This is a genomic window from Sporosarcina sp. P12(2017) (assembly GCF_002743035.1).
Classification (GTDB): Bacteria; Bacillota; Bacilli; order Bacillales_A; family Planococcaceae; genus Sporosarcina; species Sporosarcina ureae.
Genome location: NZ_PDYL01000002.1, coordinates 1 through 115,343, shown reverse-complemented (window position 1 = coordinate 115,343; position 115,343 = coordinate 1). Strand labels below are relative to the sequence as shown.

The following is a 115,343-nucleotide window of genomic DNA, read 5'->3' as shown; positions in this document are numbered from 1 at the left end:
GCGGAGGTTCAATTGAAGTGCCTCTAGAAGCAACATCACTTTCAATTGGGCAAGATGGTGTAGTTAAATATGTACTTGATGGAATTTTAGAAGGTGAAGATGTCGTGGCGTTAGCCAAGTTTTCAAATCCAGGCGGTTTGACGAAAATTGGTGGAAACTTATATCAAGAAAGTGCTAACTCAGGAGTAGCGGAAGATGGAACGGGAGCACCATTAATAGATGGCCGAGGTGCAATCAAATCCGGCTCCCTAGAAATGTCCAACGTAGACCTTTCGGAAGAATTCACAGAAATGATCGTTGCACAACGTGGTTTCCAAGCCAATACACGGATCATCACTACGTCAGATGAAATCTTACAAGAACTAGTAAACTTGAAACGATAACATAGCATAGTTTGAAAAGGAGGATCGGGCCGGCCTTGGCCTGGCCCCTTACATATGATTAAAGTGACAAGATTGAATCAAACGACTTTCACACTAAACGCATTGTACATAGAGAGAGTCGAGTCGTTTCCAGATACGACGATTACGTTGACGACTGGATCAAAATACGTGGTTCTGGATTCAGCCGAAGAAGTAAACAGCCGAATCATTGAATTTTATCAAGCTGTCCAGCTACTATCCAATCCGCATATCCGGGGTGATGAAGAAGATGAAGAATAAATTATTGACGATTTCATTGATCATTTTAGTGAGTATTACGTTGATCGGTGTCGTGGCGGTCGTATTGATATTGAATTTCAATAAAGACAGTGACGGAGAAGAAAAAGCACCGTCAATTGATGAAATTATTGAGTCATCAGTGGATATGGAAGAAATTACAACGAACTTGTCTGGCCGTAATTTTGTCCGTATATCTCTGAAAATCCAGACAGACAGTAAAAAGGCAGCGGAAGAATTGACGAAACGCGATTTTCAAGTGAAGAACCTAGCTATTCAAGAGCTGTCGGAAATGACTACAAAAGATCTTGAAGGGAAAGCGGGGAAACAGCAATTTGAAGACACTATAAAAGCGAAGTTAAACGAGCTGATGCAAGATGGTGAAATACAAAAGGTGTATATCGTTTCATATATCATCCAGTGACGGCTGGAGTGATCTACGAGAGATGTATGCGCGATGGGAGGTGGACCTATGTCAGCAGATGTACTGTCCCAAAATGAAATAGATGCACTGCTGTCAGCTTTATCGACGGGTGAAATGTCAGCGGAGGAAATGAAAAAGGAAGAAGAAACTAGGAAAGTACGTGTCTATGACTTTAAGCGTGCTCTTCGTTTCTCTAAAGATCAAATTCGAAGTTTGACAAGAATTCATGAGAACTTCGCTAGACTACTGACGACGTACTTCTCGGCCCAGCTGCGTACGTATGTGCAAATCAATGTGATGTCGGTAGACCAGATTCCGTTTGAAGAATTTATTAGCTCGATACCGAATATGACATTAATCAATATATTTGATGTATCACCGCTTGAAGGGAATATTTTGATGGAAGTCAATCCGAATGTCGCGTATTCAATGTTGGAGCGACTAATGGGTGGTTTTGGGTCGAGTTCAGGAAAAGCGGAAAATATGACAGAGATTGAAACGAAGATCTTGACCAATTTGTTTGAACGTTCATTTGACAGCTTACGGGAAGCTTGGTCAGGGCTAATTGACATTGATCCGTATCTGACAGAGATGGAAGTCAATCCTCAATTTCTTCAAATGATTTCACCGAACGAAACGGTGGTCGTTATTTCATTTAATATTATGATTGGTGAATCTAGCGGCATGATCAACATGTGTATTCCACACATTGTGTTGGAACCGATTATTCCGAACCTTTCTGTGCAGTACTGGATGCAGACGAATAAAAAAGAACCTACTGCTGAACAAAGCATAGAATTGGAAAGACGTATTAAAAATGCAACACTCCCTATAGTAGCTGACCTTGGGAAAGGTCAAATATCTATCGAAGATTTCTTGCATCTGCAGCTTGGTGATGTAATTTCATTGGATACTAGCATTGAGGAACCTCTAACGATAAGAATAGGGGAAAAGCCTAAATTCACAGCACAGCCAGGAAAATTACGTAATCGTATGGCTGTTCAAATACTGGAAATTTTGAATACGGGAGAGGATGACGATGATGAGTGATAATATTCTCTCACAGGAAGAGATTGAAGCGTTGTTACGGGGTGAAACATTAGAACCTGCAGATACAACTGAACCTGAACCCGAATTTATCGATATTAGCAACTATTTGACCGAAATGGAGCAAGATGCATTAGGTGAAGTGGGGAATATCTCGTTCGGCAGTTCAGCAACCGCGCTTTCTGCTTTGCTTGGGCAAAAAGTAGAAATCACAACACCACAAATTTCACTAATTCAACGTGATAATTTGGAAGATGATTTCGTTCATCCATATGTAGCTATCAAGGTCGAATATACCGAAGGATTAAGCGGTGTCAACCTGTTGGTGATCAAACAAAATGATGCAGCAATCATTGCAGACCTCATGTTGGGTGGAGACGGGACAGCGCCGAATCAAGAGCTTAGTGAAATTCATTTGAGCGCGGTGCAAGAAGCAATGAATCAAATGATGGGATCTTCTGCGACTTCGATGTCTACAATCTTCAACAAAAAAGTAGATATTTCACCACCTACTATTGATTTGATGAATATTCAAATAGACCAGGGAACCGAAAATATACCTGCGCATAATTTATTGATTCGTGTGTCTTTCAATTTAAAAGTTGGCGAGTTGATTGATTCTGATATTATGCAATTATTCCCGCTAGAATTCGGCAAAAAGTTAGTATCTTCACTAATGGGGGAAGAACAGGCCGCAACTGTGACGGAAGTACCACCTAATCCGCAAGCACCTTCATATTCTGAGCCGGAGCCTGCATATGCGCCAGAACTTGCACCTGTACAGCCACAATCACAATATCAAGCGCCACCTGTTCAGGAACCTTCTGCACCACGACAGACTCAAGCACCTGTGCATGTCCAGCAAGCAGAGTTTGCCAGTTTTCAAGCACCTTCTTTAAACAAGGAAGAATCAAATAATTTAAATTTACTACTTGATATACCTCTTCAAGTAACAGTAGAATTAGGACGTACGAAGCGTTCTGTTAAAGAAATTCTCGAAATGTCTGGAGGTTCAATTATTGAACTAGATAAATTGGCAGGGGAGCCTGTCGATATATTAGTCAATAATCGCTATATTGCGAAAGGGGAAGTAGTCGTAATTGATGAAAACTTTGGAGTCCGCATTACAGATATTTTAAGTCAAATGGATCGATTAAATAATTTACGATAGAAGATACTTGGAGGGATTTGGAATGGGAAGACGAATTTTGGTAGTAGATGACGCGGCATTTATGCGCATGATGATCAAGGATATTTTAACAAAGAATGATTATGAAGTAGTGGGAGAGGCAGCAGACGGTGCTCAAGCCGTCGAAAAGTATAATGAACTGAAGCCGGATTTGGTAACAATGGATATCACGATGCCTGAAATGGACGGCATTGCTGCGCTGAAAGCAATTAAAAGTACGCATCCATCTGCAACTATCATCATGTGTTCCGCAATGGGACAACAAGCAATGGTTATCGATGCAATTCAAGCCGGAGCAAAAGACTTTATCGTTAAGCCATTCCAGGCGGACCGTGTGATTGAAGCGATCGACAAAGCGTTGAGCTAACTGTAAATTATGAATGTAAAACGAGTAATCCAATGTGTACTACTACTCATTCTATGTTTTGCCATCATGCCATTTGCTTATGCAGAAACAGATCCTGACGTCAGCGTATCAGACTGTATTGGAAAAGGTAAAAACTGCGAAGAAAAAGCACCAGTTGCAGAGAATAATAATCAAAATTTAGTGCCAAGTACTGAATTGGACGAGCCTAAAGGTCCTACAGTAAAAGACTATATCAGAACTATTTTTGCGTTTGTATTTGTAATCGGTTTACTCGTGTGGTTACTACGTTTCATGAACAAACGTAATAGAAATTTCGACTCCAATCGACTGATGACGAATATGGGCGGAGTTCCGTTAGGTCAAAATAAATCTATTCAACTAGTGAAAATGGGTAATCATTATTTTGTGGTCGGTGTTGGAGAAAATGTACAGCTACTACGGGAAATAGAAGATCCAGATGAAATTGCTGAGTTACTTGCACGTTATGATCAAGGAAATGATATTCAGAAGGGTATATTTTCACAACTATACTCACGATTTTTCTCAAAGGCAGAGCATTCTGCTTCAGAAGAAGCTACATTCAGTCAATTGTTTTCTTCCAAAATGGATGAAATCAAAGCTGATCGTAAAGAACAGTTAAAACGTTTAAATCGGAAGGAGAGCGACCGCGATGGTTGATTTTCTGGACACGTTTTCTGACAGTGATCCCACCAATGTCTCTACTTCCATTAAGATGTTGCTATTACTTACGGTATTGTCACTTGCACCTGCGATTTTAATCCTGATGACTTCGTTTGCCAGGATTATTATTGTTTTGTCATTTGTACGGACAGCGCTAGCTACGCAACAAATGCCTCCCAACCAAGTGTTGGTTGGATTAGCATTATTTCTAACATTCTTCATCATGTCGCCTGTGTTATCTCAAGTGAACGACGAGGCGTTAACACCATTGTTTGATGAAGAAATCAGTTTGGACGAAGCATACGAGCGGGCCAGCGTACCATTCAAAGAATTTATGAGTCAACATACAAGGCAGAAAGATTTGGAATTATTCATGCGCTATAACCAGATGGAGCGACCAGATACGATTGAAGATATTCCGCTTACGATGATGGTACCTGCGTTTGCCCTCAGTGAAATTAAGACAGCATTTCAAATGGGCTTTATGATTTTTATTCCATTTCTCGTAATCGATATGATTGTTGCCAGTGTGCTCATGTCTATGGGTATGATGATGCTTCCGCCGGTAATGATTTCCTTACCGTTCAAGATTTTATTATTTGTACTAGTTGACGGTTGGTATCTCATTATCCAGTCATTGCTACAAAGCTTTTAGGGAGGAATTTGAATGACGAGTGAATTTGTTATATCCATTGCAGAGCGTTCAGTTTGGGTTATTCTCCTTGCATCAGGACCTCTCCTAATTGTAGCTTTAGTGACAGGGCTTGCCGTAAGTATTTTTCAGGCAACTACACAAATTCAAGAACAAACTTTGGCATTCGTACCGAAAATTGTAGCGGTTATGGTTGCTATCATATTTTTTGGGCCTTGGATGTTATCGTATGTTACCAATTATGCGAGCGAAATTTTTTCTAATCTTTCCAGGTATATCGGGTGATTAAATGAATGAACTGATTCCGTCCTTACCTGCATTTTTACTTATCCTAACTCGTGTTACCTCTTTCTTCGTAACACTGCCATTATTCTCATACAAGACCATTCCAGCTACACAACGGTTACTGTTCGGGGCAATATTGGCCTGGATGATGTCTTATTCTATTACAATGCCTGAACTGGAAATCAATGGTCAATACATATTACTTGTACTTAAAGAAGCGGTAGTCGGCTTATCAATCGGCATTGCCGCTTTTATTATTATGTCGGCTATTCAAGTGGCTGGTGGGTTGATTGACTTTCAGATGGGGTTTGCCATTGCAAACGTCATTGATCCGCAAACAGGCGCACAGTCTCCATTGCTTGGACAATTTCTTAATTCACTGGCGATGTTATTATTACTAGTAGTTAATGGACATCATTTGCTATTAGATGGAATATTTTACAGTTATGAGTTTGTGCCAATTACAGCTATGTGGCCTCCTTTTGGTAGTCCAAACATGGCAGAATTTATTGTCTTGACGTTTGCAAAATCCTTTGCAATTGCATTTCAAATGGCGATTCCAGTCGTGGCCACATTATTCCTAGTCGATTTAGCACTTGGTATAACGGCACGTGCTGTGCCACAACTGAATATTTTTGTAGTTGGGTTCCCAATTAAAATTGGTGTCAGTTTCTTGGTAATTGTGACGATGTCCAGTGTCTTCATCATCGTAATGAAGAAAATTTTTGAAGTCATGATTGTGACGATGAGAAGTCTAATGATTCTGCTCGGAGGTGGCTGACTTGTTACTAAGGCTAGATTTACAATTTTTTGCCGGTGAGAAGACAGAAAAAGCTACTCCGAAAAAACGAGAAGATTCCAGAAAGAAAGGGCAAGTACTAAAGAGTCAAGACGTAACGGCTGCGATTGTACTCCTTTCAATTTTTATATTTATGTTCTTTGCTGCAGGTTTTATCCGGGATAATTTCTTTGTTTTTTTCCGAGAATCTTTTACGCACTTTATTCCAATAAAATCCATAGATCAAGAACAAGTCATGTTAGTATACATAAGCGTTATTAAACAAATGGCTATCATTTTATTGCCAATTATGTTGATCGTAGTTATTGCGAGTATCGCAGCCAACTTGCTACAATTTGGTCTCTTATTCACTGCTGAGACATTAAAGTTCGATTTAAAGAAAATTGATCCAATCAAAGGGTTAAAACGAATTTTCTCTATTCGTGCAATAGTAGAGTTATTGAAATCCATATTAAAAATCTCTTTTATTGGAACCGTTACAACACTTATTATATGGAGCAATCTGGGACAAGTGCTCGACTTGGCTTTTAGAACACCACAAGTAACACTGGTGACTGTAGCAAAATTAGTCGGAATGATGGGGATTATTGCTTCATTGGTATTATTGTTCATATCCATTTTGGATTTTCTTTATCAGAAATTTGATTATGAAAAAAATCTTAAAATGTCTAAACAAGATATTAAAGATGAAAGTAAGAATATGGACGGTGATCCGTTGATCAAATCGCGTATTAGACAGCGTCAGCGTGAAATGGCGATGCGTCGTATGATGCAAGAGATACCGGAAGCGGATGTAGTGATCACCAATCCTACACACTTTGCTATTGCGTTAAAGTACGATGAAGATCAAATGGATTCACCAATCGTTGTTGGAAAAGGTGCAGATTTTGTCGCACAAAAAATTAAAATGATTGCCGCTGAGCACGATATTGTCATGGTAGAAAATCGACCTCTAGCACGTGCTATGTATGACGAAGTAGAGATTGGAGATCGAATACCTGAGCAGTTCTTTAAAGCAATCGCAGAAATTTTAGCCTATGTATATCGAATTCAAAAGAAAATTTAAGTTATATAAGAAAGTAGGGATGGCATGCAGTTTAAAGATATAGGAGTACTCGCGGCGGTTATTATGATCATTGCGATGCTTGTCATCCCGTTACCACCTTGGTTATTAAGTTTCTTAATTATTATCAATATCACACTTGGGTTAATGGTTTTACTAACTGCTATGAATATGCAGGAAGCATTACAATTCTCGATCTTTCCCTCGCTATTATTATTACTCACATTATTCCGTCTAGGACTTAACGTTTCTACAACACGTGCGATTCTGTCGGAAGGTAATGCAGGTGGAGTAGTTGACACATTTGGTACATTCGTTACCGGTGGAAATATTATTGTGGGACTAGTAGTTTTTGTTATTTTGATTATCATTCAGTTTATTGTAATAACGAAAGGTTCGGAGCGTGTTTCCGAAGTTGCAGCACGTTTTACGCTTGATGCAATGCCGGGTAAGCAAATGAGTATTGACGCCGACTTAAACGCCGGAATGATTTCCGATATAGAAGCCCGCACACGTCGTGAAAAAGTAAGTAATGAAGCCGATTTCTATGGTGCGATGGACGGTGCGACAAAATTCGTAAAAGGGGATGCCATTGCCGGGATTATTATCGTTATGATCAACTTATTGGTCGGTATGATTATTGGCGTCGTGCAGATGGGGTTGCCGTTTGCGGAAGCAGCACTTCAATTCTCTACACTTACTGTCGGGGATGGAATTGTTTCTCAAATACCAGCCCTGTTGATTTCGACCGCGACAGGTATCGTAGTTACACGTGCTGCATCAGAGGGAAACTTAGGTACGGACATAACGAATCAGTTACTAGGACAGCCAAAATTACTTTATGTAGCATCGATTACCGTTCTATTATTAGGTCTGGCCACGCCGATTAATGATGTATTAACCATTCCGATTGCAGGTGCACTCGCAATGGGTGCGTTTATGATGTCACGTAAAGAAGATGAAGATCCAGATGAATTATTAGAGATGGAAGAAAATGTAGAGACTGAAGGATTAAAGAGACCTGAAAATGTCGTGGACCTCTTGAATGTTGACCCTATTGAGTTTGAATTCGGTTATGGTCTCATTCCACTTGTAGATGCAACGCAAGGTGGAGATTTGCTGGATCGAGTGGTTATGATTCGTCGTCAGTTGGCGATAGAACTTGGACTCGTCATTCCGGTTGTTCGTATCCGGGACAATATCCAATTACAACCAAATGAGTATCGAATCAAAATTAAGGGGAATGAAATGGCTAGGGGAGAATTATTATTAGATCATTATCTAGCTATGAGTCCTGGGGGCGAAGATTTAATAGAGGGAATAGATACTGTTGAGCCGTCGTTTGGATTGCCAGCGAAATGGATTACTGAAGAAGCGAAAGAAGATGCAGAAATTATGGGCTACACAGTCGTGGATCCACCAAGTGTTGTATCTACACATTTGACTGAAGTCATTCGTGCCAATGCATCCGATTTACTCGGACGTCAGGAAACGAAGCAGCTAGTAGATCACGTACATGAAACATATCCGATTTTGGTCGATGAACTTACGCCGACTCCATTATCTATTGGCGAGATACAAAAAGTGCTTGCTAAATTATTGAACGAACAAGTTTCCGTCCGCAATTTACCGATCATTTTTGAGACGCTCGCAGATTATTCAAAGTACACGTCTGATGTGGATGTACTGACAGAATACGCTAGACAATCACTGGCACGTCAGATTACTGGCCAATTTGTTGTAGGTAATGGGGCGTTAAAAGTACTAACAGTCTCTGGGAAAGTAGAGAAACTCATTGCTGATAGTATCCAACAGACTGAACAGGGGAACTTTCTTTCCATTGACCCATCACAATCGCAACTAATCTTGGAACGAATTGCGCAAGAAGTCGAACGGGTAGCTATGCTGGACCAATCACCTGTAATTTTATGTTCACCTGCTATTCGTATGTACTTACGTCAAATCACGGAGCGGTATTTCCCACAGATACCTATACTCTCTTATAATGAATTGGAAGCATCAGTGGAAGTCCAAAGTGTAGGGGTGGTGGATATTTAATGAAAATGAAAAAGTATACAGCATCTACTATGGTCGAAGCTATGGCGAAAGTCCGTGAAGATTTTGGAGACGACGCCGTCATTCTAAGTTCAAACGTTACGAAAACAAAAGGCTTTTTGGGCCTTTTTCGTAAACGTTCAGTAGAAGTGGTTGCAAGTTATGATAAAACGAATGCTGAGCGTATATATGAATCACAAGTCCGTTCTGTGCAAGCTGTTGCAGAACCGCAGTCTGTTGAACGTATACAACGAGAAATGCGGGAGATTAAGCAAATGCTGAAAGATATACAACAAGTTGATCAGACATTTGAAAAGTATCCTGATGAACTACTACCTATATTGAAGAAGTTACAGATGCAAGGTTTGGCAAGCGAATATATCACTGAAATTGGCAATCTAGTGTTCAATCGAATGAAGCAAGATAAGATCGATTTTACTGATGAACAGCAAATAGAATTAATTAGAACGTGGTTCAGTGATCGTCTTCGCAACATACCTTTCGGCGGAATCTCATATGAGAAAAAGTTTATTAATGTACTAGGCCCGACTGGTGTGGGGAAAACAACGACTATTGCGAAAATCGCCGCACGTGCATTATTGGAAGAAAAAAAGAAGGTCGGTTTTATTACGACCGATACGTACCGAATTGCGGCAATTGAACAATTACGAACATACGCCAATTTACTTCAGGCACCAGTCGAAATTGCTTATAACGAACAAGACTTCTGCACCGCAATCGAAAAGTTAAAAAATCTTGATCTCATATTTATCGATACAGCAGGACGAAATTATAAAGAAGCAAAATATGTCGATGATTTATCGAAACTCATTGATTTTTCATTAGATATGGAAACGTTTCTTGTGTTATCTACTACGTCAAAGGAACAGGATATGAACACTATCATTGGACAATTTGATAAGTTTCCAATCAAAAAATTCATATTTACCAAAACCGATGAAACCAATTCAGTCGGGTCGATTATTAATTTGATGCTGAAATACGATTTAGGGATGGCATACTTCACCGATGGACAAGAAGTACCTGAGGACTTGGCAGAAGCCAGCTTGGAAAAAATATTGGATCTTCTATTAGCAGGTGATTCAAATGCATGATCAGGCGGAAGCACTGCGACTAAAAATGATGAAAAGTCAACGACCAGTGGCTCGCGCAATTGCCATTGTCAGTGGTAAAGGCGGGGTAGGCAAATCGAACTTTACTGCTAATTTCTCATATGCACTCGTTGCGAAAGGCAAAAAAGTATTAATTGTAGACATGGATATCGGAATGGGTAATATTCATATATTATTTGGCGCTACACCAACGTATCATCTAAAAGATTATTTGACTGATCAGCACCAATTACAGAATGTCGTGACACCAATTGAAGAAAATCTTGCATTTATTGCGGGTGGATCTGGACTAGAAAGTGTGGTTGAGTGGTCGGACATGATGTTTGAACGACTAATTGAGGCATTCTCTATTTTGCAGATGGAATATGATGTCATATTATTCGATATGGGAGCAGGAGCAACGAAGAGTTCAATTGATTTGATTTTGGCAATGGATGAGATTATTTTAATTGCAACACCGGAGCCAACTTCTATTACGGATGCATATTCGATGATTAAGTTCATCTGTCTTCAAGATGCGAGCAAAACTATTAATATAGTCAGTAACCGTGTTCTAAAGGAGCAAGATGGACGTGATTCCGTGGCACGTCTTCAGCTAGCTATGCGAAAGTTTCTATCCGTAGATACTAGTGTTTTAGGGTTTTTACCGGACGACATTCATGTACGTAATGCGGTAATCGCTCAAGTCCCTTTCGTCAAATTATATCCCAATGCAAAAGTTAGCAAGCGAATGCTAGCGATTACGGACACATTTATACACGGCCACAAACCGTGCACCTCTATTGAAACCTCAGGATTCTTAGATAAAATTAAAGGTGTTTTTCTGAAGGGGCGTGTGTAATTTGATCATCACAAAGAAAAAACGAGTTCTCGTTGTAGATGACTCGGCTTTTATGCGGAAGTTAATTTCTGACATGTTGAATAAACACCCCATGATGGAAGTGATCGGCATTGCTAGAAATGGCAAAGACGCAGTGGAAAAAGTACGTGATCTTCAGCCAGATGTCATTACGATGGACATTGAAATGCCTGTAATGGATGGATTGGAAGCTTTAAAGTTCATTATGGATCAAATGCCGATCCCTGTAGTGATATTATCAAGTACGACAAAACATAATACAGAAAATGCAGTTCTGGCGATAGAATACGGAGCTGTCGACGTGATAGCAAAACCTGGTGGTGCTATTTCATTAAATCTTCATGAGATCGAAAAAGAAATTGTGGAAAAAGTATTTGCAGCATCAAATGTAGTCATTCAAACATTGACGCGACAAATAACACCAATACTAAAGCGTCATACAGCAACGACAGGCAGACAAAACATAGAGAATGAAAGCAGAAAAGCTCCATTAATTCCTGTGCAAACAGTAAACATACCTAAAAAAAGACACTTATTGCTAAGAAGTTTGTTATAATAGGTACATCGACCGGTGGACCAAGGGCCTTACAAGAAGTTATTACAAGGTTTCCGGCAGAATTTCCATATCCGATTCTGATTGTCCAGCATATGCCACCTGGATTTACTAAATCTTTGGCCGAACGACTAAATGGTCTGAGTGAGATTACAGTTAAAGAAGCTGAACACGGAGAACCGATCGAAAATGGGACAGCTTATATCGCGCCAGGCGGCTTGCATTTGAAGTTTGAGAAATTTGGAATGGGTTATCAAGTTGTTTTGGACGGAGACGAAGCGCCGCGTTCTGGACATCGCCCGGCAGTAAACGTGTTATTAGAATCAGCATCAACACATAAAGAACTAGAATATATTACGGCGATCATGACAGGCATGGGATATGACGGCAAAGAAGGTATGGAATTATTACGTGCTTCATGTAAGACGATTACTATAGCGGAATCCAAAAACACGTCCGTTGTATATGGAATGCCCAAAGCTATAATTGATGCAGGTCTTTGCGATGAAATTAAAGATGTACAACAGATCGCTAAAGCAATAATTGGAAATATGAAGTGACTAGGGGGCTTTACAATGGATGTAAGTCAGTATTTGGACATGTTCATCGAAGAGAGTAAAGAACACTTGCAAGCTTGTAGTGAACAGTTGCTGGCGCTAGAGAATAATCCAGATGATCTGGCAATTGTCAATGAAGTTTTTAGAGCTGCACATACGCTTAAAGGAATGTCAGCGACAATGGGATATGAGGACATTGCAAATTTAACACATAAAATGGAGAATGTCCTAGATGCAATTCGAAACTCGAAGATCAGTGTTACAACAGAAATTTTAGATGTGGTATTTGAAGCAGTCGATGATCTCGAACTAATGGTACAAGACATCGAATCAGGTGGTGACGGAAAAAAAGACGTCAGTAAGTTAGTGGACACTCTTAATCGGATTGAAGCTGGACAACCACTTGATTTAGCAACTGAACCTGCAGCAACAACTGAAGAAGCTTTAATTGAAGTCGTAACTTCGACAGGAATTCATTATGATGAGTTTGAGTTGACGGTTATTTCTCAATCTGCTGAGCAAGGCTTTAATGCATTAGAGATCACAGTTATACTACGTGATGATTGCTTGTTGAAAGTAGCTCGGGTATTCATGACATTTGAAATCTTGGAAAAGTCAGGCGAAGTTATCAAAACGATTCCTACAGTAGAACAATTAGAAAATGAGGATTTCGATCAGAAGTTTACGATTGTGTTATTGACTCAAGAAGACGCCGAAGATTTAAAGGCAAAAGTACTGAAAGTTTCTGAAATAGAAGATGTACATATTACACACATCACAGATGAGTATGTGCAGAAATATAAGCAAGCCCCATTGAATAATAGTGATGCTGAACTGGAAGTTATAGATACAACCAGTATGCCTGTTGTTAAAGCTATAACAACTAAAGAAGCACCTAAGGAAACTATTAAAACTAAAAAGGCGACATCTTCCAATTCCAATAAAACCATCCGGGTAAATATTGATCGACTCGATATTTTGATGAACTTATTTGAAGAGCTTGTCATTGACCGTGGTCGCCTTCAGTCGATTGCCAGTGAATTGCATAACCCTGAATTGAATGAATCCGTAGAAAGAATGACACGGGTATCAGGTGACTTACAAAACATTATTTTAAATATGCGAATGGTACCTGTCGAAACAGTCTTCAATAGATTTCCAAAAATGGTTCGGCAATTAGCACGTGACCTCAATAAAAAAATCGATTTGGAAATTATCGGAGCTGAGACAGAGTTGGATCGTACCGTAATTGATGAAATTGGAGATCCACTCGTTCATTTGATTCGGAATGCTTTGGATCACGGTATCGAAATGCCAGAAGAACGGATTGCGAATGGTAAGCCAGAGATTGGAACTGTAACATTACGTGCCTATCATTCGGGTAACCATGTATTTATCGAGCTCGAAGATGATGGAGCGGGTGTAAACCGTGAACGCGTGGTAGGTAAAGCGATTGAACGTGGTATTGTTAGTCCGGAAGCTGCCGATTCATTGACGAATAAACAAGTAGCAGAATTGATATTAGCTTCAGGGTTTTCAACAGCGGCTTCCATTACGGATGTATCAGGTCGAGGTGTGGGTCTAGATGTAGTGAAAAACACAATCGAATCTCTTGGCGGACATATTTCTATTGATTCCACTGAAGGAAAAGGTTCGTTATTCCAGGTGCAGTTACCTCTGACTCTATCTATTATTTCGGTAATGTTAGTAGAGTTGGATGAGGAAATTTATGCCATCCCTTTGTCATCCATAATTGAAACTGCCATTATTCAAAAGGCAGATATCTTAAATGCCCACAATCAGCCAGTAATCGATTTCCGTGGAACAATTGTGCCGTTGGTGGACTTAAAAGATATATTTGAAATGAAGAATAGAAGTAATGATGAAGATGAGTTCCAATCGATTGTAATTGTTCGTAAGGGTGAAAGTTTAGCTGGGTTAGTCGTAGATTCATTTATTGGCCAACAGGAAATTGTACTGAAATCACTCGGCGAATATTTACAGAGTGTCTTTGCGATATCTGGTGCTACGATTTTAGGAAATGGTCAAGTAGCATTAATTATTGACTGTAATGCATTGATTAAATAATCGAGGTGGAGACATGACAAAAGCAACAGAAGTAAGCGACATGAAAGTGATCGTCTTCCAATTGATGAATAAAGAATATGCAATTGGCCTTGACGTAGTAGAATCTATCGAGAAATCACTATCGATTACACGTGTTCCCCGTATGCCTTCTTATGTCAAAGGAGTGTTAAATTTACGTGGGGTAGTGACGCCGGTAGTAGACTTACGCGAACGGTTTGATATGGAATATAAAGAGTTTGATGAGACGAGTTGCATTATTATCGTTTCGCATGCTGGTTCAGAAGTCGGATTAATTGTAGATGATGCGAATGACGTAATGGATGTTCCGACAAGTGCAATAGGCCCTCAACCGGAAGTAGTGGGATCTGTGGAATCCGAATTCATTTCAGGCGTGGCGAAAGTTGGGAAGCGATTGTTGGTCATGCTGAATTTGGAAAAAGTCCTACAACCGATCAAGAAGGGGAATGCGGATGAATTCTAAAAACGACATCACCGAAATGCACCTGGATGTCTTAAAGGAAATCGGGAATATTGGAGCAGCACACGCTGCAACGTCACTATCTCAGTTGCTAGGTCAGAAAATTGACATGCGTGTACCTAAAGTTGAACTGGTTACATTTGATGAAATGTTTGATTTAGCCGGTGGTACGGAAAAAGTAGTGGCGGGTATTTTTCTCCGTATCGATGGAGATTTGACCGGCACGATGTTTTTCGTACTGACTATTGAATCGGCTACACAATTTATTCGCAAATTGACAGGGGACGTAGCGTTTACATTTACCGATGTAGAGGATTTGGGTATGGGAGCTTCTGCGTTACAAGAGTTGGGAAACATCCTGTCGGGTTCTTACCTATCCGCGCTTTCTGATTTCACTTCATTAAACATCTATCCCACCGTACCTTCATTAAGTATAGATATGGTGGGTGCTATTGTAAGCTTTGGCCTGATCGAAGTATCTCAATACAGTGATGAAGTCATCGTCATTGAGACGGAAATTTTACAAGCAGGGAAACAAGGTGTTTCGAGCTTAGCTGGCCACTTCTTTTTGTTACCCGATCCGCCGTCTTATCGCACGATATTCAGTTCGTTGGGTGTCTTATAGATGGCAAGCGTTCAAACAGTAGTGCGTGTAGGGATTGCAGATATGAACATTGCAAAATCTCCTCAAACGATTCGCACATCAGGACTGGGATCGTGTGTTGGTGTAGTACTGTATGATTCTTCGAAGAAAATAGCAGGCATGGTTCATGTCATGTTACCTGACAGTGAGTTGGGTAAATCGACAAAACTGAACGTGGCGAAATTCGCAGATACGGGCATCCATGCTATGTTGGAGTTATTAAAATCAGAAGGTGTTAGACCTTTCAGTATTAAAGCGAAAATTGCTGGCGGTGCGCAAATGTTTCAGTTCGGTTCAAATGATACAATCCGTATCGGTCCGCGTAATGTAGAAGCGGTAAAAAAAGAATTAAAAAGATATTCGATCCCAATTGTTGCAGAGGATACAGGTGGATCGAGTGGTCGTACAATTGAATTTGATCCAGATACGAGTACCCTGTATATTCGCACCGTCAATGCTGGAACGCAGGAAATTTAACAGTATGAACGATGGCGGCTAATGCATTAGTCGCCTTTATCTATTGTAATTTGTTATACTTATACATAAAGAGATAAAATCGGTAGAAGGAACCTGACGGGAAAGGCGTGAATTCGATGACAAATCAAGATGTAACTGAACGGCATCAGTGGAAGTTATGGATTGAAAACCGTGATCCTGATGCAGGTGATACGTTAGTTCGAATGTATACACCGCTTGTGAATTATCATGTTCAACGAATCAGTGCTGGACTGCCGAAAAACGTATCACGTGATGAAATCAAATCTCTTGGCTACCAAGGGCTTTTCGATGCATTAACAAAATTTGATCCATCGCGTGACTTGAAATTTGACACATATGCATCATTTCGGATTCGAGGTACAATTATAGACGGTTTGCGAAAAGAAGATTGGTTATCACGTTCTTCGAGAGAAAAAACTAAAAAGATGGATGAAGAAATTAGTAAGCTCGAACAATCCTTCTTGCGAACGGTGACTCCTGAAGAAGTAGCAGATCATTTAGGTATTACAACTGATCAAGTCTATCAAACTGTGCATGAGCAGTATTTTGCCAATGTACTGTCCATTGATGAAAAAATGAATGATGACGATGACCAAGATCAGACTTTTGTATTGCAGGACGAACAAACGAAAACACCTGAACAACAAGCTGTTAAAGGTGAATTGATTGAAGAATTAATAATGAAAATCAAAGAGCTAAATGAAAATGAACAATTGGTACTCAGTTTGTTTTATCAAGAAGACATGACGCTGACGGAAATCGGAGAAATATTAAGTCTATCTACGTCTAGGATCTCACAAATTCATTCAAAAGCATTATTTAAGTTACGGTCGCTACTAGCGGCTGAAATTACGGATGGAGGGATTTTATGAGTTTGAAAGCTATCGAACTTCAAATTGCAATCCCGAAAACATTTGAAGCAGGTAAAATAGCGGAGCAAAAGCAGCAACAGTCTCAACTTGCTCAGGACGTTGCCAATATGCAAACAGAAAAGCAAACGCTAAAAAGCCGAGAAACGGTTATGGAATCTGATCCATATGCAAAGTTGGATGGAGATGATCGGCAACCTGACGATGAGTCTCAACGACATCTGGAAAAAATAGAGAAAGAACAGCAGCAAGCCAAGCATCCGTTTAAAGGTTCGTTTGTTGATTTCAGCGGGTAATATCATGGGGATTTTACTAGCTCTCTTATTCATCTTACAAATCATTGGATTTATGGTCATGACATTGCTGTACTTAAAAATATCGAAATTCAATAATCTGGAGAAAAAGCAACAACAGCTTATGAAAGAAATGGATCAATCCGTATTGGCTTATTTAGGAGAAATCAAAGAAGAAAACGATCGTTTGATTCATGAACTGAATCAACGAACGGAATATCAAATGAAACACGCTTCAAACTTAGCGCCAAATGAGCATTCAGTATCAGAAGGTTTTGAAGTGCCTGATCCACAATCGAAGCCACATCCGGTTCCTGTACATTTTGCTTTACGTTCTTATCAGAAGACGCTTGAAATCGAAAAGAATGAAAAAGAAACGAAACCAGTAACCCAACCTAAACCACTTGACGACAGACAGAAAGCGAAACAGCTTTATGCGGAAGGTACATCAATAGTGGATATTGCAAGAGAGTTGAAAAAAGGTAAGACAGAAATTGAATTGTTGTTAAAGTTTGAGTGAAATTTAACACAGTAGTTGCAAACAACGTTTGATTGTGTTAATTTAATAGATGGTATTACTACACACGCGTGCGGATGAATGAGTGGGTGCCATTATGGTCACTTATTCGCTGGAAGTACGCGGAGGATAAAAAAACCAATAGGAGGAATTAAACATGTCAGTAATCTCAATGAAACAATTGCTAGAAGCTGGTGTACATTTCGGACACCAAACACGTCGTTGGAACCCAAAAATGAAGAAATATATCTTCGTGGAGCGTAACGGCATCTACATCATCGACCTTCAAAAAACGGTCAAAAAATTGGAGGAAGCTTACAACTTCATGCGCCAAGTCGGTGCTGATGGTGGTAAAGTTCTTTTCGTAGGTACGAAGAAACAAGCACAAGAAGCTATAAAAGAAGAAGCAGAGCGTGCTGGAATGTACTACATCAACCAACGTTGGTTGGGTGGAACATTGACTAACTTCGGTACTATTCAAAAGCGTGTAGCACGTATGAAAGCTATTGAGAAAATGGAAGAGGATGGCACGTTTGACGTACTTCCTAAAAAAGAAGTTTCTCAATTAAATAAAGAACACGAACGTCTTGTGAAATTCCTAGGCGGTATCCGTGACATGAAAGGCTTGCCAGATGTAATCTTTATCGTGGATCCACGTAAAGAGCGTATCGCGGTAGCTGAAGCAATCAAATTGAATATTCCACTCGTTGGAATCGTTGATACTAACTGTGATCCGGACGAAATCGATTATGTCATTCCTGCGAACGACGATGCAATCCGCGCAGTACGTTTACTTACAAGCAAAATGGCAGATGCTTTGATTGAATCCCGTCAAGGTGAAGACGACGAAGTAGCTGAAACAGTAAACGAAACAGCAACTGTTACTGCAGACTGAAATGAGTAAATGATGAGACGATAAGTGGCGTACCCCTTATCGTCTCTTTTTAAAGCAATAAGCAACTTCAAATGATATTTAATAGGAGGAATTGTCAAATGGCAACAATTACAGCCCAAATGGTTAAAGAACTTCGTGAAAAAACAGGCGCAGGTATGATGGACTGCAAAAAAGCATTGACTAAAGTAGATGGGGATATGGACGCAGCAATGGAATATATGCGTGAGAAAGGTCTTTCAAGTGCAGCGAAGAAAGCTGATCGTATTGCAGCTGAAGGTGTAGCAAACATTCTAATTCAAGGTAACGAAGCAGTTATTCTTGAAGTGAATGCTGAGACAGACTTCGTAGCGAAAAACGAAGGTTTCCAAACACTTGTTAAGGAAATTTCTGAGTTCTTACTTGCTACGAAACCTGCTTCAGTAGAAGAAGCTAACGTAGCGAAATTAGAAAATGGTTTAACTGTGTCTGAACATATTTCAAACGCAGTAGCTAAAATCGGAGAGAAAATTACTCTTCGTCGTTTTGAAATCCGTGAGAAGACAGATCAAGATGCTTTCGGTCCATACCTACACATGGGTGGGCGAATTGCAGTGTTGACTGTTCTTGAAGGTTCAACAGATTCTGATGCAGCGAAAGATGTAGCAATGCATATCGCAGCAATGAACCCGAAATACATTTCACGCGACGAAGTATCTGCTGACGAAGTGGAAAAAGAGCGTAACATTTTGACTGAGCAAGCTTTGAATGAAGGCAAGCCAGAAAACATCGTAGCGAAAATGGTAGAAGGACGCCTAGGTAAATACTTCGAGGAAATCTGTGTCTTAGATCAAGCTTTCGTTAAGAATTCTGATCAAAAGGTTCGCGATTTCGTGAAGACAACTGGCGGAACATTAGTAGAGTTCATTCGTTATGAAGTAGGCGAAGGTATTGAAAAGCGTGAAGATAACTTTGCTGACGAAGTAATGAGCCAAGTAAAAGGTAACTAAGTATAATCCAATCGTACAGAGGGGCACATCCATCATGTGTTCCTCTTTTTTGAGAATAGGAAATTGCAGGAGGGCCAACATGAGTATTCCAATATATAAACGCATCGTGTTAAAATTGAGTGGAGAAGCATTAGCTGGAGAACAAGGCTACGGATTGTCTCCGGAGGTTGTTAAATCGGTTGCAAGCCAAGTGGAAGAGTTAGTAGAGCTTGGTGTAGAAGTAGCAGTAGTAGTAGGTGGCGGTAACATTTGGCGAGGGAAAGTCGGAAGTGAAATGGGAATGGACCGTACAACAGCTGACTACATGGGAATGCTTGCAACGGTTATGAACTCTCTTGCTCTTCAAGATGCTCTTGAAAAACTAGGAACAGAAACTCGAGTCATGTCTTCTATTGACATGAGACAAGTTGCTGAACCTTACATACGCCGGAAAGCAATTCGTCATCTAGAAAAAAAGCGTGTCGTAATATTTGCAGCAGGAACTGGAAACCCTTATTTTTCTACAGATACAACAGCCGCTTTACGTGCTGCTGAAATCGAAGCGGATGTCATTTTAATGGCGAAGAACAACGTAGACGGTGTGTATTCGGCCGATCCGATGAAAGATTCAACAGCTACAAAATACTTAGAACTGTCCTATCTTGAAGTGATAAGTCAAGGGCTTGAAGTAATGGATTCGACTGCTTCGACTCTATGTATGGACAATGATATCCCACTCGTAGTATTCTCAATTATGGATAATGGTAATATTAAAAAAGCCGTACTTGGTGATGAAATCGGGACGGTCGTCAGGAGGAATAAGCAATGACAAAAGAAGTGATGAATCAGACGAAAGAACGTATGGATAAAGCACATAGCGCCTATTCAAGACAATTGGCATCTATCCGTGCTGGAAGAGCTAACGCGAGCTTATTAGACAGAATTTCCGTTATATATTACGGAGCTCCTACGCCACTAAATCAAATGGCTGGAATCTCGGTGCCAGAGCCACGTTTGTTAGTCGTTCAACCATATGATAAGACTACAATCAGTGAAATCGAAAAGGCTATCATGAAATCAGATATCGGTATTACGCCTTCTAACGATGGATCAGTTATTCGTCTAGCTGTACCTGCACTTACAGAAGAACGCCGTAAAGAATTGGTGAAAGATGTAAAACGTGAAGCGGAAGATGCAAAAGTAGCGATACGAAATGTACGCCGCGACAGCAATGAAGACTTGAAGAAACTTGAAAAAGATGCAGAAATTACTGAAGATGAATTACGCCGTTATAACGAACAAGTACAAAAACTGACGGATGAGTTTATCGAAAAAATTGATCAAACAGCAAAAGATAAAGAAAACGAAATCTTGGAAATCTGAGTACAGAACTTTCTATAAGGAGGAGCGTCCTACTTTTAGGACGCTCTTTTCTTTCTTTTGCATGCTATTTACCATGCAATTTGGTAGGATAGTCAGTAGGAGTATCCGAATAGAGCCAAGTGGGGGAACGCTATGCTTAAAAAACTAATGCGAAAAAAAACGGCAGACATTCAGTTGTTGGACGAACGGATGGAAGCTGTTAAAAATAGACAAATTCCTAACCATGTGGCGATTATCATGGATGGAAACGGAAGATGGGCAAAGCAACGTAAAATGCCACGAATTGCTGGTCATCACGAAGGAATGAAGACTGTTCGTCAGATCACCAATTTTGCAAACGCTATGGGTGTGAAAGCACTCACTCTTTACGCATTTTCTACTGAAAACTGGAAGAGGCCTAGGATAGAAATTGACTTTTTGATGAACCTTCCGGGCGAGTTCCTCAATACGTATTTACCTGAGCTAATGGAAAAAGGTATCAAAGTAGAGATGATAGGAGATATGGATGCACTTCCGAGTCATACAAAGAATGCGATTATGAAAGCAATAGAGCAAACTAAAGATAACAAAGGTTTGGTTTTGAATTTTGCGATGAATTATGGAAGTAGAGTGGAACTAGTTCATGCAATGAAAGAATTGGCAGAAGAAGTGGCTGCTGGAACATTAAAAGTGGATGAAGTGAATGAAAGTTCAATTGATTCCAAGCTAATGACTGCGCACTTACCAGACCCCGACTTACTGATTCGCACAAGCGGCGAAGTGCGTCTGTCTAATTTTATGCTATGGCAACTAGCCTATGCAGAATTTATTTTCACGGATGTATTATGGCCAGATTACGATGAAGACTGCTTTTTACAGGCAATTGAAGATTTCCAAAAAAGGGATCGACGCTTTGGAAGCTTGGAAGGAGATCAGAAAAGATGAAGCAAAGAATCATCACCGCAATTGTAGCTCTTGCATTTTTTGTGCCTTTAATTATCGTCGGTGGATTGCCATTTATTATGATGATTTTTGCAATATCTACGATTGGCTTATACGAACTACTACGCATGCGTAATATGTCCATTTTTTCTGTCGGTGGATTTATCTCTTGGTTACTACTACTCGTCATTCTACTTCCATCTAGATGGACAGAACAGGTAGAAAGTGCCATGAGATTAGAGAAGCTTGAAATGATCTATGTATTGATATTATTGTTATTGGTTTATACTGTAGTAATGAAAAATAAATGGACATTCGAAGATATTGCTTTCAGTGCAATTAGTGCGCTGTATGTTGGTATTGGATTCTATTATTTAATTGAAACTCGTTTATTTGGTTTAGAGTACATAGGCTATGCGTTACTTATCATCTGGTCAACAGATTCGGGTGCGTATTTTGTCGGACGTAAAATTGGTAAACGAAAACTCTGGCCGGATATCTCACCTAATAAAACGATTGAAGGATTTATTGGGGGGATAATCTCTGCGATCGTGATTACGCTAATTTTTAATATGTTTTACCCTATCGCTACGTCATACGTGTCATTCATTATCATAACAATAGTGGCATCCATTGTAGGTCAAATGGGAGACTTAGTTGAATCTGCACTGAAACGTTTCTATAACGTAAAAGATTCAGGAAAGCTATTGCCTGGTCATGGTGGTATTATGGACCGATTTGACAGCTTACTATTTGTACTCCCATTGCTTCATTTTGTTCAATTCATAGGATAATGGAAAGGAAGTTCATAATATGAAGAAAATCAATTTGCTTGGTGCTACGGGTTCTATAGGTACTCAGACATTAAGCATTATTGCGGCTCATCCTGATCGCTTTGAGTTAACGGCAATGTCGGCAGGAAGAAACATTCAAAAAGTAAGTGAAATCATTACAAGATTTCATCCGAAATTAGTTTCTGTTTTGAAAGAAGCCGATGCTGTGCGCTTACAAAATGAGTTTCCTGAAGTTCAATTTGTTCATGGCGACGAAGGACTTATTGAAGCGGCGGTTGGAATGGAAGCAGACATTTTGCTGAACTCGGTCATCGGAAGTGTAGGACTGAGACCGACACTCGCTGCGATTAAAGCCGGCATGACGATTGCTATAGCTAATAAAGAAACGCTGGTAGCTGCAGGGAATTTAGTCATGGAAGCGGCACGACGTTATAATGTCCCACTTGTCCCAGTAGACAGTGAACACTCTGCATTATTCCAGTCATTAGTTGGCGAGAATCCGAAACGTATCACAAACTTGATATTAACAGCATCCGGTGGGAGTTTTAGGGACTATACGCGAGATCAACTTCAGAACGTTACAGTGGAACAAGCACTCGCCCATCCCAACTGGTCGATGGGTAATAAATTAACTATTGATTCGGCAACGATGATGAACAAAGGGTTAGAAGTGATAGAAGCACATCATTTATTTGCGATGCCATATGATCAGATAGAATGTCTACTACATAAAGAAAGTATTATCCACTCGATGGTGGAATTTGAAGATACAAGCGTCATGGCACAACTAGGTTCACCTGATATGCGTGTTCCGATTCAATACGCACTAACATATCCGGATCGTATTCCAATGGCTGATGCTAAACGTCTTCGTCTTGATGAAATCGGCAAATTACATTTTGAAAAAATGGATTATGACCGATTTAAAGCCTTGTCACTTGCATATGATGCAGGTAGGGAAGGGGGCACTATGCCTACAGCGATGAATGCGGCCAATGAAGTGGCGGTTCAACTGTTCATGGAAGGTCATATTTCCTTCATGCAAATCGAAGAAATTATTGAACAGATGATGCAGCAACATCAAACTATTCAAAATCCTAATTTGGAAGAAATTTTGGAGACAGATCGCGATACGCGAAAAAGAGTCTATGGTATAGTTAAGTATAAAGATTAATTTCAGGCTGTTACAGCCGGTGAAGGTGGTTACTGAATGGAAACGGTTATTGCGTTTATAGTAATATTCGGGACACTTGTAGCATTTCATGAGTTTGGCCATTTCTTGTTTGCTAAGAAGGCTGGCATCATGGTTCGAGAGTTCGCTATCGGAATGGGACCTAAAATTTTAGCCGTTCGTAAAGGTGAAACGCAATACACAATCCGCCTGTTACCTTTAGGAGGATATGTACGGATGGCTGGTGAAGATTTCGATACAGTCGAATTACAGCCAGGTTACCGCGTAGGTTTATTATTGAATGCTCAAGACGAAATAGAAAAGATTTACTTGAATCGAAATGTTTCCAATCCGAATATTTTAAACGTGGAAGTAGAGAAGTCGGATCTAGACAAAGAATTATATATTGAAGGATATGATGAAGATGGACAATTGGTTCATCTGAAAATCTCCAGAACGGCTATGATCATCGAAAAAGGGCAAGAGACATTAATTGCTCCCTACGATCGTCAGTTTGAATCCAAGTCATTGGGGAGCAGGGCGTTGGCAATTTTTGCAGGACCGTTGTTCAATTTCATCTTGGCATTTTTCATATTCCTAGCTCTTGGGTTAATGAATGGCGTACCAACCAATGAACCGATCATCTCAGAAGTGAAACCGGATACGCCTGCAGAGATGGCTGGAATGAAAAAAGATGACTTAGTCACAGCAGTTGACGGTAAGTCAATTGATTCTTGGCTGAAGTTTTCTGAAGCGATTCAAAAAAGTGCCGGAGTTCCGATGTCTATAGAAGTCGATCGAGCAGGTAAGCAAGTAATTTTAGACGTAGTACCTGATACAGTGGAAGATGCGGGACAGGAATTCGGTCAAATTGGTGTGATGTATTCAAGTCCATTGGAAAAAGGGTTTATTAAATCCATAGTGTTCGGTGCCGAACAAACATACACGTGGACTGTGAAGATCTTTGAATTATTAGGTATGCTAGTTACAGGCCAGTTCACAATAGACGCGTTGTCTGGTCCTGTAGGTATCTATAAAGCGACAGAAGAGGTTGCTCAACACGGCATTTTCAATTTAATGAATTGGGGCGCTGTGCTAAGTATTAATCTAGGGATCATGAACTTACTGCCATTACCTGCATTAGACGGCGGAAGGCTGTTGTTCTTCCTATTTGAAGGCTTACGGGGTAAACCGATTGATAAACAAAAAGAAGGCATGGTGCATTTTGTAGGTATCATGTTATTAATGGTTTTGATGCTTGTTGTGACATGGAATGATATACAACGATTTTTCTTCTAAAAAAGGTGGATGTATATGATGAAACAATCGAAAACATTTATACCCACAATGCGTGAAAATCCATCCGATATAGAGATGCGTTCACATCAATTGTTGTTGCGTGCAGGTTATATCCGACAGAATGCCAATGGTGTTTACACATATTTAACTCTTGCACAAAGAGTGTTCAGAAAAATCGAAGCGATAATCCGTCAAGAAATGGAAGCCATTGAAGGGATAGAAATTTCTTTACCAGCATTGCAAAGCTCGAGTATTCTAAAAGAAACCGAACGGTGGGATTCATACGGTAAGGAAATGTTCCACGTCGCTGACAGACAGACCAATCAATTGGCATTGAGTTCGAGTGATGAAGAAGCGATCATTGACTTACTGCGTGATGAAGTTCGATCGTATAAAAAGTTACCATTAACCATATTTCAAATCAAAACAAAATTTCGCGACGAAATAAAACCGCGTGCTGGTCTACTGCATAGCAGAGAATTCATAAGAAAAGACGCCTACTCATTCCATTCAACGGAAGAGAGTTTGGATGAAAAGTATTTGGAAGTCATGCAAGCATACACCAATATGTTAACCCGTCTTGGTATGCATTTCCGCATGGTGATATCGGATGGTGGAACAGGTTCTCATGAGTTCATAGCGTTAACTGAAAACGGGGAAGACCGAATCGCATATAGCGATAGTTCTTCCTACGCTGCAAATATGGAGTTTGCTGAAGTTCACGTAGATTACGAAACACCAAACGAAAAACAGTTGGAGATGATAAAAATCTCCACTCCGAATCAACGTACTATTGAAGATCTCGCTTCATTTTTATCCGTTAAACCTGAGCGTATTATCAAATCATTGGTGTATAAAGTGGACAATGATTTTGTCATGGTAGTATGTCGAGGCGATCATTGTGTAAATGAATATAAATTGAAGCGTTTTTTAAACGTAAAACATATGGAGCTGGCAACAGAACAACAGATTGAAGAATTACTAGGCTGTCATACCGGTTCGATAGGTCCTGTGAAACTACCGATTGGTGTAAGGGTATATGCAGATCATGCTGTCAAAGCAATGGTCAACGTAGTGGCAGGAGCGAACATTGATGACTATCACTTGTTGAACGTCAATCCGGAACGTGATTTTGCTATTGATGATTATGTGGATATCCGCTTCGTTCAAGAAGGAGATGCTTCTCCTGATGGAATGGGTACGATTAAATTCACTGAAGGAATAGGTGTAGGCCATCTCCGTAAACTTGGTACCATTTTCAGTGAGCAGATGAAAGGAACATTCCTCAATGAACATGGCAGAACAAAGCCTTTCATTATGGGAAGTTATAGCCTAGGAATCTCTCGTTTACTGGCTACAATAGCCGAGCAGTTCAATGATGAAAAAGGCTTGAAGTGGCCGAAGCATTTAGCACCATTCGATATTCATATGATTACAATGAATGTCAAGGATGAGGTTCAAACGCAGCTGGCTGATGAGTTATATGCAGTTCTAGAGTCTTATCGATACGATGTGTTGTATGACGATCGTGCTGAACGAGCGGGCGTGAAATTCGCTGATGCTGACTTGATCGGTTTGCCAGTCCGCATTATAATTGGTAAGAGAGCTAACGAGGGAATTGTGGAAGTCATGTACCGCCACAGTGGTGAATCAATAGATTGGCAAAAGGAAGAAGTGTTGGAAAAGCTTCAATCCTTCTTTAGTGCAGATTAATCCAAGAAGGGGAGTCCGTTAACGGTACTTCCCTTTTTTTCGCGATAGAACGGAGGAATATATAATGGATGCCGCCCAAAAGTTTTTAACTTTGCTGCAACAGACGGGACTGACAGATGATCAGTTCATGAACTATTTTCAAAACGGAGAGTTGAACCGTGTAACCGTTCAGAAGAAAACAAGAGTGTGGAAATTTAATATCACACTTGATGAAGTGTTACCCATCGAGGTATTCCAGATTATGCAACAACGTGTTCATGAATCATTCGCTGCTATAGCGAATGTACATCTCGAAATGGAAGTAAGAAAAAATGAAGTGAATGAACAATTAATTACAGATTATTGGCCGCTAATTATAGATGAGCTAGCAGATATATCTCCACCTATGCGCCAATGTCTAGTGGAACAAAAGCCCAAGGTACATGGCGAGAAATTATTACTTAATTGTTCAACTGATTTGGAGTGTCAAACTTTAAAAAATAAATATGTGGAAACATTATCGACACTATATCAGCAATTCGGTTTTCCGAAGTATATGTTCGAGGTTTCGATTGTTGAAAATCACAATGCAGCAGAAGAACGCCAGCAGTTTCTTTCTCAAAAACAGCAAGAAGAAGATCTGTTATCCAAGCAAGCGTATCATCAGCTGCAACAACGTGAAACGATGAAAAGTGAACAAGGTGATTCTGATAGAGTACTGGCCCTTGGTACACCGATCAAAGCTAGCGAGCCAATTATTCCAATCCATGAAATACAAGATGAAGAAAGACGTTTGGTTATTGAAGGCTTTGTATTTGATGCAGAGGTACGGGAGTTGCGGAGTGGCCGTTCACTATTGACACTGAAAGTAACAGACTACACGGATTCCATCTTAGTCAAAATGTTTTCGCGTGATAATGAAGATGCGGAGATCATGAAATCTTTCAAAAAGGGTATGTGGGTACGAGCTCGTGGCGGTATACAGAACGATACATTCGTTAGGGACTTAATCATGATGGCACAAGATATTGCCGTTATTCCCACTATTGAACGCAAAGACAAGGCGCCTGATGGACGGAAACGTGTGGAATTACATGCACACACTTCCATGAGTCAAATGGATGCGGTAGTTTCCGCTTCATCATTAGTTGCCCAAGCAGCTAAATGGGGACATCCTGCGATTGCAATCACAGATCATGCGAACGTTCAGTCTTTCCCTGACGCTTATAACGCTGGTAAAAAACATGGTATTAAAGTGTTGTTTGGTTTAGAAATCAATCTGGTGGATGATGGTGTTCCGATTGTCTATGAAGAGCAACACCGTTTGCTTGAAACGGATACGTATGTTGTATTTGACGTTGAGACCACAGGCTTGTCGGCTGTATACGACACGATCATCGAACTTGCAGCTGTGCGAGTGAAAGATGGAGAAATCGTTGACCGGTTTGAACGCTTTGCCAACCCGCATCATCCATTGTCTTCCGTTACGACGAATCTGACAGGCATTACAGATGACATGGTAGAAAATGCACCAGAAGTTGAAGACGTCATGGCAGAGTTTATAGAATTTATCGGGGATGCAGTGTTGATTGCACATAATGCTTCGTTTGATATGGGCTTCTTTTATGCATCATGTAAACGTGCGAAAATAGAAACAGTTGCTTATCCAGTCATCGATACATTGGAACTTTCTCGTTTCCTTTATCCCGAATTGCGAAACCATCGATTGAACACGTTAGCTAAAAAATTCGAGATCGAATTAACGCAACATCACCGTGCCATTTACGATACAGAAGCTACTGCGCATCTATTTTTGCGCCTGCTATCAGAAGCACAGGAAAAAGGCATCAAGTGGCTTGATGATCTCAATAAGAATATCGGTGAAGGAGACGCCTATAAGCGTTCACGGCCTTCACATTGTACTTTGCTTGCAACAGACGATGAAGGGTTGAAAAATCTATTCAAGCTTGTGTCAATTTCGCATATGGACTTTTTCTATCGCGTGCCCCGTATACCTCGTTCGTTACTCGTGAAATATCGAAAAGGAATAATAGTTGGTTCGGGTTGTGATAAAGGGGAAGTATTCGAAGGGTTAATGCAAAAACCGATGGAAGAAGTGGAAGAAATTGCGAGTTTTTATGATTACTTGGAACTCCATCCTAAGCCGGTGTACTCGCATTTACTCGAACTCGATTTAATTCGAGATGAGTGGAACCTAGAAGATATTATGCGCAAGATGATTAAGCTTGGGAAGAAAACCGGTTTACCAGTTTGTGCGACAGGGAATGTCCACTATCTTGATGAAACCGACTCTACCTATCGAAAAGTACTTGTCCGTTCACAAGGTGGGGCAAATCCTTTGAATCGGCACTCGTTACCTGAAGTTCATTTCCGTACGACAGATGAAATGTTGAAAGAATTTGAGTTTTTAGGTGAAGACGTAGCGCAAGAAATTGTAGTAGACAATCCTCTAAAAATTGTAGATCGTATAGGTGATGTGAAACCAATTAAAGATGACTTGTATACACCAACAATCGAAGGTGCGGAAGATGAAGTACGAGATCTAACGTATTCCATGGCACAACGAATATACGGTGAAACCTTGCCAGAGATCGTTGAAGCACGCATTATAAAAGAATTAACGTCTATCATCGATAATGGCTTTTCAGTTATTTATCTGATTTCGCATAAACTAGTAAAGAAATCATTGGATGATGGCTACTTGGTTGGTTCGCGGGGCTCTGTCGGCTCTTCATTCGTTGCCACCATGATGGAAATCACAGAAGTGAATCCATTGCCACCACATTATGTTTGTCCGTCATGTAAGACATATGAGTTTTTTGATGATGGTTCAGTTGGTTCAGGTTATGACTTGCCAGATAAGGAATGCCCGAATTGCCAGACGATGTTTAAAAAAGATGGGCAGGATATCCCGTTCGAAACCTTCCTTGGATTTGCCGGCGATAAGGTTCCAGATATAGATTTGAACTTTAGTGGTGAGTATCAAGCGCATGCTCATAACTATACAAAAGAACTGTTCGGAGAAGACTATGTGTTTCGGGCAGGAACAATAGGAACAGTAGCTGAAAAAACTGCATATGGATATGTTCGAGGGTATATGAATGATAACGATATCCAAATGCGTGGCGCAGAGATTGACCGGCTTGTACAAGGTTGTTCAGGCGTGAAGCGGAATACCGGGCAGCACCCTGGCGGTATTATTGTTGTGCCGGATACAATGGACATCTTTGACTTTACGCCAATTCAATTCCCGGCGAATGATCTTGAATCTAGTTGGAAAACCACACATTTTGATTTCCATTCCATCGATAATAATTTATTGAAACTAGATATTCTAGGTCATGATGATCCGACGATGATTAAAATGTTGGAAGACTTATCAGGCATCGATGCGATGACTATTCCTCCTGACGATAAAGGCGTTATGGAATTGTTTAGTGGTACGTCTTCACTCGGCGTCACAGAAGAACAAATTGACTGCAAAACAGGAACTCTTGGTGTGCCTGAATTTGGAACGCGATTTGTACGACAGATGTTAGAAGAAACGAAACCGTCTACGTTCTCTGAATTGATCCAGATATCGGGACTGTCACACGGCACCGATGTTTGGCTAGGTAATGCACAGGAATTAATCCAAAATAAAACATGTCAACTGTCAGAAGTGATCGGCTGTCGTGACGATATTATGGTTTATTTGATCTATCAGGGACTTGAACCTTCTCTTGCATTTAAAATTATGGAATCTGTGCGGAAAGGTAAAGGGTTGACGCCTGAGTTTGAAGAAGCGATGAAAGAGAATAAAGTACCAGGCTGGTATATCGGATCGTGTAAGAAAATCAAATACATGTTCCCTAAAGCTCATGCCGCGGCATACGTACTGATGGCTCTACGAATCGCGTACTTCAAAGTACATCATCCAATCATGTATTATGCGACGTACTTCACCGTTCGAGCAACCGACTTTGACTTGATGACGATGTGTAAAGGTTCTGCAAGTATTCGGGCGAAAGTTAAAGAGATCAATGCTAAGGGATTGGAAGCTTCTCCAAAAGAAAAGAACTTAGTGGTTGTTTTGGAGATTGCACTTGAAATGGTTGAGCGAGGATTTACATTTGCGAAACCTGATCTCTATAAATCGGATGCGACACAGTTTCTTATTGAAGACAATAAACTGATCCCGCCGTTTAACTCGATTCCTTCACTAGGGACTAACGTAGCGAAGACGATTGTTGAAGCGAGAAAAGACGGTGAGTTTTTATCGAAAGAGGACTTCCAGAAGAGAGGCCGGGTTTCTAAAACGGTTGTTGAATATCTGGATAACCTCGGTTGCATGGAAGGAATGCCTGAAGCGAACCAACTATCCCTATTCTAATGGGCTCGTGACGGTTGCTTAAGTTGCATTGTAAAAGGCCTTGTGATACGATTAAAACAACTTTTGCTATACGTCTTGCGGAAAAGAGTGGGGCTTCCCGCTCTTTTCTGTTGTTATTTTGAATTTCGGGAGGGATACCATTTGAGTAAAATTATAGAGGAAGTCGAACAGTTAGCTAGACCGATCGTAGAAGAATTAGGTCTTGAACTGGTTGATGTTGAGTTCTTGAAAGAGGGTCGCGATTGGTTTCTACGCGTCTACATCGATACGCCTGAAGGTAACATTGACATCGATCAATGTGCGGCTGTCAGTAATAAACTAAGCGAGGAACTAGACATTGTGGACCCGATTCCGCAAAATTACTTCCTTGAAGTGTCTTCTCCCGGAGCGGAAAGACCTTTGAAAAAAGATGAAGATTTTGAAAAAGCCGTAGGCCAATATGTGTTCATCAAAACGTATGAACCAATTGATGGAATGAAAGAATTCGAGGGGTATTTACTCGGATACGGACCAGACCATGCAAAAGTGGAAATACGGGTCAAGACGAGAAAAGTACTAGTGGAAATTGACAAAACAAAAATTGCGCTCGCAAGACTGGCTATAGACTTTTAAAGTAAGCATGAAACACTGCCTTGCATTAGCGAGCGAAGAATCAAGAGCAATAACAATTGGAATGTAGGAGTGATGAACATGAGTAGTGAGCTACTCGAGGCACTGACAGCTCTTGAACAGCAAAAAGGTATTTCAAGAGACATAATAGTCGATGCAATTGAAGCAGCGCTTGTAACAGCGTACAAACGAAACTTTAACCAAGCACAAAATGTGCGTGTAGACTTGAACTTAAACAAAGGTACAATGGCTGTCTATTCACGTAAAGACGTAGTCGAAGAAGTAGAAGATGAGCGTTTGCAAATTTCTTTGGAAGATGCACAACTCATTAATCCAGTATATGAACTTACCGATATCGTGGAAGAAGAAGTCACACCGCGTGACTTTGGACGAATTGCCGCCCAAACCGCTAAGCAAGTTGTAACACAGCGTGTACGTGAAGCTGAACGCGGTTTAATCTATGAAGAATATATTGATCGTGAAGAAGACATCGTCAACGGAATCGTAGAGCGTATGGATCCGAAAAACTTATTCGTTGGATTAGGAAAAGTAGAAGCGGTGTTACCGTCAAGTGAACAAATTCAAACAGAGTCATATGCACCACATGATCGTATTAAAGTATACATTACGAAAGTCGAAAGAACAGCGCGTGGACCGCAAGTGTTTGTATCCAGAACGCATCCTGGCCTATTACGACGCTTATTTGAACTTGAGGTACCAGAAATTTATGACGGTACAGTAGAAATTAAATCGATCGCACGTGAAGCAGGAGACCGCTCAAAAATCTCTGTTTATACAGCAAACGAAGAAGTAGATCCAGTAGGTTCTTGTGTAGGTTCAAGAGGAGCACGAGTACAAACTATATCAAATGAATTGAATGGCGAAAAAGTAGATATCGTAGAGTGGTCTGAAGATCCAGTAATCTTCGTTGCGAATGCTTTGAGCCCTTCAAAAGTAATTGATGTACAAGTAAATGAAGAAGAGCGTTCCACTACTGTCGTTGTGCCGGATTATCAACTTTCATTGGCAATCGGAAAAAGAGGCCAAAATGCAAGGTTGGCGGCTAAGTTAACGGGCTGGAAAATTGATATTAAAAGTGAAACGGATGCAAGAGAATTAGGGATCTATCCCCGCGAGGAATCTCTTGCTGTTCCAGTAGAAGAGCCAGATGCAGATGCAGTTGAGTTCTTGGAATCTTATGAGTATGAAGAAGAAACACCAGCTGAACCAGCTGAGGACTTTGATTTATACGCAGATGAAGACAAAGAAGATTGATTTGGAAAGGATTGCATGCTGATGTCGAACAATCGGAAGATCCCTTTGCGTAAATGTGCAGCGACTGGTGACATGTTACCTAAAAAAGAAATGATTCGAATTGTCCGTACGAAAGAAGGCGAAGTATCTGTAGATTTGACAGGAAAGAAGTCAGGCCGCGGTACATATGTTTCTAAAACGGAGGATGCCGTAGAAAAAGCACGTAAGCAACACTCGATTGAGCATCAATTGGGTGTCAAAGTACCGGAGCAAGTCTACGAAGACCTTTTGCATGCAATTCGTCGAGAGGCAATTAAATGACAAAAGATCCGACAAATATTTATCAACTGCTTGGTATGGCAGCTCGCGCACGTAAAATTGCAACGGGTGAAGATTTAGTCGTACAGGCGGTTCGGTCTGGCGATGCGCATCTGGTCATCCTATCAGGTGATGCATCCAAGAACATAATAAAAAAATTAACAAATAAATGTAATACGTATAACGTTGAGAAGCATGTATTTGGAAGCCGTGAAGAACTTGGGCATGCAATTGGAAAAGAAGCTCGAGTCGTCTTAGCACTAACAGATAAAGGGTTCGCAAAAAAGTTATCCGAGCTTCTCAATGAATTTAATCGGGGGTGGGCTAATGACGAAAATGAAAGTACATGAATATGCCAGATCAATAGGCAAAACTAGTAGAGATATTGCTGCAGAATTAATCAAAAGTGATATTGTAATAAAGAGCCATATGGAAGAACTGGATCCAGTATCTATTGCAAAATTAGACGAGAAGTTTGGAGATTTAAAAAAGCCAGAGGCGAAAACAACTACTGTTAAGCCAGCGAGCAAACCAGCAAACCAAAGAACAGATCGTCCAAATAATACAAATAAACCAAATACCTCACAAGGTACTAACCGTCCAGCTTCAAATCGTCCTTCAGGACAATCTACTTCAGCTCCGAAAACAGGTAGCAATCAGTCACCGCGTCAAGGGCAAGGAGCAGGTTCACCTCGTCCAGCTGGCGGAGGCGGACGTCCAGGCGGCGGTCGTGGTGGAAGACCGCCAGCACGCGGTATTAACCAAGGGCGTCGAAGATACCGTCCGGCAGTACCAGTACAAAAAGTTGAAATACCATTACCGGATAAAATTACTTTTTATGAGTCACTATCAGTGGGGGAGCTAGCTAAAAAACTAGGTAAAGAACCTTCTGAAATCATCAAAAAGCTGTTTATGCTTGGTGTAATGGCAACCATTAACCAGGAATTAGATAAAGATGCAATTGAGTTAATTTGTGCGGAATACGATGTTGAAGTTGAGGAAGAGGTCCGTATTGACGTAACAGACTTGGAGATCTACTTTGAAGATCCTGAAGAGGAAGAAGAAGTGCCAGGTGAATTAACAGAAAGACCGCCAGTCGTAACCATTATGGGGCACGTTGACCATGGTAAAACGACGTTGCTAGACTCAATTCGCAACACTAAAGTAACACAAGGTGAAGCGGGTGGAATCACGCAGCATATTGGTGCGTATCAAATTACTGCTAGTGGCAAGAAAATTACATTCCTAGATACACCAGGTCACGAAGCTTTTACAACAATGAGAGCACGTGGTGCCAAAGTTACAGACTTGACAATTCTAGTTGTTGCAGCAGATGACGGTGTTATGCCACAGACAATTGAAGCGATCAACCATGCGAAAGCAGCAGAAGTTCCGATTATTGTAGCGGTTAACAAAATGGATAAGCCTGCCGCGAATCCTGACCGCGTTATGCAAGAATTAACTGAACATGGCTTAGTTGCAGAAGATTGGGGCGGCGATACGATTTTCGTGCCAATTTCCGCACTAAAAGGTGAAGGAATTGATCAGTTACTTGAAATGGTTCTATTAATTGCTGAAGTAGGCGAATTTACAGCTGATCCTTCCATTAGAGCTAGAGGTACAGTAATTGAGGCGCAGCTCGACAAAGGGAAAGGTTCTGTAGCCACATTGCTTGTACAAAATGGTACATTGCATGTAGGAGATCCCATCGTTGTTGGAAATACGTACGGTCGTGTCCGGGCAATGGTCAGTGACCTTGGTCGTCGCGTAAAAGAAGCAGGTCCTTCAACCCCTGTAGAAATTACAGGATTGAGCGATGTTCCATTTGCAGGAGATCGTTTCGTTGTCTTTAAAGATGAAAAAACTGCTCGTCAAATCGGTGAAACACGTGCTGGAGAAGCACTTCAAGAACAGCGTGTGGAGAAAACACGTGTCACACTTGATAACTTGTTTGATCAAATGAAACAGGGCGAAATGAAAGAATTGAACTTAATTGTTAAAGCAGATGTACAAGGTGCGGTTGAGGCAATGGCTTCTTCTCTTATGAAAATCGAAGTAGAAGGCGTTAACGTCAAAATTATTCACACAGGCGCGGGTGCGATCAATGAGTCCGATATTTCTTTAGCAGCTGCATCTAACGCAATCGTCATTGGATTTAACGTACGTCCAGATACGAATGCAAAACGTGCTGCAGAAGCAGAAGGCGTAGACATTCGTCTGCACCGTGTCATATATAAAGTAATTGAAGAAATCGAATCAGCTATGACAGGCCTACTTGATCCTGAGTATGAAGAGAAGGTAATAGGTCAGGCGGAAGTTCGTGAAACCTTTAAAGTATCGAAGATCGGAACGATAGCAGGAAGCTATGTAATCGACGGTAAGATCACACGAGACGCAGGCGTTCGTGTTTTACGCGATAATATTGTAGTCTTTGAAGGCGAACTGGATACACTGAAACGTTTCAAAGATGATGCAAAAGAAGTTGCAAAAGGTTATGAGTGTGGTATCACTATTAAAAAATTCAATGATGTCAAAGAAGGAGATATCATTGAAGCATACGTTATGGAAGAAATTAAAAGAGTATGATTGTTTACGCGGAATGTTCTTTCCACATCCCAGCAGCGGCTTCTTTAAAGGATAAACGGGCTGTCTTGAATAGAATGAGGGATCGGGTGAAAAACTCCTATAATGTATCGGTTGCAGAAATTGATCATCAGGATTTATGGCAACGTACCACATTCGCTTTAGTCGCTGTGGCATCCTCCAAAGAGGCCGCAGAACGAGAAGTGAGACGTGCGATTCGTCTGTTTGAATCCAATCCTGATTGGGAAATGACTACGTGTACAGTAGACTACTTATGAGCAAAGAACGAGGTGAATTGCCATGTCAGTGCGTGCTAATCGTATAGCTGAGCAAATGAAGAAAGAATTGGGCGACATTATTGGCCAAAAACTAAAAGATCCACGTATCGGATTTGTGACGGTGACTGGTGTAGATGTAACTGGAGATTTACAACAAGCGAAAATTTTTATCTCTGTTCTAGGTACAGATAAAGAAAAGGAAGATTCGTTACTTGGGCTCTCCAAAGCAAAAGGCTTCATTCGATCGGAAATTGGTCAAAGAATCCGCTTACGCAAAACACCCGAAATCGAATTCGAAATTGATGAATCAGTCGCTTACGGTAACCGGATTGAAAGCTTGATCCGCAAAGTAAATGACGAAAACGAACAATAAACACGAGGAGGAAGTTCATAGTCGCGTAGGCGGCATGACTTCCTCCCTTCTTACATAGAGCAAGTTTTTCTGAATGAATTTAGGAAGAAGGGGTAAGATGAACGGTATTCTGCCTTTGTGGAAAGAGAAAGGTATGACGTCGCACGACTGTGTCTTTAAGCTTCGAAAGATATTACGGACAAAAAAAGTGGGGCATACAGGTACATTGGATCCTGAAGTAGAAGGTGTCTTGCCTATCTGTATAGGCAGAGCTACGAAAGTCGCTTCTTATATTACGGATGCGGGTAAAGAATATGTTGCTACGGTGTCTATAGGCCGCTCAACAGAAACTGAAGACGCGCAAGGTGAGACCGTAACGAGTGATTTGACGCATAAGGAATTCACAAGAAACCAAATTATAGACGTTTTGGAGCAGTTAACAGGAGAAATCACACAAATTCCACCTATGTATTCAGCGGTAAAAGTTAATGGTAGACGTTTGTATGAATATGCGCGTAAAGGCATTGAAGTAGAACGGCCAGTTCGTAAAGTGCAGATCGATAAAATAGAATTATTAAATGGAGATCAATTTTTTAGTGGCGAAGAAGTAACATTTTCCGTTAGGGTGCAATGTGGTAAAGGAACTTATATCCGGACGTTAGCTGTGCAAATTGGTGAACTTCTTGGATATCCAGCACATATGGATTCATTAGTCCGAACTGTTTCAGGAAATTTTGATGAATCGCATTGTAAAACGCTAGCAGAAGTATCACAAATGATGGAACAAGATCAAGTACAAACAATATTGCGTCCTATCGAAGACGTATTGACGGATTTTCCACGCCTTGAAATCGAAGAGGCATCCTTGGAATCCATACGAAATGGTCAAGTGCTTCCTGCGGTACCATTGCTAACTGACCATGCTTCCATCATGATGATGTTCGAAGGTCGTGTGTTGGCAATCTATCAAAACCATCCAACAAAGCCGGGGTTAATGAAACCAGAAAAAATGTTGCTAGCTAGTGAGTAAGGAGAGATAGAAATGAAAATCTATAGATTACGATATCCGGATTCGGTAAATATTCGACAACTTGATGCTTCTTCGTTAGCTATTGGATTTTTTGACGGTGTACATAAAGGACATCAAGAAGTCATTCGCAGTGCACAAAAAGTTGCAGATGATTTATCGATCGAGACAGCTGTTATGACATTCGATCCCCATCCGTCACAGCTATTTTCAGGGAAAAACGTTGGGTATATTACGCCGATTGAAGAAAAGGTCAGAGTACTCGAATCTCTTGGTGTGGATACGCTTTTCATTGTCAGCTTTGATTGGGAACTGGCTAGTCTTTCACCGCAAAGATTTATCGACATCTTCATCAAAAAGCTTGGCGTCAAGCATGTTACTGCAGGCTTTGATTTTACATTTGGTTCAAAAGGTTTGGGAACGATGAAAGATATGCAAGAGCTATCTGAAGGTAAGTATGGAACAACGATTATTTCTAAAGTGACCTTTGATCAAGACTATAAAGTATCTTCGACGGCAATTCGAAAACTGTTATCTAAGGGTGACGTTGAAGCGGCAGCAGAACTTCTCGGTCGTCCATTCCGTACAACGGGCGAAGTGATACATGGAGAAAAACGGGGCCGTCAGTTAGGTTTCCCTACAGCTAACATCCAAACTGCTGAAGAACATATAGTTCCTGCTAATGGTGTCTATGCTGTGCGTTGCCTGATCGAAGATACATGGTACCGAGGTGTTTGCAATATGGGCGTAAAGCCAACATTCCATGATCCAGAACATCGGATTCCTACAGCAGAGGTTCATCTGCTGGACGTGAATATAGATCTCTATGGAAAGAAAATGGCAATTGAGTGGTTGCACCGTATACGTTCTGAACAAAAATTTGATTCGCTGGATGCGTTGAAAACACAAATTGGAAAAGACAAGCAAACAGCAAAGGATTTATTAAGCGACTAGTTGGTTGTTGCAACTGACATAATGCCGTGATATGATACAAGAGTGTTCAATACACGAACCTCTTCTTGGCAACACGAGTCACCAACGTTTGCTCGGGAGACGGGGATACTTTTATTTAGGAGGTGAAAAGGATGGCTATTACACAAGAGCGCAAAGCTGAATTGATTAACGAATTCAAGACTCATGAAAATGATACTGGATCGGCTGATGTTCAGATTGCTATCCTTACTGAAGAGATCAATAACCTGAACGGCCACTTACGTACTCACAAGAAAGATCACCACTCACGTCGTGGTTTGTACAAAATGGTTGGTACACGTCGTCGTCTATTGAGATATCTACGTGAAACTAACGTTCAACGTTACCGTGATCTTATTGCATCACTTGGCTTACGCCGTTAATAAGACTGAGAAGCGGGCTTTGCCCGCTTTTTTCTATGGAATTAAGATAAAATATTTCGCATACATGTATCACGTTTGATACACTATTACTAATTACATACTAGATGTATACAGGTTTACAATAGAGAGGAGTTCTACAATGTCAGAACAGAAAAAAGTTTATACACTCGATTGGGCTGGACGTACGCTTACAATCGAAGCCGGCCAACTTGCAAAGCAAGCTAACGGTGCGGTGCTCGTTCGGTATGGCGAAACAACAGTACTTTCCACGGTTACAGCTTCCAAGAAACCAAAACCTCTAGATTTCTTTCCACTTACAGTGAATTATGAAGAACGCATGTACTCGGTTGGTAAGATCCCAGGAGGATTTATCAAGCGGGAAGGACGTCCTTCAGAAAATGCAGTATTGACTAGTCGCTTGATTGACCGTCCAATCAGACCTTTATTCCCTGATGGCTTCCGTAACGATGTGCAAGTCATTTCACTTGTTATGTCTGTTGATCAGGATTGTTCATCTGAGATTTCAGCAATGATTGGCTCTTCTTTGGCTTTATCTATCTCGGATATTCCGTTTGATGGCCCAATCGCAGGCGTTCAAGTAGGTCGTATAGATGGAGAATTCATCGTCAATCCTACGCCGAGTCAGCTTGAAACATCGGAAATTGATTTAGTTGTTGCTGGAACAAAACATGCAATCAACATGGTAGAGGCAGGAGCTAAAGAGGTTTCTGAAGAAATTATGTTAGAAGCGATTATGTTCGGTCACGATCAAATCAAGAAATTAGTCGAATTCCAAGAAAAAATTACAGCTGAAATTGGTAAACCAAAGTTCGAAATTGAATTATTCGAACTGGATACTGACATTCGTAAAGAAGTAGAAGATCGTTGTGAAAATGAACTAATAGCGGCAATTCAAACTGAAGAAAAGCATGCGCGTGAAGAAGCTATCAACGAAGTGAAAGCGGCTGTTCTTGAGCACTACACAGAAGCTGAAGCAGATGAAGCTACATTTAAGCAAGTGAAAGCTGTTCTAGAGCAAATGGTAAAAGATGAGGTACGTCGACTGATTACAATCGACAAAGTTCGTCCTGATGGCCGTGGACTTGACGAAATCCGTCCATTATCATCTGAAACAGGTCTATTGCCGCGCACTCACGGTTCTTCACTATTCACACGTGGACAAACACAAGTACTAAGTGTATGTACATTAGGTGCGCTTGGTGAAAATCAAATTATTGATGGTTTAGGTTCAGATGAATCTAAGCGCTTCATGCATCATTATAACTTCCCGAACTTCAGTGTCGGTGAAACAGGTCCGATTCGTGGTCCAGGCCGTCGTGAAATTGGTCACGGTGCATTAGGAGAGCGGGCATTGCTGCCTATGCTGCCGGATGAAGTGGAATTCCCTTACACAATGCGTCTAGTTGCAGAAGTATTGGAATCTAATGGTTCCTCTTCACAAGCATCAATCTGTGCCTCTACAATGGCTATGATGGACGCTGGTGTACCACTTAAGGCGCCAGTAGCAGGAATTGCTATGGGATTGATTAAAAAAGATGAAGATTATTCTATTCTGTCAGATATTCAAGGAATGGAAGACCACTTAGGCGATATGGACTTTAAAGTAGCTGGTACTAACAATGGTATTACTGCACTTCAAATGGATATCAAAATTGACGGTTTATCTCGTCAAATTTTAGAAGAGTCTCTAGCACAAGCAAAAATCGGCCGTATCAAAATTCTTAATCATATGTTGACAACCATTTCTTCGACTCGTGAAGAATTATCTGAGTACGCTCCGAAAATTATAGTAATCCATATCAAACCGGACAAGATTCGTGACGTAATCGGACCTGGTGGAAAAGTAATTAATAAAATTATTGAGGAAACTCAAGTTAAAATTGATACAGAGCAAGATGGAACGATTTATATTTCATCACCAAACTCTGAAATGAACGAAAAAGCTAAGAACATGATCGAAAATATTGTACGCGAAGCAAAAGTAGGCGAGTACTACTTAGCAAAAGTTAAGCGTATTGAGAAATTCGGTGCATTCTTGGAAATCTTCCCAGGCAAAGATGGCTTGCTTCATATTTCTGAAATTCAGGAAGCACGTACTAAAGAAGTGGAAGACGTATTAAAATTAGAAGATGAGCTATTTGTAAAAGTGATTGAAATTGACAGACAAGGTCGAGTAAATCTTTCACGAAAAGTAGTCATACAAGAAGAAAAAGAAAAAGAACAAAAACAAGAACAAGCTAACAAAGAGTAATCAACCCGACAAAAAAGCCTCTTCCTGCACAAGTTGCGGCGAAGGAGGCTTTTTGTACTTTATTTAAGGAGTGAAGTCTATGATTCAAAAATATAATTGTTCAAATGGTGTACGTATTATCCATGAAAAAATGCCACATTTACAGTCTGTTGCGATCGGAATCTGGGTGCATGCAGGTTCAGCAAATGAAACAAAAGAACAAGAAGGTATTGCCCACTTTATTGAACATATGCTGTTCAAGGGAACCAATACACGAAGTGCACGAATGATTGCCGAGCAGTTCGATCAGATTGGAGGCGATCTGAATGCCTTTACTTCCAAAGAAATGACATGCTATTACACTACAGTATTAAGTCATCACGCCTCGTACGCGTTGACAGTTTTATCTGATATGTTTTTCCATTCCCAATTTAAAGAAGAGGAGATGGAAAAAGAGAAATCTGTCATTCTGGATGAAATATCCTCTGTTGAAGACATGCCCGATGAAGATGTAGATGAAAGGTTATGGGCGGGTATGTTCCCTGAAGATGCAATTGGAAAGCCTGTAGGAGGACGGATTGAAACGATCAAGTCATTTACAAAAGAAATGGTCGAAGAATTCATGGTGAAACATTACCGCCCTGAAAATTTGGTTATTTCGATTGCAGGAAGCTATGATGAACGTTTAATCAAGTTGATCGAAGCAAACTTCGGAAGCTATCAAAGTAAACAACAGGCTTCTGCTTTAATTATAGATGAAAGTGTGCCGAACTTTACGGCACAACAAATCATCAAAGCAAAAGATATTGAACAAGCCCATGTATGTTTTGGTTATCCTTCCTTGCCTTCAACTCACGATAAGATTTACGAATTAAGCTTATTCGATAGTATCCTCGGCGGAACGATGTCTTCTAGGTTGTTTCAGGAAGTTCGAGAAAACCGCGGATTAGCGTATTCGGTCTATACGTATTATGCTGCGTATAAAAATGCTGGTTCCTTTGTGGTTTATTGTGGAACGTCTCCTGAAAACTTTGAAGAGACGTATCGTACAATTGACCAGGTCATTGCTGAAGTGCTAAATGACGGTCTAACAGATAAAGAATTGCGAAACGCTAAAGAGCAACTTAAAGGCAGTTTTGTTCTTGGTTTGGAAGGCTCTGAATCGCGTATGTATAGAAATGGTCGCAATGAATTAGTGCTTGGCAAACATCAGACAATCGATGAAGTGGTCAAACATATTGAAAGCGTTGAAAAACGGAGTGTCTATCGACTTGGACAGCAAATGTTGGCAAGTGATCGTGCAACATCCATTATCGCGCCTAAATCAAATATTCAACAATTAAAAAAACTGCAGAACTAGTCGACTTCCGGCCTCTCATACATATGATGAAAGAGATCTAAAATGAGGGAGGGCTTCCATGCGATTATCAGAACTGGCACAAAAAGAGCTGATTCAAGTAGAAGAAGGTATGAGATATGGCTTTTTGGCAGAAACAGACTTGCTGTTTGACCGCAAAACAGGAGCGATCATTGGATTTGAAATTCGGAAGAAGTTAGGGAAAACACTTTTTCGTCAAAAAGACCAGGATATTATTGAATATATTCCATGGCATGAAATTGTACTGGTGGGCGAAGACCGAATTTTATTTGGCAAAACACATGAATTGAACAGAAAGGAAGTAGAAGGGTATGACTAAATGGCTTGTAGTAGGGACTGATCAACGCCTACGAATAGCGAATGAACTATTAGTAAAATCAGGGATTGACAGTGAGTATGTATGTTCTGATACGTTTAATGAACAGTTAAAAAACACTCTGATGGATACAAAGCCAGACTACCTTCTACTACCTTTATTGTTAATGGAACAAAGCATTCCCGTCGACTATTTGCAAGAAGGCTCTTCTGTCTATTCCGGTAATACTTCAGCGGATTGGAGACAAGAGCTTGCTAAGAAAGGTATTTCGCATACGAATTATCTGGAAAATGAGCAATTCATTTGGAGAAATGCTCAATTAACTGCAGAAGCGTTCGTTCATGTCTTTTATGAGCAAACCAAACGACAGATTGCAGGTAAGCATTTTTACATTGCAGGATTTGGCAGAGTGGGAAAAGCGATTGCACATACGCTGCATCAGTTGCAGGCTACTGTCACTATAGTTGCGCGTGCGAATGAGCAACTAGCAGAAGCAGGAGTATTGGGCTATAACACATTGCTGCTCGATGAAACAACAAAATTCAATCATGGTTACTTGGTGAACACTATACCGGCACAATGGCTCAATCCAAGTCAAAGTGGTGCTGTTCATGTTTTTGATGTCTCTTCAGCACCCGGGTGCCTAAAGCATGCAGATTCCTCTGAATACTATACCATACACCTCAAATTGCCCGGGAAGCACTTTCCCGAGGACGCGGCAGCTGTTTTGGTTGACGCGGTTTTGAGAATGAGTATAGACGAAAGGGGAACTAAATGCTCAAAGGAAAACGAATCGGATTAGGCATCACGGCTTCGCATTGCACATACGACCAATTGCTCCCGATGATCGCTTCGCTGCAAAAAGAAGGTGCGATTGTCGTTCCTATCATTACACATTCAGTTCTTCATGCTGCCACGCGTTTTGGTACTGGTGAAGAGTGGATTAAACGAATAGAAGAGGCGACAGGCGAGAAGGTAGTGGCAAGTATTGTCGAAGCAGAACCATTCGGTCCATCCAATCCGCTTGACTGCATGGTGATTTCGCCGCTTACAGGTAACTCTATGAGTAGGTTTGCTAATGCTGCTACTGACTCACCTGTTTTGATGGCGGCCAAAGCCACATTGCGTAATGGCAAACCAGTGGTACTTGGTATTTCTACTAATGATGCACTAGGCCTTAACGGTATGAATCTTATGAAGTTATTGAATATGAAACATGTGTTCTTTATTCCATTCGGTCAAGATGATTGCATAAAAAAACCGAACTCCTTAATTTCGGATTTCTCATTACTACCCGCTACTGTTGCATCCGCAATTGAAAGTAAGCAATTGCAGCCGTTACTGATAATTCATAACAATGCATGATAATAGATTTTTAAATTCTGCAAAATATGTTATAATTCGTTCAATAACAATTAACGAGACGAGGATAGTACTAACTTTCCTTAATAGTACTTGTTAATAATTGAAAGGAAGATATAGATGAAGAATGTGAATGTTGCAATTGTCGGCGCTACTGGAGCGGTAGGAACAAAAATACTTGAGAAATTGGTGGAACGTAATTTCCCTGCTACTTCCATTAAGTTACTAGCATCCAAACGTTCTGCGGGCAATGAAATCGAAGCGGGTGGAAATACGTACATTGTACAAGAAACAACCCCAGAAGCTTTTGAAGGTATCGACATTGCATTCTTTAGTGCAGGTGGGAGTATCTCAGAGAAGTTCGCACAAGATGCAGTGAAAAGCGGGGCGGTTGTAATTGACAATACAAGTGCATTCCGTATGGACCCTAACACACCACTCGTTGTTCCGGAAGTAAATCCACAAGAGTTGAAAAACCATTCAGGAATCATTGCAAATCCAAACTGTTCTACAATTCAGATGGTAGCAGCTTTGAAACCTATTAAAGATCAATATGGACTTAACAAGCTAATCGTATCTACTTACCAAGCAGTTTCAGGTGCTGGCGTAGAAGCGATTGATGAACTAGCAGAACAAAGCAAGCAATTCGCGAATCGTAGTGAAATACAAGCAGAAGTATTACCATCCGCTTCTGCAAAACGTCATTATCCAATCGCATTCAACGCGATTCCACAAATTGATTCATTTGGTGAGTCGGGCTATACATTGGAAGAATTAAAAATGATTAATGAAACGAAGAAAATATTCAGCGATCAAAACATGTCGGTAGCGGCTACATGTGTCAGATTACCTGTTGTATCCGGACATTCAGAATCCGTTTACATTGAAATCGATCATGACGACGTTACAGTTAAAGATATCCAGTCTTTGATGGAAAATGCACCAGGAATTGTTTTGCAGGATGATCCGGCTTCACAACTATATCCAATGCCGCTTTATGCAGAAGATAAAGATGAAGTGTTTGTAGGCAGAATCCGTAAAGATTTGGATAATCCAAAAGGATTCCATCTTTGGATTGTGTCCGATAACTTATTAAAAGGTGCTGCATTGAACTCTGTGCAAATCGCCGAGGCGCTTATTAAATAACTTGTGTAGGTAGAGTTTAAAATGATAACGAAAAGGAATGGTCTATGTGCAACTTGGAAATGTAGGGACAGCAATGGTCACTCCTTTTTCTCCTGACGGCACGATTGACTACGCCCAAACAACGGTCTTGCTTGAGCATTTGATCGCAAATGGGACAGATTCTGTCATCGTCAGCGGTACGACTGGTGAATCACCGACACTTACTGTTACAGAGAAGAAGGAATTACTGGACTTTGTAGTTAAGGTTGTGAACAAGCGTATTCCAGTGATTGCAGGCACAGGGACAAACAATACTGCGGAATCCATAGAGCTGACTAAGGCTGCTGAGCGATCTGGGGCAGACGGAATTATGCTTGTGACACCTTACTATAATAAGCCAGACCAAAAAGGAATGTATGCACACTTCTCGAAAATTGCTAACGTTACGGCATTACCGATATTGCTATATAATATTCCAAGTCGTTCCATCGTCAACTTGCTTCCTGAAACCGTTATTGCATTATCGAAAATTGATAATATTAAAGCGATCAAAGAAGCAAGTGGTAATTTGGAACAGATGGCAGAAATCATTGAAGGAACCGCTGATGATTTTGAAATATACAGTGGAGATGACGCATTGACATTGCCATTACTTGCAATTGGCGGTAGAGGAATCATTTCAGTTTCTGCACACGTAGTAGGCAATGAAATACAAAAAATGATTCAAGCGTTCCAAAATGGCAACATAAAAGAAGCCGCTGACCTCCATCGTTCATTAGTGCCGGTATTCAGAGCGCTGTTCTCGACACCGAATCCTGTGCCTGTGAAATATGCGCTAGAAAAGGCAGGCATACCAATGGGCTGCGTTCGTTTACCACTTATAAAAATGGACGAAAGTGAAGCTGCGATTATCGATGAAGCGCTTGAAAAATTTGGAGAAAGAACACGGATTCTGTAATAAACAAAAGCCGGACGACCAATCCGGCTTTTTTTGTTTGTACTGAACGCCTACTATCTCGTATAATGGTGTTTAGTCGTTGTGGGCGGGAATAGAATATAGGAGGAAACAATGTGACGAAAATACAAAATGAATTAATTAGAGTAATTCCACTAGGTGGAGTAGGGGAAATCGGGAAGTCTATGTATGTCGTTGAAATCGATGATGAACTATTTGTTATGGATTCAGGCTTAATGTTCCCTGAAACGGAAATGCTAGGTATTGATTTTGTAATACCTGATATGACCTATCTAGAAGAAAATAAAGATCGGATTAAAGGAATCTTCTTAACGCATGGTCATGAAGATGCAATTGGGTCAATCGCTTATTTACTACAGAAAGTACAAGCTCCTGTCTATGGTACAAAGTTGACATTAGCGTTAGCGAAAGAACATTTGAAGAAAATGCCGGCACCATCTAATGTCCGCTTCTTTGAAGTGACAAGCAAAAGCCGTATGAACTTCAAGCGCACGCATGTGACATTCTTTTACACGACACACAGTATTCCAGATTCACTAGGAATTGTCTTCCATACAAGCGAAGGTGCAATCGTTAATACAGGAGAGTTCAAATTCGACCAAGCAGCAAAAGGCAAATATCGCCCTGATTTTGCAAAAATGGCTACAATTGGTGAAGAGGGAGTCTTTATCTTGATGTCCGATTCTACAGAAGCAGAGCGTCCAGGTTATACAACGTCTGAATCTGTAATCGAGAAACGTCTTTTTAAAACTTTCCACGAAGCACAAGGAAGAATTCTAGTAGCGTTGTATGCATCAAACTTCATTCGAATTCAGCAAGTACTAGACCAAGCAGCAGCAAAGAAAAAGAAAGTCGCAGTTGTTGGTAAAAGTTTGGAGAGCTACTTTGAAGTCGGGTTAAAACTAGGTTATTTACAAGTGGAAGACGATATTGTGATTCCAGTAAAAGACATGGAGCGCTATGACGATCAAGATATCGTAATTATTGTAACGGGTAACCAAGGTGAGCCACTAGAAGCATTGGAGAAAATCGTCCGTAAACATCATAGAGAAATTAATATCAAAAGTTCAGATACAGTATTGATAACGTTTACGCCATCACCTGTTATGGAAATTTCCATGTACAAGATGATGAATGAATTGGCAAAGGCTGGAGCAACTGTACTGACGTCCACACGAAATGTACACGTATCCGGTCACGGTTCCGCTGAAGACTTGAAAATGATGTTAAACTTGATGCAGCCTAAATACTTTATTCCGATTCAAGGGGAATATCGTATGCTGATTGCACATTCCAAGCTCGCTCAAGAAGTTGGTCTGCCTAAAAACCGTATCTTCATTGCGGACAAAGGCGACATTGTTGAATTCAAGAATGAAAAGCTTCGTATGGCAGGTAGAGTACAGGCTGGTAACGTCTTGATCGACGGTATTGGTGTGGGTGATGTTGGAAACATCGTGTTGCGTGACCGTAAGCTATTATCCCAAGACGGAATCTTTACAGTCGTTGTGACATTGAACAGAAAGCAAAAACGAATTGCGGCGGGTCCTGAAGTTGTCTCAAGAGGCTTTGTTTATGTACGCGAATCGGAGGAACTGTTTGAAGAAGCGACAAAACTGATTACTAAAATTGTCGAGAAGTATGTGAATAAAGAAACGTTTGAATGGACAAACATTAAACAAGAGATCCGTGAGACATTGAGTTCGTATTTATATCAGCAAACAAAACGTCGTCCGATGATTATTCCGATCATCATGGAATACTGATCCATACCGTTTGTTGGCGAATTAAAAAACAATTGGATTTCCATGCCTTTACGGCTGGAAATCTTTTTTTCAGAAAGGGGGTTGGCAAATGGCAAAGAAACGTGCTAAAAAGAGAGCGCCAGCGAAGAAAAGACAACAGAAAAAACAGCAAAGTCAAATGCAACCGCTCTGGTTTGAAATTCTAGGTGTCGTCTTAATCGGTATCGCAATAATTATGATCTTTGAATTCGGTATCATTGGACGGGGTTTATCGGCATTCTCCCGTTTCTTATTAGGTAACTGGTATGTTGCGTTGCCATTTTTAATAATTGTGCAAGCGTTGATTTTCATGATTAAGAGACAGATTGGCGGATATAAACACCGGATCGTAATCGGTTGTTTATTCATTTTAGGCAGTATGCTACTGTTCAGTCATGTTCATTTATTTCAAACATTATATGAAAGCAAAGTTTTGATGTCAAATTCTGCACTTAAGGAAACGTGGAAAGTACTCATCACAAATGATGGAATACATGACCAAACAGGGACTCTGGGGGGCGGTATGCTAGGTGCTGTGTTGTTCGCGATGTTTTATTCATTAGTTGATTCATCGGGCGCTACAGTAGCTGGTGTGCTGTTACTGCTCATTGGTATCATCCTGTTGACAGGAAAGGCTTTGATTCCGTTCCTAGTAGAGCAAACACCTATCTTGATGAATGATATAAAGAAGAAGTGGGCAGCGAGGGAAAAGAAATCAGTCAAGTCTCCTGAAGAAAAACGTAAAGAAAGTGCTCGCAGTAATAGAAAGAGTAAGTCGAAACCTGTAGACACTTCTGAAATGGAAGCGGTACAAGAAAATCCGGAGCCCGCTAGTGAACCGATTATTTCTAGCTTCACGGCAAAAATTGAACAGGCTACGCAACCAGAAATTGTACAGGAAAAGCAGTCGAAAGCTCAAGAGGACTCAACACTCGATCCTAAAGATCCTGTGGCTGATTATCCTGTAATGGGTGGAGAACAAGAAAACGAATCGTATATTTTGCCATCAGCCAAACTATTGGAACCACCTGTAGCAAGTGATCAATCTGGAGAATATGATTTAATCCAGGCAAACGCTAAGAAGCTAGAGAAAACGTTCCTGAGTTTTGGAGTTAAAACGCGAGTGACACAAGTCCATTTGGGACCAGCAGTCACTAAATATGAAATCCTGCCTGATACGGGCGTGAAAGTAAGTCGCATCGTTAGTTTGGCGGATGATATAGCATTGGCATTGGCAGCTAGTGGGATTCGAATTGAAGCGCCGATCCCTGGTAAATCGGCAGTTGGAATCGAAGTGCCGAACAATGCGGTGGCGATGGTAAGTTTACGTGAAGTGCTCGAATCTAAGGAAAACAATCCCCCCGAGTCCAAGTTACTAGTAGGTTTAGGCCGTGATGTAACAGGGCAAGCCATGATGACAGAACTCAATAAAATGCCTCACGTATTAATTGCGGGTGCTACGGGCAGCGGTAAAAGTGTCTGTGTCAACGGTATTATTATGAGTATCATCATGCGGGCGAAACCACACGAAGTGAAAATGATGATGATCGATCCGAAAATGGTAGAGTTAAATGTATTTAATGGCATTCCGCATTTATTGGCACCTGTTGTCACAGATCCGAGAAAAGCGGCGCAAGCATTACAGCGAGTTGTGTCCGAGATGGAGCGCAGATATGAGTTATTCTCCCATACAGGCACACGGAATATTGAAGGATATAATAACCACATTGAACAATGGAATGAAGAGCATGATGAGAAACATCCACGCATGCCGTATATAGTTGTCATTGTCGATGAGCTGGCCGACTTAATGATGGTGGCGTCAAGTGACGTAGAAGATTCCATCACACGTCTGGCACAGATGGCGAGAGCTGCGGGTATTCATTTAATTATCGCGACACAGCGTCCAAGCGTTGACGTGATCACAGGTATCATTAAGGCGAATATTCCTTCTCGAATTGCGTTTGCCGTATCTTCTGCAATTGACTCGCGGACTATTCTGGACGGTGCCGGTGCAGAGAAGTTATTGGGACGAGGGGATATGTTATTCCTTCCTGCTGGCGCTTCAAAACCGACACGTATTCAAGGGGCATTTGTTTCAGATGAGGAAGTGGAAGCGGTAGTGAACTTTGTTATCGAGCAGCAAAAAGCTCAATATCAAGAAGAAATGATTCCTACTGAAGTAGAGGTAGTAGCACCGCATGAAGAAACCGATGAATTATACGATGAAGCGGTACAAATGGTAGTGGACATGCAGACTGCATCCGTTTCAATGATTCAGCGTCGTTTCCGCGTTGGATATGCCAGAGCTGCACGTATAGTAGATCAAATGGAAGCGCGTGGCGTGGTTGGACCACCTGAAGGTAGTAAGCCAAGGCACGTACTACTCACTAAATCAGAGCTAGAAATGTAAAGCATCATTCGCTGTTATTTTGATAAGTCGAAGTTATCCGTGATTTCAGCTAGATATTTCCTTCTACCTAAGTAAATGTTATAGTGAAGGTAGAAGGAAATTATCATTTCAGGCTATGGAAATTGAGTGTGTCATCCAATATTTAGCAGAGCAGAAAGCGCTATCATGCAAAGCGACACATCCACTGTTATCACGAACGTCATCACGAACGTCATCACGTACGAGGTAACGAATTTTTGAAAAAACTATTAACAGTGACCTTTTTTAAGAGTAAAGATTCAAGCTGTAAAGTAGTGTGAGTAAAGGTATAAGACGTATAACGTCCTAACATAATACCAAAATTAATCAGGGGAGGTCATTATCGATGACGAAAAGAAAGTTTGGACTAGCAATGTCTTTAGTGTTAGCCGCAGGTACGATGTTAGCAGCATGTGGCTCTGATAATAAAGACAATGCAGGGGAAAAGCCAGCAACAGGTGACAGCGGTGAGAAAGGCGGATTCTCAGTTGCTATGGTAACTGACGTTGGAGGGATTGATGATAAATCATTCAACCAATCTGCATGGAAAGGCGTTAAAGAATTCGGAGAAGATCAAGGATGGGAAAAAGGAACTGGCGGATACGATTACCTGCAGTCAACTGGTCCGGAAGATTATACAACAAATCTTAACAACTTGGCTCGTCGTGACTTCAACTTAATATACGGAGTAGGTTTCTTGATGGAAGATGCAATTGAAGATATTGCAGCACAACAAAAAGACACTCAATTCTCTATTATTGATGGTGAAGTAGATGCTCCAAACGTAGCTAGCATCCTCTTTAAAGAACAAGAAGGCGGATATTTAGCTGGAGTAGCAGCTGGGTTAATGACAAAATCAGATAAGGTTGGTTTCATCGGTGGTATGGACAACCCTGTCATCGAGCGTTTTGAAGCTGGATTCCTTGAAGGTGTCAAGGCAGTTAAACCTGAAATCAAAGTAGACTCAAAATATGTAGGTGCATTTGATAAAGCAGAACTTGGTAAAGCTGAGGCAGGCCGTATGTACTCTTCAGGCGTAGATATTATTTTCCACGCTGCTGGCGGTACGGGTAACGGTGTATTTTCAGAAGCGAAAGAACGTAAGCAAGCAGATAAAGATGCATATGTTTGGGTAATTGGTGTTGACTCTGACCAATATGAAGAAGGTAAAGTTGGAGATGACAACGTTACGCTTACATCTATGTTGAAGCGTGTTGATGTAGCAGTTAAAGATATTGCTGACTTGTCAATGAATGGGAACTTCCCTGGTGGGGAAACAAAAGTATATGGTCTTCAAGATGATGGTTTAGGTCTTGCTGATTCACGTGGCGCAATTCCACAAGATGTATTGGATCAAATTGATGAATATGCACAAAAGATTGCAAATGGCGAGATTGAAGTACCTGAGTTTGTAGAGAAGAAAAAATAAGGTCGGTAAACAATTGGAGGCCGGTTTTCATATCCGGCCTTTATTTCATTAAATTAATAAAATAAAGGTTCCTGGGTGGTTGATTTGGAACTTTTATTTTATTAATTTCTAAGATTAATAAATTAAATATAATAAAAGTATTAGCAGGCTATTTAAAGTGAAATGGAAAAGCTTTCAACTTTTCATACGGGGGCTTTATCACGTATTATTGAAGATGAAAGCTATACTGCTTAATTCTACGGAATTCAATTATGGGCAAGGAAGTGATTGGGATGGATTATGTAATTGAAATGCTAGATGTTTCAAAAAAGTTCGGAAATTTCTATGCGAATGATCATATTACATTACAACTGAAGAAAGGCGAGATTCACGCACTGCTAGGTGAAAACGGTGCTGGGAAATCTACCTTAATGAACGTATTATTTGGTTTATATCAACCAGACGGTGGAGAAATTCGTGTACGGGGCGAACATGTAGCAATCACTGACCCGAACGTAGCAAATGATCTAGGAATTGGGATGGTGCATCAGCATTTTATGTTGGTGGAGAACTTAACGGTTACCGAGAATATTATTTTAGGTAGTGAGCCAACGAAATCTGGAATGATTAACATTAAAGATTCTGCGAAAAAAGTTGCGGAAATTTCAAAGATGTATGGACTAGATGTGGATCCGTACGCGAAAATAGAAGATATTTCTGTAGGTATGCAACAACGTGTCGAGATTCTTAAGACTCTTTATCGTGGAGCAGATATCCTAATATTTGATGAACCCACTGCATCCTTAACTCCTCAGGAAATTGATGAATTGTTGAATATTATGAAAAAACTCGTTGCAGAAGGAAAATCAATCATCTTGATCACCCATAAACTGGCGGAAATTATGAACGTTTCGGACAAAGTAACTGTCATCCGCAAAGGTAAAGGAATCGGTACTGTTATCACATCGGAAACGAATCCCGAAGAATTGGCGACGTTGATGGTTGGACGTCAAGTCACATTTAAAACCGAAAAAGGTCCATCACACCCGACTGAAGAAGTGTTGAAGATAGAAAATCTACAAGTGAATGACTATCGGGGTGTTGCTAAATTAAAAGGACTCAATCTTTCTGTGCGTCGCGGTGAAATAGTTGGGATTGCCGGCATCGATGGTAACGGTCAATCCGAATTAATCGAAGCCATCACTGGTTTGACTAGAGTGAAGAGCGGTAAGATTTTTATTAATGATGAAGATGTTACAAATAAAAAACCGAGAAAGATTACTGAAACAGGTATTGGACATATTCCACAAGACCGCCACAAGCATGGACTTATTCTAGATTTTTCAGTTGCATATAATACCGCGCTTCAATCGTATTATCATGAACCATTATCTAAAGGTGGAATCATGAATTATAAAGTAATCAATGAAAGAGCGGAAGAACTGATCAAAGAATACGATGTTAGAACACAAGGTACGCATGAATTAGCGAGAGCATTATCCGGAGGAAATCAGCAAAAGCTGATCATCGGAAGAGAAATCTTGAGAAATCCGGATTTACTGATTGCGGCATTACCTACACGTGGATTGGACGTCGGAGCGATCGAGTTTATTCATCGGCGTCTGATTGAACAACGTGACAGTGGAAAAGCGGTTTTACTCATAACGTTTGAATTGGATGAAGTCATGAACGTTTCAGATAGAATTGCAGTTATTTATGATGGAACTATTGTAGGTACGGTAATTCCGCAAGAAACAACTGAACAAGCACTAGGGTTAATGATGGCAGGCCATTCAAAAGATGTTGCTGAGAAAAAAGTACTAGCTGCTGAAAAGGATGGTGATGAACAGCATGTCGAATAGAATGATCAATATACTGGTCCCGATGATTTCGATCTTTTTAGGGCTCTTAGTAGGCGCGATTGTGATGCTGATCAGTGACTATAATCCAATCACAGGCTATATGGCATTATGGAATGGTATTTTTGGTGATTCTTATGCAATCGGTGAAACCATTCGTCAAATCAGTCCATACTTACTTGCGGGACTTGCAGTAGCATTCGCATTTAGAACCGGACTTTTCAATATTGGGGTAGAGGGACAACTAATCGTTGGCTGGTTTGCTGCAGCTTACGTAGGGATGGCATTCGATCTTCCGAAAATTATTCACTTGCCTTTCGCACTCATAGCAGCTGCTGCAGCTGGGGCGCTATGGGGACTCGTACCTGGTATTTTAAAAGCAACATTGAAAGTACACGAAGTTATAGTCACTATTATGATGAATTACATTGCCTTACATGTAGTTAACGCATTAATAAAAACACTCTCCGGTGGTGGATTCAAATTGGAGCGTATCCATGAATCAGCCTCACTTCGGTCAGAGTTCTTATCTAATCTAACGGACTACTCCACATTGCACTACGGAATATTCGTTGCATTAGCTATGGTTGTCGTCATGTGGTTCATATTAGAGAAAACGAAGACAGGATTTGAATTGAAGTCTGTTGGGTATAACGATAATGCAGCTAGCTATGCAGGAATGAGCGCTAACAAGAATATTGTTCTTGCAATGGTCATCTCAGGTGCGTTCGCTGGACTTGGAGGCGCGATGGAGGCACTTGGTACGTTTGGTAACATGTCTTCCATGGGTGGCTTTACAGGAATCGGTTTTGACGGAATCGCCGTAGCCTTGCTTGGCGCGAATACGCCACTTGGTGTGATCTTCGGTGCAACGTTATTCGGCTCATTGAAATATGGTGCGAATAATATGCCGAATGAAGCAGGAATCCCAGTAGAAATTGTTTCCATCATTATTGCATTGGTTATTTTCTTCGTTGCCTGTGGATACATCATCCGTGTAGGACTCATACGTTTGCGTAATAAGAAGGAGGCAAAGTGACATGTTAGATGTATTATACTTCATCATACCTATAACAATTGCTTCTGCAGCTCCTCTTATTTTCACAGCAATTGGCGGTGTGTTCTCTGAACGGTCTGGAGTCATTAATATTGGATTGGAAGGCCTCATGATTATGGGTGCATTCATCGGTATCCTATTCAATTTATTTTTCGCGGATACCTTTGGGGCCTGGACACCTTGGATAGCATTAATTGTGGCAATGCTCGTTTCAGCATTGTTTGCAACACTTCACGCCATAGCATCTATCTCGTTCCGAGCGGATCAAGTAGTATCAGGTGTCGCGATTAACATGTTAGGTCTTGCTGTTGCATTATTCTCGGTAAAAATGATTTTCGGCAAAGGTCAAACCGATTTCATTCAACAAAAAATTCCGAGATTCAATGTACCTTTTTTGGAGGATATTCCAATTATCGGCCCTATGTTCTTTAAGTTAGTCTATGGCTCTTCTATTATGGCGATCGCCGTTGCGTTTATCGCATGGTTTGTTATTTACAAGACGCCATTTGGTTTACGTCTCCGCTCAGTAGGAGAACATCCGATGGCGGCAGACACAATGGGAATTAAAGTAACAAAAACCCGTTATATCGCGGTTCTTATTTCTGGAGGACTTGCCGGTATAGGTGGAGCAGTTTATTCTCAAACTATCACAAATGATTTCGGACATGCGACCATTAATGGACAAGGGTTTATGGCGCTAGCGGCGATGATCTTTGGTAAATGGCACCCATTGGGAGCTATGGGTGCCGCGTTATTCTTCGGTTTTGCACAGGCGCTAGCAATTAGTTCTTCTAGTATTAAATTCTTAGAGGATATCCCAGCAGTGTATTTCCATATATTCCCTTACGTTTTGACTATCCTGGCACTTGCCGGATTCCTTGGAAAAGCGAAAGCACCAAAAGCACTTGGTAAACCTTACGTTAAAGGAAATAGATAAAAGTTATAAAAGCTATCTGGAGATACATACTCTTCAGGTAGCTTTTCTAAGGTTGTAGCAATACTAAGTTGAGGTTTTCGTTCGTATCTAGCATCAGTCGCCGCTAAACTCTACCTTCAGCACTTGAAAGTTGTATCATTTTCCAAATGACAGGCTAAAATGTATAGTGAGACTAGGAATACATATAATAAGGTAAACGAGGTGTTTGTATGTTCAATAAAACAAAATTACAAAATGGTGTTCATTTGTATATACGGAAAACGAAACAGTTTAAAACAGTGAACGTGACAATTAAGTGGAAAGCGCCACTGGATCAGAAAAAAGCTTCTGAACGTACGGTGTTGGCGAACGTGATGGAAAATTCAACGAAGCAGTATCCGACATTAAGTTTAATGCGCAAGGCGCTTGACGAGTTGTACGGTACGGTATTATTTACGGACGTTTCGAAAAGAAGCTCCCAACATATGGTTTCGCTATATACGGAGTGTGTGAACGATGAGTTTTTTGAAGGCGAAGATATTTTTAAACAGTTATGGCAATTGATTCGTTCTGTAGTGTTTGATCCCAATGTAACGAATAAAGCATTTGATCCAGATGTTACAGAAAGGGAAAAACGTAATGTCCGTGATCGAATACGTTCTATTTATGACGATAAAACACGTTTCGCACAAAAACGTATGCTTGAAATCATGAGACCAGATCATCCGGCATCTATTTCTGCTTACGGTACAGAAGCTGCAGTGTCTGAAATTACGAATGAAAGTCTTTATGCTACATACGAAGATATGATCAATAATGATTTGATTGATATTTATGTAGTAGGTGATGTAGATGAAAAGGAAATCATTGAGCAAATCAAGCAGTTCTTACCGTTTGAAGCGAGAGATGCAGCGAAACAAAATGACTTGCAGGATGTAAAAGTGTCAGAATCTGTGAATACAGTTAGAGAAAAACAAGACATGAAACAAGGTAAACTTCATCTTGGTTTCCATACACCGGTATCATTCCGTCATCCCGATTACCATAAAATGCAAATAACGAATGGTGTATTTGGTGGCTTTGCCCACAGTAAACTATTCATGAATGTGCGAGAAAAAGAAAGTATGGCATACTATGCGAATAGTGCGTTTGCTTCGCATTACGGTATCGTCTACGTCACAGCGGGTATCGATGCGGATTTAGAAGAGAAAGCTGTTAAGCTAATTCTTGAACAACTGACAGCATTACAAAATGGTGAGAGTACAGAGGTCGAGTTGAGTCAGACAATCGCACTTCTAGAAAACAGCATTTTAAGTGCAAATGATTCAGCGCGTAGTCAGATTGAAATATATGATCAATATAAAGAGTTAGACGAGAGCTTCACTGCTGAACGACTAATCGAAAAGTGGGAATCGGTCACATTGGAAGACATAAAGGAAATGGCGAATACAATTCAATTGGAAATTGTGTATTTGCTGTCAGGTAAGGAGGATGTTTCCAAATGAAAGAAATAAATTTTGATCAACTACAAGAGAAGATTTATACTGAAACACTAGATAACGGACTGAAAGTTGTTATTTTGCCTAAACGTGGTTTTTCTAAAACATTTGTAACATTTACAACGAAATACGGCTCCATTGATCGAACGTTCAAACCGCATGGCAAAGATGAATTCATCACAGTGCCTGACGGTATTGCCCATTTTCTTGAGCACAAAATGTTCGAGAAAGAAGACGGGGATGTGTTTCAGAAATTTAGTTTAAATGGCGCTTCTGCAAATGCGTATACAACATTTGGTAGAACGGCATATCTTTTTTCTGCAACTAATAAACTAAAAGAAAATACAAAAGTATTACTCGACTTCGTTCAACAGCCATATTTTACAAAGCAAACTGTGGATAAAGAAAAAGGGATCATTGCCCAGGAAATTACCATGTATGACGACCAGCCCGACTGGCGACTATATTTCGGCACAATTGAAAATCTTTATGAAAACCATCCAGTGAAAATCGATATTGCGGGAACAGTAGAGTCTATTCAAGATATTACAGCTGAACATTTATATACATGCTATGAGACGTTCTATCATCCGTCCAATATGCTACTGTTTATTGTTGGAGCAGTGAAGCCGGAGGAAATGATGGCATTTGTTAAAGAAGATCAAGCAAAAAAATCATTCGATAAACCTCAAGCGATCGAACGCCAATTCCCGTCTGAGTCAAAAGAAGTGGATGTGCCTGAACGTACATTGACGATGGATGTATCGAAACCGAAATTGAATATCGGTATGAAATGTACCGAGACAGATCTACAGGGCCAAGAAATGCTTGAAACGGAGTTGTCAGCAAACCTCGTACTAGACAGTCTATTCGGTCGCACGTCTGCATTTTATGAAAAAGCGAATGCGGAAGGCTTAGTTGATGAATCGTTCTCTTATGAGTTCTCCATGGAAGAAGGCTACGGTTTTGCGATGGTTGGTTCCGATACTGATGAGCCGGAGCGCTTAGAAGAATTAATTCGTCATACGATTAAAGATGCAAAAACCAATTGGCCGGTGCAAGAAGTAGATTTAGACAGAATGCGTAGAAAGAAAATCGGTCAATTTATGCGTTCATTGAACTCCATTGAATTTATCGCTAATCAATATACACGATATGATTTTAACAATATGAATTTATTCGATGTCGTACCGACTTTGGAAAAATTATCAATGGATAAATTAAAACAAGCATTTGCCACGTTCTCCGATGACAGCAGCTATACAATCTTCAAAGTACTGCCACCGAAAACACAATGAGTATGACGCGTTTTGCTCTTGTTTTAGGGGCATCTGGAGGAATTGGGGAAGCAGTCTGTAAACAACTAGCGGAAGCAGGATGGTCTTTGTATTTGCATTATAATGCGAATAAAACTGACCTTGATCTATTGCGTTTGGAGTTAGAAAAGACGTATCCTACCCAGCAATTCCGTAGTGTGCAAGCTGATTTTAGAGTGGAGCAAGCAGCAGAACAATTGGCGGCTAGCATTCAAAGCGTTCAAGCAATTGTGGTAGCCAACGGTCAAGCAGTCGTAAAACTATTATCGGATACAAGTGCAATGGACATGGCGGAATTGTGGCAGGTCCATATGCAAAATCCAGCCCGGTTAATCGCGCTGTTATCCGAAAAACTACGCAAGTATGATGTTTCCTATATCACATTTATAGGATCAATATGGGGCAGTGCGGGAGCTGCAGGTGAGGTAATGTATTCGGCAGTCAAAGGTGCCCAGCATGCCTTCGTTAAAGCATATGCAAAGGAATCTGCCTATTCGGGCATACGGGTCAATGCCATTGCGCCAGGTTGGATTGACACCCGCATGAATCAGGAGTTTTCTACGGAGGAGCGTCAAATGGTACTCGATCAGATTCCGCTTTTGTCAGTCGGAACACCCCAGGAAATAGCGAATATGGTCGAATTTATGCTGAGTGGCAAAGCAGACTATATGACAGGTGAAATAATTCAAATCAATGGTGGCTGGTATATTTAAGGCCTTGGGAAAAGGACAATGCCTGTTGTCCTTTTCTTTTTTTCTTTTATTCGCTTACGCTATCCGCTATTATAGAACTAAGTGCATACTTGTGCATTCTGGAAAAAAGTAGTTTTATGAAGGAGTGTGTTGAATGGGAGAATGGTATGTCGAATATGAGTTACAAGTCAATCGGCCTGGGTTACTAGGTGATATTGCTTCCTTGCTTGGTATGCTGCGAGTTGATATTGTGACCATTAATGGGGTGGATGGCAGATACCGTGGTATGCTCGTTCACACTGATCATGATCAGCAAATTAAGCGTTTCGAGTTAATCGCTTCTACTATGGATGCGATTGTCATCCATAAGATTAGGGAACCTAAATTGCGTGATGTATTGGCTGTTCGTCATGGACACTATATTCAGCGCGGTACAGATGATCGAAGAACCTATCAATTCATTAGAAGTGAGCTTGGAATTTTAGTGGACTTTTTAGCCGAGATTTTTAAACAAGATGGTCATAAGCTAATTGGTGTTCGCGGGATGCCACGAGTTGGCAAAACAGAATCCGTAGTAGCAGCAAGTGTTTGTGCCAATAAAAAATGGGTCTTTTTGTCTTCTACAATGATTAAACAAACGATCAGAACGAGTATGATGGGGGATGAGTTCTCAGACGATAACATCTTTATACTTGATGGAATCGTGACACGAAAAACCTCTGACGAACGTCATATGCAATTAGTACGGGAAATCATGGGCTTGCCGACAATTAAAGTGGTCGAGCATCCGGATATGTTCGTGAAGCAATCTGAATATACAATTGAAGATTTTGATATTATCATAGAGTTACGTACAACTGTGGATCAAGAAATCAGTTACGACATTCTAGAAAAGAATGATCCGATAACCAACCATAATCCTATGGGCGGTTTTAATATGTTTAATTGATTGAAATGAGTTAGGTGGGTGTTAAGTTTGATCGGAATTGGTGCTCGTTTAAAAGAAGCGAGGATTTCAAAAGGATTGACGTTAGAAGACTTGCAAGACAGTACGAAAATTCAACAACGTTATCTGTCGGCAATTGAAAATGAAGAGTTTCAAGTTATACCTGGCGCTTTCTACGTTCGTGTTTTTATTAAACAGTATGCAGAAGCGGTGGACTTGGACGCGGATGAAATACTGAGTCTGTATCAAGATGAGTATGAACCTGCAGTGCAGGAGAAACAGGAAAGCGTTGTACCAGCAACTATGCAACGTAGTGCAGGTTCAAAGCAGAATAACCAATTAAGAGATGCAATGCCAAAAATAATTGTTGCACTATTTATCTTAATGATTTTTGTTATTGTTTATACTTTATTAAGAGACAAAGCGACAGAGCCAGCTATAGATCAGGAGTCATCGGAACCTGGTTCTTCAGTTGTGACTGATGAACAAGGTTCAGTGGGAGTCGACAAACCTAAGCAGCCATTTGAACACGCTTCGACTGTGGGTGAAACATCTACATTCAAATTGACTGATACTAATAAAATCACCTTGATTGTCAAGGCAACAGGGAAATCTTGGATTTCAGTAACAGACCAAGACGGCGTAGAACGGATGCCTGAACCAAGCGGTGCCCGGGTAGTACAAGAAGGCGAAACAATTGAAATTGAAGCAAACGATGCAGAAAGTTTGAGAATACGAGTTGGTAATTACGAAAACGCAGAACTGACTGTTAACGGTCAACGCGTAGATTACCCAACAGAACTCATTCCACAAAACATCGTGCTAAAAAAGCCATAGAAAAATAGTCATCTAAAAAGGTGACTATTTTATTCTTTACAAATAGAATGTACCGTTAGGAAGGTGGACATGTAATGAATTTACCAAATAAGATTACGCTCTCTAGAGTATTTATGATCCCTATTTTCATCCTTTTTCTTACAGTGGACTTTGGATGGGGCATGATTCAGTTAGGTGGAGTAGAAATGCCTATTGAACATTTGGTGGGCGCGATCATCTTCATCATAGCTTCTACAACTGACTGGCTAGATGGTTACTTAGCAAGAAAAAACAATTTAGTGACAAATATGGGGAAGTTTTTGGATCCGTTAGCCGATAAATTATTAGTCTCAGCTGCATTTATCTTATTAGTGGAATTGGGGACGGCTCCTGCATGGATCGTCATCATCATTATTAGTAGAGAATTTGCGGTTACAGGATTACGTTTAATTTTAGCAGGTGGTGGTGAAGTGGTAGCAGCCAACCAATTAGGTAAAATTAAAACAGTTGCGCAAATTCTAGCGATTACATTTCTTTTATTGCATAATATTTTCTTCGAAGCGATTGGTATTCCATTCGGAACGATTATGTTATACATAGCACTAGTGTTTACAATCTGGTCAGGTGTTGATTACTTCATTAAAAATCGTAAAATTTTAGTCGAGTCAATGTGAGGAGGAACGGTATTCATGAGAGCAGAAATAATTGCGGTCGGATCTGAACTTCTATTGGGGCAAATTACCAATACAAACGCAAGGTTCATATCGGCTAAATTGGCTGAAGTTGGGATTGATGTGTTTTGCCACACGGTTGTAGGGGATAATCCTAAACGTTTGTCACAAACAATTCAATTAGCTCAGCAGCGTGCAGATATTCTCATCTTTAGTGGAGGCCTCGGACCGACAAAAGATGACCTTACAAAACAAACTATTGCTCGTGAATTGGGTTGCGAGCTTGTAACTGATGACGAAGCGATGAAGACTATCGAAGATTATTTTACTCACGTAGGCAAAGTGATGACAGAAAATAATAAACAGCAAGCTCTTGTATTAAAAGGAGCTACGGTATTGCCAAATCGAAATGGCATGGCACCTGGTATAGCAATAGGCAAAGAAGATAAACAGTACATTTTATTGCCAGGCCCACCTCATGAAATGGAGCCCATGTTTGAACACGAAGCGATTCCATATTTACTTGGTGTATACGGAAAACACGATGTAATTTCTTCTAAGGTATTGAAGTTGCAAGGAATTGGCGAATCGGAATTGGAAGTCCGTATCCAGTCCATTCTTGAGAAGCAAACGAACCCTACAATCGCACCGTTGGCTTCACCAGGCATGGTCAAGCTACGCATTACCGCAAAAGCCAAAACGGAAGAAGAAGCACAGAAATTAATATTGCCTGTAGAACAAGAAATTCGCTCTATTGTTGGGGAGTTTATTTATGGTGTAGATGAGGATACGCTTGCTTCCAAAACGACTGAACTTTTGCTTCAAAATGACTGGACTATTTCTGCGGCAGAAAGTCTAACTACCGGAATGTTTATGGCGGAACTTGGTTCAGAAGCAGGAATCGGCAACGCGCTAAAAGGTGGCGTTGTGGTGTATAATAAAGAGATGAAAATCGAGCAATTAGGCGTTTTACCTTCATTGCTTGATTACCATGGGATAGTCAGTGCAGAGTGCGCTGAAGCTATGGCTGAAAGTGTTAGAGAACGATTTACCACGACATTTGGAGTGAGTCTGACAGGTGCAGCGGGTCCTGAACCACATGATGGACAGCCACCTGGTACAGTTTGGATCGGTATTGCAGCAGAAGGTATGAAGACAGCATCTTTCAAACTGCAGCTATCAAGTTCTCGTAATTCAAATCGTAAACGTTCCGTTCAATTTGCTTTACATTATCTCATTCAAGCAATAAAAGAGAAAAAAGAACTGAAGTATTGAATTTTGCTATTGAATTAGCTATCAAAAATCAATTCATCCCAGCTTTTTGTGCTTGTTTTTCAATTTCTATATCCAATTCATCGAATACCCGTTCGTTTAATTCTTGTGTATTACGTTGAGAAAAGGTATACTAAGAGTAGAAAAAGAGTTTGAGGAGGAATTATAATTGAGCAATCGTAAAGCGGCATTAGATATGGCATTAAAACAAATAGAGAAACAGTTTGGTAAAGGTTCTGTCATGAAAATGGGAGAAAAAACAGATCTTCAAATTGATACATCCTCATCCGGTTCACTGGCTTTGGATGCCGCACTAGGAATAGGCGGATATCCACGTGGACGAGTAATTGAAATATATGGACCAGAGAGTTCTGGTAAAACAACTGTTTCTTTGCATGCAATTGCAGAAGTGCAAGCAAGCGGTGGTACTGCGGCTTTTATTGATGCGGAACACGCATTAGACCCTGTTTATGCAAAAAAACTAGGTGTTAATATCGATGATTTACTATTATCACAGCCAGATACGGGTGAGCAAGCATTGGAAATCGCAGAAGCACTTGTTCGTTCAGGCGCAGTAGATATTGTCGTAGTGGACTCGGTAGCAGCACTTGTTCCGAAAGCAGAAATCGAAGGCGAAATGGGAGACGCACACGTTGGTTTGCAAGCTCGTTTGATGTCTCAAGCGTTGCGTAAACTTTCTGGTGCAATTAATAAATCAAATACTATTGCTGTATTCATTAACCAGATTCGTGAAAAAGTAGGCGTCATGTTTGGTAATCCAGAAGTAACGCCTGGTGGACGTGCATTGAAGTTCTATGCTTCTGTTCGTCTTGAAGTACGAAGAGGTGAAGCGATCAAACAAGCTAATGATATTATGGGTAACAAAACAAGAATCCGTGTCGTGAAAAATAAGGTAGCTCCTCCATTCCGTACAGCGGAAGTAGATATCATGTATGGTGAAGGAATTTCAAAAGAGGGTGAAATTCTGGATCTTGGCTCAGAGTTAGAAGTTGTCCAAAAGAGTGGTGCTTGGTATTCTTATGAAGGCGAGCGTTTAGGACAAGGTCGTGAAAACGCGAAGCAATTCTTGAAGGAAAACTTGAAAATGCGTGATGAAATCGCATCCAAGATTCGTGAATCATACGGTTTAAATGCTACAAACTATGTAATCGCAGCGCATGATGAAGAAGATGAGCTTGATGACTTACTAACACTTTCAGAAGACAAGTAAGCTATTCATGTAAAACCGCCAATTTTCGATTGGCGGTTTTTTTATAAAAAGAGCTTTATTTTAGAAGTAATTAACATGTATAAGTATGACGTACTTTGCCTTGTCATGGAATTAAAAATCCAAATAAATAAATATGCGAAGTGGACAGTGGGAATACTCGAGCAAACCAAACAAAAAGCTTCAGTAGTATCATTTTTCCATTATCATTCCTTGACACAATAAAAATACAACTATACAATTAAAGTGGCGTATTATATACGTCCTATATTTAACAAACCAATCAATTGTTTTTGGCGGTATATTGATTTTAACTTAATTCAGCAATATGAAAAATTAAGTAAAAAGTAGTGACATCAATAGAAATTTGGTCCCGAAACAACAGGTTTTCTACTACCCGTTGGATTAAGTTAAGCCTTCGGCGTTTTCACAGATCGTCGGGACGTTACCGGGAAGCTCCGGTAACAAGTAAAGTGAATATATTCGCCGTGGCAAAATTGATTATACGAGCCGACTGAAAAGAAAAGAATAAGCAGAAGGAGGTGACCTCAATGGGTATTGAAATACTCATCTCCGTTTTGCTAAGTCTCATCGTCGGTGCAGTTGTTAGCTTTTTTATATTGAAAAATGTGAATGATTCAAAAGTAACTGGTGCCAAGCATACTGCCAACCAACTCGTCGAAGAGGCGAAGCGTGAAGCGGAGTCAGTGAAGAAAGAGGCACTGTTAGAAGCGAAAGATGAAACTCACGAACTGCGGATTGAAGCAGAAACAGAAGTCCGTGAGAGAAGGACGGAATTACAGAAACAGGAAAACCGTCTCTTGCAACGTGAAGAAAACCTTGATCGCAAGGATGATGCGCTCAATAAAAGAGAAGCAGGTCTAGAGCGCAAAGAAGATGCGCTATTAGAAAGACAACAGCATATTGAAGAGATGGAACGCAAAGCGGAACAACTCGTTACTACACAGAAGACTGAATTGGAAAGAATCTCTTCGTTAACAAGAGATGAAGCAAAGCACATTATCTTGGAAGATGTAGAAGAAGAGCTTTCTACTGATATTGCTGTCATGACAAAAGAGTCCGAGCAACGGGCTAAAGAGGAATCTGAGCGTAAAGCACGCGAGATCCTATCATTAGCATTGCAACGGTTTGCGGCAGATCATGTGGCAGAAACAACAGTCTCCGTCGTTAATTTACCGAATGATGAGATGAAAGGTCGCATCATTGGTCGTGAAGGGCGAAATATTCGTACACTTGAGACGCTTACAGGGATTGATCTGATTATTGACGATACGCCAGAAGCTGTCATTCTTTCCGGTTTTGATCCAGTTCGAAGAGAAACAGCAAGATTGGCCCTGGAGAAATTAGTTCAGGATGGACGAATCCACCCTGCGCGTATTGAAGAAATGGTCGACAAATCCAGAAGAGAAGTGGACGAGTTAATCCGAGAAAAAGGAGAACAAACTACATTCGATGTAGGTGTTCACAACTTGCATCCGGATATGATCAAAATTCTTGGTCGTTTGCACTTCCGTACGAGTTACGGGCAGAACGTCTTGAAACACTCTATCGAAGTAGCCTATTTAACTGGCTTACTGGCAGCAGAGCTTGGAGAAGACGTTACACTTGCTAGACGTGCCGGTTTACTTCATGATATTGGTAAAGCGATCGACCATGAGGTAGAAGGTAGTCACGTACAAATTGGTAAAGAGTTAGCAGTGAAATATAAAGAACATCCAGTTGTCATTAACAGTATTGCTTCTCACCACGGTGATGAAGAAGCAACTTCAGTAATAGCTGTACTTGTAGCAGCGGCAGATGCATTATCCGCAGCAAGACCAGGTGCTCGTAGTGAAACACTGGAAAACTATATAAAGCGACTGCAAAAACTTGAAGAAATTTCGGAATCATACGAAGGTGTTGAGAAGTCATTTGCCATTCAGGCAGGACGGGAAGTGCGAATCATTGTTCGCCCCGAACAGATCGATGATATTACCGCACATCGCTTAGCACGTGATATACGAAAACAAATCGAGGAAGAATTAAACTATCCAGGGCATATCAAAGTGACGGTCATACGGGAGACCCGCGCAGTAGAGTATGCAAAATAATACCTAACACAAAACAGCTTCCGGTTCGTTTGGAAGCTGTTTTCATTTTGGAAAGAGGTTGTTACAGATGAAAGTACTATTTATTGGAGATATCGTAGGATCAATGGGAAGAGAAATGGTGATTGATTATTTATCGCGTTTGAAACGCAAATATCAAGCGGACGTGATCATCGCAAATGGTGAAAATGCAGCTTCAGGTAGAGGAATTACTAAGTCCATATATCATGATTTATTGCATGCTGGAGTAGATGTCATCACGATGGGTAACCATACTTGGGATCAACGTGAAATTTATGATTTTATAGATGAAGTGGATTACTTGATTCGTCCTGCTAACTTCTCAGAACAAGCACCAGGTAAAGGCATGACATCAATAACAAAAAATGGCGTTACTCTTTCCGTAATTAATTTACATGGCCGCACATTCTTGCCGCCACATGACGATCCATTCGCAAAAGCAGATGAATTAGTGGAAGAAGCCTTGCAAACATCACCGTTAGTCTTTGTAGATTTCCATGCAGAAGCAACAAGTGAAAAGATTGCAATGGGCTGGCACTTAGACGGAAAAGTATCCGTTGTCGTAGGAACACATACACATGTACAAACTGCTGACGATCGAATTTTACCAGGAGGGACTGCATATTTAACAGATGCAGGAATGACTGGCCCATACGATGAAATATTAGGAATGAGAAAAGAAGACGTATTATATCGCTTCTATACTAACTTGCCAACGCGCTTTGAGGTACCGAAAAGTGGAAGACCACAGCTAAACGGTATGTTCGTAGAATTGGATGACAAAACCGGCAAGGCACTCAAAATTGAGCGAATTCGAATTAATGAAGATCATCCGTTCAAAAACTAATTATCTAGGTGTCTAAATCCTCCTTGCCTATCATAGGATGTTGTATGGAATATACACGTTCCATAGACATTGCAAAATAAGGAGGAAATATCGTGAGTCCCTTAAAAGTATCATCTCGCTCAAATCCGAACTCAGTAGCAGGAGCATTGGTTGCAGTTATTCGTGAACAAGGCTATGCGGAGATCCAGGCAGTCGGTGCTGGAGCATTAAATCAAGCAGTGAAAGCAATTGCAATCGCAAGAGGATTCGTAGCACCAAGCGGAGGCGACCTAATTTGCGCGCCTGCCTTCACCGATATCGAAATTAACGGGGAAGCTAGAACGGCGCTCAAACTTTTCGTTGAAAAAAAAGTTCGTAAGTAGAATATAAAAGACCACGATCTTTCGTGGTCTTTTTTTCATGACAAACCAGCGACAATTTTCCGCTTTGCTGTCATATCAGACAAAAGTTCAGTATAATAACATCAGGTATGCTTATTTCCCGATAAGTAATAGAAAGGGGCTTCTGCAATGAATGAAGAACAGCGCTTGCAAGCTGGACTCGCAACGAAAGACCAATCGAAACCAGACATCATAGAAAAAGACTATAGCAAATATTTCGAGTCTGTGTATAGCGGGCCTTCTCTAAAAGACGCAAAAAAACGCGGGAAAGAAGAAGTGGAATATCACGATAACTTTCAAATAGAACAACGCTTTAAAGGAATGGGACAAGGTCGAAAATTCTTTATTCGAACATTTGGCTGTCAAATGAACGAACATGATACGGAAGTGATTGCAGGGATTCTTATGGCATTGGGATATGATGCTACTGACAATGTTAAAGAAGCAGACGTTATACTGCTCAACACATGCGCAATCCGTGAAAATGCCGAGAATAAAGTATTTGGTGAATTAGGTCATTATAAACCACTCAAACTGACGAACCCTGATTTATTAATCGGAGTATGTGGCTGCATGTCACAAGAGGAATCCGTTGTAAATAAAATTTTAAAAACGTATGATCAAGTGGATATGATTTTTGGAACACATAACATTCATCGCTTGCCGAACATCTTACATGAAGCGTATATGTCTAAAGAGATGGTTATTGAAGTGTGGTCCAAAGAAGGCGACGTAATTGAGGACTTGCCAAAAGTCCGTCATGGTAAGATTAAAGCATGGGTTAATATCATGTATGGTTGTGATAAGTTCTGTACGTATTGTATCGTGCCGTATACGCGTGGTAAAGAACGCAGCAGACGACCAGCAGATATCATTCAAGAAGTTCGCCAGTTGGCTGCCCAAGGGTATAAAGAAATCACCTTACTAGGGCAAAATGTGAATGCGTACGGAAAAGATTTTGATGATATTACGTACCGTCTTGGTGATTTGATGGATGAGTTACGATTAATTGATATACCGAGAATACGTTTCACGACGAGTCATCCTCGCGATTTTGATGATCACTTGATAGAAGTGCTTGCCAAAGGTGGGAACTTGGTTGACCATATTCATTTGCCGGTACAATCAGGTTCAACTGATATACTGAAGATCATGGCTCGCAAATATACACGGGAAAGCTATTTGGAACTAGTTGATAAAATTAGAACTGCAATTCCTAATCTATCGCTCACAACGGATATTATTGTAGGATTCCCAAATGAAACGGAAGAACAATTCGAGGAAACGTTGTCACTCTATCGTGAAGTTGGGTTTGATATGGCATTCACATATATTTATTCGCCACGTGAAGGAACACCGGCTGCGAAAATGCAAGACAATATACCGATGGAAGTGAAGAAAGAACGCTTGCAACGCCTGCTCAAACTAGTGAACGACATGTCTGCAGAAGCAATGAAGCCATACGAGGGACAACCTGTTAAAGTGCTAGTTGAAGGTGAAAGTAAGAGAAATCCTGATGTACTGGCAGGCTACACAGAAAAAAGTAAATTAGTGAATTTTGTAGCACCACGTTCTGTAATTGGTGAGATCGTAGAAGTTCGTATTAAAGAAGCAAAATCATGGTCACTCAATGGTGAATTCATTAGAGTAGTCCAACAAGAAAAGGTGATGGGATAATGGAAAAGAAGTTTACGAAAGATGAAATCATAGAAAAAGCACGCGATTTGGCACATATGTTGGCAAACACAGAAGAAGTAGAATTTTATAAACGTGCAGAAGCACAAATCAATGAAAATCAAAAAGTACGCGAAAAAATCGCTAGTATGAAATCTCTTCAAACACAGGCAGTGAATTTCCAAAACTACGAAAAAGAACGTGCATTAAAAGCAATCGAAAAGAAAATCGAACAAGTTCAAGGTGAAATTGATGCGATTCCATTGGTACAAGAATTTAAACAGTCTCAAGACGAAGTGAATAACTTACTTCAATTAGTTTCCAATACAATTGCAAACAGTGTGACAGATGAAATTATTGAGTCTACTGGCGGCGATCTATTACGCGGTGAAACAGGATCATACGTAGAGAATACGCAAAAAAAATCCCTATCTTAAATAAAAAATCGGCTAAGGAGAAAATTCCTTGCCGATTTTTTTCAATTTCTGGGCTGCTGTTGCATAGGATGGATAGAAGCCAAAGAAGGAGGAAGAAAACTGAAAAACTTACGACAAATTGTGACGAAAGCTGTTATTGCCAAAGGGAAGCATCGATCGGAAACTACTGAGTTGCTGAAGCCACCCAATCGTCCTTCCAGCATATTGGGTTGCTGGGTGATCAATCACACGCAACAAGCAAAGAAAGTCGGCGCGTATGTAGAAGTGACGGGTAGTTTTGACGTGAATGTTTGGTACTCGCATCATGATCATTCCAAAACGTCTGTCTTTACTGAATCGATTCCTTATAAGGATAAGATCTCATTGCATTACCGAGATGAGCCGACATCCGCTAAAGAAGAAACGATTGTCACGGTATTACAGCATCCCAACTGCACAGAGGCCAGTATTTCTGAATGTGGCCAAAACTTCTCCATTTCCATTGAAAGAGAATTATTAGTTGAGATGATTGGTGAAACAAAAGTTTCTGTAACCATTCATCCCGATCCATATGATGAAGAATGGCCGATACTAGAAGCAGAATCTTCTTCTGTTGTGATGGAAGATAAAAAGAATAAAGAAGTGCCGAATCAAGAGAGGCCTCACCAACCACCACAACGTAAAGATTCACCATTTTAAAAGCCGGAGTTACACCGGCTTTTTTTGTTTGATTTTTTCGCATGAAGATAAAGAAATGATGCAGGTCAAGTTAATTTTCCAATAGTAGATGTAGTCTATATATAGGAGGGACCTATGGCAAAGTTAAATTGGCTTATCGTTTTATTTACCTTGACACTGCTTACATCATGCGAGATAGGAAATGAAATACAAACTCTTACAGCTCCTTCGCCCGAACAGGAAGTAGAATCGAATGAGCAAGGTCTGACATTCTTGATCTCTTAACGTAATACGAGGAAGGTATGCCGATATTCTACAAGATATTGAAGAATGACAATCAAACCATGTATGGATATGATGAATACTAATAAATAGAAGCATTCAAAAATGACGAGTGGTACACTCTGATGCATTCTGATTCCATGTTTTATAAGAATCCACATTTTACTAATTCGGGTTATTTGCTAGCGCCGAGAAAAAATATACAACAATCGTTTTCTATAGAAACTCTTGGAGTAATACTCGTAGCCGGAGAGTATCGCCTAGTGAAAATATTTTTAATACCTGGATCTACTGGTAAATAATAGCGACATAATTATAAGCCATTCTAGCAAATCAAATGCGGGGGTGGTTTTAATTTGTTTTCTACAGAATTATTTATGTCTATCTTCCTATTAGAACTATTTCAACCCCTTTTGATTCGTTAACCCTTAGGGTGTTTGGTATAATGAATAGAAAATGAGCGAGAAAAAGAGGGTTTACCATGTCTGAACATACACCAATGATGCAACAATATTTGAAAATTAAAGAGCAATATACAGACGCATTTCTATTCTTCCGTTTGGGGGACTTCTATGAAATGTTCTTTGAAGATGCCGTTAACGCATCTGCATTATTAGAGATCACGTTAACGAGCAGGGATTCAGGTGCACGGGAACGTATACCAATGTGCGGCATACCTTATCATTCCGCGACCGGATATATTGAAACATTAATCCATAAAGGTCATAAAGTAGCGATATGTGAACAAATGGAAGACCCGCGAAACGTTAAGGGAATTGTTAAACGTGAAGTCGTTAAAGTTATTACACCTGGTACATTAACGGAAGGTAAAACAATTGATGTCGAAGCCAATCATTTCATCGGTGCCATCGATAGCTTAGGGAATCAATGTTATGCATTAGCGTATCTTGACGTCGGTACTGGAGAAGGAAAAGTAGAGCTGATTGAAGGAAGTGAGCGAACGCTACTGGCAGAAATCGAAGCTCTTGGCATGAAGGAAATTATCGTTGATCAACAACTTCATGTTATTTTGGCAGAACTGTTTGAAAGTCGCGAGATTATGCTTTCAATTGAAGATACGGAGCATTCAGAATCAATTGGTCATGATACATATGACCATCTCCCAGATGAGTTGCAAGAAGCTTGCCGTAAATTGCAATCGTATCTACTCCGTATGCAAAAAATGGTGTTTGGTCATATTCGACCTTTCATCTATATAGAGAAAGATGCAAAGTTATCAATTGATGCGAACTCGATGCGGAATTTAGAGCTCGTACAAACTATTCGTACCGGCAAAAAGGAAGGAACATTATTCTGGGTACTTGATGAAACTGTTACGGCGATGGGCGCGAGGAAGTTACGGATGTGGATTCATCAACCTTTGGCACAGCGCCAAGCGATTGAAGAACGTCTAGAAACTGTAAATAACTTAGTTGATGAGTATTTCTTGCGTGAAGAATTATTAAAGGAATTACATGACGTTTATGATGTGGAACGCCTTGCAGGAAGAATTTCTATGGGCAGTGCTAGTGCACGTGATCTTGCGCAGCTACGAAACTCCTTGTCGCATATACCGAAAATAAAACAGTTGCTTGAAGAATCGAAACGTCCTATGTTACAGCGTTTTGCTGATCGAATGGATCCTTGCGGGGAAACATTCCAACTGTTAATGGATGCTATTGCAGTAAACCCACCCATATCTAGTAAAGACGGTGGATTGATTTTGGATGGCTATCATGAAAAACTAGATGAGCTTCGAAGTGCATCCCGTAACGGAAAGACATGGCTAGCACAGCTTGAGCAGAAAGAGCGGCAACTGACAGGGATAAAAACATTGAAAATCGGCTATAATCGGATCTTTGGCTATTATATTGAAATTACTAAATCCAATATTCATTTAGCCGACTTGTCTCGCTACGAACGTAAACAGACACTCGCAAATGCGGAGCGATACATAACGACGGAACTGAAAGAAAAAGAAGAACTAATCCTAAACGCGGAAGCGGACAGCCAGACATTGGAACTGGACTTATTCCAGTCGATTCGCGAACAAGTGAAGGACGATGTACAGCGCATTCAACAGTTAGCCTCAGTGATCAGTGAACTGGACGTCTTACTATCATTTGCTAAGGTATCCGAAAAGAATCAATATGTCCGACCAGAATTCCATACAGGGAAGGCTGTCAACATTCAAAACGGCCGACATCCAGTCGTTGAAAAAATGATGAATCATTCACTGTATATTCCAAATTCTTGTACGCTAGCTGAAGAAGAAAATATGTTGCTGATTACAGGTCCGAACATGTCCGGTAAAAGTACGTATATGCGTCAAGTAGCTTTAACTGTAGTGATGGCTCAAATTGGTTGTTTCGTCCCTTGTGAAGAGGCTACACTGCCTATTACAGATCAAATCTTTACACGAATAGGAGCCGCAGATGACGTAGCCTCTGGACAGAGTACATTTATGATGGAAATGATGGAGTCTCAATATGCATTGGCTCATGCGTCGTCCCACAGCCTATTGTTGTTTGATGAAATCGGGCGCGGAACTTCAACGTATGACGGGATGGCACTCGCACAAGCGATGATGGAGTATATTCATGAGGAAATCGGAGCCAACACACTATTTTCTACCCATTATCATGAATTAACACAATTGGAGGATGTATTAGATCGCCTACTTAATGTCCATGTCGCTGCCAAGGAGCAAAATGGTAAAGTCGTATTCCTACACAAAGTATTACCCGGTGCAGCCGATCGAAGCTACGGGATTCATGTAGCTGAATTAGCAGGTCTTCCTGCAGACGTAGTGGGACGTGCGAAAACCTTATTACAGCGATTTGAAGAGGATAGTACAACGAAAGGCATGTCATCTGTGTCGGAGCAGCTCGCTTTGTTTGATACGGATAGCGAACCGATTGTTTCAGTAGATACAAAAAAATTGCTCGATGAAATTGAAACGGTAGATTTGATGAATATGACACCGATGCAAACGATGCAAAAAATGATGGAATGGAAAGAACGCCTGACGGTAGATAAGAAGGGGTGAAGCGGATGAATCAAATTCACATCATGGAAGACACACTAGCCAATAAAATTGCGGCGGGAGAAGTGGTGGAACGTCCTGCTTCCATCGTCAAGGAACTAGTGGAAAATGCGATTGATGCGCAAAGTACCAAAATCGAAGTAACTTTAGTAGAGGCAGGTTTATCTTCGATTCGGGTGACCGATAACGGCAAGGGTATGTCCGAAGAGGATGCAATCCGCTGTTTCGAAAGGCATGCTACTAGTAAAATAACTAATGAGTATGACTTGTTTCGAATACGTACGCTCGGGTTTCGCGGAGAGGCATTAGCAAGTATCGCGGCAGTATCAAAAGTATCATTATGGACTTCAGATGGTGTAGAAGGTGCAGTTGTAGAGATTGAGGGCGGTAAAGTACTGAAACATCAAGCGGGGGCTTTACGAAAAGGTACAGACTTTCTCATACAACATCTATTCTTCAATACGCCAGCACGTTTAAAATATATGAAAACCATTCAGACGGAACTCGGACATACGATAGATTTATTGAATCGATTAGCGCTGAGTCATCCTAACATTTCCTTTACACTAACTCACGATCATCATGAAGTTCTTAGAACATCGGGTTCAGGTGACATATTACGGGTATTATCAGATATATACGGTGTCGGAGTTGCGCGGAAAATGATACCGTTTCGAAAAGAAGATGCTGATTTCAAGGTGAAGGGTTTTATCACACTTCCTGAGATGACACGCGCATCTAAAAATTATATTTCACTTCTAATGAATGGCCGTTGGATTAAAAGCTATGCGGGAACGCAAGCAGCTATCGATGCGATGCATACGTACTTACCTATTGGTAGGTATCCCATTGCGGTCATTGATATTACAGCCGATCCCATTTTGACAGATGTCAACGTCCATCCCGCGAAGCGACATATCCGTATTAGTAAAGAAGGGGAGTTACTCTCTTTAATAAAGGGAGCAATCAGAGAGGCTATTCAAGGAGTCACTATTATTCCTGACGCTGTAAAGAAAGAGAAGCCTGTTAAAAGAGACTCAGAACAACAGACGATTTGGACACCTTCTTATCGCCGGCCGGAAGTGACGGTCCCATTAGAAGGACAAGAAATACAGCCATCCATTGCACACGTGGAAGAGCCTATTATAGAGCAAGCAACACCGGTCTTCCCAGAAGCTATTTTTGAACCGCAGGAAGAATCCGTGCCGCGAGAGTCTGGTGTCTATGAGCAGGAACAGCAGGAAATGAATCATTTCCCTTCAATTGCACCGATCGGACAAGTTCACGGGACATATATAGTGGCCCAAAATGAAGATGGTTTTTATTTGATCGATCAGCACGCAGCGCAAGAACGAATTAAATATGAATATTTTAAAGTGAAACTTGGTCAGGTGGATGCAGGTGAACGTCAGCAATTGCTTTTACCCCTGGTTTTTCATTACTCAGCTGATGAGCAAGTAAAGATCGAAGAGTGTAAAGATGCATTGGAAGAAGTCGGTGTATTTTTGGAAGCATTCGGGCCAGCGACGTATACCGTGAAAGAATATCCTTCATGGTTCCCTGAAGGACAAGCTACCTCGATTATAGAAGAAATGATTGAGCAAGTACTTGAGAAACGCAAAGTCGATGTCGAGAAATTGCGTGAAGAAAGCGCCATTATGATGAGTTGTAAAAAATCTATTAAAGCAAACTATTACTTAAGGCAAGAAGATATGGAACGATTACTAACTGATCTAGGGGCTTGTCATAATCCTTATACATGTCCGCATGGTCGTCCGGTATTGATCCATTTTACAACGTATGAATTAGAGAAAATGTTTAAACGAGTGATGTAACAGAGCACATCAGAAAGGAGCGATTATATGTTTTCTACATTAGAAAGATCAAGCAGAATTCAGGACTTGAGAAACTTTTCATTCGATGTTTTAGTTGTCGGTGGAGGGATTACAGGTGCGGGTATCGCATTGGATGCGGCTGCGAGAGGATTTTCGGTTGCCCTTATTGATATGCAAGATTTTGCGGCGGGAACATCTAGCCGTTCAACAAAACTGATACATGGTGGCTTGCGCTATTTAAAACAATTGGAAGTGAAAATAGTGGCAGAAACGGGAAAGGAACGAGAAATCGTTTTCCGTAATTCTCGAAATATCACGAAATCAAGACCTATGCTATTGCCGATCTATCAAAAAGGAACGTATGGCAAGTACTCTACTTCGGCTGGACTTCTCATCTATGATTTACTAGCAGGTGTAAAGCCTGCAGAACGACGTGAGATGTTGACGAAAGAAGAAACGGCTGAACTTGAACCACTACTGAAAAAGGAAGGGTTACAAGGTGGCGGGCATTATGTGGAGTATCAGACCGATGATGCACGTTTGACGATTGAAGTACTGAAGAAAGCAGCAGAAAAAGGTGCGCTTTGCCTAAATTATATGAAGTGTGAACAATTCAACTTTGAGAAAGATCGTATCGTTGGGGCAGTCTTAAGTGATCAACTAACCGGCGACCGATTTTCCGTAGAGGCTTCTATCGTGATCAATGCATCAGGTCCATGGGTTGACGAGTTGCAAAAGAAAATCAGCAGCAAACATAAGAAACGATTGCATATTACGAAAGGTGCCCATATTGTAGTAGATCGATCTATATTCCCGTTGCAGCAAGCAATTTATTTTGATAACTCGGATGGGAGAATGTTATTCGCCATTCCGCGAGATAATAAAGCGTATATCGGTACGACTGATACATTTTATTCGGATAATAAACAGCATCCTACAGCGACAGAAGAAGATATACACTACATCATTAATGCGGTACGCGAAATATTCCCAAGCATTCATCTTCAACGAAAACATGTGGAATCTACGTGGGCAGGAATTCGTCCATTGATTGCGCAAGAAGGTAAGGATGCATCTGAAATTTCAAGAAGAGATGAAGTGTGGGAAACAGTTCCTGGATTGCTGACGATTGCAGGAGGGAAGTTAACAGGCTACCGGCAGATGGCGGAAGTCGTAGTGGATCGAATTAATGAACAGCTAGAAAAGCCATCTATCAAGCAATGTGAAACGAAGAATATCGCCGTTTCAGGAAGTGACTTTATAGACGATGCAGCGTTGAAGCAATTTATTGATCTACAGGCGGAACGAGCACCTCAGTTCGGCTTAACTCCACAGCAAGGAGCACGTCTTGCTGCGTTTTATGGTAGAAATAGTGATGAAATTTTCCAATTCGCCCACGCAATTTCAGCAGAAGAGAACAATTTGCCAATAAGTTTACGTGCAGAGATCTTATATGGAATTCATCGTGAAATGGTCACATCGCCAAGTGATTTCTTTATTCGTAGAAAAGGGGATTTATATTTCCAAATCGATGTGGTGGAGTCATTGGCGACACAAGTAACCGACTATATGGCAAAGTTGTTGCGTTACACGGACAGTGAGAAATCTATTCATGAAAATGACTTGAAAAATGCGATTGCGGAAGCGAAAGGAAGTGCACGTTCATGACAGACCAGTGGATAGAAATGCGTGATGGTACTAAAGTGTATAGTACAAGCTATACACCTGAAACTAGGCCAGTTGCTCGTGTGCATATCATTCACGGATTGGCAGAACATAGCGGTCGCTATAAAAGATTCGCAGAGTACTTACAGTCACAAGGGTATGTCGTTACGTTGCATGACCAAAGGGGACACGGTAAGACGGCTACAGAAAACGGTCCTGTATACGGCTATATAGGTAGGTCTGCCACATTTGATCAATTGGTGGATGATACGTTTGAAGTGAATCAAGCATATCAACTACAATACCCAGAGCTGCCAGCAGTACTATTCGGACATAGTATGGGTTCCTTTGTTGCAAGGCGTTATATCCAGCTATACGGTTCTACGCTAAGCAAAGTCATTCTATCGGGTACTGGAACCAATTCTAAGCTCACTGCACATGCTGCGATTGCATTCGCCGCGTATAGAGAAAATAAATTCCCTAAAGAGCAACCGGATAAATTTTTAAACGGTTTGGTGTTTGGCGAATATTCAAAACAATTTCCTGGGGAAGGTGAATTTGCTTGGCTATCACGCGATATAGAAAGTGTAGTTGATTACAAAGAGGATGAGGCATGTGGATTTGTTCCGACTGCTCAACTGTTTCGTGTGTTGATTGAAGGAATGAATTCATTGGAAGTGCCTGAATTCTTGTTAAATATTCCGAATGAATTACCAATTTTATTACTTTCAGGTACAGATGACTTAGTAGGAGACCGTGCTAAAGGTGTGTGGAAAGTAGCCAAACAATTCGATAAAGCTAATCAACAGCGAGTCACTGTACAGCTCTATGAAGGTGGAAGACATGAGATGCTTCAGGAAACTAACTATAAACAAGTGTATACAACTATCGTGGAATGGATGAAACGACATGAACCTACCCGTTGAGGTACTAGCAGTAGTAGGGCCGACTGCTTCAGGGAAAACAGCGCTCAGCGTGGCACTTGCAAAACTATTTAATGGAGAAATCATTAATGGTGATGCGATGCAAGTATATAAAGAATTGGATATCGGTACGGCAAAGATTCACTGTTCTGAGATGCAAGGGATTCCACATCATTTCTTTGATGTAAAAGAACCAACAGAATCATTTTCTGTAGCGGAATATCAACTAGCAGTCAGGCAATGGATTGCCGATATTCAATCTCGCGGAAAATTACCTATTATTGTCGGTGGCAGTGGAATGTATGTTCAGTCGGTTTTATTCGATTATCGATTTACAGAACAAGCAGCTGATCCGAAAGTGCGAGTGCGTTTAGAGCGAGAGCTTGAATCAGAAGGCGCAGATGTATTGCACGCAAGACTAGCAGAATTGGATCCGAAAAGTGCAGAGAAAATTCATCCAAATAATCATAGACGTCTAGTGCGTGCGCTTGAGATACTCGAAGTGACGGGTCAAACAAAGCAAGACCATGAACAACAACAAGGGAATCAGCCTATGTATCATTCCTTAATTATTGGATTAGATCTTCCTAGGGAATTACTATATGAGCGAATCAATCTGCGTGTAGAACAAATGGTTCAAGCGGGATTATTTAATGAGGTACAGCAACTCTGGAATAAAGGAATTCGTCAAAATCAATCAGTACAAGCAATAGGCTATAAAGAACTGATCTCCTATTTTGATGGACTATTGACAAAACAGCAGGCAATAGAAGCGGTAATGAAAAACACACGCAATTATGCAAAAAGGCAGCTGACCTACTTCCGCAATAAATTGCCTGTCCAGTGGGTAGATGCGAATCAGTCGGGGGAAGAAGTTTTTCAAACAACTTGTAAGATAATAAAGGATTTTCAGAAGTGAGTATGGAATAACTAAATAACAGGGACAAGGAGGCAATTGAATGGCACAAGGAAATATGCAAGATACATTTTTAAATTCCTTACGTAAGAACAACACATTCGTTACAATTTTTTTACTAAATGGTTTTCAATTGAAAGGTCTCATCAAGTCATATGATAATTATACGGTTCTATTAGAAACAGATGGTAAACAACAGCTTATTTATAAGCATGCTATTTCTACGTATGCGCCAGCAAAACCAGTTATTTTAAAAGACGAACAATAAACAGGCGCTTGCCTGTTTTTTTGTTGTCTTTCATTTGGTATATAGACTTCATCTGGTAAAATAGAATATGATCAAATGAAATGAGGTACTACATATGCAAATTACACCCATTAATGAAGAATTACTAACAAAATCACAAGAAGCGGAAGAACTAATCGCTCCGTATGTGAAGAAAGTAGAAGAAATTGCGTTTTTTAACCAAAGAAAAGTCTTACAGGCATTCAAGAAAAATCAAGTAAGCGACTTTCATTTATCAGGCTCAACAGGTTATGGCTATGACGACAGTGGCCGTGATGTATTGGAACAAGTGTATTCGGATGTGTTCGGAGCGGAAGACTGTCTTGTAAGAAATCAAATTATCTCGGGCACGCATGCCATTACAATCAGCTTGTTCGGGATATTGCGCCCAGGTGACGAACTACTTTATATTACAGGTAAACCATACGACACGTTGGAATCTATCATTTCCGGCAACGGCAAAGATACGGGTTCACTTGAGGATTTTCAGATTTCTTATCAGCATATTGATTTGAACGAGGATGGTTCTGTTGATTACGAGAAAGCAAAAGAGACGATTTCAGAGAAGACGAAAATCGTAGCGATCCAACGTTCGAAAGGCTATTCAAGTAATCCATCATTCAGAATCCATGAAATTGAAGCGATTATTAAAGAAATCCGCAAAATGAAAGAAGATGTCGTAGTCTTTGTAGACAATTGCTATGGAGAATTTGTGGAAATGAAAGAGCCTGTAGAAGTTGGAGCAGATCTAATGGCAGGCTCGCTCATAAAAAATCCAGGCGGTGGACTTGCTAGAACAGGTGGTTACATTGCAGGCAGAAAAGACTTGGTTGAAAAGTGTGCTTATCGTATGACTTCTCCAGGCCTTGGAGCTGAAGCAGGGGCTTCACTCGATACGTTACTTGAGATGTACCAAGGATTCTTCTTAGCGCCACACGTAGTCAGTCAGGCGGTTAAAGGCGCGTTATTCACATCGGCATTTTTCGCAAGCTTCGGTATGGATACAACACCGCATTACAGTGAGCTTCGAACGGATTTAATTCAATCGGTGAACTTTTTAAATGCTGAACAAATGATTGCGTTTTGTCAGATGATCCAGCAAAACTCACCAATTAATGCTCAATATGCCCCAGAGCCATCTTACATGCCCGGTTATGCTGATGACGTCATCATGGCTGCGGGTACATTCATTCAAGGTTCCAGTATTGAGTTGACAGCTGACGGTCCGATCAGACCGCCATACACAGCATATATTCAAGGTGGATTGACTTATGAACATGTAAAATCTGCAATACTAGATTCGATGGAACAATTGCTTGAAAAGAAGTTGGTATAAAGAAAAAAGTGTATCGAAAACCTCTTGAGGTTTCTCGATACACTTTTTTTCATTAATGAATCATCCGAAATACACCGATCACTTTTCCAAGAATGGAAACTTGATCTACAATGATCGGCTCCATGGAAGAGTTTTCTGGTTGGAGTCGAAAATAATCTTTTTCTTTAAAGAAACGTTTAACGGTTGCTTCATCTTCTTCTGTCATAGCTACGACAATTTCCCCATTGCTTGCAGAGTGCGTTTGTCTGACAATCACACGGTCTCCGTTTAGGATGCCGGCTTCAATCATACTGTCTCCTACAATCTCCAACATAAAGATTTCATCCTCTGAGGAACCAAATGTATCCGGCAATGGGAAGTACTCTTCAATATTTTCAATCGTCGTAATTGGATTGCCTGCTGTAACTTTACCAATCAACGGCACATGCATAACGCCATTTTTTAGTTCATCTAGTCCTTCTGGATCCAAAATTTCAATAGCTCGGGGTTTTGTCGGGTCCCTGCGTATGAAACCTTTACTCTCGAGTCGTGATAAGTGACCGTGAACCGTAGAACTTGATGCAAGACCTACAGCTTCTCCAATTTCACGAACGGAAGGGGGATAACCTTTTAAACGCACTTCATCTTTTATGAAAGCAAGTATTTCTTCTTGTCTCTTTGATATTTTCTTCAACAGATTCACCTCTTCTACTAGTTTGCGAGCAATGGTATACTGAACCATTATTTTGAATATAGTATAACATGTGTTCGATTACTAATCAAACAAAGGTTCTAATTTTGCTTGACATAGAATCATATGTTCTCTTATAATTAAGAACAAGTATTCCGAACATGCATTCTAAATACGCGAATTCGAGGAGGAGTTAAAATGGAGTTTATTAAAGAATTTATCAAAAATAATTATTATTTCGCAGTATTATTAGCAGTTTGTGTATCTTTTGCCTGGCTTCAATTTGATAAAATAGCCGAGGAAGATCACTACATAGAAATCGTTATTAATGAAGGGGATACACTTTGGCAGCTGGCTTCTAACTACTCAGAAGATATACCCACAACCCACTGGATTGAACAGGTGCGTTCACTAAATGAATTACCTACTGACCAAATCGTTTCAGGTGAATTACTCCGTGTGCCTGTTAAAATTAATAAACAAACAGATATCCAGGTAGCTGAAATAGGAGTAGGATCTAAATGACAGAAAAGAAATGTGTAATATACTGCCGTGTGAGTACGGAAAAAGAAACACAAGAACAATCTATTGTGAGACAGCAAGAGGAGCTTGAAAAATTAGCTGCTGAGCTATCCTATGATTGTGTTGGCATCTATACGGATCGGCAAAGTGGATATGATATGGATCGTGAAGGTCTTCTATCCATGTTGGATCAAATCCAAAACGATACAGTGGATGCAGTATTCATTCAAGATGAAACACGATTAGGACGAGGGAATGCTAGGGTTGCGATTTTGCATGTAATTGCTAAAAGTGAAACGACTGTGATTACCAATCATTCAAACGGTACGATTGAACTGAATGAAATGGATTCCATGTTACTAGAAATTCTCGCAATCGTAGAAGAATATCAACGAAAACTACATAATGCAAAAATACGTAGAGGAATGAAGCGTGCTGTTGACAGAGGCTATGATCCATCAAAGAATCTGCGAAATATTGACCAGGGACCGGGGCGTGAAAGACTTGAACTTCCAATAGAAGAAATTGTCTCACTTCGTAACAAAGGTCTCACATATGAAGAAATTGCAACAGTATTAAATGGATTAGGCCATGCGGTCAGTAAAGCGACAGTTCATAGAAGATATAAAGAGTTTATAGCGCAAGAACACTAATAGGTTGCACTTTTCCTCCAGGTTGTTTACATTTTATTAAACGACTAACTTTTGGAGGGTTTTAAAGATGCTATCAGAAAAGAAAATAAAACGTATTAATGAATTGGCAAATAAAAAGAAAACAACAGGATTATCGATTGAAGAGGCAAAAGAACAGACGCGGTTGAGAAAGGAATACTTGGAATCATTCCGTACAAGCATGCGTGAAACGATCGAATCGGTCAAAGTAGTAGATCCAGAAGGAAATGATGTAACACCAGATAAAGTTAAACAAGCAAGGGCGAATCAAAAACCTTTAAATTGATGATAGGTAAAGGATTAACATTGTAATTAACTCTAGAATTGACTACACTAGAGAAGGAATATGTACTATAAAACACTCATATGAGACAGGATGGAAAGGATGTACAGCATGACCGAAAAAATCGATCAACTGGCAATAACGACAATCCGAACATTATCAATCGATGCAATTGAAAAAGCAAATTCTGGTCACCCGGGATTACCGATGGGTGCAGCACCGATGGCTTACACACTATGGACGCAACATTTACACCATAATCCATCAAACCCACAATGGTTCAATCGTGACCGTTTTGTACTTTCAGCAGGACACGGCTCGATGTTACTCTACAGCTTGTTGCATCTAAGCGGTTACGGCTTGACTATTGAGGACATAAAGAATTTCAGACAATGGGATTCCAAGACCCCTGGACATCCAGAGTATGGACATACAGTAGGAGTTGAAGCAACGACAGGGCCGCTTGGACAAGGAATTGGTATGTCTGTAGGTATGGCAATGGCTGAAAAACATCTTGCAGCAATATATAACAAACCCGGTTTCGATATTGTCGATCACTACACATATGCACTATGCGGAGATGGAGATTTGATGGAAGGTGTAGCAGCAGAGGCAATTTCCATGGCTGGCCACCTTCAATTAAATAAACTAATCGTGCTATATGACAGTAACGACATCTCTTTAGATGGCGATTTGGATATGTCATTCTCTGAAAACATTAGAAAGCGCTTTGAATCATATGGCTGGAACTATGCACGCGTTGAAGATGGAAATGACACAAGATCCGTTTCTGATGCAATTGAAAAAGCAAAAGGCAATACTGGCGGACCGACAATCATTGAAGTAAAAACTGTGATCGGCTATGGTTCACCAAACAAGTCTGGTAAAGCAGATGCACACGGTGCACCATTAGGTGAAGATGAAATGGCACTTACGAAAGAGTATTATAAGTGGACATTCGAAGAGGACTTCTACGTTCCTGAAGAAGTCTATGACCGTTTTAATTCAGCAACGGATCAACTTGGTGTTCAATCAGAGCAACAATGGAATGATTTGTTCGCAAGCTATGAAAATGAACATAAAGAATTGGCTGCACAGTTTAAACAAGCAATTGCGAATGAACTTCCTGGCGATTTAAAAGAACAAATGCCGGTTTATGAAGCAGGTGCTTCTGTAGCGACTCGTTCAGCATCTGGTGAGTCAATCAATGCGTTAGCAAATGCAGTTCCAGCTTTATTCGGCGGTAGTGCGGACCTTGCGGGTTCAAACAAGACGACGATCAAGAACGCGGGCGATTTCACTGCTGATGACTATGCTGGACGTAATATATGGTTTGGTGTACGTGAATTCGCAATGGGGACTGCTCTAAACGGCATGTCTCTTCACGGTGGAGTGAAAGTGTTTGGCGGAACTTTCTTCGTGTTTAGTGACTATGTACGTCCTGCTATTCGATTGTCTGCATTAATGGGCCTACCTGTAACGTATGTCTTCACACATGATAGCGTAGCGGTCGGAGAAGACGGACCTACACATGAACCTGTTGAGCAATTGGCTTCTTTACGTGCAATGCCTGGATTGTCTATCATTCGTCCAGCTGATGGAAACGAAACATCCGCAGCCTGGCATATAGCTGCCACTTCAAAAGACACACCAACTGTCTTAGTATTGTCTAGACAAAATCTTGAAGTATTGCCTAAATCGCAAGAACTTGCGATGGAATATGTACCAAAAGGTGCGTATGTCGTATCACCTGCTACTAAAGAACAAGCGGACGGTTTACTGCTTGCAAGTGGCTCGGAAGTAAGTCTAGCGGTTGAAGCACAGAAAGCTCTAAAAGAACATAATATCGACGTCAGTGTCGTCTCAATGCCTTCGTGGGATCTATTTGAGAAGCAAGATCAAGCGTATAAAGATTCTGTTCTTCCAAAGAACATTAAGAAGAGAGTAGCGATTGAGATGGGAGCTTCCCTTGGGTGGCATAAATACTCAGGTGATGAAGGAACCGTCGTGGCAATCGATACTTTCGGTGCAAGTGCTCCAGGCGAGTTAGTCATTGAAAAGTATGGCTTTACTGTAGAAAATGTTGTAAAAGAAATGACAAATCTATTAAATAACTAAGTATACACAACGCACGGCTCTTATTATTAAAGAGCCGTGTATTTTTTTGCGCAGCTTTACGACAATAATAGTGATGAAGTTTTCCGCAAACTGACACGATTTACTTCGGACAAGTTCTATGATAGGTAGTAGGAGGTGTTCGTTATGAGGAAGTATGAAATTTTTAAAATCAAGTCAGCGTATCAATCCTTCATAATGGGGCGTGAACGTTTATTATTTGAGCTGCTAACAGTAGGCCCTTCTACAAGCTATCAAGAAATTGAATATTTATGTGATCGGTTGAATCAAAGGGAACTGGATAGCATCATTCAGAATACCTTAAGTAAAAATTTTGATGAACTGGATTCATATCATAATGAATATCGATTGACACACTTAATCAAGGGAGAGGTCTTCATCAAAATGGGTACACACAGTATAGAAGTGTACTGCCAAGGTTCAAGAATGTTGGACTTAGATTTATTTGTAGCACTATCATCTTCTACAGATCGTTTTTTTGCAGTCATGAATGAACAGGAAGAATGCGGGTGGCTCAAACCACTTAAACACTCTGAACGCATGATTCTAGAAAATACAATGATGTAAAAACTTCCGCACAATTTGCGTACAGTCATTGCTATTCACTGCTGCTATGTTGTATAATCCTTCTTGGTAGTATGTAATCGAACTATTTTTATGAGGGAGGTTTGGCAGTAATGACTTTATGGATAGCAATTTTATTGATCGTCGTCGCTTTGATCGGCGGAGTAGCACTCGGCTTTTTCATAGCACGTAAATATATGATGAATTATTTGAAGGAAAATCCGCCAATTAATGAACAAATGTTACGTATGATGATGATGCAAATGGGACAGAAACCTTCTCAAAAGAAAATTAATCAAATGATGGCTCAGATGAACAAGGTTCAAGATAAGCCTGCTAAAAAAAAATAAGTAAAACTCCGTGATCAGCAAATTTGCTAACACGGAGCTTTTTTAGTTTTTACTGTATAATCTTGTCTTTAATATAAACGGAATCGATTTAAAAACCTTTGAACCGTTTGTAGATATTCATCGGGATTATCATTGTAAGATTTGGCATGTGCCCCTTTAGCGAAAAGCTTCATCATTTTATCGCCTTCTTTTAATTCGTATAACTCTTCCGTCATATGAGGCAAAATAAAAGTGTCTTCCAAACTGTGTATGAATAATACGGGTTTATCAATAAACTTCATCACTTCGCGGGGAGACACAGCTGCAGAAGTATAGCCATCACGTATTTTTAAAAATAAATTGGCGATTCGCAAGCTCATGGAAGTCTTAAATGGCATCTCTGTACGAATGATATGCAATAGTTGCTCTGAGAAATCCGAAAATGGACAATCTGATATATAGAAATCTGCTTCATCCTCATACGTACCTGCGTATAACAGCGTAGTGGCAGCACCCATAGATTCTCCGTGAATGCCAATCAAAGCGCGCTTACCTACACGTTTACGAACAGCTGTCACGATTTCTTTCAAATCCATTTTTTCATAAAATCCAAAACTCGTTGTTTTTCCACCCGAATCACCATGCCGCCGATGGTCAAAAATAACGGAATTAAATCCTAAGCGTTCAAACAAACGTGCATATTTGATGGAATTTACTTTGTTTTCCGTTACACCATGGCAAATAACAACCGTTCGCGTTGTATCTAAAGGTCGCAAGAAAATTGCACGTAAGTTATAGCCGTTAGGTGATGGAATCCAAATATCATCTTTTCTTACAGTTTCAAACCACTGATGATCAAAACGTTTAGCAATCATCTCGCGCTGCAAAATAAATTCAGAGTCCTTTATTTTTAAATACATCAGTCGATTCGTGACAAGAATCCCGAAAATTGTTAAAAACGCTGTAATAATACTTGATGCAATACCGACAATATACATTACTCTACGTTTCACCAAAATCCTCCCTTCTATTTTCTATTGTCTTTTATATAAGTTATACATTGCGGTATCGATAGGACGTGACAAATAAGGTGCAACTTCATCTACTGAAGCACATATTTTATCCATATCAACCCCTGTTTCTATCCCGACAGACTGCAATAGATATAACACATCTTCCGTTGCAACATTGCCTGTAGCACCAGGCGCAAAAGGACAGCCACCAAGACCACCTGCAGAAGTATCGAATCGATCAACCCCTGCTTGTAAAGAGGCATAAATATTAGCCAATCCTAATTTACGCGTATCATGGAAATGTGCTGTAATCAAAATATTTGGGAACTTTGTCTTTAGTGTTTTAAATAAAGTAAAACTTCCCAAAGGGTTTGCCATACCGTCAGTGTCGGCCACACTTAATTCATCTACACCCATATCGACAAATTTTTCGCAAAGGGCCAGAGTTTGTTTAGGTGGAATAACTCCTTCATACGGACAGTGAAATGCTGTGGAGATACAGGCTCTCACAAAATGATGATCTATTTTGAGCTGATCGACAATAGGTCGTAGTGTCTCCACGCTTCCCGCAGTGGAGCGATTAATATTATGTCGATTGAATGTGTCACTTACACCCACAAAGACCGCCACACTATCTGCGCCAGCTTTTAAGGCATTCTCAACACCATGTGCGTTCGGTGTGAGGACAAGTTGCCTGCCTGTTTTACATACCCGGTCCATAATTTCTTTAGAATCAGACATTTGCGGAACCCACTTAGCCGATACGAAAGAAGTCACTTCCATTTCCTGTATGCCGGCTTGCTGTAAAGAATGTATAAAAGCTAATTTTTGATCAGTAGGAATACTGTTTTTTTCATTTTGTAAACCATCGCGCGGTCCAACCTCGATTAACGTCACGTTTTTTGGTAAACTATACATAAACATCCCCCTCCATCTATTGTACGTAATGTAAGCGAGTAAGGGCAATGTAAAACCCTTGACAATTAACTGGATAATAACAATGAAATGCAAATTATTTATTAAATAGAAAGTAGTGAAAATATGTCAAAAAAACAACGAAAAGCATCAACTAACCAAAAGAACAATACAGTAGATGATTCTGCAACTTCACTTTCAGATTTAATGAGCGATGATGTGTTAGCTAAATTAAAAGGAATGAAACAAGAAATGAAGGCGGAAGAAGAAATAAAATTGGAACAGGAAAAAGAAAAGCGTATTCAAGAGCGAAAAGAACGTGAAAAAAATAAAAGTTTTGAAGAATTACTAGATGAGTATGGGTATGATGGAACAATGTATTAAGAAGACTATATAAATAGGTGTGGGGTTACGTATACTAATTAAGTAAGTGCTTTATTAAAAGACCTTTTATAAAGGAGAGGAATTAATGAAGTTTTTGTATATTATGTATCGTGAGAAGCTAAATATTCAAAACGAACTTACATCCCAAAATAATTTAAAACGTGTTCATTTAGCACCCATTGAGCATCCAATTGTTCATTGGATGCAAAGGAATCTAGAAACGATTCAAATACTGGATTCTGTTATATATTATGATCTATCAAAAGAAAAGGTAGAGAATTTTTATAGTACTTTATTAGATGCACATGCAGAAAAATCCAAGACCTCTCCAAGACCTTGGAAATACTTGCCCATCCCAACAGAAGAACAGTATATTTATCCAATTGCGCAATATGAAAAAGAATATGGTATCACGTATTACGAATCTTTATACAAGTACATAACGGTTTTTGGGGTCATATTAAATATCTTTGACTTTCAAGATAATCAATTAATTGTATTTATTCAATAGAAATGAAGAACGTGTTCAGGAGGATATAAAATGAAACAGCTCGATGTTAAACTTTACGAGTATTTACTAGCAAAACTCCCTGAAATTACTACTTCCTGGCTAGCGATGAGAAAAGTGGAAAAAGATTCAATTTATTCGCTTAGTGCCCATCCTGAAATGGAAGAAACACTTCGGGAACAAAATAAATTCACGAATTTGACAGTCATTAGTAGTTTGCTTGATGATCCTGAAATCTTTGAAAAAAATAAAATAGAATGGGCAGCCGTTGTCGCTCTAAGTAGAGTGAACAGCAATACACCCATAGAAGAAGTAATAAAGGCTTTGAGTAAGCTTCGTATAACTTACTGGCGCTTAATAAAGAAATTTCAGTTAGTGAATGCAGATGAGATTAAACTTGAAGATTATATGCGGTGGAGTGAAACGCTCAATAATGCATTTGATCAGATTTATATCGGTTTTGCAGAAACTTATAATGAATATATCAATAGCAAGTTCGATGTTCAACAAAGTTTGATTAATGAATTGAGCTCACCAGTCATCAAAATTACCGATAAAATTGGAGTAGTACCGCTAATTGGAGAAATGGATGAACTGCGAGCACGCATTTTGTTGGAAAGTATTCCCGAAAAAAGTTTAGAGGCTGACATTGAACATTTATTCATTGATTTATCGGGAGTGACGGTAATTGATACACTGGTAGCCCAACAAATTTTTCAGGTGACAAAAGTTTTATCTTTATTAGGAACGAGATGCACAATTACAGGTATCTTACCAGCAATTGCTCAAGCTTCTACAGAGCTTGGTTTAGATTTCACGAATATCCAAACATTTAGTTCCTTGCAATTAGCATTCACGAAAGAATTTTTAATTATGGAACAGTAAAAACCAAGTCACTTATAAGGTGACTTGGTTTTTATGATTTATTTACATTTTTCTTGGAAATCGAGCATGAATTTCTGCAAGGCCTGACATGCTTCAACTGGTACTGCATTGTAAGCTGAGGCACGACATCCGCCTACAGAACGGTGGCCGTTTAGGCCGACGAATCCTGCCTCTTTCGCTTCTTGCAAGAATTGTTTTTCCAACTCTTCATCTGCTACACGGAAGGTGATGTTCATCAATGAACGACTGCCTTTTTCAGCATGTCCTGTATAGAAACCATTGCTATTGTCAATCACGTCATAGATTAAGTTCGCTTTTTCTTCATTGCGCTTTGCGATCTTTTCCAAGCCGCCTTGTTGTTGCATCCAACCAAGAACTTCACCCAACATATAAATACCGAAAGACGGTGGTGTGTTATATAAAGAGTTACTTGACGAATGTGTACTATATTTCAAAATAGCCGGAATCTCGCTATTCGCATGATCCAACAAGTCTTTTCGGATAATTGCAACTGTAACACCTGAAGGTCCAAGGTTTTTTTGTGTGCCAGCATAGATCATTCCGAATTTACTGACATCGAGCGGTCTTGACAGAATATCACTTGACATATCCGCGATCAACGGAACATTTCCAGTGGAAGGGAAATCGTGGAATTGTGTGCCGAAAATTGTGTTATTTGATGTAATATGCACGTATGCATCCGTTTCTTCAAATGTAATTTCTTCGGAAGATGGGACGCGATTATAATTCACATCTTTTGTAGAAGCTGCTTCGTATACTTCACCGATTGTTTTTGCTTCTTTAAGTGCTTTGTCTGACCATGCGCCTGACATGATATAGCTCGCTTTTTTACCCTCGGCTAAGAAGTTCATCGGTACCATTGCAAATTGTAAACTGGCTCCACCTTGCAAGAATAGTACTTCATAGTTTTCAGGAATTGCGAATAACGAACGCAAACGTTCAATTGCTTGATTATGTACTTGTTCATAAGTAGCACTGCGGTGACTCATTTCCATAATAGACATTCCTGATTCTTTGAAATCCACTAGTTCAGATTGTGCTTTTTCTAGAACTTTGCGTGGAAGAGCGGATGGCCCCGCGTTAAAATTATAGACAGACTTTTGATTACTCAACAAAATCACTCCTTCATTAGTTTACAAACCTAAAGTAAAGTATATAGGAAAAACTCTACATGGGGAATAGCTATCTGCCAATTCGCAATAAATCGCTCAACCAATAAGATGTTCGTCTTGTTTGTTTCGTTAAGAAAATGGGTAAATTGTAATCAAGCAGCATGTACATAATTATGTAAAGTTCAGCTCAGATAAAGTCGAAACGAGGGAGATAGTATGAAAACAGATGGACGCAGAAAAAGTTCAAATGTAGAGGATCAAAGAGGGAGGGGTGGTAGAGGCGGAGGTGCGATCGCATTAGGCGGTGGTGGTCTTGGAATTGTCGGTATTATATTATTTCTCATTTTAGGTGGAAATCCAACTGATTTATTAGATAATAGTTCAGCAGTACCCGATCAGCCGTACGTGGAAACCGAACAAGACAAAGAATTGGCGGATTTTGTTTCGGTTGTGCTCGCGGATACAGAAGATATTTGGTCCGAGTTATTTGCTCAACAAGGAATTCAGTATGAGAATCCAACACTAGTTCTTTATTCAGGACAAGTGGATACAGCCTGTGGATACGGAAGTGCTGCTGCAGGACCATTTTATTGTCCGGGCGATCAAAAATTGTATATTGACTTAGCATTTTATAATGAGTTAAAGAGTACATTTAAAGCGCCCGGTGATTTTGCTATGGCCTATGTAGTAGCGCACGAAGTAGGACACCATGTGCAGACGCTACTTGGTATTTCGGATCAAGTGATGCCATTACGTCAAAAAATGAGTGAAGAGGAATTTAACAAATATTTAGTGAGATTTGAGTTGCAGGCAGATTATTTTGCAGGAGTATGGGCACATCATGCGAAAGGACGGGGCTACTTGGAGCAAGGAGATTTGCAAGAAGCGATTACTGCCGCGGGTGCGGTTGGTGACGACACGATCCAAAAGCGTGCAAGAGGGTATGTTGTTCCAGAGAGTTTCACACACGGTACAGCAAAACAACGAATTTATTGGTTTGAACATGGCTTTGAATTAGGTACGATTGATGGTGGAGACACATTTAAGCAAACCGAAAAATAAAAATCGCGAACATCATTTTGTTTTTCAAAATGACGTTCGCGATCTTTTATTTTGTTGCGGCTATAGCAGGTTCTGCTGGAATAATTTCTTCTTTTTCATTGCGTAGTCTTTTAATGTCCACACGAATGAGTAAGGAAATTACTAGAGCGACTGCGAATAAGCCAGCGAAGAACAGTAAGCTGCTTTCATAACTACCTGTAGTATCTTTCATCCAAGCGGCAAACATCGGCCCTGCCACACCAGCAGCAGACCAAGCTGTCAAAATGTAGCCGTGGATAGCCCCAAGTTGTCTCGTTCCAAAAATATCACCAATATACGCTGGTATAGAAGCGAAACCTCCTCCATAGCATGTATAGATTACGGCTAGTATGACTTGGAAAATAATTGCGTTTGTAGTGAACGGTAAAACAGCGAACAGAATAAGCTGAACGACGAAGAAGGTGGTATACGTATTCGGGCGCCCGATATAATCCGAAATCGCAGCCCAGCCAAGTCTTCCGGCCCCGTTAAAGATACCTAGTACACCAACTAGTGCAGCTGCTTGAATAGTCGTCATACCGATACTGTCAATCGCCATAGGTTTGGCGGCAGATAGAATCGCAATACCACACGTGACATTAATAAATAACATTAGCCATAAATAATAAAAGCGTTTCGTTTTGACTGCTTGATTTGCTGTTAATTGAGCAAGGTCTTCTTTAACATCAGTTTTACCTGAACGGACTTTTTCGATAAATCCAGGCGGTGCCCATCCTTCTTCCGGCTTTTCTAGATAAAGAGAAGAAAGCAACATGATAAGGAAATACGATACACCAAGAATATAAAAAGTGTTTTGTAATCCTACGTTGACGATCAAGTATTCCATGATTGGACTACTGATAGCTGCCGCGAATCCAAAGCCCATGATAGCCAGTCCCGTAGCCAGACCTCTGCGGTCGGGGAACCATTTGACCAGTGTAGAAACAGGTGCAATATATCCTACACCTAAGCCAATTCCACCGAGCATACCGTAAAAGACATACAGCATAGGTAATGAAGACATTCCTACTGCGAGTCCGGAACCCGTCACTCCCACTCCGAAGAACACAGCCGCAAGTAATCCTGCTTTTCTTGGACCGTATTTTTCTACAAAATGACCTAAAAAAGCAGCTGATAAACCAAGAAATAAAATGGCTATACTAAACGTCAGCTGTACTTGGCTTGTGGTCCATCCAAACTCTTCAATGAGTGGATTAGTGAAATTACTCCAGGCATAAACAGATCCGATGGAAATGTGGATACCTACTGCAGATAACGCGATCAGCCATCTGTTCTTCGTTTTTTTCATTCGTAGCCCTCCTTTTTAACCAAACCCTTTCACAGCGCTAATTCCAGTAATTAACCCCATGACTAGTTGGTATCGTAAATGGCTAGTTGACACACCACTTGGTCATAAAGTGGAAAGAAAAGGAATGTAATTATGCAATTACTGGAATGCAGCATAGGATTAAGGAGTATAGTATTATCAATTCACAGAATTGTCAATATTATTTTTTCCTGTAGTCGGAAAATTAGTAGTGTCACCCATAACGATTCTTTCAGGATGTGTGTACACGTTAAAAGATCCTCCGCGTATGAAACCGACCGTCGTTATTCCTAAATCGTCTGCTAAGCTCAAAGCTAATTCAGTAGGTGCAGATTTTGATAATACAATTTCACAACCGATCTTAGCGACTTTAAGCAAAATTTCGGAGGAGATTCGTCCACTGAATACAATGATCTTATCTCGCACAGAAATAGTGTTTTTCAAACAGTGACCATAAATTTTATCTAATGCATTATGGCGGCCGATATCCATTCGAGATAATAGCAATTGATTAGGCGCGCATAAAGCAGCATTGTGAACGCCACCAGTATGTCGGAACATTTCTGCCTGATCTTCCATTTGATTCATCAAGGAAAATATTTGTACGGGTGTCAGTTCAACAGAAATACTATCCATCTTTTTCGCTGTCAGTGCATCGTTTGCAAAGATAAATCCTTGTCTGCTCATGCCGCAACAAGATGTGATATACCGCTTATTTTGCAATTGTTCAAAGAAAGGATAGACTTTGTCAGTATCGACGTAAATGAAGCCGTTTTCCAGATCAAGTCGAATGTCTTTGATTTGTTCCCACTTCGGTACGATTCCTTCTGAAGCCAAGAATCCTACTGTCATATCCTCGATATATTCTGGTGTACATACAATCGTCGCAAATTCTTTATTGTTTAGTTTAATTGTGATTGCATATTCAACTGCGACCGGATCTTCTTTTTCAAAGGCTGTCCCATCCTGATATCGAATAATGGAACGTTGGTGTTGCTGTTTCATAATTCTTCCTCCCTTTTAGTCAATCGGTCGATCGAATAAAAATACTGAAACCGCAATATCATCATCGATTTTAAAATCGCTGAATAAATGCAGAAACTTCGCATCGACTAATTGTTCCAACCCTTCCGGCGGCTCTTTTGCATAGACTGCCTGAATCATGCTAGTTCGTGCGCGATGTACCATTTCTTTTCCCTCTGGTGTTCTTGCTATGAACTTTTCTGTCGGAGTCAAATTGCCATAGAGTGTAGAGACCACCATATTATCAATAAATATTGTATGAATTCGTTCGGGACCTTTGCCAAATAAGTCTTTTCGTAATTTACGGATGATATCATTAAATTCATGAACTTTCTTCATAGGACACTTCCTTTAATTATTTACAGAATAGTCTAATTATTTGAGATTAGGCATTGTATTATACGCTTTATTACTTTATACTAAATACATAACAGATGGAAATCTAGTATGTGATTGCTAGGAGTTCATCCACCTACATGTAATAGTAAGTATGGATTGGTTCTTTAGCAAGTCCTGTTAAGAAGCTATTCCACCATAAAAAAATACCGTCATGACGGTTTTTTTATGGTGGATTTTTTATTTGAGAAGGAGGACGCCTGTATGTCAATTTCAATTAATGATAAGATTTTTAACTTCGAACCAGGGTCGACACTCATTCAAATCATCAATGCAAATAAGATTGAGCACCCACAAATATGTTATTTGCCAGAAGTCGATCCGATACAGACATGTGATACATGTATTGTCGAAGTAAATGGTGAATTAACACGTGCTTGTTCAACACAAGCTGTCGACGGCATGGATGTAAAATTAGCGTCCCCGCGTGCAAAGGAAGCACAAACGGAAGCGATGGATCGGATTTTAGAAAATCATTTACTATATTGTACCGTTTGTGATAACAATAACGGAAACTGTAAAGTACATAATACCGTGGCACTTATGGAAGTGGAAGAACAAAAATATCCATACGAGCCGAAATGTTCAAAAGATGCGGTGGATTTCACTCACCCGTTCTATCGTTACGATCCGAATCAATGTATAGCTTGTGGTCAGTGCGTGGAAGTGTGTCAAAACTTACAAGTTAATGAAACTCTTTCAATCGACTGGGAACGTGATCGTCCAATTGTTCTATGGGATGGCGGAGCGAAGATTAATGATTCTTCTTGCGTAGGCTGTGGCCATTGTATTACGGTTTGTCCATGTAATGCCCTGATGGAAAAAACGATGCTGGGTGAAGCTGGATTTATGACGAAGATGAGTGACGAGCTGATGGAGCCTATGGTTGATTTGATCAAGGATGTAGAACCAGGTTACAGCAGTATCATGGCAATATCCGATGTAGAATCCGCGATGAGAGAATCCACGATCGAAAAAACGAAAACTGTCTGCACATTTTGTGGAGTAGGTTGTTCATTCGAAGTATGGACAAAAGATCGTACCATATTAAAAATTCAACCGGTTTCCGATGCACCTGTCAACCAGATTTCTACTTGTGTGAAAGGGAAATTTGGTTGGGACTTTGTGAATAGTGAAGAACGAATCACAACGCCTCTTATTCGTAAAGGTGATGACTTTGTTGAAGCATCATGGGAAGAAGCGTTGGATTTAGTTGCGAAAAATCTAGGTCAAATCCGTGACGAGCATGGCAAAGACGGAATCGGCGTCATCTCCTCGTCAAAAATCACGAATGAAGAGAACTATGTCATTCAAAAATTTGCTCGACAAGTATTTGGTACAAATAACGTAGATAATTGTTCTCGTTACTGTCAGTCTCCCGCGACAGACGGATTATTCCGTACGGTAGGAATGGGTGGCGACGCTGGAACGATTAAAGATATTGCCGAAGCAGGCTTGGTCATCATTGTAGGTGCAAATCCAGCAGAAGGTCATCCGGTTCTTGCGACACGTGTAAAGCGCGCGCATAAGCTACACGGTCAAAAGTTAATTGTAGCTGACCTGAGAAAGCATGAAATGGCTGAACGCGCAGATATCTTTATGACACCTCAGCAAGGAACGGACCAAGTATGGCTAATGGCGGTGACAAAATACTTAATCGACCAAGGCTGGCATGATCAGCAGTTCATTGATGAAAATGTTCTTCACTTTGATGATTTTAATGAAGTATTGAATCGCTATACTCTTGAATATGCAGAAAAAGTAACAGGTGTTTCAAAAGAAGTACTGATTCAAACAGCTGAATTGATTCGTGATGCAGATGGTACATGTATCTTATGGGGAATGGGTGTTACACAAAATACAGGCGGTTCCGATACTTCAGCGGCAATTTCCAATCTGTTGCTAGCATCAGGAAATTACCGTCGTCCAGGCGCAGGTGCTTATCCATTACGCGGACACAACAACGTACAAGGTGCTTGTGATATGGGAAGCTTGCCTGGTTGGTTGCCTGGCTATCAGCACATTACAGACGACGCAGCACGAGAGAAATTTGAACGTGCTTATGGTGTAGAGATAGAAGGTAAACCGGGTCTTGATAATATTCAAATGCTTCACTCGATTGATGAAGGTGTTATGAAGGGGATGTACATTGTAGGGGAAGATATGGCACTGGTGGATTCCAATGCAAACTATGTTCATGACGTACTGTCAAAGCTCGACTTCCTTGTGGTACAAGATATCTTCTTCTCACGCACAGCACAATACGCAGACGTCATTTTACCTGCAGTGCCATCCCTTGAAAAAGACGGTACATTTACTAATACGGAGCGCCGAGTACAACGACTTTATAAAGCGTTGCCGAATAAAGGTGACTCTCGCCAAGATTGGTGGATCATCCAAGAAGTTGCCAATCGATTAGGCGCTAACTGGAATTACACACATCCAGGTGACATATTCGCTGAGATGACAAGTTTGAGTCCTATGTTCGGAGAAGCTTCTTACGAGAAGTTGGAAGGTTGGGGTAGTTTCCTTTGGGGAAGTCTAGAAGGGAAGAATACACCACTTCTTTATACAGATGGATTTAACTTCCCAGACAAGAAAGCACGCTTTGCATTATCGGATTGGGTTGAACCAGTAAAGTTCCCTGATGAATTTGATCTTCATATCAACAATGGCCGTATGCTTGAACATTTCCATGAAGGAAATATGACGAATAAATCTGAAGGTATCCAAGAAAAAGTACCCAATATATTTGTGGAGATTTCACCTGAATTGGCAAAAGAACGTGGTGTAGTCACAGGTACTTATGTAAGACTCATTTCTCCATATGGAGCGTTGAAGCTTCCTGCACTGGTAACAGATAGAGTACGGAAAAACGAATTATTTTTACCGATGAACTCAGTTGATAAGCAGTCAGCAATCAACTTCCTAACAGGGCCTGCTAAAGATGAACGAACGAATACGCCTGCATACAAGCAGACAAAGGTTCGCATGGAAGTGCTTGAGAAGCAGGGAGACGATCCATTACCTAAGAGCAACCATCGTGATAAGAAACGCCATCCACAAAATGGTGTAGAAGTAGAGCGGAAGTGGAATCGACCGGGATATGTCCAATTAACAGATCAATAACTAGTGAGGTGAATATCAATGGCGGCACCCATAACTTCTATTAAAAGAACAGAACGATCCGAACTGGAAATACAGCAGGAGAAGTTGGCTGAACTGCAGAAACAAATTGCTGAACAGGAAGAGTCTTTGCAGAAAATTATGGAGATCACAGGTGAATTGCATAAGATTGGCGCGTTAGACGCATTACAAGCCATGCTGCATTCAAAAGAAAAGATTACTGGCATAGCGTTAGGTCAAGTATCAAGAGAACCAGTTACCAACATGCTCAATAATTTGATGGCTGGAGCTGGAATTCTAACCGCATTAGACCCAGCTACCATTCAGCAACTCTCAAAAAGTGTCCAAAAAGGATTAGCTGAAGCAGAGCAAGGGAATGAAGAAGGGCAAAAAACAGGCGTTCTTCAACTGATGAAATCCATTAATGATCCCGATATTAATCGTGCGTTAACATTCGGTATGAACTTCCTAAAAGGGATGGGAAGAGGCTTAGAAAAAACCGCAGAGTAGGACTTTTGCGAAAAACGTCACTTTGCTTCATACTGTATGAGATGAGTTCACACGTTCCCTAGCCTTACTGGCTGGGGAACTTATTCATGAAGAAACATTATTTGTAGGAGATGAAAACATGTCGGCCCAAAGTAAAATCGCAACACATTTAGAAGAACAATCTACAGCACAGAGAAACATCGGAAGACTACTTGTGAAGTGCTCGGATAAACCGGGAATCGTATCGGCAGTTTCAACATTTTTGCTGCAATATGAAGCAAATATCGTTGAATCCAGCCAATACTCAACTGATCCAGAAGGTGGCATGTTCTATTTACGTATCGCATTCCATTTAGACAACCTATTGGATAAAAAAGAAGAAATGGAAGAAGATTTTAATAACATTGCGGAACAATATGAAATGGACTATCACTTTTCCTACGCAGTAGAACTAAAACGTACGGCGATCTTTGTTTCCAAAGAACCGTATTGCTTAATGGAATTGCTATGGGAATGGCAGAATGGTGATTTAAATACTGACATCGTTGTAGTTATCAGTAACCATGAAGATGCCCGCGGAATGGTCGAAGCACTCGGTATTCCTTTCCACTACATTCCAGCGAACAAAGATATTCGCCAAGAAGTAGAGAAGCAGCAAGTGAAGTTAATGGAAGAATACGATGTGGATGTACTTGTGTTGGCACGGTATATGCAAATACTGACACCTGAATTCGTCAGTCACTTCCCGAATCAAATCATTAATATTCATCATTCATTCTTACCGGCCTTCATCGGTGCGCGTCCTTACGAAAGAGCATTTGGACGCGGTGTAAAATTGATTGGTGCAACGTCACACTATGTAACGAACGATTTGGATGAAGGTCCGATCATTGAACAGGACATCGAGCGCGTGGATCACCGTGACGATATTGTTCAATTGAAGAAGATTGGTCGCACTATCGAACGACGTGTTCTTGCACGTGCAGTGAAGTGGCATCTTGAGGATCGAGTCATTGTAGAGAATAATAAAACCATTGTCTTCCATTAAGAGACACGAAACCGCCACCCAAATGAGTGGCGGTTTTAACTTGCAAAAAAAGTAAATAGGATAGAGGATGGCGTCGTTAATTTGCGTTTCAGGCGGACGCGTTTGAAGTGAGCCCTTAAAATTATTCACTATTATAGTTTTACATTTCATATGGTCGTTTATTTACTTAATGTGATTACTTCGATTCAGTTTTAACGTAGGTTTTTCATAAGCATATCTCCCATTCCGAAATTAAGGAGAGAGTAGTTAGCCGTAAGTGAAAGGTAGCGACTCTTGGAAGGTCAACGTGAGCTAGAACGTCGATCAACGGTGTTAAACCCCGTTCTATTTATATGTTCTCTACAATCTAAAAACCGCCACTCTAAGGATGAGTAGCGGTTTCTTTTAATGTATAGGTGACTTGAAAGTCGCTCCGTGTGTTTCTTGTGTGTTCATGATGGTCAAAAATGCAGAAGGATCTATGTCGGTAGTGATTTGCTTTAGCTTTGAAATTTCCAGCCTTGTCACAACTACATAAATGACGTCTTTTTCGTTATCTGTGTACCCACCGCGGCCGTGCAACTTCGTAATACTCCGGCCCAGTCGTAAACGAATCGCTTCACCAAGTTCTTCGTATTCATCGGAGATAATAAAGACGGCCTTGGTCTCGTCTAGGCCTTGAATCACAATGTCGATCGCTTTTGAGGCGATATAGTATGTAATAATCGAGTACATCGCTTTTTCAGGTCCTAGAACAAAGCCTGCCCATCCGAAGATGAAGAGGTTGAAGAACATGACGAATTCTCCGACACTGTATGGGATTTTTTTTGTCAGTAAAATACCAAGAATCTCCGTCCCATCCAGCGCCCCGCCATTACGTATGATGGTTCCGACCCCCGCCCCTAACAACAATCCCCCGAATACTGTAGCTAGTAACGAGTCTGTTACGAATGGACCTAGTTTTTTAAGTGGGAATTCCACAATGGCCAGCAAAGCAATCGCATAAGAAGAGGAGAAAAAGAAGTTCTTGCCAATATGTTTATACCCAAAGAACAGGAACGGCAAGTTCAACATCAAAATTAAAATCCCAAAAGGTACACCTGAAATGAAATTTAATATAAGTGCAATCCCGATGATGCCTCCATCAATTACGGAGTTAGGGATTAGAAATAAATCTAACGCAATTGCTGTAATGACAACACCAATTGAAATGAATAAATAGCGTCTTAGTAAATGCCCTACGGTTTCTTTTTTATGTTGTTTTCTCATAAAACTCCCCTTTTGAAAACGTATTTATTCTATCTTAACGGAATTTTAAAAAAGAAAGTAGTAGGTATGTAAGGTTTTCAATTTTTCTTCGGAAGTGCGTGATGAATCTTTTACTCTTCACTAACATAAAATAAAACATCATAGCCTAATTGGAGGAGATATGTTGGATATCATTCGTCAGTTGCATAATTATCGCAAAGAAGAAAACGAGTTGAAGTGGGAAGGTACATTTTTGGAGTATCTAGAATTAATAAAAGAGCGTAAAGAAGTGGCACAAACCGCTCATTCCCGTATTTATGAGATGATAAAAAGCGCAGGAATTGAAAAGAAAGACGGCAAGAAAATCTATAATTTCTTTGATGAAGAGTTATTTGGTCTGGAAGAGTCTATAGAACGTTTAGTTGAGGAGTATTTTCATCCAGCAGCTAAGCGTTTGGATGTAAAGAAGCGCGTACTGCTATTGATGGGACCTGTTAGTGGTGGTAAATCTACTATCGTTACAATGTTGAAACGTGGGCTAGAAGCTTATTCTCGTACAGATGAAGGAGCGGTGTATGCTATCAAGGGGTGTCCAATGCATGAGGACCCATTGCATTTGATTCCGGAATCATTAAGGAAGTCATTCTTTGAAGAGTATGGAATACGAATTGAAGGTAGCTTATCGCCTCTAAATCAATTGCGTCTTGAAGAAGAATTTGAAGGTAAGATTGAAGATGTAGTAGTGGAACGCATTCTGTTCTCAGAAGACCGCCGTGTTGGGATTGGAACATTTACACCATCCGATCCGAAGTCACAAGACATTGCTGATTTGACAGGAAGCATAGACTTCTCCACTATTGCTGAATATGGTTCAGAGTCCGATCCACGTGCATACCGGTTTGATGGGGAATTGAATAAGGCCAATCGTGGCATGATGGAATTCCAAGAAATGCTGAAGCTTGACGAAAAGTTTCTTTGGCATTTATTGTCTTTGACACAAGAAGGAAATTTTAAAGCAGGTAGGTTTGCGCTAATTAGTGCAGATGAACTAATCGTTGCGCATACGAATGAAACGGAATATCGTTCATTCATTAGTAATAAGAAGAATGAAGCGCTTCACTCAAGATTAATTGTTATTCCAGTTCCATACAATCTGAAAGTAAGTGCGGAAGAAAAGATCTATGAAAAAATGATTCGTGACAGTGATATGGCTCATGTCCACATTGCGCCGCATGCATTGCGAGTAGCCGCTATTTTTTCTGTTTTGACACGCTTGAAAGCATCCAAAAAACAGGGTGTCGATCGCTTGAAGAAATTACGCCTGTATGATGGACAGAATGTTGAAGGGTTTAACGATGCAGATGCAGAAGAACTGAAGAACGAATTTATAGATGAAGGTATGGACGGAATCGATCCACGCTACGTCATCAACCGAATTTCTTCTGCAATTATTCGGAAAGAAGTACCAAGCATCAATGCGCTGGATGTATTGCGTTCGTTAAAAGACGGCTTTGATCAACACGCTTCCATTTCGAGTGAAGACCGTGATACGTATATGAACTATATTTCTATGGCGCGAAAAGAGTATGACGAAATTGCGAAAAAAGAAGTCCAGAAAGCTTTCGTCTATTCCTATGAAGAATCTGCAAAAACCTTAATGGATAATTACTTGGATAACGTTGAAGCGTACTGCAATAAAAATAAATTACGCGACGCGCTAACTGGGGAAGAAGTCAATCCTGATGAAAAGTTGATGCGTTCGTTAGAAGAACAGATAGGAATTTCAGAGAATGCGAAAAAGGCATTCCGAGAAGAAATCCTAATCCGCATTTCCGCATACGCAAGAAAACACCAACGCTTCGACTACCGTTCCCACGACCGCTTGCGTGAAGCAATTCAGAAAAAACTATTCACCGATCTAAAAGACGTTGTGAAGATCACTACAACTTCTACTACACCAGACGAGACACAACTGAAGAAAATGAATGAAGTCGTAGCACGGCTAGTAGACGAACATGGCTATAACTCCGTCTCGGCAAACGACCTGCTGCGTTACGTAGGAAGTTTGTTAAATCGTTAAATCAGATTAGAAATGTGAATAGAATTGGTGTTTACGATGAGATTGCAACTCCCGCCTAGGTAAGGCATTTTCTACGTAGTTATGCAATGTGCACTAGTATTGTGATGTAACTTATTTTAGTTCAAATTCAAAAACAAGAGACCTCAAATCATGAGGTCTCTTTTTAGTTTTGTTACCGTTTTGTCAATATTCAATCAGCTATCGCATATGATAAGGAAACAAATTGTTCGAAAGATAGGCGGGGATACGAGTGGAAGAAAACCAGAAAAGTCGATTCGTTGTCACTGAAGAAAATTGGTCTCTCCATCGCAAAGGCCACCAGGACCAGCAACGCCACTTAGACAAAATAAACGAAGTGTTAAAAAGTAACTTACCCGACTTAATTAGTGAAGAAAATATTATACTTTCAAATGGAAAAGACATGGTCAAAATACCAATTCGCTCATTAGATGAATTTAAAATTCGCTACAACCACGAAAAGTCCAAGCACGTTGGTCAAGGTGAAGGGGATAGTGCAGTAGGAGACGTTGTGGCGCAAGGAGAGAAGAAGGCACAACCAGGCAAAGGAAAAGAAGCAGGTGATCAGCCAGGGCAGGATATCTATGAAACAGAAGTCTCGATTGAAGAGTTGGAAGAGATGTTCTTTAAAGAATTGGAACTACCAGACTTGGAACAAAAAGAGCAATCCGTAACAACGATTGAAAACATTGATTTCACGGACATCCGTAAAAAGGGGTTAATCGGTAATATTGATAAAAAACGAACTCTATTATCTGCCATTAAACGTAATGCGATGAATGGGAAAGCCGAGGTCGCACCGATTCTGGAAGATGATCTACGCTTTAAAACATGGAATCCTGTGGAAAAACCACAATCAAAAGCCGTTGTCATCGCCATGATGGACACGAGTGGTTCGATGGGGAAATTTGAGAAGTATATGGCACGAAGTTTCTTCTTTTGGATGACGAAGTTTTTACGGACAAAGTATGAAACGGTAGAAATTGAGTTCATTGCGCATCATACGGAAGCGAAAGTAGTGTCAGAGGAAAATTTCTTCAACAAAGGAGAAAGTGGTGGAACTAGGTGTTCATCTGCTTACAGTAAAGCGCTAGAAGTTATTAAAGAATTCTATCCACCAACTAGTTATAATATCTATCCAGTACATTTTTCGGACGGAGAGAATATGACGAGTGATAATAAGAAATGCTTAGAACACGTGGATGAATTATTGGCGATATCGAACATGTTTGGATATGCCGAAGTCAATGAACATCGTAGAATGTCTACGTTGATGTCTGCGTATAAATCAATTGAACATCCCAAATTCAATTATTATATTTTGCAAAAAAATCGCGATGTCTACTTTGCTCTCAAGAAGTTCTTCGAAAAGCGAACGGAGGGATTACGCTGACTGATCAACAGGCACTATCTTATGCAATTGATGAGATTACGGAGATTGCCAGTGGATTTGGACTCGATTTTTATCAGATGCGTTATGAGATTTGCCCGGCAGACATACTGTATACGTTTGGTGCCTATGGAATGCCTACACGCTTCACACATTGGAGTTTTGGTAAACAATTTCATAAGATGAAGCTGCAATATGATATCGGATTGAGCAAGATTTATGAGTTAGTGATAAATTCAAATCCGTGTTATGCATTTTTATTGAATACAAATAGTTTGATTCAAAATAAATTAATCATCGCGCATGTGTTGGCGCATTGTGATTTCTTCAAAAATAATATCTATTTCTCCAAGACGCGTAAAGACATGGTGGAAAGCATGGCAGCTACAGCGGAACGGATTGTAGACTATGAGGTACGCTATGGTAAGAAATGTGTGGAAACATTTCTTGATGCGGTATTAGCCATTCAAGAACATGTGGATCCTAGTATAATGCGGGACATTATTCCGTCACCTTCTATTGTCCGACCACCTCGAAGATCCGCATACGAAGATTTATGGGATCTAGATCAACGAACAATTCCTGGACAGCAAGCGATTGAAATGCACCAAAAGAATCCGAAAGAACCGGAAAAAGATATCTTATTGTTTATTCTTGAAAACAGTCGCAATCTAACGGAATGGCAAGCAGACATCTTGACGATGTTGCGTGAGGAAATGCTCTATTTCTGGCCGCAGCTAGAGACAAAAATTATGAATGAAGGTTGGGCATCTTATTGGCATCAAACCATCCTCCGCCAAATGGATTTAACACCTTCTGAGACAATTGAGTTCGCAAAACTTAATGCCAGCGTGCTGCAGCCTTCCAAGACCTCAATTAATCCATATTATCTCGGTGTTAAAATGTATGAAGATATAGAGAAACGTTATGACATACTGGCTAAAGAAGCTAGTGGACGTGGCGAGGAAGCGATGACAGGACGGGAAAAAATATTCGAAGCACGTGAAATTGAAAATGACACATCCTTCATCCGCAATTACTTGACGGATGATCTGATCAAACAAGAGGATCTGTACGTATTTCAAAAGCAGGAAGACCAATACAAAGTTTCTGACAAACAGACCGACGCTGTTCGGAATCAACTAATTGGACAGCGAGTGAACGGTGGCTTTCCTTATATAGTAGTAGACGATGGTGACTACATGCGTAATGGTGAACTGTATCTTATTCACCGTTACGAAGACACTGAACTTGATTTGCTGTATTTGGAACATGTTCTACCCCATATCCATCAACTCTGGGGACGTATTGTGCATATCGAAACGGTACTCGAGAATAAACCTCTAGTCTTTTCATACGATGGACACAAAGTGTTTAGGAGAAGTAAATAACGAAAGACAATAGACACAGCTTATTTTTGGACTGAAGACAACTCCAGTAATATGGAGATTGCCTTCAGTTTTTTCACTTTGCTACTTTTCATTTCGTGCATCTAATGTTATTTTTATAGTATACTAACTCATTAACGTACTAAAGAGTAGAGAAAAGAGGAAAATCATTGAAAAAGACGACTATCGCTTTATTATTTGCAGCATTATTCCTAGTGTTGACCGGATGTTCGGACAAGTCTTCTGACGGGGAAAAATCTACAGCGAACACAGGTAAAGAAGGAACGAAGGAAATCATCATCGGTGTAGATGACAAATTTGCACCCATGGGATTTCGTGACGATAAAAACAATTTAGTCGGTTTCGATATTGACATGGCAACAGCAGCGGCTGAGCATATGGGGGCTACGGCAAAATTCCAACCAATCGATTGGAAGACGAAAGAAACAGAACTTAGCAGTGGACGAATCGATTTAATTTGGAACGGCTATACAATCACAAAAGAGCGTCAAGAGAAAGTGTTATTCACGAAGCCTTATTTGGATAATAATCAAGTTGTCGTGACGTTAGTAGATTCTGATGTGAAAGCAATTGAAGATCTAGATGGAAAAACGGTAGGCGTGCAAGCATTATCATCTGCTGGACCAGCACTAGAGAGCCACCCAATCCATGAAAAAATAAAGAATATTACAGAATTTGCGGACAATGTTCTAGCGTTAACAGATTTAAAAACAGGTCGTCTAGATGCAGTTGTACTTGATGAAGTCGTCATTGATTACTATATGACAACTGAAGAAGGCGTCTTTACGAAACTTGACGGATCATTGGCAGTCGAAGAGTATGGCGTTGGAGTGAAGAAAGGTAATGAAAAATTGCTTGAAAAACTTCAAAAGGCGTTGGATACTATGAATGAAGATGGTACTTCCGCTGAAATCTCCACAGAATGGTTCGGAGAAGACAAAGTTCTTCGCTGAGTAGTAGAATAAATGATATCAACGGAAGTTGCTATTCTGACTTCCGTTGGTATTTGTATTGTAAGAGAAGTACATAAAACCTTGAATGGTTTTTTGGAGGAATTTACTAATGAGTTATGAATATTTTATGTCCATGCTGATTCCTATGTTGGAAGGAGCTAAAGCGACTGTCCTATTATTTGTAATAGCGATTGTCTCATCCATTCCACTCGGATTCTTGCTGACACTTGCCGTAAGAAGTAGTATTAAACCAATTTCTTATTTGGCGCAGACCTTTATATACGTCATGCGTGGGACCCCTTTGTTATTACAGCTATTGTTCTTTGTATTTGGTTTACCACTTCTGCCGGTAATTGGTGAGTATTTAGTTTTTGACCGTTTTGTCGCCGCTACAATAGCATTCATTTTGAACTATTCTGCGTATTTTGCTGAAATATTCCGCGGTGGATTGCTCTCTATCGATAAAGGGCAATATGAGGCTTCTCAAGTACTCGGCTTATCGAAATGGCAAACGACTGTGCGAGTTATCTTGCCGCAGATGTTTCGTGTAACGCTACCACCTATTGCAAATGAATCGGTATCTTTAGTAAAAGATACGGCGCTTTTATATGCGGTAGCTGTTCCTGAACTGCTGCACTATGCGCAAACAGTCGTGAACAGGGACTTTACAATCATTCCGTTCTTCATTGCAGCGGGAATCTACCTGCTAATAGCATTCGGATTGACTGTGGTGTTCAAGTATTTAGAGAGAAAGCTGCAATACGATTGAGGAGAGAAAACTATGTCTTTCATTGAAGTACGCAACTTACAGAAATCATTCGGTCCATTGGAAGTATTAAAGGATATATCGTTTGATGTTCAAAAAAATGATGTAATGGCAATTATCGGACCTTCGGGTTCTGGAAAAAGTACGATGTTAAGAAGTTTGATTCAATTGGAGCAAGTTGGTGGCGGAAGTATTAGAGTTGACGGGGATTACCTTGTGAAAGATGGTATATACACAAATCCTGCCGATAGTAAAACAATCAATTCTAAAATGGGGATGGTATTTCAACAATTTAACCTATTTCCTCATTTAACTGTAAAGCAGAACTTGGAACTAGCACCGAAACTTGTGAAGAAAGAAAAAGCTGGCGATTATGGGCATAGAAGTATTGAGTTACTTGAAAAGGTCGGATTGGCTTCAAAAGCAGATGAATTACCTTCTAGACTATCGGGTGGCCAGAAACAACGTGTAGCAATTGCGAGAGCGTTAATGATGGATCCGGATATATTATTATTCGATGAACCGACTTCCGCTTTGGATCCGCAATTGACGAAAGAAGTATTGCAAGTAATGAGAAATCTTGCGGAAGAGCATATGACGATGATTGTGGTGACGCATGAAATGGAATTTGCAAGTAATGTCGCAAATCATGTGATTTTCATGGACGATGGAATGATCGTCGAATCAGGTACTCCAGATGAAGTAATCAAATCACCGAAAGAAATACGCACAAAGAGATTCCTGAATTACGAGTTAAGTAAATAACTAAAAATAGTGATGCGAATGTAATACTCGCATCGCTTTTTTTTATATAAATTGCACAATTTCCAACTAAAATATTGTAATATATGAAAGATTTCATCTAATAGTTCATTAACTTGTGAGAATTAACGAAAAATATTGAATAATACATTGACGAATAACTTTGTAAAGGGTACGATTACGTATAATTATTACCCTTTCAGAATATGTCGAACGGGTAATAGATAATAGTTGAGGGGGATTTACATGAAGAAACGTTGGGTGACTTATGTAGCTGCACTATTCAGTATCGTGCTCATTCTAGCTGCTTGTAGTGGGAAAGAGGAGTCATCTGATCCGGCAGCAGATGATAAAAATGATGACAAAGCAAGCACTGAAGAAAAATATACAATTGGTGTTACACAAATTGTTGAACACCCATCTTTGGATGCGGCGTTTGAAGGGTTCCAAAAGGCGATTGAAGATGCAGGATTGAATGTAGAATATGATAAACAAAATGCACAAAATGATAATAGCTCCAATTCAACAATTGCGAACAACTTGGCAGGCGCAGGCGTAGATTTAATATTTGCTAACTCTACACCAAGTGCACAGGCAGCAGCTAGTGCGACACAAGATATTCCAATCATCTTTACGTCTGTTACAGATGCAGTAGCTGCAGAACTTGTTGCATCTAATGAAGAGCCAGGTGGAAATGTTACTGGAACAACCGACAATCATCCGGATGCAATTCCGAACACAATGAAATTCTTGAAAGAAAACGTAGGTGCGAAAAAAGTTGGAATGATCTTCAACTCAGGAGAGCAAAACTCTCGCTTACAAGTGGATCATGTGAAAGAAATTTTAGCAGATATGGATATGGAAGTGGTTGAAGCGTCAGTTGCGACTTCAGCAGATGTGAAACAAGCAGCTGAATCATTAATCGGTTCAGTAGATTCATTCTATATCATCACGGATAACACAGTAGTATCCGCACTGGAATCAGTCATCTCTGTTGCAAACGACAATAAGATTCCGATGATGGTTGGTGAATTCGATTCTGTGAAACGTGGTGGACTTGGAGCATACGGCTTTGAGTACTACGATATCGGCTATGAAGCGGGTGAAATGGCAGTAAAGATTCTAAAGGGTGAAGAAACGCCTGAATCATTACCTGTTCAATTACCACAGAACTTAAAGTTAGTGATGAATGAAGAGACTGCAAACGCAATCGGCTTAAAGATTCAAGATGATTGGAATGCAGAGATTGCAAAATAAATAAAACTAGGAGATGATCTTGCATGTTTTCAGCTGTATTTGGCTCAGTTGAGCAGGGTATCATCTATGCGATCATGGCACTCGGAGTGTATCTAACATTCCGGGTGCTTGATTTTCCAGATTTAACAGTGGACGGAAGTTTTGTGACAGGTGCAGCAGTAGCGGCTACGATGATTGTATTTGACTATCATCCACTTGTTGCAACACTTACCGCGATCTTGGTCGGCTTTTTTGCTGGGTGTATAACGGGTTTATTACATACCAAAGGAAAAATCAATCCACTTCTATCCGGAATTCTCATGATGATAGCTCTTTACTCGATAAACCTTCGGATAATGGGACTGACTTCTGAAAACTCAGTAGGCCGTCCAAATATTCCGCTTTTAAATTCAGAAACGATTTTCAGTAAGTTCCAAGGTTTCTGGAGTAATCTTGGAATTGATGAAACAATAAATGGCTTCTTAGCAGGACTAGGCTTAGAGCATTTACCATCGACTTGGGGAACAGTAGTTTTGATGATTCTAGTCGTGGTGATCATTAAATTCATTGCGGACTGGTTCTTGCAAACCGAAGTTGGTTTGGCTATCCGTGCAACTGGCGATAATAAAAAAATGATTCGCAGTTTCTCTGCCAATACAGATACTCTCGTTATTCTTGGATTAGGAATTTCTAACGCGTTGGTAGCTTTCGCAGGTTCGTTAATTGCACAGTATGGAAAATTTGCAGATAACGGCATGGGAATAGGTATGATCATTATCGGGTTGGCTTCTGTTATTATCGGTGAAGCAATCTTCGGAACGAAAACTATTTTCCGCACCACACTAGCAGTAGTTATCGGTGCAGTCATCTATCGTATCGTACTCGGTCTATCACTACGCGTGAAAATTCTCGATTCAGGTGATATGAAATTGATCACTGCAGTCATCGTCATCGCGGCATTGATTATTCCGCAGATTCTCGAAAAGAGACGGGAAAAGGCACGTAAAGCGAAAAGACAAGCTAAACGAATGGCGATGAAGTCATCACAAGGAGGTCATAGCGTTGTTGAAGCTGGATCAAGTCAATAAAATATTTAATGAATCGACTCCGGATGAAAAAGTAGCGCTCGACCAGATTAACTTGCATTTACAACCGGGTGACTTCGTTACTGTAATCGGAAGTAACGGTGCAGGAAAATCCACTATGATGAATATGATATCAGGTGCATTGACACCGGATTTTGGTTCTATTTATATCGATAACAAGGACGTCACACGTTTAGCAGAATTCAAACGTTCTAAAATGATTGGGCGAGTATTCCAAGATCCAATGTCAGGTACAGCACCTACTATGACAATTGAGGAGAATTTGGCGATGGCGTATTCTCGCAACCGTCGTCGTTCATTGCATCGCGGAGTAGATAAGAAACGGAAAGATTTATTCCGCACATCGCTTGAAACTTTGCACTTAAATCTCGAAAATCGTATGACAGCGAATGTAGGATTACTGTCAGGTGGTGAGCGTCAAGCGTTGTCATTGTTGATGGCAACTTTTACGCAGCCTTCTATATTGTTGTTGGACGAGCATACGGCTGCACTTGATCCGTCTCGCGCGGAGCTGATCACCGATTTAACGAAACGTTTAGTTGAGAAAGATCAACTGACGACGTTGATGGTAACGCATAACATGCAACAGGCGCTCGATCTTGGTAATCGTTTGATTATGATGGATAAAGGACAAATCATTCTAGAGGTGGAAGAAGAGCAGAAACAGCACTTGACGATTGCGAAATTGATGGATGAATTCCAACGCATTCGTGGAGAACAACTTACTAGCGATGCAGCTTTACTTTCTGTATAAACAAAATCCCCTGTTTTCCGGTTATGGAAAACAGGGGATTTTTCGTCGGCTTAGGCAAGCTTTGCTATATGTTTCTTGATTTCGTATACCCAATCAAATGGATCTTTTTCTTTACCTGTTTGGATATTCGTTAACGTGTTATAAAGACGAGTGGATAGTTCGCCTGTTTCGCCGTTAGCGATAATCATTTTATAACCATCCCAATTTAGTTCACCGACGGGGGAAATAACAGCAGCTGTACCTGTGCCGAATACTTCTTCCAGTTCTCCGCTTTCATAGACAGATCGAATTTCATCCATCGAGATTTGACGCTCTGCTACTGGCATATTCCAGTGTCGTAGCAACTGCAAGATAGATTTTCGTGTAATACCTTCGAGAATGCTACCGTTGATTGCGGGTGTCACGACTTCACCATTGATTTTGAAGAAGATATTCATACTACCAACTTCTTCGACATATTTACGCTCGACGCTATCGAGCCATAAAACTTGGGAGTAGCCTTGTTTGTCTGCTGTCTCTTGCGCCTTTAAAGCGGATGCGTAGTTACCGGCAGTTTTAGCGCTACCCGTTCCGCCTTTTGCAGCGCGGACGAATTCATTTTCTACGAGAATCTTTACTGGATGAATTCCCTCCTTGTAGTACGAGCCAACAGGGGACAGAATCATGTAGAACTGATAACTCTTCGCTGGGGCTACACCTAGGAATGCTTCTGTTGCAATGACAAATGGGCGGATATATAATGAGGTTCCTTCTAGTGTAGGAATCCAATCCTGCTCGATTTGCAGCAACTGATTCAGTGCGTACAATGCGTTCTCTTCATCAATCCGTGGCATACATAGACGGTCAAGTGAGTAATTCAGGCGCTTCATATTTTGATCGGGTCGGAACAAACGAATCGTTCCTTCCTCAGAACGATACGCCTTCATTCCTTCAAAAACCGTTTGTCCGTAATGCAAAACGATTGCAGCGGGATCGAGTGTTAAAGGAGCGTAAGGAGTAATGCGATGATTATGCCAACCTTTGCCTTCCTCATAGTCTATAATGAGCATGTGGTCTGTAAATGATTTCCCGAAAACTAAAGTGCTAGGATCTGGCTTTTCTTTTTTATTTTGTGCAAGTTGAATTTGCATAGGTAATCTCGTCATAATCATCAAACCCCTTAAGATATAGAATATTCCGAAACTTTACTTCCGAATAATGTAATTATACTGCTTTTTCAGAAAAAATAAAGTAGAAAGTTTGTCGATATTCAAAACTATTGTATAAAGGAGCAAATTTTCATGAAAAAAATAGTGATTGTAGGCGCTGGAATCGTTGGTGCTTCCGCTGCTTATCATTTGTCTACGCAACATGCAGAAGTCGTGCTAATCGATAGACAGGAGCCGGGACAGGCCACAAAAGCTGCAGCAGGCATTATTTGTCCATGGGCATCTCAGCGCCGTAATAAAGCTTGGTATGCATTAGCGTCAGCTGGAGCTGCCTATTATCCCGAATTCATTCGTTCATTGGAAGAGCAGGGCGAGCTGGAAACAGGATACAAGAAAGTTGGTGCCTTGGCGATTCATACCGATTTAATTCGTTTAGAGAAGAAAGTCGAGTTATTGAATAAAAGAAAAGAACACGCTCCCGAGATCGGAGAAGTGGAATTACTATCTCCAGAGCAGGTGGCTAGTTATTTTCCAGAGTTATCTGATGAATACTCAGCTGTCCGTATTTCTGGCGCAGCCAAAGTCGAAGGCGAACAACTACTTGATGCGTTGAAACGTGTGGCAGTTACACGTGGTGTGCAAAGTATTAATGGCTCCGCTACACCGTACATAAAAGAAGGAAAAGTCTGTGGTGTTGTTGTGGATGGACAAATTATTGAAGGAGATCAAATCGTCGTAGCGGGAGGTGCATGGGCTAGTGATTTTACAGAACCATTAGGTAAGAAGCTACAAGTAGCAGGACAGAAAGCGCAAATACTTCATTTACAATCCAAGCATATTACGTCAGGTGAGTGGCCCGTCATCATGCCACCGAGCACTCAGTACCTGGTACCGTTCCAAGATGGTAGATTCGTGGCGGGTGCAACACACGAAGATACAGATGATTTTGATATTCAACCGACAGCTGGTGGGATATTGGAAGTATTATCAAATGTTCTACCCGTTGCACCTGCACTGAATAAGGCGGAATTGGCTGAGGTTCGTGTGGGCATCCGTCCACATACACCGAATTTTATGCCCGTAATTGGTCAGCTGCCTGATCACCCGCAGGTTTGGATTGCCAATGGTCTTGGTTCATCTGGTTTAACAGTAGGACCTCTTCTCGGCAAGCTATTATCCCAGTTAGTGCTTGACCATGAGACTGGATGGGATTTGGAAAGCTACTCTATTGATCAAATAATTGCCTGTGAACATTGAATAAAGTGCGTATAATGACTATTATGAATATATAGCGATTGAACGGTAAAGGGGAAGATTCATAATGAGAAGATATGTTTCGTATTCGGAAGAAGTTAAAGAAGCGATGAAATACGGCAAGCCGCTAGTCGCATTGGAATCTACAATTATTACGTATGGCATGCCGTATCCTGAAAATGTGAAAGCCGCACGTGAAGTTCAGCAGATTGTGCGGGATCATGGAGCGGTTCCCGCAACCATTGCGATTATGGACGGTAAAATAAAAATCGGGCTAACTGATGAAGAGTTGGAACGATTTGGAGATAGCAAGGGGGTTATTAAAGCATCTAGGCGCGACATAAGTTACTTAATTGCTACTAAAAAACCGGGTGCCACGACGGTTGCTGCATCGATGTTCTTTGCCGACTTGGCGAGAATCCGTGTGTTCACGACTGGGGCCATTGGCGGTGTGCACAGGGGCGTGGAACAGACGATGGATATTTCTGCCGATCTTGAAGAATTCGCACGCACAAGTGTAGCGGTTGTTTGTTCGGGAGCGAAATCCATTTTGGATCTTGGGAAAACACTCGAGTATTTGGAAACGAAAGGTGTGCCGGTGATAGGGTATCAGACAGATATATGCCCTGCCTTTTATACAAGAAACAGTGCACATCCTGTAGATTATCGAGTAGATGAAATCGACATGATGGCAGAGATGTTACGTGTTAAATGGAATCTAGGCTTGGAAGGTAGTGCGATTATTGCCAATCCAATCCCTGAAGAATATGCCATGGATCAAGAGTATATGGATGGATTGGTTTCAGATGCACTTAAAGAAGCTGAAGAAATGGGTATTAGTGGAAAGAATCTCACGCCACATATGTTAAAAAGAGTTCAGGAAATGACAGGTGGCAAAAGTTTGGAAGCCAATATTGCACTGGTAAAGTCAAACGCTGAACTTGCCGCAAAATTGGCAGTGAGTTTTAACGGTAATTAATAGAGATAGGTTGTGTAGAATTGAAAGTAGTATCTTGGAACGTGAACGGTATTAGAGCATGTGTGAAAAAAGGTTTCAGTGACTTTTTTGAACAAGTTCAGGCAGATATTTTCTGTGTCCAGGAGATCAAATGTCAAGAAGGACAAATCGATCTTTCTTTCGATGGGTATGAATCCTATTGGAACTATGCTGAGAAAAAAGGCTATTCCGGTACGGCAGTGTTTACGAAGAAAACACCTCTTTCTGTACGCTATGGATTGAATGATCTAGATCACGAATCAGAAGGCCGAGTGCTGACGCTGGAATTTGAAGAGTTTTTTGTCGTCAATTGTTATACGCCCAATTCACAACGGGACTTAGCGCGATTATCATTTCGACTGGCATGGGAAGATGAATTACTCGAGCACTTACAGTCTCTAGATGCTATCAAGCCAGTTATCTATTGCGGTGACCTGAACGTAGCACATGAAGAAATTGATATTCGTAACGTTAAATCCAATATTGGCAATTCAGGATTTACGAATGAAGAACGCGGGAAAATGACGCGGTTGTTAGACGCTGGATTCATTGATACGTTTCGCTTTATGAATCCGGATCTTAAAGAGAACTATACATGGTGGTCTTATATGCGCGATGTACGGGCACGAAATATCGGCTGGCGTATCGATTACATTATTATTTCAAAGCGTCTCCAGTCAGCCCTGCAAACAACAGCCATTCATTCAGAAATCATGGGCAGTGATCATTGTCCGATTTCTACAGAATTAGAAATATAATGAGAGCAAGTACCTCTCGAGTTAACCTATTCAGTTAAGATACCATAGCTGAAAAAAAAGAGGTTGGGACAGAACAGAAAAAACGTAAGGGGGAATGAGTCCTTTACGCTTTTTTTCTGTTCTTATCAGTAAATATTTTTTTAGAGTATCAGAGTGTACCGGAACGGAGAAAGGCCGACTCCTGAGGGATCAGCGTGCGTCTTGAGACCCTGGACGGAGCAAAGCGAAGGAAGCGGCTCAAGCCACGCCCCTCGGAAAGCGTGCCTTTCGGA

Annotated in this window: 111 protein-coding genes and 1 pseudogene (1 of these 112 running past the window's edge); 103 read left to right on the top strand and 9 right to left on the bottom strand. The window is 40.5% G+C overall.

The genetic code is table 11. The features are described 5' to 3' along the window. The 78 genes and pseudogenes from flgG to CSV80_RS01635 form a co-directional block, all read left to right on the top strand. A protein-coding gene (gene flgG / locus CSV80_RS02015; protein ID WP_029053202.1) for a flagellar basal body rod protein FlgG crosses the window boundary here: on the top strand, positions 1–383 show its 3' portion. 415 nt of this gene lie to the left of the window's left edge; the window shows 383 of its 798 coding nt (coding positions 416–798); the start codon falls outside the window, past its left edge; it ends in the stop codon at positions 381–383. Positions 384–437: 54 nt separating this feature from the next. Next, positions 438–662, top strand: a complete 225-nt coding sequence (locus tag CSV80_RS02010) for a flagellar FlbD family protein (protein ID WP_029053201.1) — start codon at positions 438–440, stop codon at positions 660–662. Next, positions 652–1,083 (top strand): flagellar basal body-associated protein FliL, encoded by a 432-nt coding sequence (gene fliL / locus CSV80_RS02005; RefSeq protein WP_029053200.1) that lies wholly within the window; start codon positions 652–654, stop codon positions 1,081–1,083. Before CSV80_RS02010 ends, fliL begins: the two co-directional genes overlap by 11 nt. Positions 1,084–1,131: 48 nt before the next feature. Continuing rightward, on the top strand, positions 1,132–2,133 hold the full coding sequence (fliM, locus tag CSV80_RS02000; RefSeq protein ID WP_099669388.1) for a flagellar motor switch protein FliM: 1,002 nt from the start codon (positions 1,132–1,134) through the stop codon (positions 2,131–2,133). Further along, complete coding sequence (fliY, locus tag CSV80_RS01995) at positions 2,126–3,301, top strand: flagellar motor switch phosphatase FliY (protein ID WP_099669493.1); 1,176 nt, start codon at positions 2,126–2,128, stop codon at positions 3,299–3,301. Before fliM ends, fliY begins: the two co-directional genes overlap by 8 nt. Before the next feature lie 22 nt (positions 3,302–3,323). Then, positions 3,324–3,686 carry a response regulator gene (locus tag CSV80_RS01990; RefSeq protein ID WP_099669387.1) on the top strand — a complete coding sequence of 121 codons (363 nt, stop codon included), beginning with the start codon at positions 3,324–3,326 and terminating at the stop codon, positions 3,684–3,686. 9 nt (positions 3,687–3,695) lie between these two features. Next, positions 3,696–4,364, top strand: a complete 669-nt coding sequence (locus CSV80_RS01985; RefSeq protein WP_099669386.1) for a flagellar biosynthetic protein FliO — start codon at positions 3,696–3,698, stop codon at positions 4,362–4,364. Beyond that, the gene (fliP, locus tag CSV80_RS01980) at positions 4,357–5,022 is read left to right on the top strand and encodes a flagellar type III secretion system pore protein FliP (RefSeq protein WP_099669385.1); all 666 of its coding nucleotides are present in this window, start codon (positions 4,357–4,359) and stop codon (positions 5,020–5,022) included. The genes CSV80_RS01985 and fliP overlap by 8 nt, the downstream gene beginning before the upstream one ends. A 12-nt stretch (positions 5,023–5,034) precedes the next feature. Next, positions 5,035–5,304, top strand: coding sequence for a flagellar biosynthesis protein FliQ (gene fliQ, locus CSV80_RS01975; RefSeq protein ID WP_083035439.1), 270 nt, complete (start codon positions 5,035–5,037; stop codon positions 5,302–5,304). 4 nt (positions 5,305–5,308) lie between these two features. Then, on the top strand, positions 5,309–6,085 hold the full coding sequence (fliR, locus tag CSV80_RS01970; RefSeq protein WP_029053193.1) for a flagellar biosynthetic protein FliR: 777 nt from the start codon (positions 5,309–5,311) through the stop codon (positions 6,083–6,085). Then, positions 6,078–7,169 carry a flagellar biosynthesis protein FlhB gene (gene flhB / locus CSV80_RS01965; protein ID WP_099669384.1) on the top strand — a complete coding sequence of 364 codons (1,092 nt, stop codon included), beginning with the start codon at positions 6,078–6,080 and terminating at the stop codon, positions 7,167–7,169. Before fliR ends, flhB begins: the two co-directional genes overlap by 8 nt. A gap of 24 nt (positions 7,170–7,193) precedes the next feature. Then, positions 7,194–9,224 carry a flagellar biosynthesis protein FlhA gene (gene flhA, locus CSV80_RS01960; protein WP_099669383.1) on the top strand — a complete coding sequence of 677 codons (2,031 nt, stop codon included), beginning with the start codon at positions 7,194–7,196 and terminating at the stop codon, positions 9,222–9,224. Continuing rightward, positions 9,224–10,336 carry a flagellar biosynthesis GTPase FlhF gene (flhF, locus tag CSV80_RS01955; protein WP_099669382.1) on the top strand — a complete coding sequence of 371 codons (1,113 nt, stop codon included), beginning with the start codon at positions 9,224–9,226 and terminating at the stop codon, positions 10,334–10,336. Before flhA ends, flhF begins: the two co-directional genes overlap by 1 nt. Beyond that, on the top strand, positions 10,329–11,195 hold the full coding sequence (locus CSV80_RS01950; RefSeq protein WP_099669381.1) for a MinD/ParA family protein: 867 nt from the start codon (positions 10,329–10,331) through the stop codon (positions 11,193–11,195). Before flhF ends, CSV80_RS01950 begins: the two co-directional genes overlap by 8 nt. A 52-nt stretch (positions 11,196–11,247) precedes the next feature. Next, a pseudogene (locus CSV80_RS17730) lies at positions 11,248–12,326 on the top strand (protein-glutamate methylesterase/protein-glutamine glutaminase). Positions 12,327–12,341: 15 nt separating this feature from the next. Further along, positions 12,342–14,411, top strand: coding sequence for a chemotaxis protein CheA (locus tag CSV80_RS01935; protein WP_099669379.1), 2,070 nt, complete (start codon positions 12,342–12,344; stop codon positions 14,409–14,411). A gap of 13 nt (positions 14,412–14,424) precedes the next feature. After that, a complete protein-coding gene (locus CSV80_RS01930) occupies positions 14,425–14,892 on the top strand; it encodes a chemotaxis protein CheW (protein WP_099669378.1) in 468 nt (155 codons plus the stop codon). Then, on the top strand, positions 14,882–15,514 hold the full coding sequence (locus tag CSV80_RS01925) for a chemotaxis protein CheC (protein ID WP_029053186.1): 633 nt from the start codon (positions 14,882–14,884) through the stop codon (positions 15,512–15,514). Before CSV80_RS01930 ends, CSV80_RS01925 begins: the two co-directional genes overlap by 11 nt. Continuing rightward, entirely contained in the window at positions 15,515–16,009 is a 495-nt protein-coding gene (locus CSV80_RS01920) for a chemotaxis protein CheD (RefSeq protein ID WP_029053185.1), read from the top strand. It begins immediately after the preceding gene. A 116-nt stretch (positions 16,010–16,125) separates the two neighbouring features. Beyond that, entirely contained in the window at positions 16,126–16,902 is a 777-nt protein-coding gene (locus CSV80_RS01915; protein ID WP_099669377.1) for a FliA/WhiG family RNA polymerase sigma factor, read from the top strand. Then, the gene (locus CSV80_RS17725; protein WP_233201490.1) at positions 16,899–17,195 is read left to right on the top strand and encodes an RNA polymerase subunit sigma; all 297 of its coding nucleotides are present in this window, start codon (positions 16,899–16,901) and stop codon (positions 17,193–17,195) included. Before CSV80_RS01915 ends, CSV80_RS17725 begins: the two co-directional genes overlap by 4 nt. Positions 17,196–17,199: 4 nt before the next feature. Then, positions 17,200–17,712, top strand: a complete 513-nt coding sequence (locus CSV80_RS01905) for a helix-turn-helix domain-containing protein (RefSeq protein WP_099669376.1) — start codon at positions 17,200–17,202, stop codon at positions 17,710–17,712. 154 nt (positions 17,713–17,866) lie between these two features. Next, a complete protein-coding gene (gene rpsB, locus CSV80_RS01900; protein ID WP_029053181.1) occupies positions 17,867–18,604 on the top strand; it encodes a 30S ribosomal protein S2 in 738 nt (245 codons plus the stop codon). A 98-nt stretch (positions 18,605–18,702) separates the two neighbouring features. Beyond that, positions 18,703–19,590, top strand: a complete 888-nt coding sequence (tsf, locus tag CSV80_RS01895; protein WP_029053180.1) for a translation elongation factor Ts — start codon at positions 18,703–18,705, stop codon at positions 19,588–19,590. A gap of 79 nt (positions 19,591–19,669) precedes the next feature. After that, entirely contained in the window at positions 19,670–20,398 is a 729-nt protein-coding gene (pyrH, locus tag CSV80_RS01890) for a UMP kinase (protein ID WP_029053179.1), read from the top strand. After that, positions 20,395–20,952: a ribosome recycling factor gene (frr, locus tag CSV80_RS01885; protein ID WP_099669375.1), complete on the top strand. Its 558-nt coding sequence runs from the start codon at positions 20,395–20,397 to the stop codon at positions 20,950–20,952. Before pyrH ends, frr begins: the two co-directional genes overlap by 4 nt. 132 nt (positions 20,953–21,084) lie before the next feature. Continuing rightward, positions 21,085–21,876: an undecaprenyl pyrophosphate synthase gene (locus tag CSV80_RS01880; protein ID WP_099669374.1), complete on the top strand. Its 792-nt coding sequence runs from the start codon at positions 21,085–21,087 to the stop codon at positions 21,874–21,876. Next, positions 21,873–22,667: a phosphatidate cytidylyltransferase gene (locus tag CSV80_RS01875; protein WP_029053176.1), complete on the top strand. Its 795-nt coding sequence runs from the start codon at positions 21,873–21,875 to the stop codon at positions 22,665–22,667. Before CSV80_RS01880 ends, CSV80_RS01875 begins: the two co-directional genes overlap by 4 nt. Positions 22,668–22,686: 19 nt before the next feature. Beyond that, positions 22,687–23,841 (top strand): 1-deoxy-D-xylulose-5-phosphate reductoisomerase, encoded by a 1,155-nt coding sequence (gene dxr / locus CSV80_RS01870; protein WP_099669373.1) that lies wholly within the window; start codon positions 22,687–22,689, stop codon positions 23,839–23,841. A 36-nt stretch (positions 23,842–23,877) separates the two neighbouring features. Further along, positions 23,878–25,137, top strand: a complete 1,260-nt coding sequence (rseP, locus tag CSV80_RS01865) for an RIP metalloprotease RseP (RefSeq protein ID WP_029053174.1) — start codon at positions 23,878–23,880, stop codon at positions 25,135–25,137. An 18-nt stretch (positions 25,138–25,155) separates the two neighbouring features. Next, complete coding sequence (locus CSV80_RS01860) at positions 25,156–26,850, top strand: proline--tRNA ligase (RefSeq protein ID WP_099669492.1); 1,695 nt, start codon at positions 25,156–25,158, stop codon at positions 26,848–26,850. Positions 26,851–26,914: 64 nt separating this feature from the next. Then, complete coding sequence (locus tag CSV80_RS01855; RefSeq protein WP_099669372.1) at positions 26,915–31,222, top strand: PolC-type DNA polymerase III; 4,308 nt, start codon at positions 26,915–26,917, stop codon at positions 31,220–31,222. A 141-nt stretch (positions 31,223–31,363) separates the two neighbouring features. Beyond that, complete coding sequence (gene rimP, locus CSV80_RS01850) at positions 31,364–31,834, top strand: ribosome maturation factor RimP (protein ID WP_029053171.1); 471 nt, start codon at positions 31,364–31,366, stop codon at positions 31,832–31,834. A gap of 78 nt (positions 31,835–31,912) precedes the next feature. Beyond that, positions 31,913–33,106: a transcription termination factor NusA gene (gene nusA, locus CSV80_RS01845; protein ID WP_099669371.1), complete on the top strand. Its 1,194-nt coding sequence runs from the start codon at positions 31,913–31,915 to the stop codon at positions 33,104–33,106. 21 nt (positions 33,107–33,127) lie between these two features. After that, positions 33,128–33,406: an RNase P modulator RnpM gene (rnpM, locus tag CSV80_RS01840; RefSeq protein ID WP_099669370.1), complete on the top strand. Its 279-nt coding sequence runs from the start codon at positions 33,128–33,130 to the stop codon at positions 33,404–33,406. Then, positions 33,403–33,753: a YlxQ family RNA-binding protein gene (locus tag CSV80_RS01835; protein WP_099669369.1), complete on the top strand. Its 351-nt coding sequence runs from the start codon at positions 33,403–33,405 to the stop codon at positions 33,751–33,753. The genes rnpM and CSV80_RS01835 overlap by 4 nt, the downstream gene beginning before the upstream one ends. Next, on the top strand, positions 33,731–35,989 hold the full coding sequence (gene infB, locus CSV80_RS01830; RefSeq protein ID WP_099669368.1) for a translation initiation factor IF-2: 2,259 nt from the start codon (positions 33,731–33,733) through the stop codon (positions 35,987–35,989). Before CSV80_RS01835 ends, infB begins: the two co-directional genes overlap by 23 nt. Then, a complete protein-coding gene (locus CSV80_RS01825; RefSeq protein ID WP_099669367.1) occupies positions 35,986–36,264 on the top strand; it encodes a DUF503 domain-containing protein in 279 nt (92 codons plus the stop codon). The genes infB and CSV80_RS01825 overlap by 4 nt, the downstream gene beginning before the upstream one ends. A 22-nt stretch (positions 36,265–36,286) precedes the next feature. Beyond that, positions 36,287–36,637 carry a 30S ribosome-binding factor RbfA gene (rbfA, locus tag CSV80_RS01820; protein ID WP_029053165.1) on the top strand — a complete coding sequence of 117 codons (351 nt, stop codon included), beginning with the start codon at positions 36,287–36,289 and terminating at the stop codon, positions 36,635–36,637. Between the two features lie 97 nt (positions 36,638–36,734). Then, the gene (gene truB, locus CSV80_RS01815) at positions 36,735–37,646 is read left to right on the top strand and encodes a tRNA pseudouridine(55) synthase TruB (RefSeq protein WP_099669366.1); all 912 of its coding nucleotides are present in this window, start codon (positions 36,735–36,737) and stop codon (positions 37,644–37,646) included. Positions 37,647–37,658: 12 nt separating this feature from the next. After that, entirely contained in the window at positions 37,659–38,597 is a 939-nt protein-coding gene (gene ribF, locus CSV80_RS01810; RefSeq protein ID WP_099669365.1) for a riboflavin biosynthesis protein RibF, read from the top strand. 131 nt (positions 38,598–38,728) lie between these two features. Continuing rightward, the gene (rpsO, locus tag CSV80_RS01805) at positions 38,729–38,998 is read left to right on the top strand and encodes a 30S ribosomal protein S15 (protein WP_029053162.1); all 270 of its coding nucleotides are present in this window, start codon (positions 38,729–38,731) and stop codon (positions 38,996–38,998) included. A gap of 139 nt (positions 38,999–39,137) precedes the next feature. Next, positions 39,138–41,270, top strand: coding sequence for a polyribonucleotide nucleotidyltransferase (pnp, locus tag CSV80_RS01800; protein WP_099669364.1), 2,133 nt, complete (start codon positions 39,138–39,140; stop codon positions 41,268–41,270). A gap of 79 nt (positions 41,271–41,349) precedes the next feature. Then, complete coding sequence (locus CSV80_RS01795) at positions 41,350–42,609, top strand: M16 family metallopeptidase (RefSeq protein ID WP_099669363.1); 1,260 nt, start codon at positions 41,350–41,352, stop codon at positions 42,607–42,609. Positions 42,610–42,667: 58 nt separating this feature from the next. After that, positions 42,668–42,946, top strand: a complete 279-nt coding sequence (locus CSV80_RS01790; RefSeq protein ID WP_029053159.1) for a YlmC/YmxH family sporulation protein — start codon at positions 42,668–42,670, stop codon at positions 42,944–42,946. After that, positions 42,939–43,745, top strand: a complete 807-nt coding sequence (locus tag CSV80_RS01785) for an NAD-binding protein (protein WP_099669362.1) — start codon at positions 42,939–42,941, stop codon at positions 43,743–43,745. The genes CSV80_RS01790 and CSV80_RS01785 overlap by 8 nt, the downstream gene beginning before the upstream one ends. Next, a complete protein-coding gene (locus CSV80_RS01780; protein WP_099669361.1) occupies positions 43,718–44,308 on the top strand; it encodes a dipicolinate synthase subunit B in 591 nt (196 codons plus the stop codon). The genes CSV80_RS01785 and CSV80_RS01780 overlap by 28 nt, the downstream gene beginning before the upstream one ends. Positions 44,309–44,425: 117 nt before the next feature. Next, complete coding sequence (gene asd / locus CSV80_RS01775; RefSeq protein WP_099669360.1) at positions 44,426–45,451, top strand: aspartate-semialdehyde dehydrogenase; 1,026 nt, start codon at positions 44,426–44,428, stop codon at positions 45,449–45,451. Positions 45,452–45,497: 46 nt separating this feature from the next. Then, positions 45,498–46,388, top strand: a complete 891-nt coding sequence (gene dapA / locus CSV80_RS01770; RefSeq protein WP_233201489.1) for a 4-hydroxy-tetrahydrodipicolinate synthase — start codon at positions 45,498–45,500, stop codon at positions 46,386–46,388. A gap of 113 nt (positions 46,389–46,501) precedes the next feature. Continuing rightward, a complete protein-coding gene (locus CSV80_RS01765) occupies positions 46,502–48,169 on the top strand; it encodes a ribonuclease J (protein WP_099669358.1) in 1,668 nt (555 codons plus the stop codon). 88 nt (positions 48,170–48,257) lie between these two features. After that, complete coding sequence (locus CSV80_RS01760; protein WP_099669357.1) at positions 48,258–50,600, top strand: DNA translocase FtsK; 2,343 nt, start codon at positions 48,258–48,260, stop codon at positions 50,598–50,600. A 364-nt stretch (positions 50,601–50,964) separates the two neighbouring features. After that, positions 50,965–52,047, top strand: a complete 1,083-nt coding sequence (locus CSV80_RS01755) for a BMP family lipoprotein (RefSeq protein ID WP_099669356.1) — start codon at positions 50,965–50,967, stop codon at positions 52,045–52,047. A gap of 272 nt (positions 52,048–52,319) precedes the next feature. Further along, positions 52,320–53,888, top strand: coding sequence for an ABC transporter ATP-binding protein (locus CSV80_RS01750; RefSeq protein WP_099669355.1), 1,569 nt, complete (start codon positions 52,320–52,322; stop codon positions 53,886–53,888). Further along, a complete protein-coding gene (locus CSV80_RS01745) occupies positions 53,878–54,924 on the top strand; it encodes an ABC transporter permease (RefSeq protein WP_099669354.1) in 1,047 nt (348 codons plus the stop codon). Before CSV80_RS01750 ends, CSV80_RS01745 begins: the two co-directional genes overlap by 11 nt. Before the next feature lies 1 nt (position 54,925). After that, entirely contained in the window at positions 54,926–55,879 is a 954-nt protein-coding gene (locus CSV80_RS01740) for an ABC transporter permease (protein WP_099669353.1), read from the top strand. A 209-nt stretch (positions 55,880–56,088) separates the two neighbouring features. Continuing rightward, complete coding sequence (gene yfmF / locus CSV80_RS01735; protein WP_099669352.1) at positions 56,089–57,363, top strand: EF-P 5-aminopentanol modification-associated protein YfmF; 1,275 nt, start codon at positions 56,089–56,091, stop codon at positions 57,361–57,363. Next, on the top strand, positions 57,360–58,655 hold the full coding sequence (yfmH, locus tag CSV80_RS01730; RefSeq protein WP_099669351.1) for an EF-P 5-aminopentanol modification-associated protein YfmH: 1,296 nt from the start codon (positions 57,360–57,362) through the stop codon (positions 58,653–58,655). The genes yfmF and yfmH overlap by 4 nt, the downstream gene beginning before the upstream one ends. 2 nt (positions 58,656–58,657) lie before the next feature. Then, on the top strand, positions 58,658–59,386 hold the full coding sequence (ymfI, locus tag CSV80_RS01725) for an elongation factor P 5-aminopentanone reductase (RefSeq protein WP_099669350.1): 729 nt from the start codon (positions 58,658–58,660) through the stop codon (positions 59,384–59,386). Between the two features lie 133 nt (positions 59,387–59,519). Then, positions 59,520–60,314, top strand: a complete 795-nt coding sequence (locus CSV80_RS01720) for a DUF3388 domain-containing protein (RefSeq protein WP_099669349.1) — start codon at positions 59,520–59,522, stop codon at positions 60,312–60,314. Positions 60,315–60,341: 27 nt separating this feature from the next. Further along, positions 60,342–61,148: a helix-turn-helix domain-containing protein gene (locus tag CSV80_RS01715; RefSeq protein WP_158231844.1), complete on the top strand. Its 807-nt coding sequence runs from the start codon at positions 60,342–60,344 to the stop codon at positions 61,146–61,148. Between the two features lie 74 nt (positions 61,149–61,222). Next, positions 61,223–61,801 (top strand): CDP-diacylglycerol--glycerol-3-phosphate 3-phosphatidyltransferase, encoded by a 579-nt coding sequence (pgsA, locus tag CSV80_RS01710; protein ID WP_029053144.1) that lies wholly within the window; start codon positions 61,223–61,225, stop codon positions 61,799–61,801. 15 nt (positions 61,802–61,816) lie between these two features. Beyond that, positions 61,817–63,073: a competence/damage-inducible protein A gene (locus tag CSV80_RS01705; protein ID WP_099669347.1), complete on the top strand. Its 1,257-nt coding sequence runs from the start codon at positions 61,817–61,819 to the stop codon at positions 63,071–63,073. 166 nt (positions 63,074–63,239) lie between these two features. After that, complete coding sequence (recA, locus tag CSV80_RS01700) at positions 63,240–64,301, top strand: recombinase RecA (protein WP_099669346.1); 1,062 nt, start codon at positions 63,240–63,242, stop codon at positions 64,299–64,301. 548 nt (positions 64,302–64,849) lie between these two features. Continuing rightward, complete coding sequence (gene rny, locus CSV80_RS01695; RefSeq protein WP_099669345.1) at positions 64,850–66,409, top strand: ribonuclease Y; 1,560 nt, start codon at positions 64,850–64,852, stop codon at positions 66,407–66,409. Positions 66,410–66,476: 67 nt separating this feature from the next. Next, positions 66,477–67,274, top strand: a complete 798-nt coding sequence (locus tag CSV80_RS01690; RefSeq protein ID WP_099669344.1) for a TIGR00282 family metallophosphoesterase — start codon at positions 66,477–66,479, stop codon at positions 67,272–67,274. 92 nt (positions 67,275–67,366) lie between these two features. Then, positions 67,367–67,636 carry a stage V sporulation protein S gene (locus tag CSV80_RS01685; RefSeq protein ID WP_099669343.1) on the top strand — a complete coding sequence of 90 codons (270 nt, stop codon included), beginning with the start codon at positions 67,367–67,369 and terminating at the stop codon, positions 67,634–67,636. Between the two features lie 147 nt (positions 67,637–67,783). Then, positions 67,784–69,331 (top strand): tRNA (N6-isopentenyl adenosine(37)-C2)-methylthiotransferase MiaB, encoded by a 1,548-nt coding sequence (gene miaB / locus CSV80_RS01680; protein ID WP_099669342.1) that lies wholly within the window; start codon positions 67,784–67,786, stop codon positions 69,329–69,331. After that, positions 69,331–69,765, top strand: a complete 435-nt coding sequence (locus CSV80_RS01675) for a YlbF/YmcA family competence regulator (RefSeq protein ID WP_029053137.1) — start codon at positions 69,331–69,333, stop codon at positions 69,763–69,765. Before miaB ends, CSV80_RS01675 begins: the two co-directional genes overlap by 1 nt. 120 nt (positions 69,766–69,885) lie before the next feature. Further along, positions 69,886–70,443: an outer spore coat protein CotE gene (gene cotE, locus CSV80_RS01670; RefSeq protein ID WP_029053136.1), complete on the top strand. Its 558-nt coding sequence runs from the start codon at positions 69,886–69,888 to the stop codon at positions 70,441–70,443. A 114-nt stretch (positions 70,444–70,557) separates the two neighbouring features. After that, complete coding sequence (locus CSV80_RS17450) at positions 70,558–70,707, top strand: hypothetical protein (RefSeq protein WP_158231843.1); 150 nt, start codon at positions 70,558–70,560, stop codon at positions 70,705–70,707. Between the two features lie 86 nt (positions 70,708–70,793). Continuing rightward, entirely contained in the window at positions 70,794–71,006 is a 213-nt protein-coding gene (locus tag CSV80_RS18135; protein ID WP_369802799.1) for an immunoglobulin-like domain-containing protein, read from the top strand. A 179-nt stretch (positions 71,007–71,185) separates the two neighbouring features. Beyond that, complete coding sequence (gene mutS, locus CSV80_RS01665) at positions 71,186–73,753, top strand: DNA mismatch repair protein MutS (RefSeq protein ID WP_099669341.1); 2,568 nt, start codon at positions 71,186–71,188, stop codon at positions 73,751–73,753. Positions 73,754–73,758: 5 nt separating this feature from the next. Then, entirely contained in the window at positions 73,759–75,585 is a 1,827-nt protein-coding gene (gene mutL / locus CSV80_RS01660; RefSeq protein ID WP_099669340.1) for a DNA mismatch repair endonuclease MutL, read from the top strand. A 27-nt stretch (positions 75,586–75,612) separates the two neighbouring features. Beyond that, positions 75,613–77,253 carry a glycerol-3-phosphate dehydrogenase/oxidase gene (locus tag CSV80_RS01655; protein ID WP_099669339.1) on the top strand — a complete coding sequence of 547 codons (1,641 nt, stop codon included), beginning with the start codon at positions 75,613–75,615 and terminating at the stop codon, positions 77,251–77,253. Continuing rightward, positions 77,250–78,176 (top strand): alpha/beta hydrolase, encoded by a 927-nt coding sequence (locus CSV80_RS01650; RefSeq protein ID WP_099669338.1) that lies wholly within the window; start codon positions 77,250–77,252, stop codon positions 78,174–78,176. Before CSV80_RS01655 ends, CSV80_RS01650 begins: the two co-directional genes overlap by 4 nt. After that, positions 78,160–79,092: a tRNA (adenosine(37)-N6)-dimethylallyltransferase MiaA gene (miaA, locus tag CSV80_RS01645; protein WP_099669337.1), complete on the top strand. Its 933-nt coding sequence runs from the start codon at positions 78,160–78,162 to the stop codon at positions 79,090–79,092. The genes CSV80_RS01650 and miaA overlap by 17 nt, the downstream gene beginning before the upstream one ends. A 40-nt stretch (positions 79,093–79,132) precedes the next feature. Then, the gene (gene hfq / locus CSV80_RS01640; RefSeq protein ID WP_029053130.1) at positions 79,133–79,357 is read left to right on the top strand and encodes an RNA chaperone Hfq; all 225 of its coding nucleotides are present in this window, start codon (positions 79,133–79,135) and stop codon (positions 79,355–79,357) included. Between the two features lie 94 nt (positions 79,358–79,451). Then, positions 79,452–80,711 (top strand): methionine gamma-lyase family protein, encoded by a 1,260-nt coding sequence (locus CSV80_RS01635; RefSeq protein ID WP_029053129.1) that lies wholly within the window; start codon positions 79,452–79,454, stop codon positions 80,709–80,711. Between the two features lie 52 nt (positions 80,712–80,763). Here the strand turns inward: CSV80_RS01635 and lexA are convergent, their stop codons facing one another. Further along, entirely contained in the window at positions 80,764–81,384 is a 621-nt protein-coding gene (gene lexA / locus CSV80_RS01630) for a transcriptional repressor LexA (protein ID WP_029053128.1), read from the bottom strand. A gap of 195 nt (positions 81,385–81,579) precedes the next feature. Between lexA and yneA the strand changes: the two genes are divergently transcribed. The 6 genes from yneA (at position 81,580) to CSV80_RS01600 (ending at position 85,907) form a co-directional block, all read left to right on the top strand. Then, positions 81,580–81,906 (top strand): cell division suppressor protein YneA, encoded by a 327-nt coding sequence (gene yneA / locus CSV80_RS01625; protein ID WP_099669336.1) that lies wholly within the window; start codon positions 81,580–81,582, stop codon positions 81,904–81,906. Beyond that, on the top strand, positions 81,903–82,556 hold the full coding sequence (locus CSV80_RS01620) for a YneB family resolvase-like protein (protein ID WP_029053127.1): 654 nt from the start codon (positions 81,903–81,905) through the stop codon (positions 82,554–82,556). Before yneA ends, CSV80_RS01620 begins: the two co-directional genes overlap by 4 nt. 67 nt (positions 82,557–82,623) lie before the next feature. Next, positions 82,624–82,860 carry a DUF896 domain-containing protein gene (locus CSV80_RS01615; RefSeq protein ID WP_099669335.1) on the top strand — a complete coding sequence of 79 codons (237 nt, stop codon included), beginning with the start codon at positions 82,624–82,626 and terminating at the stop codon, positions 82,858–82,860. Between the two features lie 108 nt (positions 82,861–82,968). Continuing rightward, positions 82,969–84,975 carry a transketolase gene (tkt, locus tag CSV80_RS01610; RefSeq protein WP_099669334.1) on the top strand — a complete coding sequence of 669 codons (2,007 nt, stop codon included), beginning with the start codon at positions 82,969–82,971 and terminating at the stop codon, positions 84,973–84,975. Positions 84,976–85,119: 144 nt separating this feature from the next. Further along, entirely contained in the window at positions 85,120–85,560 is a 441-nt protein-coding gene (sirA, locus tag CSV80_RS01605; RefSeq protein ID WP_099669333.1) for a sporulation inhibitor of replication protein SirA, read from the top strand. A 110-nt stretch (positions 85,561–85,670) separates the two neighbouring features. Beyond that, positions 85,671–85,907, top strand: a complete 237-nt coding sequence (locus tag CSV80_RS01600; protein WP_083035511.1) for a YneF family protein — start codon at positions 85,671–85,673, stop codon at positions 85,905–85,907. Positions 85,908–85,975: 68 nt separating this feature from the next. Here CSV80_RS01600 and CSV80_RS01595 read toward each other — a convergent pair whose 3' ends face one another. Both CSV80_RS01595 and CSV80_RS01590 read right to left on the bottom strand, forming a co-directional pair. Beyond that, the gene (locus CSV80_RS01595) at positions 85,976–86,899 is read right to left on the bottom strand and encodes an alpha/beta hydrolase (protein WP_099669332.1); all 924 of its coding nucleotides are present in this window, start codon (positions 86,897–86,899) and stop codon (positions 85,976–85,978) included. A 21-nt stretch (positions 86,900–86,920) separates the two neighbouring features. Continuing rightward, positions 86,921–87,817 (bottom strand): hydroxymethylglutaryl-CoA lyase, encoded by an 897-nt coding sequence (locus tag CSV80_RS01590; protein WP_099669331.1) that lies wholly within the window; start codon positions 87,815–87,817, stop codon positions 86,921–86,923. A 123-nt stretch (positions 87,818–87,940) separates the two neighbouring features. Between CSV80_RS01590 and CSV80_RS01585 the strand changes: the two genes are divergently transcribed. The 3 genes from CSV80_RS01585 to CSV80_RS01575 all read left to right on the top strand — a co-directional run bounded on the left by CSV80_RS01585 (position 87,941) and on the right by CSV80_RS01575 (position 89,591). Next, on the top strand, positions 87,941–88,198 hold the full coding sequence (locus CSV80_RS01585; protein ID WP_099669330.1) for a YqkE family protein: 258 nt from the start codon (positions 87,941–87,943) through the stop codon (positions 88,196–88,198). Between the two features lie 85 nt (positions 88,199–88,283). Next, positions 88,284–88,709: a hypothetical protein gene (locus CSV80_RS01580; protein WP_099669329.1), complete on the top strand. Its 426-nt coding sequence runs from the start codon at positions 88,284–88,286 to the stop codon at positions 88,707–88,709. 30 nt (positions 88,710–88,739) lie between these two features. After that, positions 88,740–89,591, top strand: coding sequence for an STAS domain-containing protein (locus tag CSV80_RS01575; protein ID WP_099669328.1), 852 nt, complete (start codon positions 88,740–88,742; stop codon positions 89,589–89,591). Between the two features lie 38 nt (positions 89,592–89,629). Here CSV80_RS01575 and serC read toward each other — a convergent pair whose 3' ends face one another. Then, on the bottom strand, positions 89,630–90,724 hold the full coding sequence (serC, locus tag CSV80_RS01570; RefSeq protein ID WP_199083910.1) for a 3-phosphoserine/phosphohydroxythreonine transaminase: 1,095 nt from the start codon (positions 90,722–90,724) through the stop codon (positions 89,630–89,632). A gap of 216 nt (positions 90,725–90,940) precedes the next feature. Here serC and ypfJ point away from each other — a divergent pair, with 216 nt between their 5' ends. Continuing rightward, positions 90,941–91,786 carry a KPN_02809 family neutral zinc metallopeptidase gene (ypfJ, locus tag CSV80_RS01565; protein WP_099669326.1) on the top strand — a complete coding sequence of 282 codons (846 nt, stop codon included), beginning with the start codon at positions 90,941–90,943 and terminating at the stop codon, positions 91,784–91,786. Between the two features lie 46 nt (positions 91,787–91,832). Here ypfJ and CSV80_RS01560 read toward each other — a convergent pair whose 3' ends face one another. The 3 genes from CSV80_RS01560 to CSV80_RS01550 form a co-directional block, all read right to left on the bottom strand. After that, positions 91,833–93,113, bottom strand: coding sequence for an L-lactate MFS transporter (locus CSV80_RS01560; RefSeq protein ID WP_029053115.1), 1,281 nt, complete (start codon positions 93,111–93,113; stop codon positions 91,833–91,835). 177 nt (positions 93,114–93,290) lie between these two features. Beyond that, the gene (gene fdhD / locus CSV80_RS01555; protein WP_099669325.1) at positions 93,291–94,136 is read right to left on the bottom strand and encodes a formate dehydrogenase accessory sulfurtransferase FdhD; all 846 of its coding nucleotides are present in this window, start codon (positions 94,134–94,136) and stop codon (positions 93,291–93,293) included. A gap of 15 nt (positions 94,137–94,151) precedes the next feature. Further along, positions 94,152–94,493, bottom strand: a complete 342-nt coding sequence (locus tag CSV80_RS01550) for a Na-translocating system protein MpsC family protein (RefSeq protein ID WP_099669324.1) — start codon at positions 94,491–94,493, stop codon at positions 94,152–94,154. 261 nt (positions 94,494–94,754) lie between these two features. Here CSV80_RS01550 and fdhF point away from each other — a divergent pair, with 261 nt between their 5' ends. The 3 genes from fdhF to purU all read left to right on the top strand — a co-directional run bounded on the left by fdhF (position 94,755) and on the right by purU (position 99,213). Further along, complete coding sequence (fdhF, locus tag CSV80_RS01545) at positions 94,755–97,679, top strand: formate dehydrogenase subunit alpha (protein WP_099669323.1); 2,925 nt, start codon at positions 94,755–94,757, stop codon at positions 97,677–97,679. 18 nt (positions 97,680–97,697) lie between these two features. After that, positions 97,698–98,186 carry a helical membrane plugin domain-containing protein gene (locus CSV80_RS01540; protein ID WP_143560448.1) on the top strand — a complete coding sequence of 163 codons (489 nt, stop codon included), beginning with the start codon at positions 97,698–97,700 and terminating at the stop codon, positions 98,184–98,186. A gap of 118 nt (positions 98,187–98,304) precedes the next feature. Continuing rightward, positions 98,305–99,213, top strand: coding sequence for a formyltetrahydrofolate deformylase (gene purU / locus CSV80_RS01535; RefSeq protein ID WP_099669321.1), 909 nt, complete (start codon positions 98,305–98,307; stop codon positions 99,211–99,213). Positions 99,214–99,597: 384 nt separating this feature from the next. Here the strand turns inward: purU and CSV80_RS01530 are convergent, their stop codons facing one another. Then, a complete protein-coding gene (locus CSV80_RS01530) occupies positions 99,598–100,461 on the bottom strand; it encodes a YitT family protein (protein ID WP_099669320.1) in 864 nt (287 codons plus the stop codon). Positions 100,462–100,624: 163 nt separating this feature from the next. Between CSV80_RS01530 and CSV80_RS01525 the strand changes: the two genes are divergently transcribed. From CSV80_RS01525 to CSV80_RS01485, 9 genes are all read left to right on the top strand, one after another. Continuing rightward, a complete protein-coding gene (locus CSV80_RS01525; protein WP_099669491.1) occupies positions 100,625–102,520 on the top strand; it encodes a PrkA family serine protein kinase in 1,896 nt (631 codons plus the stop codon). Positions 102,521–102,770: 250 nt separating this feature from the next. Beyond that, complete coding sequence (gene yhbH, locus CSV80_RS01520) at positions 102,771–103,931, top strand: sporulation protein YhbH (RefSeq protein WP_029053109.1); 1,161 nt, start codon at positions 102,771–102,773, stop codon at positions 103,929–103,931. Further along, positions 103,922–105,319, top strand: a complete 1,398-nt coding sequence (locus CSV80_RS01515; protein ID WP_099669319.1) for a SpoVR family protein — start codon at positions 103,922–103,924, stop codon at positions 105,317–105,319. The genes yhbH and CSV80_RS01515 overlap by 10 nt, the downstream gene beginning before the upstream one ends. A gap of 167 nt (positions 105,320–105,486) precedes the next feature. After that, complete coding sequence (locus CSV80_RS01510; RefSeq protein ID WP_099669318.1) at positions 105,487–106,290, top strand: amino acid ABC transporter substrate-binding protein; 804 nt, start codon at positions 105,487–105,489, stop codon at positions 106,288–106,290. A 109-nt stretch (positions 106,291–106,399) separates the two neighbouring features. Next, positions 106,400–107,059 carry an amino acid ABC transporter permease gene (locus CSV80_RS01505; protein ID WP_029053106.1) on the top strand — a complete coding sequence of 220 codons (660 nt, stop codon included), beginning with the start codon at positions 106,400–106,402 and terminating at the stop codon, positions 107,057–107,059. Positions 107,060–107,071: 12 nt separating this feature from the next. Further along, positions 107,072–107,821 (top strand): amino acid ABC transporter ATP-binding protein, encoded by a 750-nt coding sequence (locus CSV80_RS01500; protein WP_029053105.1) that lies wholly within the window; start codon positions 107,072–107,074, stop codon positions 107,819–107,821. A gap of 243 nt (positions 107,822–108,064) precedes the next feature. After that, complete coding sequence (locus CSV80_RS01495) at positions 108,065–109,075, top strand: ABC transporter substrate-binding protein (protein ID WP_099669317.1); 1,011 nt, start codon at positions 108,065–108,067, stop codon at positions 109,073–109,075. Between the two features lie 23 nt (positions 109,076–109,098). After that, positions 109,099–110,142 (top strand): ABC transporter permease, encoded by a 1,044-nt coding sequence (locus CSV80_RS01490; RefSeq protein WP_099669316.1) that lies wholly within the window; start codon positions 109,099–109,101, stop codon positions 110,140–110,142. Further along, positions 110,117–110,914, top strand: a complete 798-nt coding sequence (locus tag CSV80_RS01485) for an ABC transporter ATP-binding protein (protein ID WP_029053102.1) — start codon at positions 110,117–110,119, stop codon at positions 110,912–110,914. The genes CSV80_RS01490 and CSV80_RS01485 overlap by 26 nt, the downstream gene beginning before the upstream one ends. A gap of 50 nt (positions 110,915–110,964) precedes the next feature. Here CSV80_RS01485 and CSV80_RS01480 read toward each other — a convergent pair whose 3' ends face one another. Next, entirely contained in the window at positions 110,965–112,065 is a 1,101-nt protein-coding gene (locus CSV80_RS01480) for a branched-chain amino acid aminotransferase (RefSeq protein ID WP_369802796.1), read from the bottom strand. A gap of 129 nt (positions 112,066–112,194) precedes the next feature. On the opposite strand from CSV80_RS01480, the gene CSV80_RS01475 reads away from it, so the two are divergent. The 3 genes from CSV80_RS01475 to CSV80_RS01465 all read left to right on the top strand — a co-directional run bounded on the left by CSV80_RS01475 (position 112,195) and on the right by CSV80_RS01465 (position 115,071). After that, positions 112,195–113,319, top strand: coding sequence for an NAD(P)/FAD-dependent oxidoreductase (locus tag CSV80_RS01475; RefSeq protein WP_099669314.1), 1,125 nt, complete (start codon positions 112,195–112,197; stop codon positions 113,317–113,319). 64 nt (positions 113,320–113,383) lie between these two features. After that, positions 113,384–114,295, top strand: coding sequence for a pseudouridine-5'-phosphate glycosidase (locus CSV80_RS01470; RefSeq protein WP_099669313.1), 912 nt, complete (start codon positions 113,384–113,386; stop codon positions 114,293–114,295). Positions 114,296–114,315: 20 nt separating this feature from the next. Next, a complete protein-coding gene (locus CSV80_RS01465; protein ID WP_099669312.1) occupies positions 114,316–115,071 on the top strand; it encodes an exodeoxyribonuclease III in 756 nt (251 codons plus the stop codon). The last annotated feature ends 272 nt before the right edge of the window (positions 115,072–115,343 follow it).

What these genes read in the sequence shown, in the direction of transcription:
- CSV80_RS01500 (WP_029053105.1), top strand. Translation starts at nt 107,072, where the DNA reads ATGTCTTTCATTGAAGTACGCAACTTACAGAAATCATTCGGTCCATTG.
- fliY (WP_099669493.1), top strand. Translation starts at nt 2,126, where the DNA reads ATGAGTGATAATATTCTCTCACAGGAAGAGATTGAAGCGTTGTTACGG.
- tkt (WP_099669334.1), top strand. Translation starts at nt 82,969, where the DNA reads ATGACCGAAAAAATCGATCAACTGGCAATAACGACAATCCGAACATTA.
- CSV80_RS01530 (WP_099669320.1), bottom strand. Translation starts at nt 100,461, where the DNA reads ATGAGAAAACAACATAAAAAAGAAACCGTAGGGCATTTACTAAGACGC.
- CSV80_RS01825 (WP_099669367.1), top strand. Translation starts at nt 35,986, where the DNA reads ATGATTGTTTACGCGGAATGTTCTTTCCACATCCCAGCAGCGGCTTCT.
- CSV80_RS01590 (WP_099669331.1), bottom strand. Translation starts at nt 87,817, where the DNA reads ATGTATAGTTTACCAAAAAACGTGACGTTAATCGAGGTTGGACCGCGC.
- CSV80_RS01880 (WP_099669374.1), top strand. Translation starts at nt 21,085, where the DNA reads ATGCTTAAAAAACTAATGCGAAAAAAAACGGCAGACATTCAGTTGTTG.
- CSV80_RS01560 (WP_029053115.1), bottom strand. Translation starts at nt 93,113, where the DNA reads ATGAAAAAAACGAAGAACAGATGGCTGATCGCGTTATCTGCAGTAGGT.
- fliP (WP_099669385.1), top strand. Translation starts at nt 4,357, where the DNA reads ATGGTTGATTTTCTGGACACGTTTTCTGACAGTGATCCCACCAATGTC.
- sirA (WP_099669333.1), top strand. Translation starts at nt 85,120, where the DNA reads ATGAGGAAGTATGAAATTTTTAAAATCAAGTCAGCGTATCAATCCTTC.
- CSV80_RS01790 (WP_029053159.1), top strand. Translation starts at nt 42,668, where the DNA reads ATGCGATTATCAGAACTGGCACAAAAAGAGCTGATTCAAGTAGAAGAA.
- ribF (WP_099669365.1), top strand. Translation starts at nt 37,659, where the DNA reads ATGAAAATCTATAGATTACGATATCCGGATTCGGTAAATATTCGACAA.
- CSV80_RS01690 (WP_099669344.1), top strand. Translation starts at nt 66,477, where the DNA reads ATGAAAGTACTATTTATTGGAGATATCGTAGGATCAATGGGAAGAGAA.
- CSV80_RS01655 (WP_099669339.1), top strand. Translation starts at nt 75,613, where the DNA reads ATGTTTTCTACATTAGAAAGATCAAGCAGAATTCAGGACTTGAGAAAC.
- frr (WP_099669375.1), top strand. Translation starts at nt 20,395, where the DNA reads ATGACAAAAGAAGTGATGAATCAGACGAAAGAACGTATGGATAAAGCA.
- dxr (WP_099669373.1), top strand. Translation starts at nt 22,687, where the DNA reads ATGAAGAAAATCAATTTGCTTGGTGCTACGGGTTCTATAGGTACTCAG.
- mutS (WP_099669341.1), top strand. Translation starts at nt 71,186, where the DNA reads ATGTCTGAACATACACCAATGATGCAACAATATTTGAAAATTAAAGAG.
- CSV80_RS01985 (WP_099669386.1), top strand. Translation starts at nt 3,696, where the DNA reads ATGAATGTAAAACGAGTAATCCAATGTGTACTACTACTCATTCTATGT.
- fliL (WP_029053200.1), top strand. Translation starts at nt 652, where the DNA reads ATGAAGAATAAATTATTGACGATTTCATTGATCATTTTAGTGAGTATT.
- truB (WP_099669366.1), top strand. Translation starts at nt 36,735, where the DNA reads ATGAACGGTATTCTGCCTTTGTGGAAAGAGAAAGGTATGACGTCGCAC.
- pyrH (WP_029053179.1), top strand. Translation starts at nt 19,670, where the DNA reads ATGAGTATTCCAATATATAAACGCATCGTGTTAAAATTGAGTGGAGAA.
- CSV80_RS01785 (WP_099669362.1), top strand. Translation starts at nt 42,939, where the DNA reads ATGACTAAATGGCTTGTAGTAGGGACTGATCAACGCCTACGAATAGCG.
- CSV80_RS01835 (WP_099669369.1), top strand. Translation starts at nt 33,403, where the DNA reads ATGACAAAAGATCCGACAAATATTTATCAACTGCTTGGTATGGCAGCT.
- CSV80_RS01905 (WP_099669376.1), top strand. Translation starts at nt 17,200, where the DNA reads ATGGGGATTTTACTAGCTCTCTTATTCATCTTACAAATCATTGGATTT.
- CSV80_RS01480 (WP_369802796.1), bottom strand. Translation starts at nt 112,065, where the DNA reads ATGATTATGACGAGATTACCTATGCAAATTCAACTTGCACAAAATAAA.
- CSV80_RS01705 (WP_099669347.1), top strand. Translation starts at nt 61,817, where the DNA reads ATGAGAGCAGAAATAATTGCGGTCGGATCTGAACTTCTATTGGGGCAA.
- CSV80_RS01990 (WP_099669387.1), top strand. Translation starts at nt 3,324, where the DNA reads ATGGGAAGACGAATTTTGGTAGTAGATGACGCGGCATTTATGCGCATG.
- CSV80_RS01580 (WP_099669329.1), top strand. Translation starts at nt 88,284, where the DNA reads ATGAAGTTTTTGTATATTATGTATCGTGAGAAGCTAAATATTCAAAAC.
- rny (WP_099669345.1), top strand. Translation starts at nt 64,850, where the DNA reads ATGGGTATTGAAATACTCATCTCCGTTTTGCTAAGTCTCATCGTCGGT.
- miaA (WP_099669337.1), top strand. Translation starts at nt 78,160, where the DNA reads ATGAACCTACCCGTTGAGGTACTAGCAGTAGTAGGGCCGACTGCTTCA.
- CSV80_RS01600 (WP_083035511.1), top strand. Translation starts at nt 85,671, where the DNA reads ATGACTTTATGGATAGCAATTTTATTGATCGTCGTCGCTTTGATCGGC.
- CSV80_RS01930 (WP_099669378.1), top strand. Translation starts at nt 14,425, where the DNA reads ATGACAAAAGCAACAGAAGTAAGCGACATGAAAGTGATCGTCTTCCAA.
- CSV80_RS01495 (WP_099669317.1), top strand. Translation starts at nt 108,065, where the DNA reads ATGAAGAAACGTTGGGTGACTTATGTAGCTGCACTATTCAGTATCGTG.
- yfmH (WP_099669351.1), top strand. Translation starts at nt 57,360, where the DNA reads ATGAAAGAAATAAATTTTGATCAACTACAAGAGAAGATTTATACTGAA.
- CSV80_RS17725 (WP_233201490.1), top strand. Translation starts at nt 16,899, where the DNA reads ATGAGTTTGAAAGCTATCGAACTTCAAATTGCAATCCCGAAAACATTT.
- hfq (WP_029053130.1), top strand. Translation starts at nt 79,133, where the DNA reads ATGGCACAAGGAAATATGCAAGATACATTTTTAAATTCCTTACGTAAG.
- CSV80_RS01675 (WP_029053137.1), top strand. Translation starts at nt 69,331, where the DNA reads ATGGAAAAGAAGTTTACGAAAGATGAAATCATAGAAAAAGCACGCGAT.
- rbfA (WP_029053165.1), top strand. Translation starts at nt 36,287, where the DNA reads ATGTCAGTGCGTGCTAATCGTATAGCTGAGCAAATGAAGAAAGAATTG.
- CSV80_RS01795 (WP_099669363.1), top strand. Translation starts at nt 41,350, where the DNA reads ATGATTCAAAAATATAATTGTTCAAATGGTGTACGTATTATCCATGAA.
- CSV80_RS01615 (WP_099669335.1), top strand. Translation starts at nt 82,624, where the DNA reads ATGCTATCAGAAAAGAAAATAAAACGTATTAATGAATTGGCAAATAAA.
- rpsO (WP_029053162.1), top strand. Translation starts at nt 38,729, where the DNA reads ATGGCTATTACACAAGAGCGCAAAGCTGAATTGATTAACGAATTCAAG.
- CSV80_RS01855 (WP_099669372.1), top strand. Translation starts at nt 26,915, where the DNA reads ATGGATGCCGCCCAAAAGTTTTTAACTTTGCTGCAACAGACGGGACTG.
- fliQ (WP_083035439.1), top strand. Translation starts at nt 5,035, where the DNA reads ATGACGAGTGAATTTGTTATATCCATTGCAGAGCGTTCAGTTTGGGTT.
- fdhD (WP_099669325.1), bottom strand. Translation starts at nt 94,136, where the DNA reads ATGAAACAGCAACACCAACGTTCCATTATTCGATATCAGGATGGGACA.
- CSV80_RS02010 (WP_029053201.1), top strand. Translation starts at nt 438, where the DNA reads ATGATTAAAGTGACAAGATTGAATCAAACGACTTTCACACTAAACGCA.
- CSV80_RS01550 (WP_099669324.1), bottom strand. Translation starts at nt 94,493, where the DNA reads ATGAAGAAAGTTCATGAATTTAATGATATCATCCGTAAATTACGAAAA.
- CSV80_RS01950 (WP_099669381.1), top strand. Translation starts at nt 10,329, where the DNA reads ATGCATGATCAGGCGGAAGCACTGCGACTAAAAATGATGAAAAGTCAA.
- purU (WP_099669321.1), top strand. Translation starts at nt 98,305, where the DNA reads ATGTCGGCCCAAAGTAAAATCGCAACACATTTAGAAGAACAATCTACA.
- CSV80_RS01575 (WP_099669328.1), top strand. Translation starts at nt 88,740, where the DNA reads ATGAAACAGCTCGATGTTAAACTTTACGAGTATTTACTAGCAAAACTC.
- CSV80_RS01745 (WP_099669354.1), top strand. Translation starts at nt 53,878, where the DNA reads ATGTCGAATAGAATGATCAATATACTGGTCCCGATGATTTCGATCTTT.
- CSV80_RS01740 (WP_099669353.1), top strand. Translation starts at nt 54,926, where the DNA reads ATGTTAGATGTATTATACTTCATCATACCTATAACAATTGCTTCTGCA.
- nusA (WP_099669371.1), top strand. Translation starts at nt 31,913, where the DNA reads ATGAGTAGTGAGCTACTCGAGGCACTGACAGCTCTTGAACAGCAAAAA.
- yfmF (WP_099669352.1), top strand. Translation starts at nt 56,089, where the DNA reads ATGTTCAATAAAACAAAATTACAAAATGGTGTTCATTTGTATATACGG.
- fliR (WP_029053193.1), top strand. Translation starts at nt 5,309, where the DNA reads ATGAATGAACTGATTCCGTCCTTACCTGCATTTTTACTTATCCTAACT.
- CSV80_RS01620 (WP_029053127.1), top strand. Translation starts at nt 81,903, where the DNA reads ATGACAGAAAAGAAATGTGTAATATACTGCCGTGTGAGTACGGAAAAA.
- rnpM (WP_099669370.1), top strand. Translation starts at nt 33,128, where the DNA reads ATGTCGAACAATCGGAAGATCCCTTTGCGTAAATGTGCAGCGACTGGT.
- CSV80_RS01635 (WP_029053129.1), top strand. Translation starts at nt 79,452, where the DNA reads ATGCAAATTACACCCATTAATGAAGAATTACTAACAAAATCACAAGAA.
- ypfJ (WP_099669326.1), top strand. Translation starts at nt 90,941, where the DNA reads ATGAAAACAGATGGACGCAGAAAAAGTTCAAATGTAGAGGATCAAAGA.
- CSV80_RS17450 (WP_158231843.1), top strand. Translation starts at nt 70,558, where the DNA reads ATGGCAAAGTTAAATTGGCTTATCGTTTTATTTACCTTGACACTGCTT.
- CSV80_RS01920 (WP_029053185.1), top strand. Translation starts at nt 15,515, where the DNA reads ATGGCAAGCGTTCAAACAGTAGTGCGTGTAGGGATTGCAGATATGAAC.
- CSV80_RS01860 (WP_099669492.1), top strand. Translation starts at nt 25,156, where the DNA reads ATGAAACAATCGAAAACATTTATACCCACAATGCGTGAAAATCCATCC.
- CSV80_RS01505 (WP_029053106.1), top strand. Translation starts at nt 106,400, where the DNA reads ATGAGTTATGAATATTTTATGTCCATGCTGATTCCTATGTTGGAAGGA.
- rpsB (WP_029053181.1), top strand. Translation starts at nt 17,867, where the DNA reads ATGTCAGTAATCTCAATGAAACAATTGCTAGAAGCTGGTGTACATTTC.
- pnp (WP_099669364.1), top strand. Translation starts at nt 39,138, where the DNA reads ATGTCAGAACAGAAAAAAGTTTATACACTCGATTGGGCTGGACGTACG.
- CSV80_RS01540 (WP_143560448.1), top strand. Translation starts at nt 97,698, where the DNA reads ATGGCGGCACCCATAACTTCTATTAAAAGAACAGAACGATCCGAACTG.
- CSV80_RS01915 (WP_099669377.1), top strand. Translation starts at nt 16,126, where the DNA reads ATGACAAATCAAGATGTAACTGAACGGCATCAGTGGAAGTTATGGATT.
- CSV80_RS01650 (WP_099669338.1), top strand. Translation starts at nt 77,250, where the DNA reads ATGACAGACCAGTGGATAGAAATGCGTGATGGTACTAAAGTGTATAGT.
- rseP (WP_029053174.1), top strand. Translation starts at nt 23,878, where the DNA reads ATGGAAACGGTTATTGCGTTTATAGTAATATTCGGGACACTTGTAGCA.
- CSV80_RS01470 (WP_099669313.1), top strand. Translation starts at nt 113,384, where the DNA reads ATGAGAAGATATGTTTCGTATTCGGAAGAAGTTAAAGAAGCGATGAAA.
- fdhF (WP_099669323.1), top strand. Translation starts at nt 94,755, where the DNA reads ATGTCAATTTCAATTAATGATAAGATTTTTAACTTCGAACCAGGGTCG.
- infB (WP_099669368.1), top strand. Translation starts at nt 33,731, where the DNA reads ATGACGAAAATGAAAGTACATGAATATGCCAGATCAATAGGCAAAACT.
- CSV80_RS01720 (WP_099669349.1), top strand. Translation starts at nt 59,520, where the DNA reads ATGGGAGAATGGTATGTCGAATATGAGTTACAAGTCAATCGGCCTGGG.
- CSV80_RS01585 (WP_099669330.1), top strand. Translation starts at nt 87,941, where the DNA reads ATGTCAAAAAAACAACGAAAAGCATCAACTAACCAAAAGAACAATACA.
- asd (WP_099669360.1), top strand. Translation starts at nt 44,426, where the DNA reads ATGAAGAATGTGAATGTTGCAATTGTCGGCGCTACTGGAGCGGTAGGA.
- CSV80_RS01760 (WP_099669357.1), top strand. Translation starts at nt 48,258, where the DNA reads ATGGCAAAGAAACGTGCTAAAAAGAGAGCGCCAGCGAAGAAAAGACAA.
- CSV80_RS01490 (WP_099669316.1), top strand. Translation starts at nt 109,099, where the DNA reads ATGTTTTCAGCTGTATTTGGCTCAGTTGAGCAGGGTATCATCTATGCG.
- miaB (WP_099669342.1), top strand. Translation starts at nt 67,784, where the DNA reads ATGAATGAAGAACAGCGCTTGCAAGCTGGACTCGCAACGAAAGACCAA.
- CSV80_RS01755 (WP_099669356.1), top strand. Translation starts at nt 50,965, where the DNA reads ATGACGAAAAGAAAGTTTGGACTAGCAATGTCTTTAGTGTTAGCCGCA.
- ymfI (WP_099669350.1), top strand. Translation starts at nt 58,658, where the DNA reads ATGACGCGTTTTGCTCTTGTTTTAGGGGCATCTGGAGGAATTGGGGAA.
- CSV80_RS01935 (WP_099669379.1), top strand. Translation starts at nt 12,342, where the DNA reads ATGGATGTAAGTCAGTATTTGGACATGTTCATCGAAGAGAGTAAAGAA.
- CSV80_RS01475 (WP_099669314.1), top strand. Translation starts at nt 112,195, where the DNA reads ATGAAAAAAATAGTGATTGTAGGCGCTGGAATCGTTGGTGCTTCCGCT.
- CSV80_RS01750 (WP_099669355.1), top strand. Translation starts at nt 52,320, where the DNA reads ATGGATTATGTAATTGAAATGCTAGATGTTTCAAAAAAGTTCGGAAAT.
- flhF (WP_099669382.1), top strand. Translation starts at nt 9,224, where the DNA reads ATGAAAATGAAAAAGTATACAGCATCTACTATGGTCGAAGCTATGGCG.
- mutL (WP_099669340.1), top strand. Translation starts at nt 73,759, where the DNA reads ATGAATCAAATTCACATCATGGAAGACACACTAGCCAATAAAATTGCG.
- tsf (WP_029053180.1), top strand. Translation starts at nt 18,703, where the DNA reads ATGGCAACAATTACAGCCCAAATGGTTAAAGAACTTCGTGAAAAAACA.
- CSV80_RS01780 (WP_099669361.1), top strand. Translation starts at nt 43,718, where the DNA reads ATGCTCAAAGGAAAACGAATCGGATTAGGCATCACGGCTTCGCATTGC.
- CSV80_RS01925 (WP_029053186.1), top strand. Translation starts at nt 14,882, where the DNA reads ATGAATTCTAAAAACGACATCACCGAAATGCACCTGGATGTCTTAAAG.
- flhA (WP_099669383.1), top strand. Translation starts at nt 7,194, where the DNA reads ATGCAGTTTAAAGATATAGGAGTACTCGCGGCGGTTATTATGATCATT.
- yneA (WP_099669336.1), top strand. Translation starts at nt 81,580, where the DNA reads ATGGAGTTTATTAAAGAATTTATCAAAAATAATTATTATTTCGCAGTA.
- pgsA (WP_029053144.1), top strand. Translation starts at nt 61,223, where the DNA reads ATGAATTTACCAAATAAGATTACGCTCTCTAGAGTATTTATGATCCCT.
- CSV80_RS01875 (WP_029053176.1), top strand. Translation starts at nt 21,873, where the DNA reads ATGAAGCAAAGAATCATCACCGCAATTGTAGCTCTTGCATTTTTTGTG.
- fliM (WP_099669388.1), top strand. Translation starts at nt 1,132, where the DNA reads ATGTCAGCAGATGTACTGTCCCAAAATGAAATAGATGCACTGCTGTCA.